The organism is Treponema primitia (assembly GCF_046533075.1).
Classification (GTDB): domain Bacteria; phylum Spirochaetota; class Spirochaetia; order Treponematales; family Breznakiellaceae; genus Termitinema; species Termitinema primitia_B.
Genome location: NZ_JAJQRB010000047.1, coordinates 1 through 82,239 on the forward strand (window position 1 = coordinate 1; position 82,239 = coordinate 82,239).

The window sequence follows — 82,239 nt, forward strand, 5'->3', positions numbered from 1 at the left end:
CACCCGTTCCCATTTCGAACACGGAAGTTAAGCCCTCTTACGCCGATGATACTGCTCCCCAGAGGAGTGGGAAAGTAGGTCGTCGCCAGGCTTTTTTTATTTATAGAGGCCGTTCCCATTTCGAACACGGAAGTTAAGCCCTCTTACGCCGACGCACTGCCCCGCCGAATGGCGGGGCTGTTAATAATTTCCTCTATGCGCGCGACCCGGAGGGTCGCATGATACTGCCCTCCAGAAGGGTGGGAAAGTAGGTCGTCGCCAGGCTTTTTTATTTATAGAGGTGTTACACCCGTTCCCATTTCGAATACGGGAGTTAAGTCCTCTTACGCCGACGTGGGCTTCGATAAAGGTGACAGCCCTGGAAAAGGGCAAGCAGCCTAAAGGCTGCTTGCAGGTCCCGGACCTTGCTGGGCTTTTTTTGGTATGAATAATTTTATAAAAGATGCTTGACTTTTAAAAAAATGGTGTATATTATGAAGTATTAACTTTGATGGATTGTTACCACATAAGTGGGCAAGACCTGAATGAGCGCCGTGATAAGTGTGTTCATTTAGGTCTTTTTTTTTCATCAAAGCAGGATGGTTTATTGTGGATTATGAACAGGTAGGCAAAGAGATTCTTGTATACGTGGGCGGCGAAGAAAATGTTTCTGATTTTGTTCATTGTGCCACACGGTTGCGTTTTTCCGTCAGGGATAATGCCAAAGTGGATATCAAGGCATTGGAAGCGGTAAAAGGAGTTATTGCCGTAGTAAAGAAAAGCGGTAATATCCAGGTTGTTTTAGGCCAGGATGTGGCGCATGTTTATAATTGGCTTGTTAAAAATTCCCGTCTGGATGATCCAAAAAATCGGGATGTCGGCCAAGATAAGCCTGCGGGGACTGCGAAAATATTTGATCTTATTTCCGGTACCATGACTCCCCTTATTCCGGCGTTGGTAGGTTCCGGTCTTCTTAAGGGAATACTGATAGTACTAACATCGTTTAACTTGATGTCAAGCGCAAGCGGTACCTATTTCATCCTGTCGGCGGCTTCTAACGCTGTTTTCTATTTTCTGCCCATCCTGATAGGCGCAAGCTGCGCCAGAAAATTGGGGTGTAATCAGTATGTGGGTGGTATTATTTGCGCGGCGCTCATGGAACCTAATTTTGTAAATCTGGTTACCGCAGGAGAAAGTGTACGATTCCTTGGTATACCCGTAATTCTATTTAATTACACCTCATCGGTATTCCCTGCCTTTATCGCCATGATCGCCTATTATTGGTTTGACAAGCTTATCCGTAAAATCGTTCCTAAACAGGCCCAGACGGCAGTTGTACCGGCGATCTGTATTGCGGTGATTGTTCCGTTAACGGTACTGGTTTTTGGACCCTTTGGCAGCTATTTTGGCAAGGTAACGGAATTGATATTCACTTTCCTCAGCAATACCAGCAGCCTTCTTTTTGGCGTACTCCTTGGCGGAACCTATCTGCTTCTGGTTATCTTCGGCCTGCATTGGGGTGTTATGCCGCTTATGATTAACAATATTGCAGCCGGGGCCGATGCCACCCTGCCAATTGCGACGGGTTCCAACTTTGCAGTCTTTGGTATTGCCCTGGGTATATGGCTAAAAGCACGGGATCAAAAAGTCAAAGCTGCGGCGGGCTCATCGACCCTGTCCGGCCTGTTTGGGGGAATTTCCGAACCTATCCTGTTTGGTCTTGTTTTGCAGCATAAACGCACACTTCCCATGTTAATCATTGCCGGAGCCATCGGCGGGGGTATTATTGGTGTTACCGGTGTTACCGCCAAGGCCTTTGTGTTTCCCAATGTCCTGTCGGTTGGAGCGTGTCAGCCGCTGCTGCAGTATCTGATCGGTTTGTTTGTGGCTTTTGCCAGCGCTGCTGCTATGATTGTTATTTTCGGCTATGAGGATGGCGGCTCCATCCTCAAGAAAAAAAGACTGTGAGGAATAGAATTTATGGAAAAAAGCATATTTCCTAAAGATTTTTTGTGGGGCGGGGCTAGCAGTGCAAATCAGTGCGAAGGCGCCTATAATGAGGGTGGACGCGGTCTTTCCACTTCCGATATGGTTACTTTTATTCCCAAAGAGGAATTGGGAAATAATTATAATCTTGAGCTTTCTTTATCACATATTGATAAATATCTTAAGGGTGATCATGGAGCCTATTTCCCCAAGCGGAAGGGTATTGATTTTTATCATCGTTACAAGGAAGATATTGCCCTTTTGGCGGAAATGGGCCTTAATGCATTCCGTATATCCATTGCATGGTCCAGAATCTTCCCTAAGGGTATTGAAGACACCCCTAATGAAGAAGGGCTTCTGTTTTACGACAAGGTGTTTGATGAGCTGCTGCGGCACAATATCCAGCCCATTGTTACCATATCTCATTATGAAACTCCCCTGTACCTTACTCTGGAGTATAACGCCTGGGAAAACAGGGCTTTGATTGATTTATATATCAAATATGCTAAAGTCCTGATAGATCGTTTTAAGAACAAAGTAAAATATTGGATAACCTTTAACGAGATGAATATGATGGAAACTACCCCCTATACAGCTGGGGGTATCCTGCTGGAGAAGGCGAAGAAGGATAAAATCACCACCGTCTATCAGGCCCTGCATTACCAGTTTGTGGCCTCCGCCGGAATTTATGAATATGCAAAAAAAACCGCTCCGGATATTAAGGTAGGCTGTATGTTTGGCCGCCTGGAAAAATATCCCGTGACCTGTAATCCGGAAGATGCGTTACAGACCATGAAAGAAGATCAGATGAATTTTTTTTACGCCGATGTACTGGTACGGGGTGAATACCCCGGATCGATGCTTCGATTTTTTGCTGAACAGGGAATCGACCTTGATATTACCGCTGAGGATAAATCGGCACTCAGGAATAACCATGCAGCCTTTGTGGGAATCAGTTATTATATGAGTTACGTAGCTCAAAAAGATCCGTCCGGTATAAAAACCTTTGGAAATATTGTGAGTTCGGTCCGAAATCCTTACCTTGAATTGTCGGAATGGGGATGGCCCATTGATGCCGTTGGTCTGCGTATCGCTCTTAACCGGATATACGATCGTTACAGAATACCGGTTTTTGTGGTGGAATGCGGTCTTGGCGCCAAGGATACAGCCGGGGCGGATGGGACGATACATGATGATTACCGTATTGATTATATACGGCGGCATATAGAGGCGATGTCTGAGACGATACAGGACGGAGTTGCACTGATGGGGTATCTTGCCTGGGGTATCATAGACACGGTCAGCTGCAGTACATCGGAAATGAGCAAACGGTATGGATTTATCTACGTGGATCAGGATAACTACGGAAATGGTACGCAGGATCGTTTGCGAAAGGATTCTTTTTACTGGTATCAAAAAGTCATAAAGTCCGGCGGTACCAGCCTTTAAGAGAGTCCGGGGATAGGAACGTGAAGGTAAAAAAAGTACTGAATAATAATGTCGCGCTTGTTCAGAATGATCGGGGACATGAATGTATAGTTACCGGCAAAGGTATTGTTTTTGATAAAAGGGCAGGGGATGAAATTGATCCGGACCGGGTTGAAAAGCTTTTTTCCCTGGAGGAGCGGGGACAGACCGAAAAACTCAGTAAGATAATCGAAAATATCCCCTTGGAGAACCTGCGGGTATGTGATGAAATTATCAATACTGCGAAGTGTGAATTAACCGGGTTGAGTGATAACATCTATTTAACCCTCATCGACCACGTATCCTTTGCGATAGAACGGCACAAGGATAACCTGGATTTAGCCAGTTCCATAAAGTGGGAAATGAAGCGGTTTTATCCCAAAGAATTTAGAGTGGGTCTTATGGCTTTGGATATAATTGAAAAGAGACTTAATATGCGTCTTCCAGATGATGAGGCAGCTTTTATAGCCTTCCATTTGGCAAACGCCGGAGCTAAAAATAGTTCTTATCTTGAAGAAAGTCTTCATCTGGTAAAGGAAATATTGGATATAATAAAAAATTATTTTTCTATCAAGTACGATGAAGATTCCACAGCCTATGGTAGGCTTTTAATTCACCTGAAATACTTGTCAAGGCGGGTTTTTAAGGAAGACAGTTCTATTCTTGAACAGCCAAGCAATAGATTGATTTATCGGTTAAAAGCGGAGTTTCCCGAAGAGAGTTCCTGTGTGGAAAGTATGGGTGTTTTTATTAAGCAAACATATGATTATGCCGTCAGCGATGATGAAAAATCATACCTTATTATTCATATACATAGTTTACTTGGGGAATTTCAAAAGGGGATAGTGTCATAAATAGGTTGTACGGCGGGGCTTGATCCCTGTTTTGCATAATTGTTTTAGTTTTAAGCTAAGACAATCAAAATTTAGACCGTTCATAGACATGCGTAGGTCTATGAACGGGACGCATTAAAAACGAAGGAGTATAGATGGACAATGCTAAATTTATTCAGGACCTGTTGCCACTGATAGGCGGTGCTGATAACATTAAAAATGCTATCACCTGTCATACTCGTCTGCGGATAACCCTGTCGGATTATTCCCGGGTAAAGGACGATATGGTAAAGAGCCTTGAGGGTGTTATGGCTACCAGGATGTCGGCGGATCAATATCAGGTTATCATGGGTGATAATGTAAAAACCGCATATCGGGAGCTTCTCAAGTATGTGAGCCTACAGGGTGATTCCGCCTCCGATAGTAATAGGGGTAAAAAGAAATTTAACCCCCTGGGAATTTTTGCGGAAACCATGTCCGCTATTTTTACCCCCCTTATTATTACTATCTGCGGATCCGGCTTGATGATGGGTGTTCAGATACTGTTCAATAAGATGGGTTTGATTGGGCCCGGAGATACTTCCTACGAAGTATTGGGGGTGCTCGGTAATGTGGCATTTTATTTCCTGCCCTTCACCGTGGCGGTAAGTGCGGCGGATCGTTTTAAGTGTAACAAATACATGGCAATAGCGATTGTGGCGGTCCTGATGCACCCCACCTGGATGGCTCTTTCTGCGGGCGGCCTGGACAGGGTATTGCTTTTTGATGTTATCCCGATTCGATTGCTCAGTTATTCCTCTGCGGTCATTCCTCCCCTGCTTTCTGTTTACCTGCTGGCAAAATTTGAAAAGTTACTCGTTAAGGTTATCCATCCGGCACTGGGGACCGTTTTAGTGCCTCTCCTGGAACTGCTGATCCTGGGCCCGGTAATTCTGGTGTTGGTGGGACCCTTCTCCCAATGGGCGAGCGATATTCTGGCCCGGGGCTATCAGTGGCTCTATGGCACTGCTTCTATTCCTGCCAGTATGCTATTCGGCGGACTGTACCCGCTTATTGTTCTGTCCGGCTCCCATCTTACCTTTGTTCCCCTGATGCTGGACTCGATAGGCAAGATTGGTGTTGACTATATTATGCCCCTTATGTCCATCGCCCACTGCGGTCTAGCCCCGGCTTCCCTGGCGGTTTTCTTCATAACGAAGAACGCCAAGTTTAAATCTGTGGCTGCCACCGGCGCCCTAATAACCGGCATAGGACTCACGGAGCCCGCTTTATACGGCGTGTGTCTTCCCCTGAAGAAGCCCCTGGTTGTTTCATGTGTCGCGAGTGCACTCGGGGGTTTGTTTTATGGGATCTTCCACGTATCGGCCTTGTCATTGGGACTCTCGCCGCTGGGTTCGATTCCCCTGTATTTTACCAACACCTTCGTGTATTGGGTTATCGGCGCACTGGGTACTGCGGTTCTTGCCTTCGTGGGCACATGGCTGTTTGGCTATAAAGACGGGGATGAACAGAAGATTCCCGCATATGTGAATAAATAACCAAGAGGAGAGAAAGAAATGGGAAAACGCTTTTTAGATTATACCCCCCGGGAATTGGTGAAATTGGGGCAACGGGATTTTTTGGATAGTATCCGTGCGTCTGAGGGTAGGGTGGTAGGAGCATATGTGTGCCCCTATGCGCCGAATTATGTGGAGAAGGTTTCTAATCTGGAACTCGCCGCTTCATTTGGCGCGGACTATATAACCCTGGAGGGACTCAACCCAAGGAAAATGCAAATGCCCGGGCTGCCTTCAAAAAATCCCGGGGATGACAGTCCCTTTAAAGCTAGTTTGCAGGTGGAGATGGGATATGGTTGGAGTGTTCCCGAATTAAAAAACCTGGTAGGCCGGCCGATTGGGTTGATCCTCCTGGTGCCTCAATCGGAGGATGCCCCCTTCGGGCCCCTCTATGCGGATTCGGCATACTCCCCGGAGATGGTACAATTTGTGTCCGCTGCGGGGTTTGACTTTGTTGTTCTCTGCGGTTTGGATTTTGATTCTATGATCCGGGCGGTGGAAAATACTAAGGCCCTGGTTGGTGATACCATGGTTATTGAGGCGGGGATTCCCCATGGTCCGGGGACCATCCAGGGGGAGTATCCGCCTTATAATCTTCGTGGGGTGTCAACCCCGGAATTTGTAAAGCGCCTGGCCAAGGCGGGAGCGGATATCGTGGATATCCCGGCGGTTGGGGTGGCTCCGGGGTTCACTATGGATTATGTGGGCAGTCTGGTTGATGCGGCTCATGAAGGTAAAGCCCTGGCGGCGGCCAGTATTGCTCATTCGGTTGAAGGATCTGATCCCGTAACGGTGGGGCGTGCTGCGGTGGACAATAAAATATGCGGGTTTGATATGTTTAATTTTGCTGCCGGTGGGGTATATGAAAGTGTTGCCCTTCCCGAGCAGCTGCAGAATTTTTGTATTGCACTGAAAGGCCGGCGTCATACTTTTCGGCGTATGTGCCAGTCCCCGTTACGGTAATATCCGGAGGCTTATATGTTTTTTTTTGGAGAAAAAAAGAAACCTTCCTGCGGGCTGGTGTATGCAACCCAAAACGGAAGTATATTGCCTCTGTCGGAGATGCCCGATGAGGTTTTCGCAGATAAGGTGCTGGGGGATGGTGTATGTTTAATACCCGCCGACGGAATGGTCTATTCCCCAGTGGATGGGGTGGTAGAAACAGTGGCGGATTCCCGTCATGCTTACGGTCTTGTCGCATCGGACGGAGCGGGTATTATGATTCATATTGGTGTTGATACGGTGGAGCTGGCCGGCAGAGGTTTTCAAGCCAAGGTCCGTGTAGGGCAGCGTGTAAAAATCGGAGATTCCCTGTGCAAGGTGGATCTTTCCGTTCTGAGGGATGCGGGATACCATGTCCATACCGCAGTAATACTCACCAATTTGGACCGATTTCAGATTACGGAGATCCACACCGGTGATGGGACGGCAAAAGAGGCCATTGTATTTCGCTATCAGAAACGGTGAGGCCCGTGTGGTATCCGACTATTAACGAAGCCCTGCCGGCGTTCCGGAAATATCGGCATCAAGTGGATGCTAAAAGGGTTTTGACATTGGTTTTATTAAATTCCAAATGGTTTTGCATTGCCTGTTTTGCAGTATCGGGGTTGCGGGCCTCAATTGCTTTTATAATATCATTGTGAATACTCAGGGCTTTTAGGGTTTCATATTTTTTTAACGAATGATTATAAAGATCAATACCGTAATGTATCACCGGAATCAAGTTCGGCATAACCATATTCCGCGAGCTCTTAGCCAGTATCGTATGAAACGCAATGTCTTCATTACTGTAATCTTTGCCGTTCTGTGCGAGTTCTTCTATTATTAACTGGATTTTTTTCATCTCCGATATTTCATCCTCCGAGGCGGATAGCGCAGCAAGAGACGAGATTTCAGGCTCCAGAATATAACGGATGGTTACCAAATCCGCTACTAGTTGTAACTTATTTTCTGTATAGGCAAACCCAAAGGGGTCATCGACCATGCCGGGCTTTTCACATACAAAAGTTCCTTTTCCTCTGCGTATCTCCAGGATGTTTCTGGCAATAAGCAGTTTTATCGCTTCTCGAACAGTTCCGCGCCCTACATGAAATAATTGGGCCAATTCAAATTCGTTGGGGATTTTTCCACCGGCGGCTAACTGCCGTTGAAGAATAAATTGATAAATTTGGTCCGCTATTTGCTCGGTAAGCAAAGGGAAATTGATACCCTTCTGTCTAAGTTCCTCAAACATCGGACCCTCCTCGAATAAAGTACACTAAGTATTCCATAAAGCTATAGAAAATTCAACGAAGATAAATAGTGTTTTCTTAAAATAATCTGAAAAGCGCTTTTTCTCTCTATGAATTATTTTCCTGAAAATATTTAATTCTTTATATTATATAGAGTTAATGGTTTTTAAAAAAATCGAAGCCGTGACACTTATAAATAATAAAAAAAAACTTGACGTACGAGAATAGCCATGATATCATTATAGAGAGGTTGGACGTAGGACGTAGTAAAGAAATCGAAATATAGGTTCTAATAAAGGGAGAAAGAGTATGGCTGTATTTGTTACCGGCGGCGGCGGGTTTTTGGGGCAAACCCTGGTGGATAACCTGATTGCTCTAGGGCATCAGGTTTTAGTTTTTGACTATAATGCGCCAAAAGAGGATGTGATTGCCCGGTGGAAGGGCAAGGCTGAATTTCGGCAGGGAGACATTCGGGACGCAAAGCTTATCGATGACCTTATCGCGGAATCCGGAACAAGCGATCCCATTATTCATCTCGCGGGGATTTTGACCGCCGGGTGTGATCGGGACCCCCAGGCCGCTATTGCCATTAATCTGGGGGGTACCTACAATGTTCTTGAGGGCGCCCTTAAGCACGGCAAGCGGCGGGTCATTTTTGCCAGTACCATCGGGGTATATGGGCGGGGACTTCCCCAACCCATCACGGAAGGTATGGAAAAGGAGCCTGACGGCTGGTACGGGGTGACTAAGCTCATGGCCGAGCAGGTAGGGTTGCTGTATGTGCGCCGTCATGGTCTTGACTTCCGGGCCGTACGCTTTGCTGCAGTTACCGGGGCGGGGAGGGTTGCGGTAGGCTCCGCAAGCCTGTTTACCTCTCTCATTCCCGAAAAAGCGGCAAAGGGAGAGCCCTACGCGATTGAAGTAACTTCGGATACCTCTTACCCGGTGGTATATATTAAGGACGCTGTGAGCGCCCTGGTAAAACTTGCCTATGCGCCGGAAGCAAAAAGCCGGATATATAATATCGCCTCAGGGAATGTGGTGGTTGATAAGATGGTTGATTATATAAAAAAAACAATTCCCGATGCAAAGTTTAGCTATGCGCCGGTTGATGACATTATGGCCGTTGTCTCCGGATACAAGGAATGGACCATAGGTTGTGGGTGTGCGGCAAAGGAAATTGGCTGGACTCCCTCTTATGCGGTTGAAAAGATGGTCGATGATATTATCGCGCAGGCGCGTACAAACGTTGGCTAAATTTTCACAGGTCATTACCGCCGTACTTGCCAACCCTATATGAGGGCATACTATTCTGACCTGAAAACGTATGGGCTAATAGGAGCTATATATGAGTGAAAAATTCAGAGATAGTCAATGGGACCGACACGGCGTTATCGGAGGTATCTTAGATCCCATCCGAATACCCAAGATGGCCAATGCGGTTCAAATATTCGAGGACACCACCCTTCGGGATATTACCGGTGAGGTTGCAAAGCAGTTTGACAAGAAAGAACTTGCCGCAACGATAAAACCCGGAATGAGCGTTGCCATTACGGCGGGCAGCAGGGGGGTCGCCAATATCGCCATTATCCTCAAGGAAGTGGTAGCCCAGGTTAAAAAACTTGGGGGTAAGCCGTTTATCTTCCCCGCTATGGGGAGTCACGGCGGAGCGACTGCGGAAGGGCAGCTTGAAATGCTCAAGGGTTACAACATAACTGAAGAATTCGTCGGCGCCCCTATCAAGTCGAGCATGGAAACCGTCGTTATTGGTCACTCGCCGGAGGGAAAACCGGTTTCCATCGACAAAAATGCCAGCGAGGCGGATGGCATTCTGGTGGTGGCGCGGATAAAGCCCCATACCGCCTTTCGGGGTACCTATGAAAGCGGCCTCCTAAAAATGATGGTCATCGGTATGGGCAAACAGAAAGGCGCGGAAAGCTGCCACGATGAAGGTTTTGGCAAAATGGCGCACAATGTGGAGGTCTATGCGGATGTCATTATGGCAAAAGCAAAGATACTATTTGGCCTCGCCCTGGTGGAAAACGCCTTTGACAACACCTGCCTTATCGAATCTGTCCCCACCGCGAAATTCAAGGAACGGGAAGCAAAGCTCCTTATCAGCGCGAAGGAATGGATGCCGAAGATATATCTGCCCAAGTTCGATATCCTCATTGTCGATCAAATTGGCAAGAATTTTTCCGGCGACGGCGCGGACCCGAACATCACGGCCACCTACTGTACGCCCTACGCCTCGGGGGGGCCGGAGTTCCAGCGCTACGTCATTCTCGACCTTTCCGAAGAGACCCATGGAAACGCCATTGGCCTGGGAATGGCCGACTTTTCGACCAAACGGGCCTTTGACAAAATGGACTTTGACGCCACCTACCCGAATGGGTTTACCTGCACCGTTGTATCGGGCGTAAAAGTTCCGGTAATTCTAAAGAGCGATAAACTGGCTATTAAGGCGGCTATTTTCTGCTGCACCGGCATAGACAAGTTAAATCCCCGGATTGTCAGAATTAAGAACTCATCCCACGTCGAGGAAATTGTAATATCCGAAGCCCTGGTAGAGGAAGCCAAAAAGCATCCCAATATAAAGGTGCTGGAAGAGGCTAAGGAAGTCGTTTTCGACAAAGACGATAACTTCACCATCGGCGGACATTAGACACAGCGCCCGGCTTTAACGCCGGGTTTTTTTTGCTTTTTTTTCTTGACAGCAGGATATAGCTATGTTACCATTTATAAGGTCATAAGACGTATGATGTATTATTTATTCTGGGTTTTACCCGGATAAATGTGTAACTGAGAGGAGAAAAGAATGAAGAAAATTGCATTAGCAGCTATTATTTTGATAGCTACGGGAACCATGGCGTTTGCCAATGGCGGTCAACAGGGCGGCGCTGGTACCACCGGATCACCTAAAAAGGTGTCGATTTCACACACGGCTTCGGTAGAAAGTCCCTGGGAAGTTGCGGCGCTCCAGTTTGCAAGGGACGTAAACGCCCGTTCCGGCGGACGTTTTGATGTACAGACCTACCCTAATGGACAGCTCTGTCAAAAAAACCCGAACATCATGGTAGAGATGGTACAGACGGGCAGTACCCAGATTGGTATTGAGTCCATGACAACTCTGGGCGCCCTGAATCCCGATGTGTCAATCCTAAATCTGCCATTTTTCTTTGAGAGTGTTGATCATGTTGATCGCTTCCTCAAGTCGAAACCCGCTATCTGGGAAAAATGGATGCAGCAGTTTGAAAAGAACAACCTCGTCATTATCGGCGTGTCCCCCCGTCCCATGCGCCAGCTTAACAACAATGTCCGTATCATCAAGACCCCGGACGATATCAAGGGCATGAAATTCCGGGTTCCGAACAACCCGCTTTATGTGGCAATTTTCGAAGCCTTCGGCGCCAAGCCGGTACCCATGTCATCGGGCGAAATCTATTCGGCGATTCAGCTTGGTACGGTCAACGGTGAGGATAACTCTGTCCAGCTTCAATATGACTTCCGCACCTATGAGGTAGCCAAAAACTTTACCCTGATCAACTACATCGCTGATACGTCCATGATCTTCATGAACAAGGACTTTTTCTACGCCTTAAGCGCCGAAGATCAGGCGCTGGTCCGCAAGGCTGGCCAGGAGTGGGCGGATAAAAACACGGCGGAAGACCTTACCTACTATGATAAGTCATACAAGTTAATGGCCGATGCCGGAACACAATTCTACACCATGCCCCAGGTTGACCGTGACAAGTTCAAAGCATTGCTCGGCGACTTCTACAAAGTATACGAGGCCAAGTACACCCCTGCGGATTGGAAAGCCTTCCAGGACGCCGTCAACGCCGCGAAATAATTGTCCTATGCGGCATTCAACATTGAAGTTTGGAATGCTACCGTAGAGTTTTATCGAACCCTCCTGTTTCCAACATAAATGGGAGGGTTTTTTATAAGAGGATACCATGAAACAATCACGCAATCCGGTTATCTTTCATCTACTGCGAATTGACAACATAGTCGCCGGTGTCTTTTTGGGGATGATTTTTCTTGATGTGATGATGCAAATTATCAGCCGTGTGACACCGGGGAACGCAATTTCCTGGACGGTGGAGGTGGGCGAAATGCTTCTCGGCGCCGTCATCTGGATAGGTATTGGCCCTGCGGTGCTCTCAAATTCCCATGTCCGCTTTGATCTCTTGCTCAACAAAGTGCCGCTCAAGGGGCAGCGGGTACTCTTTGTCTTCGGCAACCTCACCTTTGCCTCCTTCCTTTCCATAATGGCCTTCTACACGATCAACCTGCTCAGTTTCTACCTTAAAACCAACTCGGTCACGACGATTCTGCGCTGGAACAAGTTTTGGGTACGTCTGCCGATGTTTGTGGGATGCATTATCGGTATCATCCGTATGCTGATGCAGGCTTGCGATTTTGCCACCGGCAAGCGAAAGCTTCCCAGCGAAGAAACGGCGGAAGCGTTGGAAGCGATAAAAGCAAAAAAAGGAGACGTTTAATGCCGATAATGTCGATAACCCTGGTGGTATTAGCCGCCGTTATGCTCATCCTGGGCATCCCCATAGCGGTGGCCCTGGGCTTTGCTTCAACGCTTACCGTATTGTTTTTCAAGCCGATTCCCAACATGGTGATGATACCCCAGCTTTTCAGCGAGGCGGTTACATCATTCGTGATGCTGGCGGTACCGCTGTTCATTCTGGTGGGCAATTTGATGGAGCGGGGAACCATTGGCCGCAAACTCATTGACTTTTGCGGCTCCATCGTCGGCTGGCTTACCGGCGGACTGGGCGCCGTCAACATCGTGGGCAGCATGATTTTCGGAGGCGTTTCCGGTTCGTCCCTGGCGGACACGGCCACTTTCGGCACCATTCTGATTCCCCGTATGAAGGCCGATGGCTATCCGGAGGATTATGCCGGCGCGGTAACGGTCACTTCATCATGCTTGTCCACGGTAATACCGCCGAGCATTCAAATTGTGCTCGCCGCCGCCGCTACGAACCAGTCGGTTTCCCGCGCCCTGGCGGCCGGTGTTGTTCCCGGCATTATTGTCACCGTATTGCTGTTGATACCGAACCACTTCATAAGTAAAAAACACGGCTATGGAACAAAGGTCCCCTTCAGTTTCCATAACGTTGTGGAAAAATTTAAAACCTGCTGGGCGGCGCTTCTTGCGCCGCTCATTATTCTGGGAAGTATATTTTCGGGCTTCGTCACCCCCACCGAAGGCGCCGGCGTGGCGGTGTTATATGTACTCTTTATAGACGGGGTGGTCTTCCGCAACCTGAAGCTTAAAGATATTTGGGATTGTCTTAAAAAGACAGCCTGCCTCACCAGCGCAATCCTGTTAATTGCATCCGCAAGCTCGGTGATGAACTTCGTGATTGCCTACGAAAATGTACCCCAGGCTTTGTTGAATCTGCTTACCGCCGTACCGGGTGGGAAAACCGGCTTTATGTTGGTAATGATCATAATGTTAATTATCATCGGCATGACCATAGACGCCACTCCCGCTACCCTGATTTTCACCCCGCTTTTCATGCCCGCCGCTGTGGCAATGGGTTTCGATCCTACCCACTTCATCATGGTCATGGTTATGGGTGTCGCAATCGGTATGACGACTCCGCCCTACGGAGTCTGCCTTTTCAGCATCACCACTATCGCAAATATCCCCATGGGTAAGTTGATAAAAGCATCGGTACCGTTCTACTCTATGCTTATTCTGGCAATTATACTGACGGCCTATGTCCCGCAGTTATCCCTTCTTTTACCGAAACTTTTGGGGATGTAAGGATTTTTTATGCCGCGAACTGTAATTTACAGCATCGCTGTAACCACGGAAAAATTAGGAGACGGTGCGCCGGTGCCCCTGCACGGAGAACTGGAAGAGCTTTTCAAGACGGTGTCGGAATTGGGATTTGACGCGGTGGAATATCATGTCCGCAACCCTGAAAAGGCCGACATCGCCGCCCTGCAGGGGCTCGTTAAAAAATACGGCGTGGGCATCTGCGGCATCGGGACCGGTTTTGAGTACAGCATGAACGGCAATAGCTTCACCTCCCCGGACCAATCTATCAGAGAGCGGACAGTGGAAAAATACAGATCCTTCATTGATCTGGCTGCTCCCTTCGGCGCATCGGTGTTCATCGGCCTTTGCCGCGGGACGGCGCCGACCTTCAGGGAAATACCCCATTACCTTGAATTGCTCGCCGAAATGCTGCGTCCCCTCGTGCCCTATGCCCGGGAAAAGCACGTCCTGCTCGTCCTTGAGCCCATTGCCTTCTATATGACAAACCTATTGAACAAAGTGGTGGAAACTATCGACTACATAGCCTTGTATGGCCTTGACGGAATACAGTTACTCCTTGATACGCACCATATGTACATTGAAGATCCCTCTGTTGTAAACGCATTCCGGCAAGCTGCGGGTCGCATCGGTCACATCCATATCTCGGACAGTGACCGCCGCTACCCGGGGAGCGGTCTGGTTGACTATACCGCCGTCGCGAAGGTCCTCAATGACATCGGTTATACGGGTCCTGTTTCCGTGGAAATTCTCCCGTATCCAAGCGGCATTGAGGCGGCGCGTTACAGCATCGCCTGGATGAGGAGCATGTGGGGCAAATAGTTACCTGTTCCCGGGTTCTCTTTGAAGAAAAAAATCATACTTCTTACTTTTTATCCAAAATTGATGTTTTTTGTCATTGAACGTGTTATTTTCGGTCAATTGTAAAATTTTACTACAAATAAAATTAAAGAGACTTGACAGTTGAATTTAGCCATGGTACTATAAAATAAAGAATATGACGTAGGACGTAGTATGTAAAGGAAGTAAAATGAAACAGATACGAATTGTCAGTCCCTTTACGTTTCAGGTTGAGGATGTGCCGGTTCCGGAGATAAGCGATACCAAGGTACTGCTTAAAATTGAACGTATTGGCGTATGTGCCAGTGATATGCAGATATATCATGGTAAGCATAAATTCATGAGCTTCCCCGTGATACTGGGACATGAGGCGTCCGCAGTTGTTGACAAAGCGGGCGGTAAGGTTTCGGGATTTACGCCGGGCGATAGAGTTACCATTGAGCCTCAGGTTTACTGCGGACATTGTTATCCCTGTGAATCCGGGCGTTTCAATGTTTGTGAAAACCTCAGCGTTATCGGAGTACACCGGGACGGCTGTTCCTGTGAATACATGGAGATTGATCCGAAGTATCTGCACAAGGTTCCTGCCACTATGCCGGTGGAACTGGTCACCCTCGTGGAGCCCTTTGCGGTTGGGGTGGGAGCGGTAAGGCGGGCGGCGAAACTTGAGGGCGCCAATGTGGTAGTAGTCGGCGCCGGGACCATCGGAAATTTTACCGCCCAGGCGGCGAAGGCCCTTGGAGCAGGAAAAGTAATGGTCACCGATATAAACCAGCAAAAACTTGATTATGCCGCCGAATGCGGTTTGGACGCCTGTGTTAATACACGGGATAAAAGCCTTAAAGAAGCGATTGCGGACGTGTATGGTAAAAGGCGGGCGGATATTATTATTGACTGCGCCGCAGTTTCAGTTGGGTTTAAGTCCATCCTTGAGGCGGCCCGGCAGCGTTCAGAAATCATCATAACCGGAAATTACAAAGAGCCTGTTGAGTTTAATGTGCCGCTTCTTCAGCGGCAGGAAATTTCGATGATAGGCCACATGATGTATATACGGGAGGATTTCCGCATTGCCATTGAACTATTGGCGGGCGGAAAAATTGTTACGTCTAAAACAATAACAAAAGTGTTTCCCTTTGATGAATATGGGAAGGCGTTTGAATATGCGGATGCCAATCCTGATTCAATCATGAAACTTATGATTCAATTATGAGGAGTGTGTTTTGAGTAGTAAAGTAGCGCAGTTATTGGAAAAAAAACGGGATACGGCTAATACGGCGCCGGAACTGGCAGCCTTGGCCGCTTCTTTCAGACTGGCAATGTTTGACGTGCTGCATAGCCGCGGCACCGGACATTGGGGCGGGGCGTCTTCGGCGGCCGAAATTGTAACGGCATTGTATTTTAACCGGCTTAAGGTTGATCCCAAAAACCCCAGATGGGAGGATAGGGATCGTTTTATCCTTTCCAAGGGGCATGCGTCAATTAATCTGTATACGATATTGGCGCACCGCGGGTTTTTCTCCGTGGATGAACTGCCCAAGTTCAGGGTTCGGGGTTCAATACTTCAGGGACATCCCAATATGAAATTGACCCCGGGCGTGGATATTTCTACCGGCGCCCTTGGGCACGGTCTTTCTGTCGGAGCCGGCATGGCCCTTGCGGCAAAGCTTGCGGGTAAAACGTACAAGACCTATGTGCTTTCAGGTGAAGGCTGCCTTGATGAAGGCTCAACCTGGGAAGCCCTGCTTTTTGCGGCGAAGTACAAGGTTAAAGGATTGGTATACCTTATTGATTATAACAAGGTACAGCTTGACGGGACCTCGCAGGATATTCTTCCCCTGGAACCTCTGGCGGATAAATTCAAAGCCTTTGGTTGGAATTTGGCGCCCCAGTTTTATAACGGACACGACACTGCCGAGGTCCTCAAGTCCTTTGAATGGATAGATAGTAATGATGTTTGGCCCAAGGTGGTGGTGTATAATACCATTAAAGCCAAGGGCGTTTCATTTATGGAAGGGAAAAACGCTTGGCATGGCGCTCCTATTGATGATGATAGTTACGCAAAGGGCCGTCCCGAACTGGCGGCGGATCTGGAAAAAAAGGAGGCCGCGTTATGAGTGTTACCATGCGGGATGCGTTCGGGAAAAAACTCGAAGCTCTGGGGGCTGTTAATAAAAAGTTAGTTGTGCTTGACGCCGATGTTTCGGGCAGCACAAAGTCTTCTTATTTTGGGAAAGCTTTTCCGGATCGCTTTTTTAACTGCGGTGTAGCGGAGGGAAATATGGCCGGTGTTGCTGCGGGACTCGCCACGGCCGGGTTTCATCCGGTTATAAATGCCTTTGCCATATTTATTGCCCTTAAAACGGCGGATCAGATACGGCACGATTTTTGTTACAATAAGTTACCCGTGGTAATCGCCGGGGCCTATGGCGGGTTAAGCGATTCCTTTGACGGGGCAAGCCATCAGGCCATAGCGGATATTGCGATAATGCGGGCTTTCCCAAATATGGAAGTGATTGTCCCCGGTGATAACAAACAGGCCGAGCTTGCCCTTGATTACGCCCTTCTACAACACCATCCGGTGTATATCAGGTTGAGCCGTAACGATACTCCCGAAATTCCCGTATCAGAGGGGTTTACATCCAAGGCGCCAATTCTTTTGAAAACCGGGTCCGATGTAACTCTGGCGGCCACAGGGCTTACTGCGCAAATAACGCTGGAGGCTGCTGCGCTTCTTGAAAAAGACGGCATTAAGGCGGAAGTTTTTTCCGTACCCTTTGTAAAACCTATTGAGGGCGATAGCCTTGAAAAGTCGGTACAGAAAACTCATAAGCTTGTTACGGTGGAAGAACATTCGGTAGTCGGAGGATTTGGCAGCGCCTGTCTTGAAAAACTGACAAAAAGTGGTGTACCCTTTACTTGGGTTCCTATCGGTGTCCAGGATACTTTCGGGGATACCGGCGGCTATGCCGAGTTGCTTGCTGCATACGGGTTAAGTGCGGAAAAAATTGCCGAAAAGGTAAAAGGTAAATAAACAAGGAGTATTGGGAATGAAAGAACCTATTAAGAAGTATTTTAAAGTTGGGCTGATTGCCTTTATGGCGTATCCCTCCATGGCTAAGGGGGAGGACCCCAATACCTACGATAATATCCGGCGTATTGCGGCGGACGATTATTTTGACGCCATTGAAGTAAACTGGATCAAGGATGCGGAGACCCGCAAAAAAGTGGCGAAGCTGCTTACGGATTCTCACATTACCGTCTGTTACGGCGGTCAGCCCCGGCATTTGACCACGGGCTTTAACGCAAACCACCTGGATGAGGCGGAGCGGCAGAAGGCCGAGGCTACCCTGATAGAAGCCATTGATGAAGCGGAACAGCTCGGTTCCAAGGGGATCGCATTCCTTTCGGGCAAGTGGCAGAAGGAAACCAAGGATCAGTCCTATGCCCAGCTTCTGAAAACGACCCGGAATCTCTGCGATTATGCCAAAAAGAAGAACATGAACGTGGAGCTTGAGGTCTTTGATTACGACATCGCCAAGCAGTCCCTCATTGGCCCCGCGCCCTATGCGGCTCAGTTTGCCGCAGAAATACGCAATACCCACAACAACTTCGGCCTGCTCATCGACCTTTCCCATATCCCCATGACCCATGAAAAATCGGAGTTCGTGGTACGGACCCTGCGGCCCTATCTTACCCATTTCCACATCGGGAACACGGTATGCGAGGATCCCGCCGCTCTCGGTTACGGCGATGAACACCAACGGTTTGGTTTCCCGAACGGGTCCAATGATACTCCCCAGGTGCTTGATTTTCTGAGGGTGCTTAAGAATGAAGGTTTCTTCAACGCCGAAGATCCCTATGTGTTGAGTTTTGAGGTGAAACCTTTTAAGGATGAGGACCCCGAAATTATCATAGCTAACGCCAAGCGGGTATTAAACCGCGCTTGGGCATTATTGGAGGATTAGATGAAGATTGTAGTTTTAGACGGGTACACCGAAAACCCCGGTGATTTAGATTGGAAGGGCTTTGAAGCCCTTGGTTCAACCAAGGTGTACGACCGCACCAATGTTAACGATCCTAAGGAGATCCTCTCCCGGATTGGCGATGCGGAGGCGGTTATTGTGAACAAGACTCCCATATCCAGGGAAACCATAGCCGCCAGCCCCAATATTAAATTCATTGGGGTGCTTGCCACGGGGTACAATGTGGTGGATGTTGCGGCGGCCAAGGAGAAGGGGATACCGGTTTGTAATATTCCGACCTATGGCACCTGGGCGGTGGGACAGTTTGTTATCGGCCTGCTCCTGGAAATATGTCACCACATCGGGCATCACGATAGGGTTGTGCACGACGGTAAATGGCAAAATAATGCGGACTGGTGCTTCTGGGATTATCCCCTGATCGAGCTTGCAAATAAAACCATCGGTATTATCGGTTTCGGGCGTATTGGGCAGGTAACCGGGCAGATCGCCAAGGCCCTGTCCATGAAGGTCATCGCCTACGATGAGTTCCAGACCGATACGGGCAAGGCCATCGCGGAATATGTAAGTCTGGACAAGCTGCTGGCGGAATCCGATGTGATTGCCCTGCATTGCCCCCTGTTCCCGTCCACCCAGGGTATTATCAACAAAAACACCATTGCCAAGATGAAGGACGGGGTAATTATCCTGAACAATTCCCGTGGTCCCCTGGTAGTTGAACAGGATCTGGCGGATGCCCTCAATTCAGATAAGGTGTATGCGGCGGGTCTGGATGTGGTTTCCACCGAACCGATTAAGGGGGATAATCCTCTGCTCAAGGCAAAGAACTGTATCATTACCCCCCATATTTCCTGGGCGCCCAAGGAAAGTCGTCTGCGCTTAATGAATATCGCCGTAGATAACTTGAAAGCCTTTGTTGCCGGGAAGCCAATCAATGTGGTTAATCCCTAAAAAAATAAAGCTGTTATGAACGCAATTGGGGCGTATTCGACCTTATAAAAGAATACGCCCATTCTAAAGGCGAAAGTTACCGGGCTTATTGACAGGCGAAATTTTCAATGCTATTATAACAAAAATGATTACGGCAACGTTTGCGCAATCGTTTGTTACCTTATCGGAGGAAAAAAATGGGTATCATTGAAAAACTGAGGCTTGATAACAAAAAAGCCTTTGTGACAGGAGGCGCCCGGGGGATTGGTTATAATATTACCCTCGCCCTAGCCGAGGCCGGCGCCGATGTGGCCATTGTGGATATGGACGAATCGACCGCCAAAACATCGGCGGAGGAAATCGCCAAACAGACGGGCAAGAAAATTATTGCCGTCAAGGCTGATGTTACAAAAAAGGCCGATGTGGACGCGATGATCGATTCGGTCCTTAAGGCTTTCGGCAGGATCGATGTGGCTTTTTGTAATGCCGGTATCGCTCTGAACGTTCCCGCTGAGGAGATGACCCTGGAGGATTGGAACAAGGTTATCAATATCAACCTGACCGGGGTGTTCCTTACCGCCCAAGCGGCGGGGAAGGTGATGATTAAGCAGGGTGGCGGGTCGATTATCAACACCGCATCCATGTCGGCGCATATCGTCAATGTGCCCCAGCCGCAGTGTTCATACAATGCGTCAAAAGCGGGGGTTATTCAGCTTACGAAATCCCTGGCGGTGGAGTGGGCGTTGAAAAACGTGCGGGTGAACAGCATCAGCCCGGGGTATATCGGTACGGACCTTATCATGAATTCACCGCTTCTGAAGCCGCTCATCGAAAAGTGGTGTGCCCAGTCGCCCCTGCACCGTTTGGGAAAACCCGAGGAACTACAGGCTATTGCGGTGTATCTGGCGGGGGACGCCAGCGCATTTACCACCGGTTCCGACTTTGGGATTGACGGGGCGTTTACCTGTATCTAAAATCGGGGATTTACCGGTTCAGTTCCGCTAATTCCCGGTGAACTAATTCTGTCAATTCTTCTGCCGCCTTGGTAAGTTCAACAAGGCGGTTTTCTTTTTCTGCACGCCTCTTGATTTCCACCCTGGGGGTATCCCCGGCGAGGTTCTTGTCCCCAACCACCACCCGGTAGGGTATGCCGATAAGATCGGCGTCGTTGAATTTGACCCCCGGCCGTTCGTTCCGGTCATCCAGAAGCACCTCAATGCCCTTCTTTCCCAGCTCCGCAGCAATGCTGTCCGCAGCGGTTTTAACGGCGCCATCGTACTTGATGGGGACGATGATCACATGGAAGGGCGCAATGGTGATGGGCCAGATGATGCCCTGCTCATCGTGGTGCTCTTCGATAGCCGATGCCAGGGTGCGGTCCAGGCCTATGCCGTAACAGCCCATGGTGGGGGTATGGCTTTTGCCGTTTTCATCCAGGTAGCTCACCCGCATGGACTTGGTGTATTTGTAGCCCAGCTTAAAGATATGCCCCAGCTCATTGCCCTTCTTCTCGTAGAGCGCCTCCCCGCAGACAGGACAGCGGTCCCCGGCAACAACGGTGCGGACATCGGTGACCAGCCAGGGGCTAAAGTCCCGGCCATAGGCTACGTGGGTGTAGTGGAGGTCCTTGGCTAAAGCGCCGGCCACAGCATCGCTCATGGCGGTGACCGTCTCGTCGGCGATGACCGGTACGCTGGTGAGGCCGACGGGGCCGGCGAAACCCACGGGGGCGCCGGTGATGCGCTCAACATCGGTGTCTGCGGCGAGCATTACTTCTGCGGCCTTGAGTATGGCGGCAAGCTTAACTTCGTTGACGTCCAGGTCGCCGCGAATGGTCACGGCGAAAAAGGCTTCGGGGTAGACCAGGGGAGCATCGGGGGCAAGTTTACGCTGCACAAGTTTTGCGCAGCCCGGGGCCTTGGACAGGTCCAACTCTACGTTGACCGCCTTGTAGATCAGGGTTTTGATGAATTTTTTCGCATCGGTTTTGAGAAAGCCGCAGAGTTCCTCTATAGTTTTGACGTGTGGGGTATCGATCTTTTCCAGCGCCGGAATTGAGACGGCGGCGGCCTTAGCGGCCTCGATCGAAGCGGGGACGGTGTAGTCCGGTTTGCAGGCGGCCTTTTCCACGTTGGCGGCATAACCGCACGCGCTACTTGCAACGGAGTTCCCCGCGCTACTTGCAACGGAGTTCCCCGCGCTACTTGCAACGGAGTTTCCCGCGCATAGGAGGAGGGTATTGTCCCCAATCTCGCTTTCCACCATAAACTCTTCTGAGCCCGTACCGCCCATGGCGCCGGAATCGGCCCGGACGGGGATCACCGTGAGGCCGCAGCGCTTAAAGATACGCCGGTAGGCCCGGCCCATTTTCTGGTAGGTTTCGTCCAGGCTCTCATCATTGGTGTGATAGGAGTAGGCGTCCTTCATCACAAATTCCCGGCCCCGCATGACTCCGTAGCGGGGGCGTACTTCATCCCGGTACTTGGTGTTGATCTGGTAGAGCGAGAGGGGGAGTTGGCGGTAACTGGAAAGCTCGTCCCGAACTATCGCAGTAAAGGCTTCCTCCGCCGTGGGTGATACCACGAAGTCCGAATCCAGCCGGTTCTTAACCCGTAAAAGGGCTTCTCCCATGGCTTCCCAGCGGCCCGATTCCTTCCATAATTCGCCGGGGATCACCACGGTGGGCTTTATTTCCAGAGAACCGATGGCGTCCATCTCTTCACGGATGATATTTTCAACCTTTCTGAAGGACCGCAGACCCAGGGGCAGGTAGGCAAAGAGGCCGTTGGAGAGCTTGCGGATCATGGCCGCCCGGAGCATAAGGCGATGGCTTACGATTATTGCGTCACCGGGAACTTCCCGGAGGGTGGGGATAAATGTTTCAGAAACCTTCATGGTGTATTCCTTTGTGTTTTGAACTAGCATACCCGCTAAATTGCCTTTTTTGCAAGGCGCTTAGAACCAGAGATATACCCGGTGGAGCTGAACACAGATGATCCAGGTCCCGCCCACCAAGAGGAGGAGTCCCGGCAGGGGGGTTATCCAGGTATCTGCGGAGAGGAGTATCGCCCTTCCCCAGAACACCATGAGGGAACCTATGCCGATAAAAATATACTCCCTGGAACCCCGGGTATAAGCGGAGATAAAGAAACTGAGCATGGTAATCAGTACGATACCCACCTCCACCATTTTAAGCATGGAAGCATAGCCATAGATCATGGTCAGACTGCTGTCCCAGGCAAGACCATCTACCGGTACCCCCAGTGCGATAATCAGGGTGGCTATGGCGATGATAAAAACGATGCCCCCCTGTTTTTGTTCTCCCAACCCCGCTGCATAGAGACTGGCGGCAAAGAGGGAGAAGATCCCAAAGAACCGGGCAAAGAGCAGCACCCGGGAACTAATCACCAGGTAGACGCTGGGAAGATCATTCACCGTCCTGAGGGGCGCCATGACCCGCAATGTCTCAAAGGCAAAGGAAACTACAAAAAAGGCAAAAAAGAGGATCTCCGGGGACTGGGTTTTTTCAAAAAAATAGTAGATGAGGATCATGGTGACAAAGGCGTATAACACCGAGCAAATCATGGTAACAAAGGATACATAGGGCATGGCCTGAAAAAAATGGGAAACCAGGGACTGAAAAACCCCTGCGGACCGCGTGGCGGCGGCTCCGACTTCGGGATAAACTGAAAAGATTGTAAAGGACAACGATACGGTAAGTACCAGGGATAGAAGGGAGAAGACAATACCGGATTTGAAATAATTGTTTCGGACTGAAAGAGTCATGGGAATAGCATAAGGTATACCGGGATTGCGCTCAAGAGGGCGGCGATGCGTCAATGTCCATGAGCTGGGCCAGTTCTTCATCGCTGTCGGCGATGATGCTGGCTGCCAGGAAACGAGCTACGGCGGTTTCGGTGGTGTAGGCTCCCATGGGGACGGCGCCAAGCCGCCAGAGTTCACGGGAAGTGGTGTAGCCGGAAAAGTCTACGATACCCTCTTGCTGGGAGCTGCAGTAGAAACGTGCGCCCCGGCGTTTGCCCAGGGTGAAGGCCCGTTTAAGAGAATAGGGACCTTCGCGGAAGCCGGCGGTACCCGTATCGTATAATTCAAGGAAAAAGTTTTTGACCCCCTTGTCCATCAGGGATGCCAGGTAATCCGGGCGTATGCCGGGATAGAGCCGGATAACGCACATAGAATTTACCGCATTTTCCAACATTCGGGAAAGTATGTACTGATCCGCTTCCAGGGGACCCGTAAGAAGAGGGGTATCTGAAAAAATCGGCGCTTCCATATTCCAGTTCCGGAACCCATCTACCCCGATGTGTTCAAATTTCAGGTTCAGCGGGGAGAGGACCTTGCCGCCGTGTACTACGTAGACCCCCTTAGTTTTCCCCAAAGCCAGGGAAACCGCTTTTTTCATGGTCCGCTTGGCTTCCGGGGAGGCGCCCGGAGGGGTAGAGGAGGCGGCAAAAACAATGGGGGCGTTGGCATCGGCGAAGAGCCAGTAGATCAGGGGCGCCGTGTAGGGGAGAGTATCGGTGCCGTGGGCAATTACAATGCCATTGGCGGTTCCCGAGTTAAGCTTTTCTGCGATTGCCTCAATGAGGATGGCCCAGTCAGAAGGGATTATCTCTTCCGAAAGGATGCGGCCTACATTGATCGACTCAAACCGGACCTTTGAGGCATCGGTGAAATCTTCGTCCTTGCCGCTTCCCACTGTTGGCGGCGCAGCCAAGAGATCCCGCAGGACCTGCTCGTCGCCGGTTTCTACGGCGCCGTCTTCCCCAACCCGGCCGGAAATGGCGCCCCCCATGGAAAGGACGTAGACCAGGGAAACCGACAACAGTTCCCGGAGTATATCCTTTACCAGGGTCGGTTCCGCAAGACCGTCGGTTTTCTTCATGATCAGCCCTGTGAGGAACTGTATGGGCCGGGCATCCCCTTCCCGGATGCGGCGTACCTCCTGGGCATTGGCTTCGATCACCGAAGTGACAATGGCCTTAATGGCCTCCCTATTGGTAAGCTGTTCCCAGCCTCGCTCCTTGATTATCCCCTGGGGATCCCGGTCTTCTTCCAAGACAGCGCTTACCACCTGTTTGGCAATGCTTCCGTGGATACGCCGATCCCGAAGCATATTGAGAATTTTTGCGAAACGTTCCGGAGTTAGGGGGGAATCCGCTATGCTCAGACCAAGGCGTTTGCATTCCTTGATGATGTAGGAGCTCATCCACTGGGCGGCTTCCCTGCTTATTTCCGGAGATACCGTTCCCAGGGAAAGGGTTTTTTCAAAGTAATCCGCCCGGCTTTTTTCGTCGCAGACAAATTCCGCCTGGTGCGCTTTCAATCCATATTCGGTCATCATGCGGTTACGTCTGGCTTCGGGGAGTTCCACTGAAAAGCTGCCCGCGGAGCCTGGGTCAAGGATACCCGGCCCGGGGATGAAGGGGGGTAGGTCTTCCCGGATAAATCGGGGTTTTTCACCTTCGGCACGAATCCGGAAGGGCTCGGTTGCGTTTTTTGCCGCATTCCAGATCCGGCTTTCGTGGAGCACCGTCCCGCCGTTCAGGACTATCTCCTCCTGCCGGGACATTTCAATATTAACCGCCTTGCCCACAAAGTTAAGTGAGTTGAGGTTCCGCAATTTGACAAAGTGTTCCGGCTCTTCCGGGTAGGGAGCCATAGCCACATAGGCATTGCAACGGATTATGTTTTCCAAGGAAGCAAGCTTCTGGAAAGCAAGCTTCCAGGAAGCTTGCTTTCCAGAAGCTTGCTTTCCGCGGGGAGCTTCGCTGGAAGTACCGAGAAGCCCAGCTTTCCCGGGGAGGATCTCCAGATATTGGATCTGCCGCCGCAGTTCACTAAGGAATACTTCCGCCTCCTCGCCAATCTCAAAATCCGCGGCGGTCTGGATCCGCAGGCTCGGCATACCGGCATTGGAATAGTCCATTCGAGTCTCCGGTTGCCCCGTAGGTCCTCGTACCGAATGAGTCAGGCGGCCGGCATCTTCTTCCAGCCGGACTTCGATAATCCGTATTCGTTTACGCCGGCTGTGGAATAGAATGTCCATGGCGCCATCCGTCCCCAGCTTAACCGATAGACGGGAGAGGGCGATGGCGGGCTTTCCATCGGGGTCTTTAGGCATGAGGGGAGTATTGAGGTTTCGTTCGTAAGCCGCTTCCTTTACAATGGAACAGCCCAGGCTCCGGATAAGCAGATAGGCCTTTCGGACAGCCAGGGGATTAAGGATGGGTAGGGCCCCGCTTTCCCCCCGACAGACGGGGCAGGAGGTTTTTTCGTCTTCCGTACTGCCTTGAGCGCTGCATCCGCAGAAGGTTTTGACCTCCGGCGGGGCTGCTAGAAGCAAAACACGGACTTCAAGGGAAATATAGGTCTTATACACCGGCGTCACCCCGTTTTTTCCGTAAGCTATTTTAGCAAAATATTAAAAAAAAATGGAAAATTTACCGTTTTGAATGTATAATAAAATACACGTTGTTGCAATGAGAGAAAAAACGGAGTTTTGTTTGACTTTTTTATGTACATAGATTAGTCTCGACAGGATATACCAGGGGCATTCAAATGCTCCTAAGGAGCATTTGTTGACTAGACGCGATTTTCCCAAGATCCATTTTTATGACCAGGATTTTGTGGATATATACGATAAAACCTGGGCTTGGATCCAGGATTGCTGGCAGGGAGAAGGGGAAAAGGGAGCCATTGACGGCAGATTCTTTTCTTATCCCGGGAGCCCCGTAGTCCAGCAGATTGACGCCATTTTCTCGTCCTTTTTCTTGGTTTATTCAAATCGGATCTATCATGCTTTTCCAACCTTGGATGTTTTTTACCAACATCAGGAACAGAATGGAGCCATCCGTTCAGCCTATAGTATCGAAACCGGGGAGCCCGTGGTGGAAAAGGATAACCCGGAAGGCCTGGGGCTGCCGCTTTTTGCCTGGGCGGAGTTTAACCTCTACCACAAGTCGGGGAATAAAAAGCGGGTTAAGGATGTTCTTCCCATCCTGGATAAATATACCAGTTGGATCGATTCGGTGTTTAAACGGCCCAACGGTCTTTACGAAGTTCCCCTGGCGGCCACAGGTATGGGTAATGCGCCGCGGGAGGATGCGGTCTATCCCATTGATTTTAATACCATGATGGCTATCAATGTGCTCTACATGTCCGCCCTGGCGGATATTCTGAACGATAAGGAAGCCAGCTTTCAGTATAAGAGGCAATACTTTTCACTGAAGACCCGGCTTAATACCCTGATGTGGGACAACGAAGATGGTTTCTACTATGATATTGATAGGGATGAAAAACGGATAAAGGTAAAAACCATCGCCGGTTATTGGCCCCTGCTTGCGGAAATCTCCAACGATGATAAGGCGGAGCGGATCATCGACAAGCTTTCGGACCCCGCGTTTTTCGGGGCTCCCCATCCTTTTCCCACGGTTGCCGTATCGGAATCCAGTTTTGACGAAACCGGTAATGGTTTCCGGGGTTCCGTATATCCCCACTTGACCTTTATGGTGATCAAAGGCCTGGAACGTTATCAGCGCTGGGATCTTTCCCGGGAATGCGCCATCCGCCATCTCTACTTTGTATTGGATTCTATGAACCCCGATGGGAACCACCACAAGGGTAATCTCTGGGAGGCCTATCTCCCATTAAAAGAAGGTCCTGCACAATGGCCGGAGAAGCCCGATTTTCCCCGGCCCCAATACCTTACCTACGACGCCTTATCTACCATCTGCCTTACCATCGAAAATATTGTCGGCCTGTTTATTTCCCTACCCCGCAAGACCGTGGACTGGATTATTCCCAACCTGGAAATCATGGGAATAGAAAACCTTTCCCTTAAGAAAAATATGATTACCATACTCTCCAATAAGAGCGGCCGGGGTTGGGAGATCCATATGGAAAGCGAAAAGCTTTACTATTTTACGATAAATATTCTGGGGAAAAAGAAGAAGACCCTGCCCATTCCTTCCGGGAAGTGTTCTATGCTCATAGATAAGTTATAAGCGTTAATGATATGGAAAAAACCAATCGGCTGGTAGCCATTCTGGAAATCGGATCGACCGGTATCAGATCGCTGATCGCAGAGATCTATGACGCCGGTGAATGGAAATTCATGGATCGTGCGGGGAAACCTATTGCCCTGGGCCGGGATGTCTTTACCTCCGGGCAGGTGTCCCGGGAATCCTTACTGGAATGTCTTACGGTACTCCAAAATTTCCGGGAGCTCCTCCAAGGCTGGGGTATCGCGGATGAGGATATACATTGTATAGCCACCAGCGCCCTCAGGGCGGCGAAGAACCGGGATGTCTTTGTGGACCGGGTTCATCAGGAAACGGGGTTCAACTTTACGGTGGTAGAGGGTATTGAGGAAAACCGCCTGATGTACATGGCGGTACGTTTTGCCATGAAGAACGATGTTCCCCAGTTCTGGCGGGCCAGTTCCATGATCATCGATGTTGGGGGGGGGTCCACGGAAATCATGCTTCTGCGCCGGGGCAAAATGGTGGCTGCCCACAGTATCAAGCTGGGGACCATTCTGATAGATCAGCAGTCCCGGCTGGCCCTGGGTTCCGTCCGATCCCAGGAACGGTATCTGAACGAAACTATCCGGAATACATCGGAGCAGCTCAACGCAGAAATGGTGCTCTCCCATGTCAGAACCTTTGTGGTCGCCGGCGCCGATGCCCGGTTGGTGGCGGCTCTGATTGGCCGGGAGGTGAACGAAAATTGCTGGGTCATTGCCCGGGAGGAATTTGTCAAATTTGCGGAGAGGGTTCAGAACTACAGTGTTGATGATACGGTACAGAAACTCCACATTCCCTTTGCGGATGCCGAGGGCTTTGTGCCGGGTATCCTGGTCTACAAACTTTTTCTGGAACGGACCGCCGCTGTCCATGTGGTGGTTCCCCTGGTTTCCATCCGCGAGGGGCTCCTGATAGATATGGCCCGTGGGGTGGACCCGGAACTACAGGAGGACTTCTTTTCCCAGGTGATTGCTTCCGCAGTAAATCTGGGGCGAAGGTTCCATTATGACGAGCTCCATAACCGGCATGTGGCTAATCTTTGTCTGACCCTTTTTGACGAGCTGCTCCGTGAACACGGGATGAGCCGCCGGGAGCGGATGATGCTGGAAGTGGCGGCTACCCTCCACGATGTGGGGATGTTTATCCGGGGTTCCGGGCATCAGAAACACGGCCAGTACATCGTAGCTAATTCGGAGATCTTCGGCCTGCACCAGGAGGAACTGGATATTATTGCCAATGTGATCCGTTATCACCGGGGGGATCTTCCTTCTCCCACGGATATTGATTACATCGCCCTCCAAAAGGATGAGCGGATCCTGATGCTCAAGATGACTTCTATTCTGCGGGTTGCGGATGCATTGGACCGGGGACATTCTCAGCATATCCGAAGTATTACGGTGGAAAAGAAAAGCGAAGCAATACTGCTCCATGCCCAGGGGAATTACGATTTCAGTCTGGAACGGATAGGGCTGGAAGAAAAGGCCGGTTTGTTCCAGGATGTTTTTGGCTATAAGGTGATATTGAATTAGACAATAGGAATGAGGAATGAGGGAAGAAAATATGACAGGTGACAATAATTTATCAGACAAGGATGCAAGCATTCCTCATTCTTCCTCCACTCCTCACTTTTTCAACCGCGATCTTTCCTGGATTGATTTTAATGAGCGGGTGCTGGAGGAAGGGCTTAGGGGGGATATGCCTCCTCTGGAGCGGTTTCGGTTTCTTTCAATACTTTCGGCCAATTTTGATGAATTTTTTATGGTACGGGTGGCCGCCGTGAAGCGGGCTTTGCGTTCCGGCGCGGGTCCGGTATCCTCCGGTGAAACCTGGCTGGGCCGGAGTCCCCTTCCGGATCCTTCGGGGCTTAGTCCGGATGAGCTGCTCAGAAAAATTGCGAAGAAGGTTCGTTCCATAAGCGAGCGGCAGTATCGCTGTCTGTTGTTTGAGATTTTCCCCCTCCTCGCCAAGGGGGGGCTTGAACTGATACGCCCCGATACCTATTCCATATCCCATATGGATTATCTGGAGACCTTTTTTCTTGGCCAGGTTTATCCCGTACTGACTCCCCTGCGGATCGAGGAAGATGGGGATCTGCCTTTTATCGGCGGTAACAACCTTAATGCGGCTTTTCTCCTTGAAAAAGAGGATGATGAGGAGGACGAAGAGCATATTGCCGTCATCCAGCTTCCCAAGAGATTGGACCGCATTATCTGGCTCCCTGCGGAGGAGGACTCCGCCGAAATACACGGCGGTAAATGGGCGCTTTTGGACGATTTGGTACTTACCTGGGGGGCCTATTTGTTTCCGGGGTACCGGGTTAAAGAAACCATGCTTTTTAAGATTAACCGGGACGCCGATTTTTCGGTGGATGAAAAACGGGATGAAGATTTTATTGAGGCCATGGAGGAAGTGATCGAAGGACGTTCCCATTCGCCGGTGATCCGCATGACCTATTCCGCCGACAGCAGGCGCCTGAAGGAAGAACTGGCCCGGCGGCTGGAGCTTGAAGAACAGGATCTCTACGAAACTGAGGGCCCCATGGATTTGGGGACTCTTATGGATTTGGCCAATGCACGGGGCTTTGATTCCCTCCGGCTTAAGCCCTGGAAAGTTTACAGTAATGCTGCTTTTAGCGAAGATGAGTCCCTCTGGGACCGGATAAGCCAACGGGATGTACTTATCCGCCTTCCCTATGAATCCTTTGATCCGGTGGTACGGTTTTTCCAGGATGCTGCGGCGGACCCCCAGGTAATTTCCATAAAAACCGCCCTGTATCGTACCAGCGGTACCAGCGCGGAAAGCTCCGCTGTTATATCACCGATCATCAGAGCCCTGGAGCAGGCCGCATTGAAGGGCAAGCATGTAACTGCGATGGTGGAGCTAAAGGCCCGGTTTGACGAAGAACGGAATATTTCCTGGGCGAACCGGCTGGAAAAAGCCGGGGTGATCGTGGTGTACGGTCTTGCAAGGCTTAAGGTTCATGCCAAGATAAGCATGGTTATCCGCCGGGAGAAGGAAGGTGTTAAGCGGTATGTGCATCTTTCCACGGGAAACTACAACGATAAGACCGCAAAGCTGTACGAGGATTTGGGGATCTTTACCGCCCGTGAAGATATTGCCATGGACGCCTCGGTGTTTTTCAATATGCTTACGGGGTATTCGGCGATCCAGTCAATGCGAAAACTGGTGATTGCCCCTACAAGTTTAAAGCGGCGTCTCCTGGAATTGATTGATCGGGAAGCGAAACGGTCAAGCCAGGAGTATCCCGGGAGGATCATTGTTAAGGTGAATGCCCTGGCGGATACGGATGTGATCGAAGCCCTGTATGGAGCTTCCCAGGCGGGTGTAAAAATCACCCTGGTGGTGCGGGGTATCTGTATGCTGATCCCCGGTCTTGCCGGGCTTTCGGAAAATATCAGGGTGCTCAGTATTATCGGGCATTACCTGGAACATTCCCGGATCTACTATTTCGCCAATGGCGGCGCTGAGGAGTACTATTTAGCAAGCGCCGACTGGATGCCCCGTAACCTTGAGCGGCGGGTAGAGCTGATGTTTCCGGTACTGCAGGAGGATATGAAAACCCAGATTCGGGATATTCTGAATGCCTATACACGGGATACTATTCAGGCCCGGCTTTTGGAGAGTGACGGTTCCTGGAAACGACGTACTCCATCAAAAGGGGAGGAGCCCTTTTCCGTTCAGGAGCATCTTCTTTCCCTGGCTGCGAAGGCCGGGGAGAACCTCTGGGCGCCCAGACAGGAATTTGTGGTACGCCGCGGCGATCCGGGAAAGGAATAACATATGAAACGAATAATACTGAAACATGGTGAAGAGGGACGTATCCGCACAGGCCATCCCTGGGTCTATGACAATGAGCTTGCAAAAATCCTTGATGGTTTTGCCGGCGGTAAAAATAGCGGTCCCGGTGATTCACCTTCCGTAGATTTACTGCCCGGCGAGGTCGCCGATGTGGAAAGCTCCCGTAAGGAATATCTGGGCAGGGCGCTGGTAAACCCCAACTCGAAGATCATCGCCCGGATTTACAGCCCCTCCAAGGAAGGTTTGGACAAGGGCTTCTTCAAACGGCGGATCAGGGAGGCGGTAAACCGGCGGACTTTGGCGGGGAGTAACTTTGATCTACACCGGGAATCTGCCCGGCTGGTTTTTGCCGAAGCGGATTTTCTTCCGGGGCTCATCATCGATCGGTTTGTGGGCTGGCCCCTTAAGGAACTTGAATCCGTAGTATCGCTGCGTCCCCTCACCTTTGATCTTGCCGAGGCCGCCCTGGGGCCGCCCCGGTCCTGGATTGCGGTACAGTTCCTGGTCTACGGCATGGACAGCCGCCGGGAGGAAATACTGGCCGCCCTGGAGGAAGTGCTGGAACAGGATGGGTTTATTATTCCCGGCGGTATTCCTCTGGGCAAGCCCGCGGGCATTGTCGAAAAGTCCGCAGCAAAGGTGCGGGAACTGGAGGGGCTGCCCTTACAGGAGGGGCTGGTCCGGGGCGATTTCCCCGCCGGTGGTATGGTCATATTCGAGAACGGCCTTCCCTTTATGCTGAACCTGATAGACGGGCAGAAGACCGGCCACTTCCTGGACCAGCGGGACAACCGCCTGCGGGCAGCGGCCTTTGCCGCCGCAGGAAACGGTTCGGCCAGCGGCAACTCCGGCGGGGTGCGGGTCCTGGACGCCTTTTCCTACACCGGCGGCTTCGGCATCCACGCCGCCAGAGCGGGCGCCGCTTCGGTGACCTGCGTGGACGCCTCCGCTCCGGCCCTGGAAACGGTGCGGATAAACGCCGCCCTGAACGGGGTAGGGGACAGAATTACTCCCGTTGAGGCCGATGTCTTTGAATACCTGCGGACCGCCGAGCGGCAAAAGGAACAGTTTGATCTTATTATTCTGGACCCTCCGGCTTTTGCCAAAACCCGTTCAGCCCTGGAGGGGGCGCTCCGGGGTTACAAGGAAATCAACCTGCGGGCAATCAATATGCTTAAACCCGGCGGGGTCCTGGTGAGCTGTTCCTGCAGCCACGCCCTGGACGAGATCCGCTTCCGGTACATGATAACCGAAGCTGCTGCCGATGCGGGCAAGCGGCTCATCATGCTGGATTTCCGGCGGCAGCCGATGGATCATCCGGCGCTGGTGGGCTACGAGGAGTCGCTGTACCTCAAGTGCGGGATTTACCGGGTCGTGGGATGAACGTAGCCACGGACCACACTGGCAGGATTACACGGACAAAGAAGATTTAACACAGAGATCACAGAGGGAAGAACACAGAGATCACAGAGGGAAGAACACAGAGATCACAGAAGGAAAGGTGGTTTCTTGCCATACTCCCCCTCAGTGTCCTCTGCGTGATCTCTGTGTCCTCTGCGTTTTTTCCTCTTCCTCTCCCCTTTGTCCGTGAGGTCCGTGGTTATTCTTGGGACATCCTATTGAATCATTTTCCATAAAATGTTAAATTTTTCTAATCATTTCCATATTTTTCAAATAACCGGAGCAAAATTCTATGACGGTCACTGAAGTTATGTCCGAATTGGTCTTACAGTTGGGGATCATCATTTTTGCAGTTCGTCTTGGGGGCCGGCTGGTTAAGCTTGCCGGTATTCCTTCGGTGTTGGGGGAACTGCTGGCGGGGGTGGTGATCGGCCCCTATGCCCTGGGGGGTATTGTCCTTCCCGGGTTTCCCCACGGCTTTTTTCCCCTGGGGGAGGGCGCCCTGGCGGTAAGCTCTGAGCTCTACGCCTTTGCCACCGTGGCTTCTATCATATTGCTTTTTGCTTCGGGGCTGGAAACGGACCTGGGGCTTTTTCTCCGCTACTCCGTGGTGGGTGGGGTGGTCGGTATAGGGGGGGTGGTCTTCTCCTTTACCCTTGGCGCCCTTACGGGGGTGTTTCTCCTGCATACCACTTTTATCGACCCCCGGTGTCTTTTCCTGGGGATCCTCTCCACAGCCACCTCCGTGGGTATCACCGCCCGGATACTGTCGGACCAGAAGCGGATGGACTCCCCCGAGGGGGTTACTATCCTCGCGGCGGCGGTTTTTGACGATGTGCTTGGGATCATCGCCCTGGCCATAGTGCTGGGCATCGTTGCCCTTATCACCAGCGGCGGGGGCAGCCTGAACGCGGCTAATATACTCGGCATAGCAGGAAAGGCCCTGGGGATCTGGCTGGGCTTTACCGCTCTGGGGCTTATCTTTTCCAAGAAAATTGCAGCCTTTCTTAAACTATTCAAGCATACTTTCGATTTTTCTGTTCTGGCCCTGGGTATAGCCCTGGCCCTGGCGGGGATTTTTGAAAAACAGGGCCTGGCCATGATCATCGGCGCCTATGTCACGGGGCTTTCCCTTTCTAAAACGGATATCGCTGCGGTTATCCAGGAACGGATCCACGGGCTATACGAATTTTTTGTTCCCATCTTTTTTGCTGTCATGGGTATGATGGTTAACATGCGGGAAATTATCTCCCCCAAGGTACTGGTCTTTGGCGGCATATATACCCTGGTGGCCCTTGCCTCCAAGGTGGTGGGCTGCGGCGGTCCGGCGCTGTTCCTGGGCTTCAACCTCCGGGGCGCTCTGCGCATTGGTACCGGCATGATACCCCGGGGCGAGGTAGCGTTGATTATCGCCGGGATTGGGCTTGCGTCGGGAATCCTGGACACCCAGCTCTTTGGGGTTATCATCCTCATGACCCTGATTACCACCCTGGTGGCGCCGCCCCTCCTCAATGCCTCGTTGAAAATTCCCGGTTCCGGTACCAGGAAGCCCGCAAAGTCGGACGATTCGGTGGTGTCGGAATGGGAATTCTACTCCGATGAGATCGCCGATCTGGTGGTGGACAACCTGCTTAGGGATTTAAAGGCGGAGGGCTTTTATGTTCAGATGATGAACATCGACGAGGGGCTTTCCCAGGCCAGGAAGGACGATATCAGTCTCTCCATTACCGAAGAGGAAAGTGTGGTTACCATAGAGACATCGATTCTGGATATGCCCTTTGTAAAGACCGCGGTATTTGAGGTTATGCTCAGGCTGAACGATACTATTCAGAAGCTGAAGGATTCCTCGGATCCCCAGGCGATGAAAAAGGAATTGGTGGATTCAGGCGGGCGGACCAGCGAAAATATACTGTCCCTAATTCAGGCGGAATGTGTTTCCCTCCGGCTTCAGGGAAATACAAAAAAGGAGATCCTTGTCGAAATGGTGGATATCCTTGCGGATAATGGGAAGCTTGAAGATAGATCCTTGGTTCTGGAGGATATCTTTCAGCGGGAAAAAACCATGAGTACCGGGATGCAGGATGGTATTGCCCTGCCCCATGCCAAGAGTGATGGGGTAAAGGATATATGTGTGGCGGTGGGTATTAAAAAAAGCGGCATTGATTTTGAATCCATGGACGGGAACCCTACCCGGATTTTTATTATGGTCATTTCACCTAAAAAAGTTTCCGGTCCCCATCTCCAGTTTTTAGCTTCCGTGGGGGCGGTACTGCAGAGCGATGAAATCCGGCAAAAGGTGATCGAAGCCGATTCCCGGCCGCAGGTGGTATCGTTACTACGGAAGGGAAAATTCTAGGCTTTGCAGATTACTTCGTACAAATACTGATCCATCAGGATCGATTCAAAGCCCGCGCCGCTTGAGCGGATGCGGATGTCAAAGCCGGCGGTAAGGGACAGGCAGGCATCGGCCCCGGCGGCGCCGTAACGCCGACCGGCTGTTGCATAGTCTTTGCGGGCCTTGCTTGAGGCAAGGCCTATTTTTCTGAATTCAAAGTCATCCGGAACAGTATTCTTGGCGGTGAGCGCGAGGTAGTCCCGGAGCTTGCGGAAGCACCATGCCAGTACCCCCAGGATGCCCACCGGTGTCTCCTTGGCGGCCAGGAGTGCGTGGAGGATTTCTACGCTCCGGGTAAGGTCCCCCTCGGCGATCCGGGAAAAGAGGGTAAAGGCCGATTCTTCCCGGGTGTGGGAAAGCCATTTTTCTACTTCCGCTTCTCCCACTACCGAGTTTTTGTCCAAAAATAGTGTGAGCCGGGAACACTCCCGTTTGAGGCTGTCGGTGTTGTTTTCTACCAATTCCAGAATAGCCTCTATACCTTCCTCATCAATTCTGAAACCTTCCCGGCGAAAAAAATTAGCCACCCATTCGGTCTTTTTGTTTTCAAAGAGTTCCCAAAAGACCCGCTTCCCCGCTTTATCTACCCTTTTTTCCAGGGTCTTGTCCAAGCCGGTATTGTCGGAAATGAGGATCATCGTGGTATCATCCTGGGGGGCAGCCATGTAGGAGGCCAGCAATTCCAGTTCATCCTTTTTTTTCAGAAGTTCAGCGTTTTTAATAAAGAAGAGCCGGGCATCCGCAAAGAGGGATCCGTTGCGTAAGATCGAAACCATTTCGTTTACCGGCGTTTCCCCGGCGTAAAATGATGTTTCTTCCGCGGGAGCGCCAAACTGTTTTTTTATATTCCGCCGTATCTCTTCAATGGCGTCCTGCTTTTCCCCAAATTCGGGGCCCAGGAAAAGAAGGCAGTTTCCTTTTGACATGACGGCAGCTCAGTAAGAACGGATTATATGGGCCAGACGACCCAGGATACGGGCATTCTGGGTAAATATAGGCTTGTATTTGGCATTTTCCGGTTCCAGCCGGACCCGGTTGCTTTCCTTAAAGAACCGTTTTAAGGTTACCGCCTCATCCACCAGGGCCACCACAATCTCCCGGTTTTCCGCAGATTCTTGTTTTTCGATAACCGCCACATCCCCGTCCACAATGCCCGCTCCGATCATGGAATCCCCCCGGACTTTAAGGGCGAAATACTGGGCGTTTTTTTTCAGCAGGGAATGATGGATGGGAATGGCGCCCTCCCAGTTTTCTTCGGAAAGAATGGGCCTCCCGGCGGCAACCGTACCCAGTAGAGGAACCTCAATTACGAGCGTATTGGCGCTGTGATCATGTTCGGTTTTGATAATCTCTATGGTCCTGGAGCGTTTATCCCCCAGCCTGATGAAGCTCTTTTTCCGGAGAGCTTCCACATGGTCATAGGCGCCTTTGACGGAAATAACGAAATGTTCTCCTATCTCCCGCATGGTGGGAGGGTAGGCATGAATCTTAATATAGTCTGTGATGAAGTCTAGTACATCCCGCTGCCGCTGGGTAAGTTCTTTCATCGTTCTGTCCTCAACCCGTATTTTCGTATCTTAGCATGGAGGTTACTTGGATAAATTCCAATAGCTTCCGCTGTATGAGAAATAATACCACCGTTTTGTGCGAGCTGGAATTCCAAATAACGCTTTTCAAAAAGCTCTTTTGCCTCGGTATAATTCAGGTTAAATATATCCAGTGATAATTGGTTTTGTAAAGGGCCTTCTTCGGAATTTTCCGTTTTTCTTTGCCCCTGAGGTTCCTTCGGCGTTTTCCGGAGCAGGTCCCGGAGTACATCAGCCTTGATTTTCCCCCCTGAATACATCACCATAATTCGTTCTGCCAGATTCTTCAGTTCCCGCACATTCCCCGGCCATTCATAGGCGATTAGTATATCCCGGGCAGTTTCTTCTATCTCCAGTTTTTCCACCCCCAATTTATTGAGGAAGTGGTGGAGCAGGAGGAGTATATCCTCGGTTCGCTCCCGCAATGGAGGCATAAAGATGGGGATAACGTTCAGCCTGAAAAAGAGGTCCTGCCTGAACCGCCCTCGCGCGCATTCCTTTTCTAAATCTTTGTTGGTAGCCGCCAGGATCCGCACATCGGTCTCGATGGTTTTTTCGCCCCCTACCCGTTCAAGCTTCTGCTCCTGGATTACCCGGAGGACCTTGGATTGTGCGGCCAGGGACATATCTCCAATCTCATCCAGGAAAAGGGTTCCCGTATGGGCCAGCTCAAAACGGCCCTTGTGGTTGGAAACGGCATCGGTAAAGGCTCCCTTCTCATGACCGAAAAGTTCGCTTTCTATAAGGCTTTCCGGAATGGCGGCGCAATTCACCTCCACAAAGGGCTTATCGTTTCTGGTAGAAAGCTGGTGTATAGCCCTGGCTACCAATTCCTTCCCGCTGCCGTTTTCCCCGGTGATCAATATCCGGGCATCGCTGGCCGCAGCCTGTTTGATCAGATCCCGAACCTGGGCAATAGCCGTACTGGTACCGATGATTTCATCATTGCCGAGGAGCCCTTTTTTTAGGTCCCTGTTTTCTTCCCGGAGTTTCTGCATGGTCAGGGCGTTCTGGCACACCGTAAGAACCTTGTCCAGGGAAAGGGGCTTTTCCAGAAAATCAAAGGCCCCAAGTTTTACTGCCCGTACCGCCATATCCACATTGGCGTGCCCGGAAATAATCACCACCTCAAGCTTCGGCCAGTTTCCCCGTATTTTCTCCAGGGCTTCAAGGCCCCCCATTTTGGGAAGCAACACATCAAGGAAAATCAGGTTAATGGATTCTTCCGCCAGGATATCCAGACCGCGGAGGGCATCTTCGGCGGTAAAGACATGGTAATGTTCATCCTCCAGTATGGAAGCCAGGGTTTTCCTGATACCCGGTTCATCGTCGATGATTAGAATTTTTGTCATTGGTTATCCTGGTTTTCGTCAATAGGTAGATCGATAAAAAAGGTGGTGCCCACACCTAGAGCCGAATTAAACCAAATGGTTCCTCCGTGATCGTTCACGATCCGCTCCACAATAGGAAGCCCCAAACCGGTACCGGATTCTTTGGTAGTAAAATAGGGTGTAAATATTTCGGCGCTCTCTTCCACCGAAATACCCTTCCCGGTATCTTTAATACTTAATCTACAATAGCGGCTCTCCCGTTTTTTGACAAGGTCGGTCCGAATCTCGATACGACCCTTGCCGTCCATAGCGTCAATTCCGTTAATTATCAGATTAGTCAGAACCTGGGAAAGGTAACGCTTTTCCATTTTTACCGAAACAGCCGCTCCCACATGGCTGATATCGAATTGGATCTCCGGATAGCCTCCGCGGTAGAGACCGATAGATTCCTCAATCAGATCCCGTATCATGGTCCAGGTCCTGGAAAGTTCCGTAGGCCGGGACAGGGTCCTGAATTCGGTGAGCATGGTGGAAAGGCTTTCCACCTCCTGGATGATCGCCAGCATGGAGCTTTCCAGGATTTCCCCCACCCGTTCCGGTTCGTTCCGCCAGCGCCGCAGGACCCGCTCCGCCGAAAGCTTGATGGGGGTAAGGGGGTTTTTTATCTCATGGGCCAGCTGTTGGGCCATGGTCTGCCAGACCGATATCTTTTCCGCCTTAAGCAGGGCATTACGGGATTTTTCCAGGTTCTGAACCATGGCGTTGAAGGATGTGATCAGCTGCCCCAGCTCATCTCCGGGCCGGGAAATGATTTGGATGGAAAAATCCCCCGCAGCCACCCGGGTGGTGGCCTCCGCCAGTTCCACAATGGGTTGGGTAATCCGCCGGGAAAAGGAAATGGTGATAATGATGGTCATCAGCAGAATGGGAAAAAGAAAGACCCCATAGTAGTAGATAACCAGGGGTTTGACATTTAATTCCAGGGAATCAATTACATCAAACCGGGACCGCTCGTTTTCCATGGCCGCTATAACGGCGTCAAACCCTTCTCCGAGCTTATAACTGAGAATCCGGTAGACCCCCCGTCGGGGGATCTGTATATATCGTATCGTATCGATATCCCGGGGGAGTTCCCGGGAAACAAAGCCCGGCTGATTTGCCGGGGGCGACGGGAGTCCCCGGGAAACATCCCCCTGAAAGCCCAGACTGACCCAGCTCCCGTCATTGTTCTGCCGGAAATCCTGTACTGCCCAGAGTCCCTCGGGGAGGTCTGAAGGGAAGGGGTCATCCATTCCCTCGATTTCGAGGGAGAGCTTTTCAAACCGGTCCAGGTTCATGGAATAGTTTTCCATGGCCAAATTCTGGGCGTACTGGAGGGTATTATTGATATTGATGGACCGCCAGAAGCGCACCAGTTCGTATACCGATTGGATGGTTATAATAGTAACCGGTACCGCTGCCAATACCACAGAAATGATAAAGTAGGCCATGAGCCGGGCTTGAAATTTACTTCCCGTACGGCGGAGTATAATATCCCGCAAAAGGCGTATAAGCGAAAAGGCCATAAAGACCATGAGGACAACCGGGACCGTAAAAAATACTATACGGTTTAATATTCCGGGAAGGCTGCCGTCCTGGAGGGTGGTAATAAAAAAGGAATGGGAAAAGAGTACCGTAAGGATACTGAGAAGGACATAGAGTAAAAGCATACCCCGGACATTGATAATAGAGTATCTTGGATGGGTCCGAACCATTTTCACGGGGCAAATCCCCCTATTCTTCTTCGAATTTCTTGTTGAACAAATTAACCATAGCTTCCAGGGCTTGCTGCTCATCCTCCCCTTCGGCGATAACCTTTATTTCGGTTCCATAGGAGGCTCCCAGGGTCAGGATACCCATGATAGACTTCCCATTTATGCGGTCGTTTCCCTTCTCCAGATAAATGTTGGCTTTAAAATCCTTGGCGGTCTGTACCAGCATTGCCGAAGGGCGGGCATGGATTCCGGCCCTGTTTTGAATCGTTATAATCTGTTCTACCATTTATATACGCTCACTTTTAAATAATATCATCCTGCCCAAAGTAAACCGAACGGGCAGCGTCACTTTCTATCCATTTAAGAATATTTTGGTTGAATTCCTTGGCCGAATTGTACCCCATCTTTTTGAGCCGCTCGTTCATAGCGGCAGTTTCAATAATAATAGGGATATTCCGGCCCGGTTTTACGGGGATTTCCAGTTTTGGGATAGAAACCCCCAGGAATTCGGAGAAATCTTCTTCCATTCCCAGGCGATCGTACATTTTTTTAGAGTCCCATTCTTCCAATTTAACCACCAACTGTATCCGTTTCTGATCCCGAATGGCCCGGACTCCAAAAAGGTGGGTAATATTGATGATCCCCAAGCCCCGGATCTCCATATGATGGCCGATGATCTTATTCGCCCCAGTGCCGATGAGGATATTCCCATTGACACAGAGGATCTCCACCACATCATCCGCCACCAACCGGTGCCCCCGTTCTATCAATTCCAGGGCGGTCTCGCTTTTTCCTACCCCAGAATCCCCAAGGATGAGGATCCCCAGGCCATAGACTTCCACCAGCACCCCATGGACACTTTGACGGGGGGCGAAGATATTGGAAAGGATCCGCATAATTCGGGATGCGAATTCCGAAGTTTCCAGGTCGGTCTGAAGCAGGGGACATTCCGCCGCCTCGGCGGCTTCAAAAAAGGCCTTGGTAGGGGTGATGCTATGGGTAAAGATACAGCAGGGGATAAGGTAGGTGAACATCTGTCTGATGGGTTCATCCGTTCCCTCATCCGCCAGTTTACCCAGATAGGCCCTCTCTCCCCGGCCGAATAATTGGATCCGGTAATTAGCAAAACGGTCATAAAAACCGGAAAGGGCTAGGCCGGGACGATTGAGATCCGGGCTGACGATCTCCCGGGAAAGTCCTCTACGGCCTCCTATGCAGTGTAAGTTAAGGGAATTATGCTCCTTTAGATCTATATCGATAAGATCCAAAACGGTAAACTGCTTTTCCGCCATAAGGATATCATAGAACAAGGGTAGGGATATGACAAGACTGGAGCAGTCGGGAATTGTTTTCCGGCTTACGCGCTTGTTGACAATCTCTAATCCCCATAGTAAACTAATCTGTACGAAATTGGTATTCTTCATCGAATCGGGTCAATTAATGGAAAGGATTGTTTGTGGAAATCGTATGGAATTGAGGATACGGAAGAATCAGGAAATATATATCATAGATGTCCAGGGAGAGTTGGATCTCTATAACTCATATAAACTCAAAGAACTTCTGATGAAGATGCTTGAAAAAAAGATAGAACGGTTCATTATAAACCTGGATGAAGTTGAGTATATAGATTCCAGTGGTATCGGCGCTCTTATTTACATCTCTTCCACGGTCAAGAAGTTAAATTTCAAACTTGCAATAACTAATATCCACGGGTCAGTAAAAAAAGTCATTGAACTTACCAAATTAATGGGGTATTTTCCCATTACGGCTACCTTGGACGAGGCAATGAAGAAAGTTGGGGCTTGAATAAAATGGACGGGTTAGAAATCAAAATTGACAATTTTTCGCCTCTCTTTGATAAATCTAATATGGAGTACAAAGAATTCCCTTCGGATTTTAGCCAGATTCGCTTTTATACCATGTGCCTGGTCAGATCCGCTCCCTCGGAGATACGGGAATTCAACCTGCTGGAACAGCAAATATCCGAAATCATTAAAAATGCGGTAAAACACGGCAATAAGAATGATATTAATAAAAAAGTAAAGATATGGTACTCACTTACCGCAGAAGCAGCTCATCTGATCGTAGAGGATGAGGGGGAAGGTTTTAAGGATCTGGAAAAATGGAATTCCTTTAACCGTAAAAGGCTGCAGTACATAGGCGAACAGAATTTTAACGATCTGGGGAAGTACGTTTCCTTTCGGGGCGCCGATAGCGACAATTGCGATGGGGGGAATGCCCTATTCGCCGCGTTGGAATACTGGAATGGCGGACTTGTGTTCAACGAAAAACGAAATATCGTGGGGATGAAGAAGTTTTTTAATAGCAAAAGCAGTTCCACCGAAGAAGTTCTCTCGGATATCAAGCCCTGGGACGCAACCCGTTTTTAATTAATCAGACATGTCCGGTGAGAAAGTAGGCGTCCGCATCGGTAAAGGGTCTGCCGTAGATAAATTCAAAGAGAAAGCGTATATCCTCCGGAGCTATATCCAGGAACCGGCAGCCGAAGTAGTTGGTGGTTTTGTCGTTAAATCGGCGGACTATCTGGGCGGTAGCGTTAACGGTTCGCTTGGGGGCGCTTAATTTCACCGAAAGTTCAGAGTCCAGGGTCAGCGATGTAGCTAATTCCGAGTTTGGGTAGGCAAAAAGCAGCCCCGAGGCGCTGATGTCGATAACATTACCCATGAAGGGTTCGTTTTTTAGCTTTTCGGAATCAAAGTAGCCGTTTATCTTCAGAGAAAAAGCCAGGACCCGGGCAAACTGATAGAGGGTGTCTATGATATCGTAGTTTAAGGATGGGAGACCTTCCATGTTGACCCAGAGGTGGATATAACCAATCACGTATTCCTGGAAGAGGATGGGAACCCAGACATCCGAAACGATCCCGTTGTCGAATTTTGAGCGGATAAACCGGGATGCAGCGTCATCGAGATATTTTTTTCCTACCCCGGTACTTTCCAGATATCGTTTGAGCATATCGGCGGTTACGAGCCTTTTTTTAGGATTGGGGTCTGCTTCGGGCAGGGTCCCCAGGGTAGAGGGCAGGAAAATGGTCTTGCCGGTTTCCGCCAGGATCTTTTCCTCCGCAGTGGTGGGCCGCACATCCTTAAAAATAATCAGCTTATACCCGCTGGCAAAACCTTTGATCCACTCTGCCAACTGCCCGATAAGCCCGTTGAGATTCTGGGGATCCAGATGGTTCATAAAGTCGGTGATTTCTTCGGACTCGTAGTCGGTTACCTTGGGAAAGGAAAGGGAATACCGGTCCCCCCGGAAGGTGAACATTATCTGTAAATCCGGCGGGGTTATCACCCGGGAATGGGAACGGCCCAGGTTTTTATACATCAGTTCCGGGACCTTCGCCGTGATATGGTCATCCCTCAGGGTCTCAATTTCCAAGGAAAAGGTGATGATCTTTTCGAGGTACTCAAACATCAGGTTCATTTTTCTCCGGGGTTTCAGCCCCGGTATGGGGCGATCTGCCTGGAGGTGAATTTCGTCTTTGGTGGGCTGTTCCACCCGTAACACATATTCGGTACGGTTACGCAAAAAAATAATAGGAAGTTGTTCGTCGTAGAGTACCTTAAGAAAAAAATCCTTTTCAATCCGTTTAATCGGTGTTGCCATATCTCAACCTTAAAAAAATCTTTCATAGGGGGAAAAATCAAACTTATAGGTGTTTTTTCCCCCTTCGGATAAAGCTCTCGCTTCTTCCACAAGTATATCCTCAAGCCGCCATTTACCGTCCAGAGACTGTAGGTATAATTCCCCGGCCAGGCTCATATCCCGGCCGATAAACCGGAAAAGGAAGGATGTGGCGCCGTCTGCCTCCTCCCTGCCCCCGCCCAACCGGTATTTTTGCGGAATCAGTGGCGCAAGGCCGGTAAACAATTCCTCAAGCAGGGATTGGGATATCCCGGCAAGGAGGGCCGATTCCCGGTTCCCCGACAATACCCCTTCCAACAGGTTCCGGGCATACCGATAGGCTTCTTCGGCCGCCAATCCCCGGCCCAGTTCCCCAATAACCGCATCCCGGGGATACCGGGGAGATTCGTCCCCCCGCTGGGGCTGCCGCAGGACTTCGGGGACGGTACCGCGGTTAAAGATAGGTTCCTCCGACCTTACTTGCGACTCTTCCTGCACTGGTTCCCCAGTATAGTTCTGCGCAAATAATGGTACCGTATAAAAATTAATCAGTATACCTGCCAATACTATTTTTGGGATCCCGAGCGCACTCATCATACTTATAGGATATCCCGATCAGCACAAAAGATCAAAGGGATGATTCCGTCAGCGGGATTCCGGGGATTGCCAAGAATCATCCCGGAAGGATACTATCCTTTCATATATGAAGGATGTTTATGCCGCGCTTCAGAGTGGATACACGGAGCCCATACGGGATGTGCTTTGGGGGCATATTTACCTTACCCCGGAACTGGCGGCGTTGACCAAATCGGAGCCCTTCATGCGGCTCTATCGTATTTTCCAGCTCGGTCCTGCCTACGCGGTCTACCCCGGGGCGACCCATACCCGGGCGGTCCATTCCATCGGGGTGTATCACTTGGCCCGGCGGCTCCTCCGGAATCTGGCGGAACGCGGCGCCGATGCCTGGCTTACACCGGTAGGGGCAGTCTCCTTTCTCTGTGCTGCCCTGCTCCACGATTTGGGTCATTTTCCCTATACCCATTCCCTCAAGGAACTGCCCCTGGCCCGCCACGAGGCGCTCACCGCCGAAATCATACTCCGGGAACCGATAAAGACCCTGGTGGCCAAAGCCGGGGGCGATCCCGCCCTTACCGCCGCCATTGTGGATACCGGGCTTCCTGTGGGCAGCGAAACGGAGACGGTTTTTTACCGGAAACTCCTGTCCGGGGCTTTGGACCCGGATAAGTTGGATTACCTGAACCGGGATGCCCGGTATTGCGGCGTCCCCTACGGCGCCCAGGACGTGGATTTTATTCTGAGCCGCCTGTATCCCCATCCCGAAAAGGGGGTAGTCATCGATGGTAAGGGAATCCCCAGTGTGGAGTCCATCCTTTTTTCAAAATACCTGATGTATAGGGCGGTTTATTGGCATCCCATGGTACGTTCCGCCACGGGGATGATTAAAAAGGCCCTTATGGGAGGCTTGGAGGATGGGGTTTTAAAACCCGAGGATCTTTACGATCTGGATGACCCGGGGCTTTTTGCCCTTCTGGCTAATGGTTCCCACCCGCTCTTTCATCTTGCGGAAAAGGTCAGGGCCGGCCGGTTTTACACGGTTGTGGCGGAATTTCCCTTTGACGAGGACTTGCACGGAAATCTACTGGATATAAGCCGGCGATCCGGGTACGAAGATGCCCTGGCGGCGGAACTTTCATTTTCCGGGGAAACCCTGGAACCGGGGGCGATAATCATCGATGTACCGGAGCCGATTTCTTTTGAAACCGGTCTCTATGTTACCGATGAGGACTGTTATTTTTCCGAAAGTTCCAGCGTGTTTAACCCCGGGGTAGTGGACAGTCTGATAAAATCTTTACGAATTATTAGAATTTTTGTGGACCCTGAGCATGAAAATAGGGTAAAATCACACCCGGAGCTTGAAGGGATATTGCACATACGCAAAAAATGGTTAAATTTAGCATAGGCGTGGAGGTTCATAATGGAGATACATAATACCACCGAGGATATTGTCTTTGCGGCGATAGGTGAAATTTGCACTTCTATCGAGAAGCAGGGCAACCCAGAAAAGCTTTGTCTCTGCGATCAGTGCCGCATTGACGCGGCTTGTTTTGTCCTGAACCGTGTTCCTCCCCACTACATCATCTCAAACCGGGGCGCCGCCCGTATTGAACAGGAAACCATTAGCCGGCAACAGCAGGAAGCGGACGCCGTTTCCCTGGTATTTGAAGCCCTCAAGCGGGTCAGCCATAACCAGCGCCCCAACTCGGACCACACCAAAGGCTCGGTCAAGGAAGCCAGAAGAGGGCCGGTTTTTAATATCCCCACCATTATCGGCCGGGCCTTTGACGGCGCCAATTTCTCCCCCCTGGCGGACGTAGGCGTGGAGTTGTGGCGGGATGGGAAGCTGGTGGAGATGAAGAACCGGAACTGGCAGAACCCCTGTAAGCTGGTGTTGAACACCCAGGGTACCTTTACCTTCTGGCCTGAATCCATCCCTGCCAAGGAAGAGGGAAGCCGTGAGCAATTTGAATATTCCGTAAAAATCGAAGTGCCGGGTTTTGAAACCATGACCCATTTCTTTGAAATCCCGGTGATTAGTGAATTGGGTGACGCCGGATCCTTCTCCATGGACCGAACCATCAAGCTGCCGGATCTGTATTTGTTCCCCCCGGGCGGGGATGAAGATTAGGGGTTAAAAGGCGCCCCTACTTAAATACCGGCAGCCGTTCTAAATACACCAGATCCGGGTCTTCATACCCCGCCTCTTCCAGCAAAACCGCTGCCTTGCAGACGATTTTACAATCCGTGCGCCTTAACAGGGTTTCGATGGATTTTAGGGAACCGCCGGTGGAAACCACATCGTCCACGATGCAGACATTACGGCCCGCTATTTTTTCCACGTCCACCCCATCAAGCACCAGTTGTTGGTCTTCAACGGTGGTGATCGATTTAGTCTTTTCCGTTAGCGGATTTTTCATGTACCCCTTAACGGACTTCCTCACCACCACATAGTTGACCTTGAGCAAAGATGCCAGTTCCTGCGCCAGGGGGATGGCCTTTGCTTCGGGGCATACCAGGATATCGATGTTGTACTTCGGCAGCTTGTCATAAAGGGCTGCGGCGGTTTTTTCGACGAGCTCCGTATCCCCCAGCATGACAAAGGAGGCAATAGACAGATCAGGGCTCACCTGCCGAAGGGGAAGCTGCCGGGTAAGGCCGGCAACTTTCAAGGTGTACTCGGATTGGTGTTCGGCGCCCATTATATTAATCCGAAAAGGCCGCCGGAGAGGTTCACGATGGTTCCCACCACTACGCCGATAAAGGCGTTTTGGGTTAGGGCGGTTACCCCAAGGGCGATAATTCCCGCCACCGGTTTGCTATCGGCCATGACCCCGTTTAGGTTGGGGAGGAAGGTGAGCAGGAAGCCAATCACTATCAGGAAGCCGCTGATGGAAGCGGAGGGGATGTACCGGCCCAGTTTGCCTATCACCCCGGTTAAAAGGAGAAACCCGCAGACCAGCATCATCACGACGCCGGCCATCCAGGGCCAAGGGGCGGCGGCGGTACCGCTGATGATGGTTTCAATGGGGGCTCCGCCGAAAAGGGCCGAGGGAAGATCCGCCAGGCTGTTGATCACCGTTAAGGCGTTGAGCTTGGGGGTCTGCCCGGCGATGGAGGCGGTGATGGAACCAAAACTGATATTGCTGCCTATGTTGAGGCAGATCAGGCTTAATCCCCCCAGGATCGCGGATATATTGAACAGGGGCTTAATGACCTTAAAATCGGCCCAAAACTGCCCCTTCCAGAACCGCCACTCTTCGCTTTCCCGGGCATCCGCAGGGATGGTCGCCAAATCTACCCGGCGGCGCTGGATCGCCAGGAAGTCCAGGGTGGAGAGCACCACCGAAACGGCGATGGTCCAGATAAGACCGTTGGGAATACCGCAGTTATTACACACCGCCCAGGTTACAAGGGCGGTAATGATGGAAATAGCGCCGGTACGCTTTTCCGCCTTGGTTAAATCCAGGGCTACTGACGAGAGGATGATACCCACTCCGGCCATCATCCCGCTAATAGTGGCCGATCCGGCAAAATCTACGATGGCGGAAGTACCGTGGGCCAGCCCGAGGATCACCCCGAAAACCGAGGCGATAAGCAGGGCGCCGATCCGTTCATTGGCCTTTTTAAGGATACCCGAGAGGCTGATGGTTTCCGCCTGGGCGCTGATGGGCACGATGCTGCCCGTAGCCAGGTTGCCGATGGCCCCGATAAAATAAGCCAGTCCGGTGGGCTTGAGTTTGAAGCCCTTGGCCTGGGCCAGACTGAGCTGCGGTATGGCGTTAATCACCACTAAAATCACCGCCAGGAGAAATGTAAGAAACAACATCTTGGGTTACCTCACTTGTTTACCCTGGATTACGCCTTTCGGCGGCCTAAAGGGGGTGCGAATGAGAGAACGCTAATATAAATTGAAATACGTGTCAATATTACAGAAAATGTAATCTAATTCTCATCTACCACTATATCAGGCCGCTTATTTTCATTTTCTATTACCGTCCATTGGTTAATAACATGGAAGGCGTTATTGTCAGGCTTGGCGTAATCAATCAGGCGAATGATGTCAGTTTTGGTCTGTCCTTTATCCTGATAGCTTACTTCTACGCCGTTTTGAAGGTAGTCCATAAAGGTCTTATTTTGCTGCACAAGGGTTCCCCGTTCAAACCGGGTTATTTTATTTGCGACTTCCTCAATGGCTTGTGAATGGGCTTTGGAATTGATACGGCTTATCTGGTCATTAAAGGCTTCCAGGTACAGGGGATTATGATAATCCCGCTCAATGTCGGGGCCGTAAAGGTGGGTGTAGCCGATGGTTTCAAGAAGGGAGATGACGGCGTTTTCATAGTTGGCTTCGTTAAATATTTATTCCTTCTTTGCCCCTCGTTCAAGCATTTCGACATCTGCTAAATCCTTTGTTATTCGCACAACGCGGACAACATTTCTCTGTAGTCGTTGTTCAACATCATAACCTCCTAGCGCGGCAACTTCTGCGGTCAATGGCCAAATAAGTCCAAGGAGCTCTGCCGGTGTTCCTTTTAAGGGTTTGTCGACTTCGTGTAATGGTTTTTTTGTCAATGTAATATGCTTTTTTATCATTTTGTTTCTTCTTATCCAAAAACCTTTAAGAAAGGCAACACATTACCCTCAGGGTTTTGCTCTTTCCTACTATTATGATCGTCTATAATAGAAAAAACAACCAAATGGAAACGATTTTTGAATTCTTCTTCACTAAATACCTGTTTAAAGAGAAGGGCAACATGGTTCGGAGGGTTGGCAAATGCCCCACAGCCGAAAGCGCTTAACACAAGGTTTTTATGGTCATGAGCCGCTGCAATTCTCAAAATAGTCCTGATTTTTTCCTTGGCTATTTCCACAAATGAATCTGCAATAAAAAATGTTCCGTCTTTCTTTTCAAGCTCAGGACGGTTTAAGGCAGGAACACTCACAAAGGAAAGGCGATAAGGTTCTGTTAATAGGGCATAGCCTGAGTTTTCCGATGCCTTAAAAACGGTAATGCCGCTGGAATATATACCACCCGTTTTGTCATCCAAGGGATAGCGATCTGTTGAGGGAAGCACCCCATACTCCTTTGCATAATCTACAAATTGGTAGAGGGAACGAAACAGATTAGTCCGTCTGAAAATATTTTCTTCCTGAGCGCCTGCTCCATTACGTACCCCGCCTCCCGGGTTATGGGCGCTTGCCATATTGAGGACACAGGGATTAAGTTCCGCTTTGAGTAGCAAAGCAGCGGTCTCAAGGCAGTCCGCTTCAATACATGAAAATTTTGTTTCATGCTTATTGCCATTTCCCTGCAACTTTGGAGGAGCTTTATAAAATTCGGTTTGATTCGGAATGGAATCGTTGTTGATTTTAATTTCTGTACTGCCAAGCTGATAGCCGCCGTTATTTACTATTTCAACAGTAGCTTTCCATATATCAACGCGAAGTTCGTGAAAACCGCTCTTTGCGTTTGACGCGGCGCGAAATGCGTTTATCCATGCAAGATGGTCAAATTGTTTATTACTCATTAGTTACCCCTTCGCACAAAAAAATAAATAAATTTCATCATGTGTTCTACAATGCTCTTAAAACATCCAAAAATGGTCTTAAGTATACCGATTCAAAATCAAATCCCCCTGCTTTTGTTGTTTCTCCAATTTTCATTCCAACAAAAATATCTGAAAATGATAATGCCGCATGAAGCTTGTTTTTATGGGGATGTTTAAACCGATTTTCTTTTTTCTGGTAATCTGAAATATATCCTTCGGTTTGTTCCACAATGGTTTGTTCTTTAAATATTTTTAGACAAAGGTTTTCCAGCGTACCGGCTTCAATAACTCCGCCGTTTTCATCTATACCGGGAAAAATCATTATGCCCGTTTTTATTGTCTGAGCTGCAATCTCAAAAGGCTTAATCTCTGTAGTAATAATACCATTTGCCTTTAGGCTGGTATTAACACTTTGAACTGCCGATATTGCAGACTTTTCAGCATCACGTGCTACGAGTATTGTTTTTACCGTATTATAATTATCAAGTTTTTGAAGAGTGTCTATATATTTCGTTAGATCTTTAATGCCACGATAGTCATGGACATCAATATTCTCAATGCCCAGAGCTGAAAGCAAATACCAAAAGAAGTACTTTGCATCTTCGCCTTCTGCCAGTAGTAATTTTTCTCTTTGAATCTTTATTGGATCGGGCATTAACGTACCTCCAATTCTGAATCTAACGCAAATTTTAATTCATCCGCATTAAACTGATGGGCTGAAACTTCATCATTTTGTTTCGCCAAACGGATATACTCAGCATCAGGAAATGATTTTTCTTTCGCCGCATCGCAGAAACCCCGTATCATTTCATAGCTATGTGTTGTGGTTATTATTTGACAATCCGTTTCCGATACAGCGTCAATAATAAATTGCCAGAATGTACTTAATAAAGAAAAATGGATTCCACTGCCTAATTCATCTATAAGCAAAATATCAGGGGTATTTGCGGCCAGAAGCAATGCGATGGTTAAGCAGCGGCAAAACCCGTCGCCCAGGAGATTTACCGGTATCTTTTTTTTATTTCCTAAATCCGCATAAATAATATCTTGCTGACCTTCCTTTATAACCTGAAAACGGGTTAAACTTGGTTCAAACCTACGCAGAAACCGAACGATTTTTTCCTGTTCGTCATTTTTCTCAAGTACACCCAACCGTTCAATATTGTCATCACTTGAAAACATTCTGGAACCTACAAAATAAGCGTGTTTCAATTTAGTTGTATCGCTTTTTTCTATTTCATAGTATAAACCGTTATGTAAAAGCGGATACGCAAGAAAATCCACGGCTTCATTTGTTTTGTGTACAAGCGAAAGCGCATGAAACCCTATCCCGCCGTTCATTGATGATGTCAATATCCCATTGTTGTTTATGGGGATAGATACTTTTGGAACATGATTATCGTGGTATGTGATGCTTAATTTATTTTTTTCTCCGCTATATTCATTTACTTCAAAAGAAATTTCATTTGAAAGAGAATAGTTATGGAAAAAAGGAGCCCAAAGATTTTCCGGATCTACCCGCACGCTTGAAAATCCTCTCCAGCCAAGTAGTTTTGTAAAAACATCAGGGGATTGTCTGTCCATATACAGGAATATGCCCTCTATAAAAGAACTTTTCCCCGCATTGTTTTTGCCGCCAATCAAATTTATTTTACCTAAATTGACATTATTGAGGTTCTTCAACCCCTTAAAATTATGAATTGAAATTGTTTTTATCATATATCCCCCAGTATGGCAATTTTATTCAAAGAATAGCTAATTATCAATAGTGAAGAAACAAAGATGGTAGCTGTAAATGGTATGTTCATGTATTTTCCTCTGGTACTGCAATCTCTCCTGATATCAATTTTGGGAGCAAGGCATCTCGGATAATTGATAGTTGTAAATTTTCATTGCAAAGATAATGGATTTCCGTATCCATCGGGTTACGGATTTTTTCATATTCTTTAATATCGACATATTCAAATTTTTCTGTTATTTCCAAATTTCGTATATTTGTTAAATCACGAATACGGATATAAGGATGGCTATTAGGCGTAGACACAAGGTTTATGCCATTTGGTAGTCTTTTCCCTCCCTTGACAATTGAAACATCTCCGAGACGAACTTCTTGCCAGTTGTGTTTCATTTATTATCCTTTGATAATGTCACCAAGAAAATGTTATAAACATCCTTAATGATATAAACCACCTTTACTCTCAAAGCCTTTTCAAAATTATCATATTGATACACATCGGGCACTTCACCCCGTTCAACTTTCATTCTCTTGGAAAACAAATTTGTAATCGACATCTTATTCCCCTCCTTCCTCTGATGTTACTCCACTTGATTTTCCTCCAAAAAGCAATGCCTTAAGAAATGCATCATTAACTAATTTTTCTTTATCCTTTTGATCCGTTATAGTGATTACATGCGATAAACCAACAGCCTTCAGTTTTTTTGATGCGGTAATCAAATCGCGTTTTTCTTTATCGGTCATCCCTTCCCCTCCACCATCTTCCCCACCCGCCCAATACTCTCCAAAAAATCCCTCTCCACCTTAGAAAGTTCCTCTTTCGTCCGCTCCCGATATTTCCCATACTCCGTAAGGGCCTTCTTTTCCGCCAATTCGTGGCTTATCTTTCCGGCATGGGAAAGAAGGGCCTTACCGCTCAGTTTCAGAAAAGAATCCAGTTTTTCTACCCAATCCTTCATATACATGGGCACGTGGCTTTCTGCCTGCATCTCCGCAAATTCAAGATACAGCATTACAATACGGTTGAGTGCATTGATTTCTTCCTTTGTTAAATAGTTTTTCGCAATCAGGGTATCTTCCGCCGCAGGTTTGCTCCCTGTCCAGGAAGTAAGACCCGCGAAGGGCTTGTCCCCATTCACCCGCTGATAGATCAGTTCCGCAGCGGTATTGCCATGTACGGCAAAATGCATTTTATTTTGTACGGTTTGGAAAAAGCGGACCGATTCGGAGGATTGGGGGTCGTAGTCAACGCTGGTGGCGTAGATATCCAAAACCTGGCGGTAAAAGACCTTCTCGCTGGAACGAATGTCGCGTATACGTGCTAAAAGTTCCTTCCAGTACGTACCACCGCCTGCCGCTTTAAGCAGGTCATCATTCAAGGCGAAGCCTTTGACGAGATATTCTTTAAGAACCTGGCTTGCCCATATTCTGAACTGGGTTCCCCGCAAAGACTTTACCCGATAGCCAACGGAAATGATTACATCAAGGTTGTAATAATCAACCTGATAGATTTTCCCATCAGCTGCAGTTGTTGCAAAATTTGCAACAACTGGCTCGCGCTGTAATTCGCTTTCCTCAAAGATATTCTTAATATGCCGGGAGATGGTCGATTTATCACGCTGGAACAGGTCTGCCATCTGGTCAAGGGACAGCCAGACGGTTTCATCCTCCATGCGGACATCTATCTTTGTCTTGCCATCCTCAGCTTGATAAATGACAATCTCTGACCCGCTCTTCATTCCTCATTCCCTTTCACCAACTCAGTCAAAACTTTCAGTACATCCGGGTATTTCTCCCATGCAGTATTTCCATGTTCATCCGTCATATATATCACCGCTTCTTCTTTGCTTCCCATACCATAATGTTCGGGCATAGTTTTAGGGAGCTTCTTTTTCTTGAGCAAAAAAGGCACAATAAACGGATTTTTTTCAACCGCCTGGGCGTATCTTTTCTGTATTTTTTTCTTATTCTCTTTTTCGATAATTCCTAATAGCAGGGCGGCAAAGGACATAGAAGCCATAAATTCACCGTGTTGAGAAACCAACTGATGGGCATCCTGAAAATCTCCGGCAATGATGAACCAATTAATAAGAATAAACCGGATACCTTGATTATCGTTGGGATTCAATTTAAGCATTTCTCGATAGGTTTCTATAGCTTCTTGTTCCTTTCCATCTTTCCAAAGACATATTCCATACTCTTGTAATCCGCGCATGAAAGGCCGGGTTTCCAATTCACCCCAGAAATAGCCGGTGGTTTCATCAAAATATTTTTTATTGTGATGTTTCTTAAAGGTATCAATAGTTTTTATAAAATATTCCCGTTTTTTATCAGGATCAGATTCTTCACACCCCAGCACATTGTACGCATCTGAACAATCAGGATCGATTTTTAGCGCCCTATGGGCAAGTTCTATCCGTTCAGCGGAATCTTCGGCATCCCATGCCTCCCATACAATATCCTGCGCTTGATCGCTTTTTCTGGAAAAATCTTTTTCAAAATTTAAGATGTTTACCATGTTATTACCGCCTTCACATATCCCACCCAATAGCCCCCAGCCGCTTCTTAATCTCCTTCTCCAGCTTGTGGCTTTCGTCAAAGTACCCCGCAAGTTCCGCTGTAAGCCGCTTCATCTTCTCATCAAAGACCTCGCCGTCTTCTTCCTGTTCGGCAAGCCCGACATAGCGGCCTGGTGTAACAATATAATCCTGTTTGGCTATTTCCGCTGTTTTTACTACCGCCGAAAATCCTTTCTCCGCCTTAAACTTGCCGTTGGCAAACTTATCAAAGGTATCCGCTATTTTGGCAATATCCGTATCAGCCATCTCCCGCAAACGGCGGGTCACCATGGTTCCCATATTCCGGGCGTCTATAAACAGGCTTTTCCCACTTTGGGCTTTTTTCTTATTGATAAACCAGAGAGCCACCGGAACGGTTGCGGTGTAAAACAGATTCGGCGGCATGGCGACAATCCCTTCAAGAAGATCATCCTCAATGATGGCCTTGCGGATTTGCCCTTCATTCCCGGATTGGCTGGAAAGGGAGCCATTCGCCAGCACCATACCGATACGACCTTTCGGGCTCAAGTGATGTATCATGTGTTGGAGCCACGCAAAGTTTGCGTTTCCCGCCGGGGGGACTCCGTATTTCCACCGCACGTCGGTTTGCAGTTTATCCCCGCCCCAATCGGAAATATTGAAAGGCGGATTTGCCAGAATAAAATCCATCTTTTTTGAAGGGTGCTGGTCATTGAAAAAGGTGTCAGCCGCCACTTCTCCAAGGTCGGCTTCAATCCCCCGTATGGCAAGGTTCATCTGACAGAGCTTCCAGGTGGTCGGGTTAGAATCCTGTCCGAAGATTGAGAGCTTGTTGATATTGCCCTGATGATTTTCTACAAACTTTGCGGACTGAACAAACATACCGCCGGAACCGCAGCAGGGGTCATATACCCGCACATCGCCAAAGGGCTTTATCACCTCAACCAATGTCCGCACTACGCAAGCGGGTGTATAAAACTCCCCAGCCAGTTTTCCCTCCTGGGCGGCAAACTGACCAAGGCAGTATTCGTAGGTTCTGCCCAATATGTCTTTCGTGTCGCCGTGGGCGGTCATCGTGATATTGGTAAAGAGGTCCACCACTTCCCCCAAGCGGCGTTTATCCAGTTCCGGACGGGCAAAGTTTTTCGGCAATACGCCTTTCAATTTGGCATTCTCTTTTTCGATTGCCACCATAGCGTCATCAATGACTTTCCCGATTTCAGGGGCGTGGGCTTTGGCGGCTATCTTCTTCCACCGGGCGGATGCCGGGACGTAGAATACATTCTTTTCGTCATAGGCGTCCCGGTCCTCCTCAAAGCCATCACCCGCTTCTTTGAGGGCCTTATACTGGTCATCAAACTTATCGGATAGGTATTTAAGGAAAATCAAGCCAAGTATGACGTGCTTGTATTCGCTTGCGTCCATACTGCCCCGCAGTTTATCAGCGGCGGCCCATATCTGCTTTTCAAACCCGATTTCAGCGGAGTTTTGTTCCGGGTTTTTCGTTTTTGCCATTCTATTTCCCTGGCTTGGATCCAATCAGAGTAAAGGTCAGCCCGCATTGGTACCGTTCCCCGCTTTCCGGGTTGGTTACCTTGTCAGAGCCATAGAAGCCGACTGATCCGGAGGAAAAGTCCTTGGGCTGGGCTATGGTTGTGGTCCATTCTTTGCCTTCACTGTCCTTGATGGTGATTTGAAGGAATCTTGGGGCTTTTGGGTCTCTTTTGGCTGGTTCAGGCATGGTTAGCCTCCTTTTTTGGGTGTTCAATTTTCTATAATAATGCCATAGGATACATTGTTTCTCAATATAAAGGTAGTCAAAATCCGTTCTTTGCTAGGAGTTTCTTCGGAAGGAGCTTAAAACATGAGTGTAAGAGCAATAAAACAGCGGATTGGGGATGTAGTGGGGATTCGGTCTCCAGTCGCGGACATCCTGTCCGCTCCTTACGACCACCTACGCCCCCTGTCGGCGCCATCCATGGCGCCTTTTCCTCCCTCTCGAAGCCGCTTACGCGGCATCTAATGAGGCGGGGGCTCCGGTTCGAATCCCCACGGTATTGGCTGAAGATTTATTATTCGGAGAGGGGGGATTCGGTCTCCAGTCGCGGACATCCTGTCCGCTCCTTACGACCTTCTAGATGCCGCGCCAGCGGCTACCCTACGTCCCCTGACGGCGCCATCCATGGCGCCTTTTCCTCCCGTTGGTCGGCGGGGACTCCGGTTCGAATCCCCACGGTATTGGTTGAAGATTTATTATTCGGAGAGGGGGGATTCGAACCCCCGACAGCCAGTTCCCAAAACTGGCGGCTTAACCACTAGCCAACCCTCCGGAGTATAACCAGTATATCGAAATACATGGGGGTGGTCAATTCCACGTTCCATGCTATAATATTGACGAGTACTACCATTAATCATACTATATTGCAAATGTGGAGGAGAAAACATGTATATACCGGACTTTCAATCGATAATGTTGCCCCTGCTGGAAATCGCCTCCGATAAAAAAAATCATGAATTTAGGGATGTGATTGAAATATTAACAAAACGATTTAAATTAACGGACGAACAAAAGCAAGAATTGTTGCCAAGCGGGAAACAACCAATATTTGAAAATAGAACTGGATGGGCAAAGACACATTTGAAAAAAGCCGGGCTATTGAATTACCCTAAACGAGGATGTATTGAAATTACTGAAAGAGGAATTTCTGTACTGGAAGAAAAACCAGAAAAAATTGATATGAAGTTCCTTAAACGATTTGATGAGTATAATGAATTTTTGAATTTAACTAATCAAAACAAAACAGAAGATGAAACAATACATGATATTGAAAACCATACGCCGGAAGAATTGATAGAAACGGCATTTCAAAATATTAAACGAACATTAGCCGATGAAATATTGGAGAAAATTAGGAATGTTACACCAACTTTTTTTGAAAGGCTGGTTGTTGATTTATTGGTAAAAATGGGGTATGGCGGTTCAATAAAAGATGCAGGGAAAGCAATAGGGAAAACTAATGATGAAGGTATTGATGGAACAATAAAAGAAGATAAATTGGGACTGGATATAATTTATATACAGGCCAAACGATGGAAAGAAGGCAATGTTGTCGGCAGGCCGGAAATTCAAAAGTTTGTTGGAGCATTAGCCGGACAGGGCGCAAAAAAGGGGATATTTATAACAGCCTCATCGTTTTCAAAAGAGGCACTGGAATATGCTCCTAAAAATGAAACAAAAATAATAATGATAGATGGTATTCAATTAGCAGAATTGATGATAGAATATAATGTTGGAGTTTCAAATCAGCAAATTTATGAAATTAAAAAAATGGATAGTGATTATTTTGGAGAAAATTAGCCTCTTCTCCAGCGCTTCACCGAGTTAAGGTACTCAATCACCCGCAGCCCATCAACCGCGCCGGACCGTGGCTGCCGGGTTGGATCGCGGTAACAGGTTACGGCGTCTTCAATCATATTGGCAAAATATCCTGTCTTTCCTTCGAAGACATCACCGGTCTTTCTTAGGGAACGGAATCCTTCGGCGTAGGGGCTTTCGGCGCTCTCCCAGACTTCAAAGATACCGTTCCCGATACGCAGCCGTCCCCGGGCGCAGGAAAATTCCAGCTCGAACACCAGGTGATCCCGTTCTGCGCCGACTTCCATGAGAAAGGATATTCGTTCCGCATCCCTTTCCAGATACCCCTCCAGCCAGGCGGTACCGGTCCGGCTGTTGAGTCTTGCCCCGCGGCGGCTATGGTGATGCAGGACTGCGCCGGTGAGGAACATGGCGGCGTCCGCCAGATGGGTGCCGTCGTGCCAGAACACGTCCAGGAGGCGCCGGGTCTTACCCATATAAAGCACAGCCCGCACGCTGAGCAGGGGGCCAAGCCGTTCTTCATCCAGGATAGCCTTGGCCTTGATGTAATCCGCGGAGTAGCGCCGTTCGTGGTTGGTTACTATGCGTGTGGGACCTTTGCGGTGCAGGGCCGCTATTTTCCGGGCTGAACGCAGGGTATCCGCCAGGGGCTTCTCGCAGACCGCCACCGGAGCCCCGTGACGGGCGGCAAGTGCGCAGTAATAGTAATGGCTTTCCGGGTGGGTGGCAATGTGGACTATCCCCGGTTTATGCTTTTCCAGCATGGCGTCGGCATCGGCGTAGACCGGGCATCCCCAGCGTTCGGCAAAGAGGCGGCGCCGGTCTTCATCGGTGTCGCAGCCCGCAGCGATGATGCAGGCGGGGTTTGCCGCAACAGCCCCGGCGTGGGTACAGGGTTTTTCGCGTAAAGCATCGTCCTCAAGGAGGCTGGCGATGCGGCCTAAACCGATGATGGCAACGGGGATTTTTTCCAAATTTTAACTCCAATTTTCCAATTTTAGCTCCGGAATTTTGGGGAAATGTTTTTCATTTTAACCAAAAAATAACTCCCGTTGCTTAGGGGGCTCATTACTGCGGTCAAGTTCAAAATCCAGGCAATGGATGACATCAAAAAATTCCCTCATTTCTTTTTTAGAACTAAACCGTTCAAGTTTAGGGCGAAGGATAATCCGATCCTTTTCCCTGGTAATATAAACTTCGCTGGTATTTACTCGAAATTCCTTGGGTAAACGAATTGCCTGAGACCGTCCGTTCATAAATACCTTAGCTGTGGTTAATCCCATACCCACCCCCTATCAATGGTATTACAAATAATATATACCATCGGCAGCTTCTACTCAAACCTTCGCCTTGAGTAGCCCCTCTGGTAGTTAATTCAGTTAAGGATTTAGGGTCTCTTTGACACAGTCATTTATGGCGGTATTCAGGCGGTTCATCAAATCCAGTCGGAGCCGTTTGGGCAGCTTAATCAACAAATCATCGGCGCTCTCCAAGTTACCGTACTTGTCCCCTGATTCGTCCATGAAGAAACGGTAGGGTTCCACTTCCAGGGCTTGGCCTATTTTTTCAATCAAATTGATGGAAGGAAATCGTATCCCCATCTCGATTTGGCCGATATAACTGACGTCAGTTTCGCACAATTCAGCCAATTTCATCTGGGAAATTCCCTCGATTTTTCTGATTTTTTTTAAATTTTGAACAAAATTTTGTTTTAATCCCATAATTGTATGCTAATTGCTAATAAACTATCTTGACAATTATCATTTTGCAATATAATATGTTATGAAATTATTAGCATTTTGTTAATAAATCTCGATAAAGTCGGTAAAACTGAGGATAGCCTGATGAAGAAAAAGATGTTCATTTTAAGCTTGCTGATTATGTGGATAGCAGGATTTAAGATTTCCTTAGTTCATGCTCAGGATAGTTGGCTTTATATTGGAACAAGGCTTGGCGGGTCCATGCATTCCTATGAACCTGGTGGTTATTTTGGGAATGATGGTATTTCATTAGAAGATGCCGGGGTTTTTGATATTGCGTTACAGGTTTCGTTCCAACCCATAGATTTTTTTGCAATTCAAACGGAACTTTTGTTTACAAAGGATCATACGAGTGTCACTGATACCGGTTATATACTAAGCGGTGGATACTATTACAATGTAAGAATTACTGAAACATTTGATATGAGCATATTAACTATACCTGTTTTGGCAAAATTTATTTATGAACCGGGTAAATTTTATATTTCTGGTCTTGCGGGAATATATTTTAATATTCCTTTGGATAAAGCTAAATTGACCGCTGATATTACTTTTATAGATTATAATTATTCTGCTTCCGATTCGGAAAATTTTAGTTTTCAAACTTCTCCTGGATTTATGATTGGCGGAATATTTGGAGTAAAATTTGGCCCGGGTGTTTTATTTACAGATATAAGATATGCCGCGGATTTTAACGATACAAAAATTGAATTTGATGAGCAAACAAGTTCGGTATTTAAAAGAAACGCATTACATTTTTCCCTTGGATATGAAATTGGAATAATCAAAAAATAAAAAGGGAATGGGTATAATCATATTGCTCAATTCGTTTATTGAAGAAATAGTTCCCTCACTTCGCTCCGCCTGCCAGTACCGGCGCTTCTATTTCCTCATTCCGCACAAGCTTTAGTTTCGTAGTATTTTTTACCAGCTTTTTATCGTGCCGGCTGTTCAGGAGAGAATACATCACCGGGGTTACGAAAAGGGTCATGAGGGAACTTACCATGAGGCCGCCCACAAAGGTTTTGCCGATGGGCTGGATGGTGTCCGCGCCGGCGCCGGGGAAGAAGGCGATGGGGAACATACCCAGGATGGTGGTGAGGCTGGTCATGAGGATGGGGCGGAGGCGGTTGTGGCCCGCTTCAAGGCAGGCTTCGCGGACCTTCATACCCCGGGCGCGGAGGGTGTTGGTACAGTCTACCAGCACGATGCCGTTGTTTACCACCACCCCCACCAGGGCGATGATGCCCACCGCAGAGAACATGGACATAGCCTCACCGGTGATCTTAAATATCCAAATAACCCCGATGAGGAGCAGCGGTATCGAAAAAAAGATGATCAATGGATCGACGAAAGATTCAAACTGGCTTGCCATAACCCCAAAAACCAGAAATACTGCGGCAGCAATAATAAAGATAAACTTACCGTAATAGGCGGCAATTTCCTGGGCTTCGCCAAGGTAACGCACCGTTACTTCCTCCCGGGGTACCAGATACTGCTTTATCGTGCTTTCCAGGCGGCGCTGCATATCCGTGGCAGCTATACCCGGGGGAAGATCCCCGGTGATACGGATTACCCGTTCCTGTTTTTCGCGGCGTATGGAGGAGGGAGCCCTGCCTTCTACGACGGAGGCAATATTGGAGAGGGGGATAGGGTAGCCGCTGCGGCTTGTTACAAATACTGCGTCCAGGTTGGGCATACCTATCCGATCCTCGTCCCGGAGCATCACTCTGATGTCCAGGAGCCGGTCCCCACGGCTGAAGGTGGTAACCGCGCTGCCGTCCATGGCGGTGCGTATCTCCGAGGCGATGGACGAAAGGGAGAGGCCGAAGCTCGACGCCCGGTCCCGGTCAACCTCAATGCGCAGCTGGGGCGCCCCCTCATCAATATTTACTGTGGGGTTCTCGATGTCCGGCAGATACCGCGTTATGATTCCCTGGATTTCACCGGCGGTTTCCATGATGGCGTTGTAGTCCCTGGAACTTACCGCTATTTCCACCGCCTGGGTATTCCCCATGGCACGCCCTGCCCGGAAACTGATCTGAGCGCCGGGAACAGTGTTGGTGTAGGGAGTGAGCTTGCGAATCACCGCCGCCGGGGTATCGATCTGCAGCGCCGGTTCCGGTAGGGTAATCTGGACGCTGCCCTGGTTGGTTCCGCTCCGCCGGACTGTAAGGATGATGTTTCGATAGCCCTGGACCTGTTCCTTGATCAGCTCTTCCAGGGTAAAGAGAGTTTCCTCGGTAACATCCATGGCTGTACCCTGGGGCATAGAAACGTTGAGGGTTACGTTATCGTCGGTCCGGGTACGGATATACATATTCATCCCTATGCCGCTGAACTGCATCAGGGAAAAGGTCAGGATGAGGAGTACCAGGGCCAGTATCAGGATGCGGTGGGAGAGGCAGTAGTCTAAAGCGTTCCGGTATTTTTTTTCCATACCCTTGAAAAAGTTTTCCATAACGTCGTCTATGCGTCTGAGCACGGGATTTTTCAGGGGCTTTTGTTTGCGGGTGTTTAATTTAAGAATGGAACCGCAGAGGCTGGGCACCAGGGTTACTGCCACTGCCAGCGAACAGATCAGGGAGATTACCACCGTAAAAATCAGATCGTTGAAGAGCTGTCCCATTTCCTTAAGATCATTTTTATAGATGATCAGGGGGATGAACACACAAATAGTGGTGGCGGTTGAAGCCATGATGGCCCGCAGCATTTCCCGGCTCCCCAGGATAGCGGCGATATCCGCCTTAGCACCCCGTTCCCGGTAGGTGTGGATGTTTTCCAGTATCACAATAGAGGCGTCCATGGTCATGCCCATACCCATGATGAGGCCGGTCATGGTGAGGAGGTTCAGGGTAAAGCCGAATACCGCCATGAACATGATGGTAAGCAATATAGAGATGGGGATGGAAAGGCCGATGATTATGGTCCCCTTAATGTTACGGAGGAACAGGAACAGTAAGAGCATGGATAATATTGCGCCCTGGAGAGCGTTGCTGTACACCTGGTTCATGGTGGCTCTTATCATGGTGGTATTATCTGAAAGCACGTCCAGGGTGATGCCTCTGGGCAGGGTTGTGTTGATCTCCGTTAAAGCGGTCAGTACCCGATCGGCTACCTGCACCTGGTTACTGTCGCTTTCGCTGGTAACCTGGATGTAGACCCCGCTCTGGCCGTTTACGTAGACCCGGGCGGCATTATCGTTGTAACCCAGGCTTACATTGGCGATATCCTCCAGGCGTACTACCTGGGACCGGTTGGAGGCAGCTGCGGCGCCTCCGCTTACGTTTACTGTTTTGACCGCCAGCCGCCTGATCTGATCCAGGCTGACCAGTTCCTCCTGGGTCATGATCTGGTATTCCCTGGTTCCCCGGCGCAGGTTTCCCCCGGATGAGAGGATGCTCTGTCCGCGAAGGGAACTTGAGACATCGTTCAGGGTAAGGTTGAAAGCCGCCAGCCGGTTCAGGGATACTGCAACCTTGACGATTTGGGTAGTGCCCCCGGTAACCTCCGCAGCGGCAACCCCGTCGACCCGTTCAATGCTGGCCTGGATCTCGTCCTCGGCGAAAATACGCAGTTGATCCGGGGGGTAGTTACCCCGAACCACCAGGCGCATGATAGGCATGGCGCTCATGTCGAAACGCCGTACCGTGGGGGTTTCCACGCCGTCCGGGAGGGAGTTGACCAGCCGATTCAGCAGGGTTTGTGCGTCTGTCATGGCCTTGTCCATGTCGGTACCGTAGGCAAACTCCAGATTGATAAAACTGGACTCAAACTGTGAATTGGAGGTGATATTGGTAAGGCCCCGGGAGGCGGTAAGGGCCCGCTCAAGCCGCTCAGTAACATTGCGCTCCACGTCCGTAGGTCCCGCCCCGGGGAAACGGGTAAAGACTGAAAGTACCGGTCTGGCCGTTGATGGATAGAGGTCCACCGCAAGATTGGGGATCAGGGTGGCCGCTATGCCCAGGGCAAGCGCGTACAGTATTACTATCGTTACCGGCCGTTTGACCGAGTATACGGATATATTCATCTTTCCTCCCTAATCCACAACCCGGACCAGATCACCATCGGAGAGAAAATTCTGCCCCGCGCTTACTACCAGTTCCCCGTTCTCAATTCCCCCGGTAACTTCCACAAGCTCCTCGCTTTCAAGGCCCAGGCTTATGACCCGCCTTTCGGCGATATTATTTTTGTTCACCACAAACACTATCCAGGACCCATAGGTATTTATCACCGAGCCCCGGGGAATGACCGGAATGTTGGTATGGGAGTTGGTAACCAGGTTGACGGTGGCAAACATCCCCGCCCTGATCCGCGGATCAATGCGGCCCTGAAACCGGAGGCGTATCCGCAGGGTCCGGCTTGCGGGGTCAAGCACAGGGCTTATCTCACTGATCACCGCGTCAAAGCGTTCCCCGGGCATAGCTTCGAAGCTGACTTGTGCGTTAAGGTTCATCCGTACTGCAGTGGAGAAGCGCTCGGGCACGAAGGTTTCTACAATAAGGCTCTCGAGGTTCCCCACCACATAGACGGCGGTCCCGGTGGTAACCGTGTCCCCGGGACTTACCGGCGCCTGAAGTACCGTCCCACTGATAGTACTGGTAACAGGACTGTGGGAATACACTTCCCCGGGTCGTGAGGGGTCCACCATGGCTACGGTTTGCCCCTGGGATACTCGATCCCCTACCTGGAGCCGCATCTCGATGACTTTCCCTGCCATGGTGGGAAAGATGGAAACCAGGGTCCGGGTGAGGACATCACCGTTGATTACCACACTGTTTTCTATAGTACCCAGGACTACCGGGGTTGCTCGTATTACTGTGGCGTTTCGGCTGCCTGCTTGACCGCCTCCGGCCTGAACGCCGCCGCCCGCCGCCGGTCTACCACTGCCTGACCCTGCGCTGCTTTTCGGGCCGCCTATGCCTAAGTAGGACGTGACGATGATTCCCGCAAAAACCAGAATGAGGACAACAATGATGAGAGTTATCCATTTTGAAGATCTGTTTTTATTCTTATTCACGGCGTACTCCTGACTAAATCGTCCTCATCAACGTTAAGGGCGGATGAGAGCTCCAACATCATTTTTTTATAGGCTAAGCGGTCATCCAAAAGCTGCTGCCGGGCCTTGGTCATCTCATTCCGGTTATCTTCCAGAACCAGGGATTCCACGGCGCCGTTCCGAAAACCCTGCTCGGTCAGCTGATAGGTCCGTTCCGCCAACTGTACCCTGAGCCGGGATATCTCGATGTTCCCCCAGGAATTTTTGAGGTTCGTGGAAAGGGATCGGATCGCCGTTATAGCTTCATTTTCGGTATTTTTCAGATCCAGGCGCGCCTTTTCAATATCCGTGTGGGCGGTCCTGATAGTTTGGTTAGCCTTTGTTCCGGGTATCCGGCTTTCAAGGGGGATATTCAGGGTAAGACTGCCGCTCAGTCTGTCGGAAAAATTTCCGCCCATGTCCACGCCCGAGGAATCGCCCTGCCATCGCCCTGCCAGGCTGAGGGATGGGGCGCGGCCATTCCTGGTTTTCTGCAGTTCCACAAGTTCGAGCCGCTCAATCTCCTGACGCGCTCTGATAATGTCCGGCCGGGAGGGGAGATGTTTCCGGATCAGATCCTCCGTTTCCGCTTCAAGCCGGCTGATGGTTATTTCACCTTCCGGAATCACCGGGGTATTCTGATCCAATCCCAGGAGGACGAGGAATTTCCCCAGATTATCCGCATAGCTTGCCTCGGCCCTGCTCAAATCCAAGTGAGCGGTTTCCGCACTGAGCTGGCTTTGCAGGTACCCAAGTTCCCCAATCATGCCGTTCTGAAAACTGGTACGGCTTTTTTCCAGTTGCTGTTCCGCCAGTTTCCTGGTCCCCTCCAGGAGGGAAAGTTTTTCCTTTTCGGCGATCAGGGAATAAAAGGTCCCGCTGATCCCTATCCCCAGGACCCGCCGGGCATTTTCGTAACCCAATAAACTAGTTTGATAATCTAGCTTGGTGATCCGCATCGCCGGGGAGAGGGTGGAGTTAAGCTGGAAGGAAAACCCCATGGATGCGGTATAGTTCAGGTTATCCGAGGAGCCCCGGAAGCCGTCACCGCTGAAAAGGGGGGTTCCGTAGCTCAGCCCCAGGCTGGTACTGATACCGGGGAAGAGCTCCGACCACAAACGGTTTGCCGCATATTCGGCGTTGCTAAGGTCGATAAACCGTTTCTGCAGATCGATGCTATTCTCCAGGGCTAATTCCACGGCCCGGTCCAGGGTAAGGACTATGGGCGGAGGCGATTCCTGGGATGAAACCGGAGAAGCGGAAATTAACAGAAAAAATGCTAAAAATCCGCAAGAGGAGACTGATTTCACCTATTACTCCATTATAAAACCAGGATTATTTTACCAAAATTGGGACTATGCTGCCAGTAGCAGACATACCCCGAAGCTCTTCAGAAAATATATTATGCAAAAACTGTGCCAAGTGCTTTTCCAAGGTAATTGTATGCAATTTAGGCGGTTTTATCCCCCGGATGCCGTCCCGGGGTGTGTAAAATATTCTCAGTTTATGAATTATTTACACAGTCCTTGATTATTGTATACTGGTAGAAGTATGAATAAGCAGCCAATATCCGTGTTATCCTGCGGCATTTACCAGTTGGAACTTCAAAAGATACTTCCGGAGATTCAGGCGGAGATCGGGACCGATTTGCAGATAAACTACCTGCCCCCGGCCCTGGATGTTAACGAGAACCGTTTGGCAAGCGCGATCACCGAAGGCTTGCAGGCTCTGGCGGGTAAAAAGACTATGCTCCTCTACGGACGCATGTGCCACACCGATATGGCGGGGATAACCAAGGATACGGGCGCCATGTATCCCCGGGCGGCTAACTGTGTTGAAGCTTTCCTGAGCCCGGAAAAGAAAAAAGAGATGGACGCCACGGGAAATGTATACTACCTGACCATGAGCGGGCTCAAACTTTGGCGGGAGATCTATCAGCAGGGTCACGGCTGGGATGCGGTTGACGCGCGGATAAATTTCGGCTCCTTTGATAAGATCGTCGTGTTGGACTGCGGCCTTTTTGAGATTAGCGATGAGGAGCTGTTTGACTTTTTCGAGTTTACCCAGGTTCCGGTTGAGGTGATGCCCATAAGCCTGGACTACTTCAAGGGCGTGGTTCTCGATATTTGCCGGAAGCTGCTGGCTGCATAACCGGCGCCTATTCCCGCAGTTCCGGTAGATACTTCCAGTAACGTTTGGGCATGAACTGCCGCTGGAGTTGGGGGTTGCTCCGGCTTTCGTTATTAACAACCCTGTGGTAGTTACGCCAGAGATCTTCCCATGGGTCGTTCTTTCCGGAACTCCGTTGCAAAATGCGGGGTAAATCTTCCAGAGAGATGAGCCGGGCTTCTTTGTCCGGGGAACAGGCCAGGGCCAGGGAGCGCCGTTCATCAATGATCACCCAGGGTGCTTCCCCGAAGCGTTGGGTAAAATGGTCCGCCAGACCGGGAAGGACGAAATGGTCCGGGGTACAACAGGCCAGGTAGATACCGGAGGAAGCGGGCGAAAACCGGAGCAGCCCACGGAGCCGGTCCAGTTCTTTCCAGACCCTGTAGGCAGCGCTGAGTACCGCCTGGACATCCGGGTCTCCCCGGTCGGCTGCGGCGGCTTCCGCCCCTTCACGGGCGCCCGGGGACTTAAGGCCCCCCGGCGCGTCCTGCCCTGCGGCTAAGACCTTCCAGGCAAAACGGATAAGCTCCGCTTCAATGGGGAGCTCGCTCATCCAGCCGTGGACAAAGCGGTCATAGGCGTTGGCGGAAAGCTCGTAGAGACGCCGGGCAGCGGGTATGTCCGGGGGAGAGCCGCTGCTTATAACGCAGCTACCCGCATAGACCGAAGGTCTGAAGCGTATGGTCTGGGCGGAGGATGCCGGGACTTCGCCGGGTGCGGTTTCCGTGCAGTGGGAAGCTTCGCTGGAAGTGCCGCCATCGAAGAGCTCCGGCTGGGCGGCGGGGGCTTGGGTATCGCCGGTCTCCGCCGCTTGGGTTTTCCAGTCCCGGCGGAGGGGGCCTTGAACATGATCCGGAATAACGGCCTCGGGGTCCAGGGACCGGCAGATGCGATCAAGAACGGTGAAGAGCCCTTCTAAGGTACCATCGTAGGTGTATTCGATCATAACAAAAACCTCTGAACATACTATACAGAAGTTTAGTAATTATGGCAAGATACGTTTTTTAGTTTTTGGCAGCGGCAGTCCAGGGCATGGTAAATACGTCCTTGAGCTTGATCACGCAGCCCGGGAGGACGGTGACGGGGATCTCATCGGTCTCATCATACACTTTAGTAGTATATTGTCCATTTTCCAGGATATGTACATAAACCATGGTTTGATCCGGGTCGACGATCCAGTATTCCCGCACACCCGCTTCCTGATACTTCTGGAATTTCAGCTTTTGATCATGACGGGCGGTGCTTGGGGAGAGAATCTCGATAATCAGATCCGGAGCGCCGTTACAGCCCCGCTGGTCCAGCTTGGAAGCATCGCAGATAACCATGATATCCGGTTCCACCATCGTATCATCGCTCAGGTCATCCTTAGGAAACAGGCGAACCCCGAAGGGCGCCGAAAAAAGCTGGCAGGGTTTCCCCGATAAAAAATCATATAAACGACCAAACAACTCTCTGCTGACCCACTGATGGGATGTGTTCGGGGGGGCCATCATATAGATTTCCCCGTCAATTATTTCCGCCCGGACACTTTCATCCCAGTCAAGGACATCGGCGTAGGTATAAGAGATTAATTCTTGAGCGAGGGCCATAGCTATCTCCTGGTATCAGTGTATCAGAAAAAACCGATACTGTCCAATTATCAATTTATTCTGATGATCTCCCGGCCGCCGCCGGTGATGCACTGTCCACCCTGTGGGGTCACGATAAAGGTTTCTTCCACCCCTGCCATTCCGATGCCGGGGACGCCCTTTTTCGGTTCCAGGGCGATTACCATGTTCTCCTCCAGGGGCTCGTCAAAGCCCTTGGCGATTACCGGAAACTCGTCAACATTGATGCCCACCCCGTGGCCCAGGAATTTTACCCGGTGCTGGTTATCAACCCCCATAAAACAGTCCCGGTCCTTTTCCGACAGGCCGGCGGTAATATCCTGGTATATTTGTGAGGGTATTTCACCGGGACGGAGCCGTTCCGCTGTCCGCCGCAGAATATCAAGGCAGAGGCTGTGGGCCGAGACAAACTCCGCAGGCGGTTCGGCGCCGAACATATAGACCTGGGTCTTGTCGGTGTAGTACCCATTCATGCCAAAGGCGACGTCAACAAAAACCGGATCACCCTGTTTCAGTTTTCTCCCGCCGCTTCCCGTCAGGGGATTTCCGGGGCTGGAACCCTTGCCGCCGCCGGGGCCGTCAAAACCGGAGGGCAGCAGGGAATTGGTTCCAAAGCCGATCTGCCCCGCGGTCAGTTCAACCTGGTTTTGATGGAACCTCGGTATACCGTGATAGCCCATGGTATACAGTTGGCGGATTATTTCGCCCATAAAATCGGCTTCGCTTATGCCTTCCCGGAGCAGGGTAGGGACCCGCTCTTCCAAAAATAGCCGGTGCTGTTCCGCAGATTGTTTGAGCCAATGAATTTCGTAGGGAGACTTTACTCCCCGGACCGTCCTTATAAGGGTGTCAAGAAAATTGATCGAACTAATCTTAAAACATTTTTTTAGCCGTTCCAGAACCGCCATCGGCAGGGTGTCCCCTTCGACATACAGGACGCCCAGATCCCCGCCGTTTTTTTCCGCCATGTCCCGGTAGCTGTTAATCTGCATAATATCGCTTAGGGGTGATTCCGCTTTTGCCCCCCGGTAACTGCGCCGTACGCCGTAGAGATAGCTCCCGTCTTTATAAATCAGCAGTATCCCGTTCTGTATGGTACCGGTAAAATAGTACTGGTTAGCGTTTTCAAAGATCACCGCCGTGTCCCAGCCGGGGCAGCGTTTATGCATCATGGCGGTAAATTTTGCGCGGCGCTGTTCAAGTTCCTGTAGGGTTAGCTCCATACCTAAATATAATATCCGCCGCTTGGTTTTCCAAGCTATTGATAACTTTTAAGTCAATATGGGTTTCAGAAATCAAACAACGGCAGCTGCAGCCCCGCGCCATCCTGGTCCGACAGCATGCGGCGTATCCGTTTGGGGTCCTCCGGCTGGTCGATGTAGGAGGCGCCCAGGGTGACGAAGTACCGGGCCCGCTTGAGAATAACCCCCAGGCGCCGCAGCCCATCGAAGCTGAGGGACCGAAGCCGCCGGACTTCCAGGATGCGCCGGGCGGATGTGGCGCCGATGCCGGGAACCCGGAGCAGTTCCTCGTAATCCGCCCTTTGCAGATCCATGGGGAAGTGGTCTATGTGGCGGAGCGCCCAGGCGGTTTTAGGGTCCACGTGGTGGTCCAGGTAGGGGGTGTCCTCCAGTATTTCCCCTGGGTTGAAGTGGTAAAACCGCATGAGCCAATCCGCCTGGTAGAGCCGGTGTTCCCGCACCAGTGGCGGGCCGGGAATGTCCGGCAGCCGGGGATCGCTGATGCCGCCGCGGCCGGGAACACCTACGGGGATGAAGGCGGAGTAATAGACCCGCCGCATGGAGAACTTCCGATACAGTGCGCCGGACAGTCCGATGATGGTCCGGTCATCCTCTTCGCTGGCCCCTACGATGAGCTGGGTACTTTGGCCTGCGGGGGCAAACACCGGGGCGGAGCGGATCTTTTTGCGGTCCTCCTCGTTTTCCGCGCTATTCCGGGATACATCCTCAAAAGCCCCAAGGATTACCTTTCCTGATTTTTGGGGCGCCAGGGTTTGGAGGCTCTTGTCCGTGGGCAGTTCGATATTTGCGCTGAGCCGGTCCGCCCAGAGCCCCGCTTCGCGGATCAGCTTTTCACCGGAACCGGGGATAATTTTTAGATGGATGTAGCCGCCGAACCCCGCTTCTTTCCTGAGTTTTTTGGCAACGGCGATAAGTTTCTCCATAACCATATCCGGGTCGGTGAAGATCCCCGATGACAGGAAGAGCCCTTCAATATAATTACGGTGATAGAATTGGCAGGTCAGGTCTACCAGTTCGTCCACCGTAAAGGCGCTCCGCGGGGTATCCGCCGAGGCGCGGTTTACGCAATAGGCGCAATCGAAACGGCAGACATTGGAGTAAAGCACCTTGAGGAGGCTGACACAGCGGCCGTCCCCGGTCCAGCTATGGCAGACCCCCGCAGGGAGATTCGCCCCAAAACCCTGTCCCCGTTTGTTTCCAGTGGGAGCGCCGCTTCCGCTGGAAGCGCAGGAGGCGTCATACTTTGCCGACGATGCCAGAACGGATAGTTTCTCTCCTAAATCCATGAATATACTATACATGCGTATAGGAAGTTTTACAAGAGCTTATCGAAGTGATCCCTGAGATTCTGCCCCTTTTTGAAAAAATTGGTATATTATTGTAAAACATGAATAGGAGTTTTTATGTACGAGTATAAAACCCAGGGAACCTGTTCCAGTAAAATCACATTTGATATCCGGGATAATAGGGTATACGATCTATCCTTTACCGATGGCTGTAACGGCAACCTAAGCGGTATATCCATCCTTGCCGAAGGGATGGAAGCCGCCGAGCTCATCAAGCGCCTTAAGGGTGTACGCTGCGGATCGAAGAAGACATCCTGCCCGGACCAGCTTGCCAAGGCCCTTGAGCGGGCGGTAAAGGCGCCGTAATGAAGGTGATCCTCCTTAACGCGCCAGGGTTTCTCCGGCCTTACGGTTCTCCGTCATTGCTTTGGCGGCGGCGTATACGGTTTTCTTTTTGTAGTCATTGTTCCAGCGGTTGATGCCGATGTAGTCAAAGATCACCGCTCCGGTATGGTGGCAGAAGCGGTCCATCTGTTCAAGGCAGCTGAGCAAGCCGTTGCCGGTTCCGCCGGGAGAGGCGACCAGCAGTATCTGTTTGCCCGCGAGAGAGCCCGTTTGCCCGAATTCGCAGCGGCGCAGCCGGTCAAAGAAAGATTTGAGGGACTCCGCCATTTCGCCCCAGTATACGGGGGTGATAAAACAAAGCTGGTCCGCCTTTTTTACCGTGTCCTGGGCAGTATCGAACCCATCCTTACCGAAGGCACAGCGATGCTGCTCCCGGCATGGTCCCCAACCCTCTCCGCATACGTGGCAGCGTTCCAGTTTTTCCACAAACAGGGTCCCCACAGAAGCGCCGCCGTCCTTGGCTCCCTGAATTGCTTCGTCCGTTACGGATGCGCAGAGCCCATCACCCTTCGGGTTGCCGGAAATAATAAGATAATTCATAGATACCTCTCTTTCTTATAAAAATAATTTTTCAACCTGAATTTTTCAGCCGATCCCTGATTTCAAGGAGAATCCCAAGGGCGGTTTTAAATTCGAAATTTTCTATTTCGCTTATGAGGGATTCGGTTTTTCCTTCAAGCGGGGGAAACACTTCCCGAATCTCCTTAGTATACTTAAGACTGCCGGTATTTGCCCTTTCCATCAGGGGGATCAGGGTTTCCGCCAGGGCAAGAGCCCGCCCCGTATCCGAAGTCCCGATGCTTGACACCCCGGCGGGGGAGTCTTCTGGCACAGCATTCATGCGGATCAGGACATCCAGTTCTGTCAGGGTGTCCTTAAGGGAAACCTCGAGTTCCTGAAGCTTTTCCGGAGGGCAGCCCGGACCGTCGTCCGCAAGGGCCTTTTCGATCAGCGCCGCCGCTTGGGAAACTATATCGGCGCCGATCAGGGCTGCGGAACTTTTCAGGGTATGGGCAATGCGGTGGGCAAGTTTCCTGTCCCCTCTTCCCGCAGCATTTTGCAATTTTTCTGCATCAGATCCGTGTTCGTCCCGGAAAGTTGTAAGAAGCTGTTTATAAAAATCCTCGTCCCCCAGGGCTTTTTCCAAGCCCGTAAATTTATTGAGTACCACCGTACCCTGGGGCGCTGCGGCGGCGCTGTGATGATCCACCGGTTTTGGTTTGACCGTAACCTTTTCCGGGGGCAGCCATTTTAACAAAGCCTGGTTCAGGGCATTGGGATCGATGGGCTTGGAGATAAAGTCGTTCATCCCCGCATTGATGAAGGTTTCGTTAGCGCCGGTAACGGCGTTGGCGCTCAGGGCAATAATGGGCAGGGTCTTGTACCGGTCTTCTTCCATGGCGCGGATACGTTTGGTCGCCTCCACGCCGTCCATGCCGGGCATCATGTGATCCATAAAGACCAGGTCGTAGTTTTTCTGCTGAACCATTCTGAGCGCTCCAAGACCGTTGGCAGCCGAATCGGCCTTGATATTATGCTGGGCGAGGAAGGCCAGGGCAACCTTAAGGTTTATCTGGTTATCATCCACCACCAGTACCAATGCGTTTTCCGCACTTACCGCGAAGTCTGTGGATTCCGTTTTTTCAATCAAGGCCGGGTTTCCTGGGATACAGGGCAGGAGCACCGTAAATTCCGAACCCTGACCGTAGACGCTTTCCAGTTTTATTTTTCCGTTCATCATATCAACAATTTTTTTTGTTATCGAAAGGCCGAGGCCGGTACCCAGAATACCCCGGTTAAGTTCGCTGTCAAGCTGCTTGAAGGAACCAAAAATTTTAGAGAAGTCCTCTTTTTTGATGCCAATCCCCGAATCCTTTACGATGAAGGCGAGATATTCCCGTTCATCCTCGGTAATCTTACAGACCCGGAAATCAACAAAACCTTCCCGGGTATACTTGATAGCGTTATTAACGATATTGACGATGATCTGACGGAGCCGTATATCGTCGCCGAAAAGCACCTGGGGCACGGCATCATCGAAATGGGATCGGAAATCAAGTTCCTTGGAGGCGGCGGTAAAGCGGCTCATGGAGCAGATATTATCGTAGAGTGCATGGAGGTTGAAATGAACGGGACTTATGTCCATTTTGCCCGCTTCGATCTTGGAGAAGTCGAGAATATCGTTGATGATCTGTAAAAGAGCCCGGGACATTTTTTTGATATCCTCAAAATATTCTTTCTGGGTTATATCGAGGTTATCGGTACGCATAAGATCGCTCATGCCGATAATGGCGTTCATGGGGGTCCGGATCTCGTGGCTCATGGATGCCAGAAAGCGGCTCTTGGATTCACTGGCGGACTGGGCGGCCCTGGCCTGTACCTCCATCTCCCGGGCGATCCGGTCAGCCCGCAAATCCCGGGAATAGGTCGCCATGGCATAGGCGCCTTTCCAGGGAACCCGGACCAGGGTGGTTTCCACCGGAAGGGGTTCCCCCGAAAGGGTACAATGCATCCATTCAAACTGGGCAAAACCTTCGGTAAAGGCAAGGGTATCCATGTGTTCCATTTTTTCCATGCTCGCCATTCCGTCGCTCTGGAATGGGGGGCTTAGTTTTTCTATATACTTCACATACTCTTCTTCGCTTGAAAGTCCAAACATCTTTAGGGCTGCGCTGTTGCAGTCCAGAAATGTTCTCTGTTCGTCCCAGAGGGAACAGGCCAGGGGCGTGGCGTCCAGCATGAGCCGGGTCCGTTCGTCCGCATCCCGTATCTCCTTCCGGTTGGCCAGGGTTTCCCGGAGGTCCCGGGAATAAGCCGCGATACAATACGTGTTTTTCAGGGGAACTCGAATCAGGGTTAATTCAACCGGGAGAGGATCGCCGCTGAGGGTATGGTACAGCCAGTTAAAGCGCAGGTACCCTCTTTCCAGGACTTCCCGCAGTAGTTCTGCGGCCTTTTCCCGGGACGGCCTGCCGTCGCTCTGAAATTCCGGATTCAGATCGCTGAACCGGTCAACCAGTTCCGATTTTTTAGAAAGGCCGAATATCCGCAGCGCCTCCTTGTTGCAGTCAAGGATATTGTTATGGGTATCCCGGAGAGAACAGGCCAGAGGGGCGGCCTCCAGCATGATCCTGCATAGACTTCGAGCTTCCCGGTTTTCCCGGAATTTTTTGAAAAACATACCCTTTACCCTCCGTGTTTCCGGTTTTGAATAACCCGTACCGCCCCGGCGGTAAGAAAGACGATTCCCGCCAGTATTACTACCGTTGCCCCCACGGGAAGATCAAAGCTCCACCCCAGGACCAGACCGCCGGCGGAAAACAGCGCTGAAAACCCGCAGCTTATGAGCATCATCCCCCCTAAGCTCCGGGCGAAGTATCCCGCGGTTCCCGCAGGCAGGGTGAGCATGGCGATTACCATCACTATCCCTACGAAAGTCTGGAGTAATACTATTGCTGCAGCGGTAACCGTGAGCAGGGCCAGAAAAATCATAGTTGTGGGGACCCCCCGGACCCGGGCGAATTCTTCGTCAAAGGCGCAGGCCTTTAACTGGGGATAAAAACGCCAGGCCAGGAAAAGAACAAAAACATCCAATATTGCCATGAGAAGAAGATCCCTTTCTGATATGAGGAGTATGTTTCCAAAGAGGTAGCTTGAGGGGTCGGTGTATCCCGCAGTCTTTGCCATGAAAAGCACCCCGATACTCATGCCAATGGCCCAGATGGCATTGATCACCGTATCTTCCCGCTGTTTGGCCTTTAGGGATACTGCGCCGATAATACCCGCAGAGATAATCGCAAAGATCAACGCCCCCGCTATGGGGGGGAAGCCCGGGATGATCTTTGCCGCCGATAGGTAGAGGGCCATGCCGATTCCCCCCAGCACCGCATGGGAGATGGCCCCGGCGAGGCTGGCGATACGGCGGACCGTGACCATCGCCCCCAGGATACCGAAGAGTACCGACGAAAGGAGCCCCGCTAAAAGGGCGTTTCGGATAAAGGGGAAGGCCGGGTTAAAGAGGGCGTCGAAAAAGTCTATCATTCTACATCCTCCGGATCGCGGCGATCCGAAGGATCACGGCGATCCGAAGGATCGCACTGATCCCCGGGTATGCTTTCCCCGTGGATGATTCGGGCGGTTCCCAAAGACGGGGCGCCCTTTTCTTCCGCTACGGTACGATGTTGGACTATGCCGTATTCGGCCCCGGTTTCGCGGCTCCCCATACAGAGAACCCGGTCGGTAAGGGCGGACACAAACCCGGTGTCATGGGTCACGATGAGGACCGTGGTATTCCCCTTGAGTTTCCCCAGGGTAGTAAAGAGCCGTTCCTCACTTTCCCTGTCCATATTAGCGGTGGGTTCATCCAGGATAAGAATTTCCGGCTTGGCCGCCAGAGCCCGGGCTGCCAGGACCCGCCGCCGCTGGCCGCCGGAAAGGGCTGCATAGGACCGGTTCGCCAGATCCGTAATCTCCGCCTGCGCCATGGCTTCCTCCACCGCTGCCCTATCTCCCTCGCTGAATTTACGGGAGAGGGATGTCAGGCGGCCCATCTTTACCGCTTCCCACACCGAGATGGGGAAGGCGGGGTCGTAGGCGGATTGCTGGGGTACATAGCCTATCCGGTTACGCTCACCCAGGGTGGAGCCGGCGCCGAAGAGGTCAATCTTTCCCGACTGGGGCTGTTCCAAGCCCAGGAGCAGTTTTAGTACCGTTGTTTTTCCCGAACCGTTGGGACCCACCAGGGCAATAAATTCCCCCTGGTGAATATGAAAGCAGGCGTTTTCCAGGACCTTGAAATTGCCGTAGGAAAAGGAAACCGAATCGAACCGAAGGCTTATCTTCCGGTCCGCAGGGTGGTTGAGTACCGAATGTTCCTTCACTTACCTGTCTCCCCGACGTTTTTTTGCAGAACTTCGCCCATGGTACGGATATTGGCGAGCCAGTCCGGGGCTAGGGGATCCAGGGTGGCCAGGATTGCCCCTGCCGCATCGGCGGTGGTTTTGGCAGTACTGACCGGAAATTGGGCCTGGACAAAGATCGCCGCGGCTTTTTCGCTTTTTGCCCTTTCTATGAGAAGCTTTAAAGCCCGGGGTGTGGGCTCCTTACCGCCGGTTTCCACCGCCTCCTGGATTATGCCGAATTCGTCTAAAAAATAACCAAAGGCAGGGTGGTACACAAAAACTATCTTTCCCCGCAGTGGGGAAAGTTTTTCTCTTAGAGCGCCGAATTCCTGATCCATATCGCCGGTGAGTTCCCGATAATTATTTCGGTACAAAGACTCGCCATCCGTATCCATCTTGATTAAAGCATCCTGTATATGAGCTGCCATGATCCTTGCCGGTTTATGCCCAAGCCAGGTATGCCGGTCAATGGTATCCCCGTGATCATCCCCATCCTCCAAATTCCGGAACCGTACACCCTGGGTTCCATCAACAATGGTGAGATCCGGGAAAAGGGCCTCCACCTTTGGCCTCAGGGTAATCTCAAATTCCGTGTTCGACAAGACCCAGACCTTTGCTGCGGCAAGATCCGCCATCTGTTTAGGGCTGGGCTCGTAGTCATGGGGATTCTGCCCGGGGCCGACCAGGGTCATGATCCGCACCCGGTTTTCGGCTATGCGGGAAGCAAAGTAACTCTGGGGGAGTATACTCACCGCCAGGACCGGTCGGTCATCGGTCTTGTTTTCCCGGTCATTTTTTCCTCCGCAGGCTGCAACAGTAAGGGAGAGGATCACGGCTAAGCAAAAAAAACGGAAAAATCCCTGTTTCATTCTTTTTAATTTAATCTGCTTTGTTCACTTCTTCAATACAGTCCATGGGGGACAAAAAGAGCAGGCAGATCCTTTAGGTTCCGTATAATTCTGTCCGGACGGACGCCTTTAACCCGGCTTTCCCCTTCCCGTAAGCGCAGGGAACGACGGTCCCCGGCAAAAAGGACGGTCTTAAACCCCGCTTGGGCAGCGGGAGAGATATCGTTGAGCATATCGTTCCCCACATACAGGGCATTTTCCGGTTCCAAGCCCAGGGATTTCAGGCGCCGGACCGCGGGGCTAAAGAGATTCGGCGAAGGTTTTGCTTCCCCCAGTTCGAAGGAGTAGATCAGCAGTTCCGGATCAAAACCCAGGTTCTTGGGAGGGGCGTTGAAAAAGGCCTCAAACAAAAGGGGGGTAAAGAACTGTGCGTTAGAGATGAGCCCCAGTGGGATTAGGCGTTCCCGGAGTATTCCCAGGGTTTTCTCCGCATCAGGCATGGGATACACCGGGTTAACCGTCAACTCATACCGCAGGGCTAATTCCCGGGCCTTGTCCATAGTATTGCCGTGTCCATGTTGTTCAAGGAATTCCGCCCAGAGCTCCTCTACCCGCAGTTCGGGGTAGGGGCTCCTCCCGCGCAGTTCCCCGTGCCGTTTCAGCACCGCCTTTTGAAAGTAACCCCTGAGCTGCTCCGCCGATAAGCCGTATTCCCTGGCTAGACTGTCTAGGCTGTAATGGGGTTCATTGTCACCGCTGCCTATATCGCCGGCAGCGGAGATGAAGAGGGTCCCGTAGACATCGAAGATTACCGAGTGAATACCCTTGAGCGGAGGGAGCTCAGGCGAGCACAGGACTTCCAGATCCGGCGGCAGCTCCGGCGGCGGAAGGAGGGGCAGGGGGGTCGATTTTTGCCGGATAAGGCAGGGATCAGTCATTTCCTACCCCTACCAGGGAGAGCTGGGTAGGGTCCAGATAGAGTTCTAAGAGGATGGATTTTACGATTTTGTGGGTTACCGGAGTATTGAGTACCGATCGATAGGTCTCCCTTAACAGCTTGAGGATAGGTTCCCTTCCATATGATTCCGGAACCCGCAGCTGATTTAATGCTATTACCGTATCATCGGGTTTCCAATTGGCCAGGTCTCTAAGGAAGGGGTTTATATCGGCAATATCCCGGAGCACCCGCTGGTTGGAGACCAGGAGCTGGATTATCCCTCTCTGGATTGTTTCGTCAAGGCGGCTGAAATCCATCACATCCCTGGAAGCCAGATCTTCCCCCATCATTTTGATGATATACCGGGGCGGGTCCATCCCAAAACGTTTATAGACCGACATCATAGTTTGTTCCATTTTTTTTCGGAGAATAGTTGAAGAAATATATACCATGGGGATGTTCAGGGAAGAATATAGGGAATCGAACTGTACCCCGGAGCTTTCAAAATCCCGACATACATGGTTAATGCGCCTGCCGATAACCGTCCGCCCCGCAGTCCAGGGTTCCAGGTATGAGAAACCGAATCCTTCCTTAACTGACGTGGTGATGATCCCCTGTGCGCTCCCATAGGCATCTTCCAGGGAGCTATTCATACCCAGCTCGAATTCAACCGGCAGCCCAAGCTCCCGGGCAAATTCCACCCATTCCCGGTAGATACGGATGTCCCGTTCCGTGGTGGGAGGCAGGGTGATAGCTACGGTTCCTCCCTTTGGGATGAATAATGAAAGGAAGATCGCCTCGCCGATATTTTTCCGCTGTATCGCCCTGACCGGGTAGAGGTACCGGTTCCGGACCAGATCCGCAGTAGCGTTAATGGTGCGTACCTCGTTGGGCAGCAGGTGGAGCCCTTCCGACTTTAGCCCAGCCCGGTGCAGGAAAGAGCGATCCCGGCTGTTGATCACCGCATAATGACAATTTATAGGGTATTCTTCGCCCTTAGCATAGACATCGGGCCTGAAATCTTCGGCTAAATCGTGGTTTTGAAGTAAAAGCCGGGGTTCTCTTTCCTGCAGGATATGCAAGGCCCGGAGCAGCGCGGAATTTTTCTGTATCAGGGGATTATGGACATGGAGGATATCCGGCTCCTGCCCCCAATGGGCTTTCGCAGCCAGGACAATGGCGTCCGCAAGCTCCGCTGCCCGCTTCGTAAGTTCTTCACCGGAAGTTCCCGGGGAAATTTCCCGGTCCCGATCGTAGCGGAGCTCCTCCACCAATACCCGCTTAAGGCCCGGTATGGAGGGCTCCCCCTCTCCGGCGATAACCAGCACATCCTCCCCGGCCTCCATCAGCGCCTGCGCCTGATTCATGATCACCGAAGTAACTCCCCCCCGGCGCAGATGATAGTGGATTAACGCGATACGCACCCTGGTCCCCCCTTACGAGTCTAGCGTATGGGGGTGAATTGAACAATGCCGGTTCCTGCGGCGCCTAAGCGGATTAATGTTTGGGCGATTTTTGCCCAAAAGCCTTCCGTTTGTTCTGTATCACGCATTCCAATTCCGCAAGAATATCATCCTGCCATTTCTGTTGAATGGGGGCGATGGCAAAAAGGTCGGGGGGGTCTTTCTCCAGGGCGGCGGCTATACGCTCCAGCATGGCATCAGTGGGAAAACGCTTCTCCCCTTCGATCATGGCGATATAATTGGTTGCGGTGTCCACCTTTTCCGCTAGTTTAGCCTGCGATAGGCCAAGTTCGTTCCTGTAAGCTTTCATATTGGCGGCTAAGAGCTGCCGTAATTTTGCCATATCCATACCACTTTAGCGTTATATTATTTCATTTTATTTGGCCTAGAGTTATTGACTCAATGACTTTTCCGTTATATATTTGTATTATTCTATAACGTAGAGTTATTTATTTTGAATTTGTCCTCCTGTGGATATGTCATGAATGGTTTTTGTCATGTTGTTTTAATTTTTCGAACGGGAATTGGCAGGGAAAACGTAAATATGCCTAAAACATCCAATAGGGTTATACCCATCCATCCGCACAAACACGTTTATAAAATAGTATTACTACTATGTCTTTTTTTTATAAAAAACGCCTATGGTTTTGATATATCAATTACCCGGGCTGAACTTGGTTTCGGAATTATTCCGGAATATAATCGCAGTTTTTACTATTCCTGGGATATTATGACCACTGGCTCCGTTGAATTCAATAAGAATTTCATCCTTGGAAGCGGCGTTTCCATGGGTCAGGTGGAAGATATTTTTGATATAAATACATATATCAACGCCGAATATGGTTTCCCGTTTTTCCGTCCCTATGTTCCCATGGTTTTGAAAATTGCCTATATATACAATGGCTTGCCGGAATATGAAACCCATATTCATACGCTGCTTCCGACTTTTTCATTTAAATGGCGGTACTTTGGCGGATCCATAGGTTCGACCCTGAGGTTTACTACCTTTGACAAAAACCCGGCTATTTTTGAACCGATTATAGCCTATTCGGCATATCTTAATTTTTACAATACCGATGATGCTGTAATAGGAATCGGTTTATCAAATTACGATGATTTTAACGCCGCCAATTTAGGTTCCTATTCATTTAATCTAAATAATAGAATTCGCATTACTAACTTAATTTCCCTGTCAAATGTGGTTGAAATAGCCATGTCGGGCAATGTTGGACACATTGTAAGTGTTTATGGCATCTCCTATGGCGGAATGATTATATTCAAATGGTAGTTTATAAAATCAACCAAAAAATGATACATACACTTTTGATAATTTTTTCGCTTATAACAGTAAGCTGTTCTTTGCCGCAATATTACAATGAATATGATTCCCGTTTCTCCTATCATGATATATTTAACTATCTCAGCCAGGATGAAAGAACACTTGACCTTGGTGATAGCTATTCATTTATAGTTTTGAGTGATATACATATTAGTGATAGTATCTCTGCAAATGAATTTGCAAAATTGAAATCCCGTCTGGGGGACGCCCAATTCATTGTAATAACCGGGGATATTACCCAAAATGGGACAAAAGAAGAAATACAGAAATTTATAGATGTTGCCCGTACATTCGGAATACCATGTTATCCGGTAATGGGAAATCATGATATTTATACCAATAGAGCCGGCCCATGGGAAGAACTTATCGGATCATCCTGCTACCGAATAGATTCACCCTCCGGTGATACTACTCTGTTTATGTTGGATAATGCCAACGGTTCATTTGGACATGATCAGATAGAATGGCTTGAAAAAGAAATGAAAAGCGCAAAAGACCATACCTTTGTTTTTGCACATGATAATTTTTTTACAGAAAATGGCCTATATGATTATGAACAAATAACGGATATTAATGAACGGGCCAGGGTTATGTCCCTGTTAAAAGGACAGTGCGATATAATGTTTATGGGTCATCTTCATAAACGTATTGTTAAAAAGCTTGGCGGGGTAACATACATTATGGTAGAGAATTATGGGGCAAGTGAAGCAACGGGAACTATATGCCGTGTTCATGTTTCAAGGGAAGGCATAAATTATACATTTGAAAAAATATGAATTATCCGGGAGAAAACCGGCGTCATTCCTGAAACCGAATACAGATCAATTTTGATCACCCAAATTCCCTTAACATGATACTATTTTTGAAGAAAAATCCAACCGCAAAGTCGAAGATGGGAAGAAAAAAGGCTCCTGGCACCAAAACTGCGTAGTGTCCCCCGTCCAGGGGACACTACGCAGTAGCGCCGGAAGAATCGTAACGGTAAAGGAGGAGCCTATCAGGAACAAACCGTATTGCTACGGAACTTGCGGGAGTGAGAAAAAGTGCCTGGTACCGGTTTGGAGCGGAAAGAGAGAAGATGAAGAATTTGAACCGCGAAGGACACCAAGGAACACAAAGGAGAAGAAGCAAATAGGACCCTTTGAGTCCTTCGTGTCCTTTGTGGTGAAACATTGACGCCGACCAATTTCTGCGCCCTCTAGTAGATTATCCCCAAAGGTTGGTCACCGTGGACGCCGACCAGTTGCAGCCGTTTCGGGTCCACCATAAGGTCCATGTCTTCCAGGGGGATTGCGCCCAGGAGTATCAAATCTGCGCCGGGGATCACCCAGGGCTGACAGGCCATGGAACGGTCCTTCCAATGTATCTGTACGGTTTCGACTACCTTGCAGACCACCGGATCGCCATTCACCATGCGGGACTCCTTCACGTGCTCAGTTCGCAGCCCCAGTTCTTTCTGTACCACTTCATTGATAACCAGGGTCGGCGCCCCGGTATCGACCACGCACCGGATCGTCATCTGCCGGATTTCCGCTTCCTTAAGATGTCCATCTCCAAATCTCGTTAAATCAGCCTCGTTTTTCAGGGTGATCTCTTCGTACACTGTTCCCACCATTCTGCCTCGCTCTCCATTAAGATTAATATACCATGCCGGGGAACCACAGGCCAACGGCCGGACTTCCCCCTGCACCCTTCTATAGGGGAGCGATCCTGCAAAATGCTTTAGTCCTTGGGAAAAAATCTTTCAGGAATAACTACTCATTTCTCCCCCAGGGCCGCCGGGGATCGGTGAGTTCTCCTAATCCCTCTTTCAATCGTTTGATATCTTCTTCCGGTATTTCCATGGTCCCTCCCA

78 protein-coding genes, 1 tRNA gene and 1 rRNA gene are annotated in these 82,239 nt (G+C 50.1%); 34 read left to right on the forward strand and 46 right to left on the reverse strand.

All coding sequences use genetic code 11. From position 1 onward, the window contains the following. The 7 genes from rrf to LQZ19_RS09695 form a co-directional block, all read left to right on the forward strand. Nucleotides 1–91: ribosomal RNA gene (gene rrf, locus LQZ19_RS09665) — 5S ribosomal RNA — on the forward strand; the annotation flags it as partial. 497 nt (nucleotides 92–588) lie between these two features. Beyond that, nucleotides 589–1,947 (forward strand): PTS transporter subunit EIIC, encoded by a 1,359-nt coding sequence (locus LQZ19_RS09670; RefSeq protein WP_411047462.1) that lies wholly within the window; start codon nucleotides 589–591, stop codon nucleotides 1,945–1,947. A 12-nt stretch (nucleotides 1,948–1,959) separates the two neighbouring features. After that, the gene (locus LQZ19_RS09675) at nucleotides 1,960–3,414 is read left to right on the forward strand and encodes a glycoside hydrolase family 1 protein (RefSeq protein WP_411047463.1); all 1,455 of its coding nucleotides are present in this window, start codon (nucleotides 1,960–1,962) and stop codon (nucleotides 3,412–3,414) included. 20 nt (nucleotides 3,415–3,434) lie between these two features. Next, a complete protein-coding gene (locus LQZ19_RS09680) occupies nucleotides 3,435–4,286 on the forward strand; it encodes a PRD domain-containing protein (RefSeq protein ID WP_411047464.1) in 852 nt (283 codons plus the stop codon). Nucleotides 4,287–4,420: 134 nt separating this feature from the next. Then, nucleotides 4,421–5,803 (forward strand): PTS transporter subunit EIIC, encoded by a 1,383-nt coding sequence (locus LQZ19_RS09685; protein ID WP_411047465.1) that lies wholly within the window; start codon nucleotides 4,421–4,423, stop codon nucleotides 5,801–5,803. Between the two features lie 18 nt (nucleotides 5,804–5,821). After that, nucleotides 5,822–6,784, forward strand: coding sequence for a DUF7916 family protein (locus tag LQZ19_RS09690; protein WP_411047466.1), 963 nt, complete (start codon nucleotides 5,822–5,824; stop codon nucleotides 6,782–6,784). A gap of 15 nt (nucleotides 6,785–6,799) precedes the next feature. Continuing rightward, the gene (locus tag LQZ19_RS09695; protein ID WP_411047467.1) at nucleotides 6,800–7,288 is read left to right on the forward strand and encodes a PTS sugar transporter subunit IIA; all 489 of its coding nucleotides are present in this window, start codon (nucleotides 6,800–6,802) and stop codon (nucleotides 7,286–7,288) included. A gap of 58 nt (nucleotides 7,289–7,346) precedes the next feature. Here the strand turns inward: LQZ19_RS09695 and LQZ19_RS09700 are convergent, their stop codons facing one another. After that, nucleotides 7,347–8,054: a FadR/GntR family transcriptional regulator gene (locus LQZ19_RS09700; protein ID WP_411047468.1), complete on the reverse strand. Its 708-nt coding sequence runs from the start codon at nucleotides 8,052–8,054 to the stop codon at nucleotides 7,347–7,349. A gap of 307 nt (nucleotides 8,055–8,361) precedes the next feature. Here LQZ19_RS09700 and LQZ19_RS09705 point away from each other — a divergent pair, with 307 nt between their 5' ends. The 12 genes from LQZ19_RS09705 to LQZ19_RS09760 all read left to right on the forward strand — a co-directional run bounded on the left by LQZ19_RS09705 (nucleotide 8,362) and on the right by LQZ19_RS09760 (nucleotide 20,588). Then, entirely contained in the window at nucleotides 8,362–9,309 is a 948-nt protein-coding gene (locus LQZ19_RS09705) for an NAD-dependent epimerase/dehydratase family protein (protein WP_411047469.1), read from the forward strand. Between the two features lie 91 nt (nucleotides 9,310–9,400). Continuing rightward, nucleotides 9,401–10,717, forward strand: coding sequence for a nickel pincer cofactor-dependent isomerase, group 22 (locus LQZ19_RS09710; RefSeq protein WP_411047470.1), 1,317 nt, complete (start codon nucleotides 9,401–9,403; stop codon nucleotides 10,715–10,717). Between the two features lie 153 nt (nucleotides 10,718–10,870). After that, nucleotides 10,871–11,905, forward strand: a complete 1,035-nt coding sequence (locus LQZ19_RS09715; RefSeq protein ID WP_411047471.1) for a TRAP transporter substrate-binding protein — start codon at nucleotides 10,871–10,873, stop codon at nucleotides 11,903–11,905. A gap of 106 nt (nucleotides 11,906–12,011) precedes the next feature. Then, on the forward strand, nucleotides 12,012–12,560 hold the full coding sequence (locus LQZ19_RS09720) for a TRAP transporter small permease (protein ID WP_411047472.1): 549 nt from the start codon (nucleotides 12,012–12,014) through the stop codon (nucleotides 12,558–12,560). Beyond that, nucleotides 12,560–13,849, forward strand: a complete 1,290-nt coding sequence (locus LQZ19_RS09725) for a TRAP transporter large permease (protein WP_411047473.1) — start codon at nucleotides 12,560–12,562, stop codon at nucleotides 13,847–13,849. The genes LQZ19_RS09720 and LQZ19_RS09725 overlap by 1 nt, the downstream gene beginning before the upstream one ends. A gap of 9 nt (nucleotides 13,850–13,858) precedes the next feature. After that, complete coding sequence (locus LQZ19_RS09730) at nucleotides 13,859–14,686, forward strand: sugar phosphate isomerase/epimerase family protein (RefSeq protein WP_411047474.1); 828 nt, start codon at nucleotides 13,859–13,861, stop codon at nucleotides 14,684–14,686. A gap of 208 nt (nucleotides 14,687–14,894) precedes the next feature. After that, complete coding sequence (locus tag LQZ19_RS09735; RefSeq protein ID WP_411047475.1) at nucleotides 14,895–15,914, forward strand: zinc-dependent alcohol dehydrogenase; 1,020 nt, start codon at nucleotides 14,895–14,897, stop codon at nucleotides 15,912–15,914. Between the two features lie 10 nt (nucleotides 15,915–15,924). Then, a complete protein-coding gene (locus LQZ19_RS09740; protein WP_411047476.1) occupies nucleotides 15,925–16,818 on the forward strand; it encodes a transketolase in 894 nt (297 codons plus the stop codon). Then, on the forward strand, nucleotides 16,815–17,735 hold the full coding sequence (locus LQZ19_RS09745; RefSeq protein WP_411047477.1) for a transketolase family protein: 921 nt from the start codon (nucleotides 16,815–16,817) through the stop codon (nucleotides 17,733–17,735). Before LQZ19_RS09740 ends, LQZ19_RS09745 begins: the two co-directional genes overlap by 4 nt. 16 nt (nucleotides 17,736–17,751) lie before the next feature. Further along, entirely contained in the window at nucleotides 17,752–18,669 is a 918-nt protein-coding gene (locus LQZ19_RS09750; protein ID WP_411047478.1) for a sugar phosphate isomerase/epimerase family protein, read from the forward strand. Then, entirely contained in the window at nucleotides 18,670–19,635 is a 966-nt protein-coding gene (locus LQZ19_RS09755; protein ID WP_411047480.1) for a D-2-hydroxyacid dehydrogenase, read from the forward strand. A gap of 176 nt (nucleotides 19,636–19,811) precedes the next feature. Next, nucleotides 19,812–20,588, forward strand: a complete 777-nt coding sequence (locus LQZ19_RS09760) for an SDR family oxidoreductase (protein ID WP_411047481.1) — start codon at nucleotides 19,812–19,814, stop codon at nucleotides 20,586–20,588. A gap of 10 nt (nucleotides 20,589–20,598) precedes the next feature. Here LQZ19_RS09760 and LQZ19_RS09765 read toward each other — a convergent pair whose 3' ends face one another. From LQZ19_RS09765 to LQZ19_RS09775, 3 genes are read right to left on the reverse strand one after another with little or no spacing between them, the layout of a single operon-like run. Further along, on the reverse strand, nucleotides 20,599–22,509 hold the full coding sequence (locus LQZ19_RS09765; protein WP_411047482.1) for a proline--tRNA ligase: 1,911 nt from the start codon (nucleotides 22,507–22,509) through the stop codon (nucleotides 20,599–20,601). 60 nt (nucleotides 22,510–22,569) lie between these two features. Beyond that, nucleotides 22,570–23,400 carry a hypothetical protein gene (locus LQZ19_RS09770; RefSeq protein ID WP_411047483.1) on the reverse strand — a complete coding sequence of 277 codons (831 nt, stop codon included), beginning with the start codon at nucleotides 23,398–23,400 and terminating at the stop codon, nucleotides 22,570–22,572. 31 nt (nucleotides 23,401–23,431) lie between these two features. Further along, complete coding sequence (locus tag LQZ19_RS09775; protein WP_411047484.1) at nucleotides 23,432–26,017, reverse strand: asparaginase domain-containing protein; 2,586 nt, start codon at nucleotides 26,015–26,017, stop codon at nucleotides 23,432–23,434. Between the two features lie 199 nt (nucleotides 26,018–26,216). Here LQZ19_RS09775 and LQZ19_RS09780 point away from each other — a divergent pair, with 199 nt between their 5' ends. From LQZ19_RS09780 to LQZ19_RS09800, 5 genes are all read left to right on the forward strand, one after another. Then, nucleotides 26,217–27,641, forward strand: a complete 1,425-nt coding sequence (locus LQZ19_RS09780) for an MGH1-like glycoside hydrolase domain-containing protein (protein WP_411047485.1) — start codon at nucleotides 26,217–26,219, stop codon at nucleotides 27,639–27,641. A gap of 11 nt (nucleotides 27,642–27,652) precedes the next feature. After that, the gene (locus LQZ19_RS09785; protein WP_411047486.1) at nucleotides 27,653–29,191 is read left to right on the forward strand and encodes a Ppx/GppA phosphatase family protein; all 1,539 of its coding nucleotides are present in this window, start codon (nucleotides 27,653–27,655) and stop codon (nucleotides 29,189–29,191) included. A 31-nt stretch (nucleotides 29,192–29,222) separates the two neighbouring features. Beyond that, nucleotides 29,223–31,460, forward strand: coding sequence for a polyphosphate kinase 1 (ppk1, locus tag LQZ19_RS09790; RefSeq protein WP_411047487.1), 2,238 nt, complete (start codon nucleotides 29,223–29,225; stop codon nucleotides 31,458–31,460). A 3-nt stretch (nucleotides 31,461–31,463) separates the two neighbouring features. Further along, nucleotides 31,464–32,864: a class I SAM-dependent rRNA methyltransferase gene (locus LQZ19_RS09795; protein WP_411047488.1), complete on the forward strand. Its 1,401-nt coding sequence runs from the start codon at nucleotides 31,464–31,466 to the stop codon at nucleotides 32,862–32,864. A gap of 310 nt (nucleotides 32,865–33,174) precedes the next feature. Continuing rightward, a complete protein-coding gene (locus LQZ19_RS09800) occupies nucleotides 33,175–35,238 on the forward strand; it encodes a cation:proton antiporter domain-containing protein (protein WP_411047489.1) in 2,064 nt (687 codons plus the stop codon). Here LQZ19_RS09800 and holA read toward each other — a convergent pair. From holA to hprK, 6 genes are read right to left on the reverse strand one after another with little or no spacing between them, the layout of a single operon-like run. Beyond that, entirely contained in the window at nucleotides 35,235–36,203 is a 969-nt protein-coding gene (gene holA / locus LQZ19_RS09805) for a DNA polymerase III subunit delta (protein ID WP_411047490.1), read from the reverse strand. The two genes, LQZ19_RS09800 and holA, sit on opposite strands and share 4 nt — an antisense overlap. Before the next feature lie 9 nt (nucleotides 36,204–36,212). Then, complete coding sequence (gene lexA / locus LQZ19_RS09810) at nucleotides 36,213–36,824, reverse strand: transcriptional repressor LexA (RefSeq protein ID WP_411047491.1); 612 nt, start codon at nucleotides 36,822–36,824, stop codon at nucleotides 36,213–36,215. Then, complete coding sequence (locus LQZ19_RS09815) at nucleotides 36,821–38,215, reverse strand: sigma-54-dependent transcriptional regulator (protein WP_411047492.1); 1,395 nt, start codon at nucleotides 38,213–38,215, stop codon at nucleotides 36,821–36,823. Before LQZ19_RS09815 ends, lexA begins: the two co-directional genes overlap by 4 nt. Beyond that, nucleotides 38,212–39,948, reverse strand: coding sequence for an ATP-binding protein (locus tag LQZ19_RS09820; RefSeq protein ID WP_411047538.1), 1,737 nt, complete (start codon nucleotides 39,946–39,948; stop codon nucleotides 38,212–38,214). The genes LQZ19_RS09815 and LQZ19_RS09820 overlap by 4 nt, the downstream gene beginning before the upstream one ends. Before the next feature lie 19 nt (nucleotides 39,949–39,967). After that, a complete protein-coding gene (locus tag LQZ19_RS09825) occupies nucleotides 39,968–40,234 on the reverse strand; it encodes an HPr family phosphocarrier protein (protein WP_411047493.1) in 267 nt (88 codons plus the stop codon). Between the two features lie 16 nt (nucleotides 40,235–40,250). Continuing rightward, nucleotides 40,251–41,240 carry an HPr(Ser) kinase/phosphatase gene (gene hprK / locus LQZ19_RS09830; RefSeq protein WP_411047494.1) on the reverse strand — a complete coding sequence of 330 codons (990 nt, stop codon included), beginning with the start codon at nucleotides 41,238–41,240 and terminating at the stop codon, nucleotides 40,251–40,253. Between the two features lie 175 nt (nucleotides 41,241–41,415). On the opposite strand from hprK, the gene LQZ19_RS09835 reads away from it, so the two are divergent. Both LQZ19_RS09835 and LQZ19_RS09840 read left to right on the forward strand, forming a co-directional pair. Further along, nucleotides 41,416–41,754 (forward strand): anti-sigma factor antagonist, encoded by a 339-nt coding sequence (locus LQZ19_RS09835; RefSeq protein ID WP_411047495.1) that lies wholly within the window; start codon nucleotides 41,416–41,418, stop codon nucleotides 41,752–41,754. Nucleotides 41,755–41,759: 5 nt separating this feature from the next. Beyond that, complete coding sequence (locus LQZ19_RS09840) at nucleotides 41,760–42,338, forward strand: ATP-binding protein (RefSeq protein WP_411047496.1); 579 nt, start codon at nucleotides 41,760–41,762, stop codon at nucleotides 42,336–42,338. 4 nt (nucleotides 42,339–42,342) lie between these two features. Here the strand turns inward: LQZ19_RS09840 and LQZ19_RS09845 are convergent, their stop codons facing one another. Together LQZ19_RS09845 and LQZ19_RS09850 are read right to left on the reverse strand one after the other, a co-directional pair. After that, nucleotides 42,343–43,575 (reverse strand): PilZ domain-containing protein, encoded by a 1,233-nt coding sequence (locus LQZ19_RS09845; RefSeq protein WP_411047497.1) that lies wholly within the window; start codon nucleotides 43,573–43,575, stop codon nucleotides 42,343–42,345. A 9-nt stretch (nucleotides 43,576–43,584) separates the two neighbouring features. Further along, nucleotides 43,585–44,190, reverse strand: coding sequence for a hypothetical protein (locus LQZ19_RS09850; protein ID WP_411047498.1), 606 nt, complete (start codon nucleotides 44,188–44,190; stop codon nucleotides 43,585–43,587). 106 nt (nucleotides 44,191–44,296) lie between these two features. Here LQZ19_RS09850 and LQZ19_RS09855 point away from each other — a divergent pair, with 106 nt between their 5' ends. Next, nucleotides 44,297–45,574 carry an HD domain-containing protein gene (locus LQZ19_RS09855; protein WP_411047499.1) on the forward strand — a complete coding sequence of 426 codons (1,278 nt, stop codon included), beginning with the start codon at nucleotides 44,297–44,299 and terminating at the stop codon, nucleotides 45,572–45,574. 15 nt (nucleotides 45,575–45,589) lie between these two features. Then, nucleotides 45,590–46,300 (forward strand): late competence development ComFB family protein, encoded by a 711-nt coding sequence (locus tag LQZ19_RS09860; RefSeq protein ID WP_411047500.1) that lies wholly within the window; start codon nucleotides 45,590–45,592, stop codon nucleotides 46,298–46,300. Nucleotides 46,301–46,316: 16 nt separating this feature from the next. Here the strand turns inward: LQZ19_RS09860 and LQZ19_RS09865 are convergent, their stop codons facing one another. The 15 genes from LQZ19_RS09865 to LQZ19_RS09935 form a co-directional block, all read right to left on the reverse strand. Then, nucleotides 46,317–46,871: a phosphoribosyltransferase family protein gene (locus LQZ19_RS09865; RefSeq protein ID WP_411047501.1), complete on the reverse strand. Its 555-nt coding sequence runs from the start codon at nucleotides 46,869–46,871 to the stop codon at nucleotides 46,317–46,319. After that, the gene (locus tag LQZ19_RS09870) at nucleotides 46,871–47,998 is read right to left on the reverse strand and encodes a hypothetical protein (RefSeq protein WP_411047502.1); all 1,128 of its coding nucleotides are present in this window, start codon (nucleotides 47,996–47,998) and stop codon (nucleotides 46,871–46,873) included. Before LQZ19_RS09870 ends, LQZ19_RS09865 begins: the two co-directional genes overlap by 1 nt. Nucleotides 47,999–48,114: 116 nt before the next feature. Continuing rightward, a complete protein-coding gene (locus tag LQZ19_RS09875; RefSeq protein WP_411047539.1) occupies nucleotides 48,115–48,531 on the reverse strand; it encodes a type I restriction endonuclease in 417 nt (138 codons plus the stop codon). After that, entirely contained in the window at nucleotides 48,532–48,765 is a 234-nt protein-coding gene (locus LQZ19_RS09880; protein WP_411047503.1) for a hypothetical protein, read from the reverse strand. An 11-nt stretch (nucleotides 48,766–48,776) separates the two neighbouring features. Then, nucleotides 48,777–49,700, reverse strand: coding sequence for a TIGR02452 family protein (locus tag LQZ19_RS09885; RefSeq protein ID WP_411047504.1), 924 nt, complete (start codon nucleotides 49,698–49,700; stop codon nucleotides 48,777–48,779). 46 nt (nucleotides 49,701–49,746) lie between these two features. Beyond that, nucleotides 49,747–50,376 (reverse strand): DUF3226 domain-containing protein, encoded by a 630-nt coding sequence (locus tag LQZ19_RS09890; protein WP_411047505.1) that lies wholly within the window; start codon nucleotides 50,374–50,376, stop codon nucleotides 49,747–49,749. Continuing rightward, on the reverse strand, nucleotides 50,376–51,440 hold the full coding sequence (locus LQZ19_RS09895; RefSeq protein ID WP_411047506.1) for an AAA family ATPase: 1,065 nt from the start codon (nucleotides 51,438–51,440) through the stop codon (nucleotides 50,376–50,378). Before LQZ19_RS09895 ends, LQZ19_RS09890 begins: the two co-directional genes overlap by 1 nt. Before the next feature lie 85 nt (nucleotides 51,441–51,525). Next, nucleotides 51,526–51,849, reverse strand: coding sequence for a restriction endonuclease subunit S domain-containing protein (locus tag LQZ19_RS09900; protein WP_411047507.1), 324 nt, complete (start codon nucleotides 51,847–51,849; stop codon nucleotides 51,526–51,528). Then, nucleotides 51,846–52,013 carry a hypothetical protein gene (locus tag LQZ19_RS09905; protein ID WP_411047508.1) on the reverse strand — a complete coding sequence of 56 codons (168 nt, stop codon included), beginning with the start codon at nucleotides 52,011–52,013 and terminating at the stop codon, nucleotides 51,846–51,848. The genes LQZ19_RS09900 and LQZ19_RS09905 overlap by 4 nt, the downstream gene beginning before the upstream one ends. Before the next feature lies 1 nt (nucleotide 52,014). Beyond that, a complete protein-coding gene (locus LQZ19_RS09910) occupies nucleotides 52,015–52,200 on the reverse strand; it encodes a hypothetical protein (RefSeq protein ID WP_411047509.1) in 186 nt (61 codons plus the stop codon). After that, complete coding sequence (locus LQZ19_RS09915; RefSeq protein ID WP_411047510.1) at nucleotides 52,197–53,195, reverse strand: virulence RhuM family protein; 999 nt, start codon at nucleotides 53,193–53,195, stop codon at nucleotides 52,197–52,199. Before LQZ19_RS09915 ends, LQZ19_RS09910 begins: the two co-directional genes overlap by 4 nt. Continuing rightward, nucleotides 53,192–53,974 (reverse strand): hypothetical protein, encoded by a 783-nt coding sequence (locus LQZ19_RS09920; protein WP_411047511.1) that lies wholly within the window; start codon nucleotides 53,972–53,974, stop codon nucleotides 53,192–53,194. Before LQZ19_RS09920 ends, LQZ19_RS09915 begins: the two co-directional genes overlap by 4 nt. Nucleotides 53,975–53,987: 13 nt before the next feature. After that, nucleotides 53,988–55,508 (reverse strand): type I restriction-modification system subunit M, encoded by a 1,521-nt coding sequence (locus LQZ19_RS09925; RefSeq protein WP_411047512.1) that lies wholly within the window; start codon nucleotides 55,506–55,508, stop codon nucleotides 53,988–53,990. A gap of 1 nt (nucleotide 55,509) precedes the next feature. Next, the gene (locus LQZ19_RS09930; protein WP_010254607.1) at nucleotides 55,510–55,734 is read right to left on the reverse strand and encodes a hypothetical protein; all 225 of its coding nucleotides are present in this window, start codon (nucleotides 55,732–55,734) and stop codon (nucleotides 55,510–55,512) included. Between the two features lie 516 nt (nucleotides 55,735–56,250). Next, nucleotides 56,251–56,323 (reverse strand) — tRNA-Pro (locus LQZ19_RS09935). A gap of 113 nt (nucleotides 56,324–56,436) precedes the next feature. On the opposite strand from LQZ19_RS09935, the gene LQZ19_RS09940 reads away from it, so the two are divergent. Next, the gene (locus tag LQZ19_RS09940; protein WP_411047513.1) at nucleotides 56,437–57,351 is read left to right on the forward strand and encodes a restriction endonuclease; all 915 of its coding nucleotides are present in this window, start codon (nucleotides 56,437–56,439) and stop codon (nucleotides 57,349–57,351) included. Here LQZ19_RS09940 and LQZ19_RS09945 read toward each other — a convergent pair. The 3 genes from LQZ19_RS09945 to LQZ19_RS09955 form a co-directional block, all read right to left on the reverse strand. Next, entirely contained in the window at nucleotides 57,348–58,343 is a 996-nt protein-coding gene (locus LQZ19_RS09945; RefSeq protein WP_411047514.1) for a Gfo/Idh/MocA family protein, read from the reverse strand. The genes LQZ19_RS09940 and LQZ19_RS09945 overlap by 4 nt on opposite strands. A gap of 57 nt (nucleotides 58,344–58,400) precedes the next feature. Beyond that, on the reverse strand, nucleotides 58,401–58,652 hold the full coding sequence (locus LQZ19_RS09950) for an antitoxin (RefSeq protein WP_411047515.1): 252 nt from the start codon (nucleotides 58,650–58,652) through the stop codon (nucleotides 58,401–58,403). Between the two features lie 96 nt (nucleotides 58,653–58,748). Beyond that, nucleotides 58,749–59,090 carry a helix-turn-helix domain-containing protein gene (locus LQZ19_RS09955; RefSeq protein ID WP_411047516.1) on the reverse strand — a complete coding sequence of 114 codons (342 nt, stop codon included), beginning with the start codon at nucleotides 59,088–59,090 and terminating at the stop codon, nucleotides 58,749–58,751. A 123-nt stretch (nucleotides 59,091–59,213) separates the two neighbouring features. On the opposite strand from LQZ19_RS09955, the gene LQZ19_RS09960 reads away from it, so the two are divergent. Then, nucleotides 59,214–59,924 carry an outer membrane beta-barrel protein gene (locus LQZ19_RS09960; RefSeq protein ID WP_411047517.1) on the forward strand — a complete coding sequence of 237 codons (711 nt, stop codon included), beginning with the start codon at nucleotides 59,214–59,216 and terminating at the stop codon, nucleotides 59,922–59,924. Between the two features lie 55 nt (nucleotides 59,925–59,979). Here the strand turns inward: LQZ19_RS09960 and LQZ19_RS09965 are convergent, their stop codons facing one another. Genes LQZ19_RS09965 through LQZ19_RS09975 form a run of 3 tightly spaced genes read right to left on the reverse strand, consistent with a single transcriptional unit; the run spans nucleotide 59,980 to nucleotide 65,477 of the window. Beyond that, entirely contained in the window at nucleotides 59,980–63,159 is a 3,180-nt protein-coding gene (locus LQZ19_RS09965) for an efflux RND transporter permease subunit (protein WP_411047518.1), read from the reverse strand. Nucleotides 63,160–63,168: 9 nt separating this feature from the next. Continuing rightward, nucleotides 63,169–64,149 carry an efflux RND transporter periplasmic adaptor subunit gene (locus LQZ19_RS09970; protein WP_411047519.1) on the reverse strand — a complete coding sequence of 327 codons (981 nt, stop codon included), beginning with the start codon at nucleotides 64,147–64,149 and terminating at the stop codon, nucleotides 63,169–63,171. Further along, nucleotides 64,146–65,477 (reverse strand): TolC family protein, encoded by a 1,332-nt coding sequence (locus LQZ19_RS09975; protein ID WP_411047520.1) that lies wholly within the window; start codon nucleotides 65,475–65,477, stop codon nucleotides 64,146–64,148. Before LQZ19_RS09975 ends, LQZ19_RS09970 begins: the two co-directional genes overlap by 4 nt. Before the next feature lie 241 nt (nucleotides 65,478–65,718). Between LQZ19_RS09975 and LQZ19_RS09980 the strand changes: the two genes are divergently transcribed. Then, a complete protein-coding gene (locus LQZ19_RS09980; protein ID WP_411047521.1) occupies nucleotides 65,719–66,318 on the forward strand; it encodes a DUF1638 domain-containing protein in 600 nt (199 codons plus the stop codon). Between the two features lie 7 nt (nucleotides 66,319–66,325). Here LQZ19_RS09980 and LQZ19_RS09985 read toward each other — a convergent pair whose 3' ends face one another. The 4 genes from LQZ19_RS09985 to LQZ19_RS10000 all read right to left on the reverse strand — a co-directional run bounded on the left by LQZ19_RS09985 (nucleotide 66,326) and on the right by LQZ19_RS10000 (nucleotide 70,491). Further along, complete coding sequence (locus LQZ19_RS09985; RefSeq protein ID WP_411047522.1) at nucleotides 66,326–67,282, reverse strand: TIGR03915 family putative DNA repair protein; 957 nt, start codon at nucleotides 67,280–67,282, stop codon at nucleotides 66,326–66,328. 58 nt (nucleotides 67,283–67,340) lie between these two features. Further along, nucleotides 67,341–67,925 carry a Uma2 family endonuclease gene (locus tag LQZ19_RS09990; protein WP_411047523.1) on the reverse strand — a complete coding sequence of 195 codons (585 nt, stop codon included), beginning with the start codon at nucleotides 67,923–67,925 and terminating at the stop codon, nucleotides 67,341–67,343. A gap of 50 nt (nucleotides 67,926–67,975) precedes the next feature. Further along, nucleotides 67,976–69,166 (reverse strand): M24 family metallopeptidase, encoded by a 1,191-nt coding sequence (locus LQZ19_RS09995; RefSeq protein ID WP_411047524.1) that lies wholly within the window; start codon nucleotides 69,164–69,166, stop codon nucleotides 67,976–67,978. A gap of 65 nt (nucleotides 69,167–69,231) precedes the next feature. Then, nucleotides 69,232–70,491: a putative DNA modification/repair radical SAM protein gene (locus tag LQZ19_RS10000; protein ID WP_411047525.1), complete on the reverse strand. Its 1,260-nt coding sequence runs from the start codon at nucleotides 70,489–70,491 to the stop codon at nucleotides 69,232–69,234. 117 nt (nucleotides 70,492–70,608) lie between these two features. On the opposite strand from LQZ19_RS10000, the gene LQZ19_RS10005 reads away from it, so the two are divergent. Further along, nucleotides 70,609–70,857, forward strand: coding sequence for a TIGR03905 family TSCPD domain-containing protein (locus LQZ19_RS10005; RefSeq protein ID WP_411047526.1), 249 nt, complete (start codon nucleotides 70,609–70,611; stop codon nucleotides 70,855–70,857). A 15-nt stretch (nucleotides 70,858–70,872) separates the two neighbouring features. Here LQZ19_RS10005 and LQZ19_RS10010 read toward each other — a convergent pair whose 3' ends face one another. From LQZ19_RS10010 to LQZ19_RS10045, 8 genes are all read right to left on the reverse strand, one after another. After that, nucleotides 70,873–71,436 carry a flavodoxin family protein gene (locus tag LQZ19_RS10010; protein WP_411047527.1) on the reverse strand — a complete coding sequence of 188 codons (564 nt, stop codon included), beginning with the start codon at nucleotides 71,434–71,436 and terminating at the stop codon, nucleotides 70,873–70,875. 31 nt (nucleotides 71,437–71,467) lie between these two features. Further along, the gene (locus LQZ19_RS10015; RefSeq protein WP_411047528.1) at nucleotides 71,468–74,077 is read right to left on the reverse strand and encodes a response regulator; all 2,610 of its coding nucleotides are present in this window, start codon (nucleotides 74,075–74,077) and stop codon (nucleotides 71,468–71,470) included. Nucleotides 74,078–74,082: 5 nt separating this feature from the next. Further along, nucleotides 74,083–74,937: a metal ABC transporter permease gene (locus LQZ19_RS10020; protein WP_411047529.1), complete on the reverse strand. Its 855-nt coding sequence runs from the start codon at nucleotides 74,935–74,937 to the stop codon at nucleotides 74,083–74,085. Next, complete coding sequence (locus tag LQZ19_RS10025) at nucleotides 74,934–75,776, reverse strand: metal ABC transporter ATP-binding protein (protein WP_411047530.1); 843 nt, start codon at nucleotides 75,774–75,776, stop codon at nucleotides 74,934–74,936. The genes LQZ19_RS10020 and LQZ19_RS10025 overlap by 4 nt, the downstream gene beginning before the upstream one ends. Beyond that, complete coding sequence (locus LQZ19_RS10030; protein WP_411047531.1) at nucleotides 75,773–76,666, reverse strand: metal ABC transporter solute-binding protein, Zn/Mn family; 894 nt, start codon at nucleotides 76,664–76,666, stop codon at nucleotides 75,773–75,775. Before LQZ19_RS10030 ends, LQZ19_RS10025 begins: the two co-directional genes overlap by 4 nt. 32 nt (nucleotides 76,667–76,698) lie before the next feature. Beyond that, entirely contained in the window at nucleotides 76,699–77,583 is an 885-nt protein-coding gene (locus tag LQZ19_RS10035) for an HAD family hydrolase (protein ID WP_411047532.1), read from the reverse strand. Beyond that, nucleotides 77,576–79,006 carry a glycosyltransferase family protein gene (locus LQZ19_RS10040; protein WP_411047533.1) on the reverse strand — a complete coding sequence of 477 codons (1,431 nt, stop codon included), beginning with the start codon at nucleotides 79,004–79,006 and terminating at the stop codon, nucleotides 77,576–77,578. Before LQZ19_RS10040 ends, LQZ19_RS10035 begins: the two co-directional genes overlap by 8 nt. Nucleotides 79,007–79,079: 73 nt before the next feature. Beyond that, nucleotides 79,080–79,388, reverse strand: a complete 309-nt coding sequence (locus LQZ19_RS10045; RefSeq protein ID WP_411047534.1) for a helix-turn-helix domain-containing protein — start codon at nucleotides 79,386–79,388, stop codon at nucleotides 79,080–79,082. A 201-nt stretch (nucleotides 79,389–79,589) separates the two neighbouring features. Between LQZ19_RS10045 and LQZ19_RS10050 the strand changes: the two genes are divergently transcribed. Continuing rightward, on the forward strand, nucleotides 79,590–80,333 hold the full coding sequence (locus LQZ19_RS10050) for a hypothetical protein (RefSeq protein WP_411047535.1): 744 nt from the start codon (nucleotides 79,590–79,592) through the stop codon (nucleotides 80,331–80,333). Continuing rightward, nucleotides 80,327–81,160 carry a metallophosphoesterase family protein gene (locus tag LQZ19_RS10055; protein WP_411047536.1) on the forward strand — a complete coding sequence of 278 codons (834 nt, stop codon included), beginning with the start codon at nucleotides 80,327–80,329 and terminating at the stop codon, nucleotides 81,158–81,160. Before LQZ19_RS10050 ends, LQZ19_RS10055 begins: the two co-directional genes overlap by 7 nt. Before the next feature lie 422 nt (nucleotides 81,161–81,582). On the opposite strand, the gene LQZ19_RS10060 is transcribed toward LQZ19_RS10055, so the two are convergent. Beyond that, complete coding sequence (locus tag LQZ19_RS10060; RefSeq protein WP_411047537.1) at nucleotides 81,583–81,999, reverse strand: aspartyl protease family protein; 417 nt, start codon at nucleotides 81,997–81,999, stop codon at nucleotides 81,583–81,585. Between the last annotated feature and the right edge of the window lie 240 nt (nucleotides 82,000–82,239).

Excerpts from the sequence above, each read along its gene's own strand:
- LQZ19_RS09675 (WP_411047463.1), top strand. The coding sequence starts at position 1,960 with ATGGAAAAAAGCATATTTCCTAAAGATTTTTTGTGGGGCGGGGCTAGC.
- LQZ19_RS09685 (WP_411047465.1), top strand. The coding sequence starts at position 4,421 with ATGGACAATGCTAAATTTATTCAGGACCTGTTGCCACTGATAGGCGGT.
- LQZ19_RS09690 (WP_411047466.1), top strand. The coding sequence starts at position 5,822 with ATGGGAAAACGCTTTTTAGATTATACCCCCCGGGAATTGGTGAAATTG.
- LQZ19_RS09695 (WP_411047467.1), top strand. The coding sequence starts at position 6,800 with ATGTTTTTTTTTGGAGAAAAAAAGAAACCTTCCTGCGGGCTGGTGTAT.
- LQZ19_RS09700 (WP_411047468.1), bottom strand. The coding sequence starts at position 8,054 with ATGTTTGAGGAACTTAGACAGAAGGGTATCAATTTCCCTTTGCTTACC.
- LQZ19_RS09705 (WP_411047469.1), top strand. The coding sequence starts at position 8,362 with ATGGCTGTATTTGTTACCGGCGGCGGCGGGTTTTTGGGGCAAACCCTG.
- LQZ19_RS09710 (WP_411047470.1), top strand. The coding sequence starts at position 9,401 with ATGAGTGAAAAATTCAGAGATAGTCAATGGGACCGACACGGCGTTATC.
- LQZ19_RS09715 (WP_411047471.1), top strand. The coding sequence starts at position 10,871 with ATGAAGAAAATTGCATTAGCAGCTATTATTTTGATAGCTACGGGAACC.
- LQZ19_RS09720 (WP_411047472.1), top strand. The coding sequence starts at position 12,012 with ATGAAACAATCACGCAATCCGGTTATCTTTCATCTACTGCGAATTGAC.
- LQZ19_RS09725 (WP_411047473.1), top strand. The coding sequence starts at position 12,560 with ATGCCGATAATGTCGATAACCCTGGTGGTATTAGCCGCCGTTATGCTC.
- LQZ19_RS09730 (WP_411047474.1), top strand. The coding sequence starts at position 13,859 with ATGCCGCGAACTGTAATTTACAGCATCGCTGTAACCACGGAAAAATTA.
- LQZ19_RS09735 (WP_411047475.1), top strand. The coding sequence starts at position 14,895 with ATGAAACAGATACGAATTGTCAGTCCCTTTACGTTTCAGGTTGAGGAT.
- LQZ19_RS09745 (WP_411047477.1), top strand. The coding sequence starts at position 16,815 with ATGAGTGTTACCATGCGGGATGCGTTCGGGAAAAAACTCGAAGCTCTG.
- LQZ19_RS09750 (WP_411047478.1), top strand. The coding sequence starts at position 17,752 with ATGAAAGAACCTATTAAGAAGTATTTTAAAGTTGGGCTGATTGCCTTT.
- LQZ19_RS09755 (WP_411047480.1), top strand. The coding sequence starts at position 18,670 with ATGAAGATTGTAGTTTTAGACGGGTACACCGAAAACCCCGGTGATTTA.
- LQZ19_RS09760 (WP_411047481.1), top strand. The coding sequence starts at position 19,812 with ATGGGTATCATTGAAAAACTGAGGCTTGATAACAAAAAAGCCTTTGTG.
- LQZ19_RS09765 (WP_411047482.1), bottom strand. The coding sequence starts at position 22,509 with ATGAAGGTTTCTGAAACATTTATCCCCACCCTCCGGGAAGTTCCCGGT.
- LQZ19_RS09770 (WP_411047483.1), bottom strand. The coding sequence starts at position 23,400 with ATGACTCTTTCAGTCCGAAACAATTATTTCAAATCCGGTATTGTCTTC.
- LQZ19_RS09785 (WP_411047486.1), top strand. The coding sequence starts at position 27,653 with ATGGAAAAAACCAATCGGCTGGTAGCCATTCTGGAAATCGGATCGACC.
- ppk1 (WP_411047487.1), top strand. The coding sequence starts at position 29,223 with ATGACAGGTGACAATAATTTATCAGACAAGGATGCAAGCATTCCTCAT.
- LQZ19_RS09795 (WP_411047488.1), top strand. The coding sequence starts at position 31,464 with ATGAAACGAATAATACTGAAACATGGTGAAGAGGGACGTATCCGCACA.
- LQZ19_RS09800 (WP_411047489.1), top strand. The coding sequence starts at position 33,175 with ATGACGGTCACTGAAGTTATGTCCGAATTGGTCTTACAGTTGGGGATC.
- holA (WP_411047490.1), bottom strand. The coding sequence starts at position 36,203 with ATGTCAAAAGGAAACTGCCTTCTTTTCCTGGGCCCCGAATTTGGGGAA.
- lexA (WP_411047491.1), bottom strand. The coding sequence starts at position 36,824 with ATGAAAGAACTTACCCAGCGGCAGCGGGATGTACTAGACTTCATCACA.
- LQZ19_RS09815 (WP_411047492.1), bottom strand. The coding sequence starts at position 38,215 with ATGACAAAAATTCTAATCATCGACGATGAACCGGGTATCAGGAAAACC.
- LQZ19_RS09820 (WP_411047538.1), bottom strand. The coding sequence starts at position 39,948 with ATGGTTCGGACCCATCCAAGATACTCTATTATCAATGTCCGGGGTATG.
- LQZ19_RS09825 (WP_411047493.1), bottom strand. The coding sequence starts at position 40,234 with ATGGTAGAACAGATTATAACGATTCAAAACAGGGCCGGAATCCATGCC.
- hprK (WP_411047494.1), bottom strand. The coding sequence starts at position 41,240 with ATGGCGGAAAAGCAGTTTACCGTTTTGGATCTTATCGATATAGATCTA.
- LQZ19_RS09835 (WP_411047495.1), top strand. The coding sequence starts at position 41,416 with ATGGAATTGAGGATACGGAAGAATCAGGAAATATATATCATAGATGTC.
- LQZ19_RS09840 (WP_411047496.1), top strand. The coding sequence starts at position 41,760 with ATGGACGGGTTAGAAATCAAAATTGACAATTTTTCGCCTCTCTTTGAT.
- LQZ19_RS09845 (WP_411047497.1), bottom strand. The coding sequence starts at position 43,575 with ATGGCAACACCGATTAAACGGATTGAAAAGGATTTTTTTCTTAAGGTA.
- LQZ19_RS09850 (WP_411047498.1), bottom strand. The coding sequence starts at position 44,190 with ATGATGAGTGCGCTCGGGATCCCAAAAATAGTATTGGCAGGTATACTG.
- LQZ19_RS09855 (WP_411047499.1), top strand. The coding sequence starts at position 44,297 with ATGAAGGATGTTTATGCCGCGCTTCAGAGTGGATACACGGAGCCCATA.
- LQZ19_RS09860 (WP_411047500.1), top strand. The coding sequence starts at position 45,590 with ATGGAGATACATAATACCACCGAGGATATTGTCTTTGCGGCGATAGGT.
- LQZ19_RS09865 (WP_411047501.1), bottom strand. The coding sequence starts at position 46,871 with ATGGGCGCCGAACACCAATCCGAGTACACCTTGAAAGTTGCCGGCCTT.
- LQZ19_RS09870 (WP_411047502.1), bottom strand. The coding sequence starts at position 47,998 with ATGTTGTTTCTTACATTTCTCCTGGCGGTGATTTTAGTGGTGATTAAC.
- LQZ19_RS09880 (WP_411047503.1), bottom strand. The coding sequence starts at position 48,765 with ATGATAAAAAAGCATATTACATTGACAAAAAAACCATTACACGAAGTC.
- LQZ19_RS09885 (WP_411047504.1), bottom strand. The coding sequence starts at position 49,700 with ATGAGTAATAAACAATTTGACCATCTTGCATGGATAAACGCATTTCGC.
- LQZ19_RS09890 (WP_411047505.1), bottom strand. The coding sequence starts at position 50,376 with ATGCCCGATCCAATAAAGATTCAAAGAGAAAAATTACTACTGGCAGAA.
- LQZ19_RS09895 (WP_411047506.1), bottom strand. The coding sequence starts at position 51,440 with ATGATAAAAACAATTTCAATTCATAATTTTAAGGGGTTGAAGAACCTC.
- LQZ19_RS09900 (WP_411047507.1), bottom strand. The coding sequence starts at position 51,849 with ATGAAACACAACTGGCAAGAAGTTCGTCTCGGAGATGTTTCAATTGTC.
- LQZ19_RS09905 (WP_411047508.1), bottom strand. The coding sequence starts at position 52,013 with ATGTCGATTACAAATTTGTTTTCCAAGAGAATGAAAGTTGAACGGGGT.
- LQZ19_RS09910 (WP_411047509.1), bottom strand. The coding sequence starts at position 52,200 with ATGACCGATAAAGAAAAACGCGATTTGATTACCGCATCAAAAAAACTG.
- LQZ19_RS09915 (WP_411047510.1), bottom strand. The coding sequence starts at position 53,195 with ATGAAGAGCGGGTCAGAGATTGTCATTTATCAAGCTGAGGATGGCAAG.
- LQZ19_RS09920 (WP_411047511.1), bottom strand. The coding sequence starts at position 53,974 with ATGGTAAACATCTTAAATTTTGAAAAAGATTTTTCCAGAAAAAGCGAT.
- LQZ19_RS09925 (WP_411047512.1), bottom strand. The coding sequence starts at position 55,508 with ATGGCAAAAACGAAAAACCCGGAACAAAACTCCGCTGAAATCGGGTTT.
- LQZ19_RS09930 (WP_010254607.1), bottom strand. The coding sequence starts at position 55,734 with ATGCCTGAACCAGCCAAAAGAGACCCAAAAGCCCCAAGATTCCTTCAA.
- LQZ19_RS09940 (WP_411047513.1), top strand. The coding sequence starts at position 56,437 with ATGTATATACCGGACTTTCAATCGATAATGTTGCCCCTGCTGGAAATC.
- LQZ19_RS09950 (WP_411047515.1), bottom strand. The coding sequence starts at position 58,652 with ATGGGATTAACCACAGCTAAGGTATTTATGAACGGACGGTCTCAGGCA.
- LQZ19_RS09955 (WP_411047516.1), bottom strand. The coding sequence starts at position 59,090 with ATGGGATTAAAACAAAATTTTGTTCAAAATTTAAAAAAAATCAGAAAA.
- LQZ19_RS09960 (WP_411047517.1), top strand. The coding sequence starts at position 59,214 with ATGAAGAAAAAGATGTTCATTTTAAGCTTGCTGATTATGTGGATAGCA.
- LQZ19_RS09965 (WP_411047518.1), bottom strand. The coding sequence starts at position 63,159 with ATGAATATATCCGTATACTCGGTCAAACGGCCGGTAACGATAGTAATA.
- LQZ19_RS09980 (WP_411047521.1), top strand. The coding sequence starts at position 65,719 with ATGAATAAGCAGCCAATATCCGTGTTATCCTGCGGCATTTACCAGTTG.
- LQZ19_RS09985 (WP_411047522.1), bottom strand. The coding sequence starts at position 67,282 with ATGATCGAATACACCTACGATGGTACCTTAGAAGGGCTCTTCACCGTT.
- LQZ19_RS09990 (WP_411047523.1), bottom strand. The coding sequence starts at position 67,925 with ATGGCCCTCGCTCAAGAATTAATCTCTTATACCTACGCCGATGTCCTT.
- LQZ19_RS09995 (WP_411047524.1), bottom strand. The coding sequence starts at position 69,166 with ATGGAGCTAACCCTACAGGAACTTGAACAGCGCCGCGCAAAATTTACC.
- LQZ19_RS10000 (WP_411047525.1), bottom strand. The coding sequence starts at position 70,491 with ATGGATTTAGGAGAGAAACTATCCGTTCTGGCATCGTCGGCAAAGTAT.
- LQZ19_RS10005 (WP_411047526.1), top strand. The coding sequence starts at position 70,609 with ATGTACGAGTATAAAACCCAGGGAACCTGTTCCAGTAAAATCACATTT.
- LQZ19_RS10010 (WP_411047527.1), bottom strand. The coding sequence starts at position 71,436 with ATGAATTATCTTATTATTTCCGGCAACCCGAAGGGTGATGGGCTCTGC.
- LQZ19_RS10015 (WP_411047528.1), bottom strand. The coding sequence starts at position 74,077 with ATGTTTTTCAAAAAATTCCGGGAAAACCGGGAAGCTCGAAGTCTATGC.
- LQZ19_RS10020 (WP_411047529.1), bottom strand. The coding sequence starts at position 74,937 with ATGATAGACTTTTTCGACGCCCTCTTTAACCCGGCCTTCCCCTTTATC.
- LQZ19_RS10030 (WP_411047531.1), bottom strand. The coding sequence starts at position 76,666 with ATGAAACAGGGATTTTTCCGTTTTTTTTGCTTAGCCGTGATCCTCTCC.
- LQZ19_RS10035 (WP_411047532.1), bottom strand. The coding sequence starts at position 77,583 with ATGACTGATCCCTGCCTTATCCGGCAAAAATCGACCCCCCTGCCCCTC.
- LQZ19_RS10045 (WP_411047534.1), bottom strand. The coding sequence starts at position 79,388 with ATGGCAAAATTACGGCAGCTCTTAGCCGCCAATATGAAAGCTTACAGG.
- LQZ19_RS10050 (WP_411047535.1), top strand. The coding sequence starts at position 79,590 with ATGCCTAAAACATCCAATAGGGTTATACCCATCCATCCGCACAAACAC.
- LQZ19_RS10055 (WP_411047536.1), top strand. The coding sequence starts at position 80,327 with ATGGTAGTTTATAAAATCAACCAAAAAATGATACATACACTTTTGATA.
- LQZ19_RS10060 (WP_411047537.1), bottom strand. The coding sequence starts at position 81,999 with ATGGTGGGAACAGTGTACGAAGAGATCACCCTGAAAAACGAGGCTGAT.